Here is a 92,325-nt window from a genome sequence, read left to right as displayed (position 1 = left end):
GCTCGATCAGAGTCCACTGCTCGTCGGTGAGATCGCCTCGCGCCATGACTGATGGCCTATCAAGACCGGGCCTCCACGCGCAGGCGATCTACCGAACTCGCGATCCGGACTCCAGACAGGACCTAGTCCTGTGGCACGGCCCAGCACAGGACGCCCTGCGGGAGCCGCCGTACGCTCACGCGCATCCGCAACTCGGGACGGCTCGTGGCGTGGGCCAGGTATCCGTCGGCGTCGGCCGCCAGCCGCAGGTCGCGCAGGCCGGTCAGGTCGGGGCCGAGGAGCGGGCTGAGTGCCTTGAAGGCGGCTTCCTTGGCGGAGTACATGGCGAGCAGGCGCTGGTGGGCGGCGGCGCCGGCCTGCCGGAGCACGGCGGTCTCTGCTCCGCGCAGCACCAGGTGGGCGGCTTCCAGGGGCAGGCCGTTCAGTTCGAGGTCGACGCCCAGCGCGCGGAACCGGTCCGAGGGACCGGCCACGGCTACGGCGACGCCTTCGGAGTGGCTGATGGACGCGGAGATCCCGGGCGGCAGCAGCGGGCGCGGCCCCTCGAACAGCACCGCGTCGGCGGTGAGTCCCGCCGAGCGCAGTGCGCGGTGCAGCGCGCTGCGGCCCGTCAGGAAGTCGGCTCTGCGCCGGGGCGGCATGGCCCTGGCCATCCGGCGCTCGGCCTCGCGCACGGCGACCGGCGGTCCCTCGTGGACGGAGGAGACACCGAAGCCGAGCCCCGGTATCCGGGGCCGGAAGTGTGTCAGGGCGCGTGGCAGTGTCAGCAGGGTCCCCATGGATCGCACGGCTTTCTTCCCCGTTCCCGGTTGTTCGCGTCTTCGGACTCGCTTGTGCACGGACTCACTCGTGCACGGACTCCCTCGTGCATGGTCCGCCGCGTGCTCGGATGGCGGCGGCTCACGCGGTGAGTAGCTTCTTCTGCACCTTCCCGGTCGCATTGCGCGGGAGTTCCTCGACGATCTGGACGTCCTTGGGGACCTTGTACTCCGCCATCCGCTCGAAGAGGTGGCCCAGGATCTCCGTCCGGTCCGCTCCGGCACCGGGGGCCAGGACGACGAGCGCGAGCGGCACCTCGCCCTCGTCGCCGTCGGCGACGGGCACCACGGCCGCGTCGGCGACGGCGGGGTGCCGGCGCAGCACCCGCTCGATCTCGGCCGGGTAGACGTTGCGGCCGTTCCTGATGATGAGGTCGGTGAGGCGGTCGACGAGGTGCAGCCGGCCCTCGTCGTCGAGGCGGCCGAGGTCACCGGTACGCAGCCAGCCCTTGACGGTGGCCGCCGCCGTGGCCGCGGGGTCGCGCCAGTAGCCGCGCATCCGGCCGTCGCCGCGGACCAGGATCTCGCCGGTGTGCCCGGCGGGCAGCGGCCGGCCGTTCTCGTCCGCGATGCGCAGCGACATCCCGGGGATGACCTGGCCGGTGGGCAGTGTGTCGGGCAGTTCTCCGAGCGGGTCGGGGTGTTCGCCGGGCCCGAGGGTGACGATCGGACCGCCCGCCTCCGTCAGCCCGTACACCTGGCGGAATCCGCAGCCGAGGGTGCGGGCGGCCCGTGCGTACAGCTCGACGGGGAGCGGGGCGGCTCCGTAGAGGATTTCTGCCAGCGAATCGGGCAGGGCCTCGTCCGGGTGTCCGGCGAGGTGGTCCACCACGGCGCGCAGGGTCTCCGGCACCAGCCACAGGTGCGTCGCCTTGTGGACACGGGCGGCCTCGACGATGTCCCGCGGCCGCGGTCCGGCCACCACCAGGGCGGCGCCCGCGGCGAGATGGGCGAAGGCCAGGACGACCGTCCCGTGGAACAGCGGCCCGCTGGTGACCAGTACTCCCCCTGCGGGCTGGGCGGTGGCCGCGAGCCAGCCGAGCGAGATGTCCTTGACCGAACGGTGGTCCACGACCACGCCCTTGGGGCGGCCCCCGGTGGCGGAGGTGTAGAGGATGGCCACCGGGTCGTCGGCCCGCACGTGCGGTTCGAAGGCCGGCTGACCGCCGCCCCCGCCGTCCGGCCCGTCCCGGAACAGCGGGTCCTCGAAGGCCAGCCGCCAACTACTTGCGGTCGAGCCCCTGTCCACGCGTTCCAGCAGCGCTCCTTCGCCGATGACACCGACGACCTTGGCGTGGTCGACGATCTCCTCGACCTCCCCCGGGACGAGACTCGGGTCCAGGGGGACGAATACCGCCCCGAGGTGTCCCAACGCGAAGTACGTCTCGATCACTTCGATACGGTCCGCCGACAGGACCGCCACCCTGTCCCCCCGCTGCACCCCGCGCGCGTTCAGCCGTTCCGCCAGCGCTTCGACGCGTCCGGCCAGCTGCTCCCAGGTGAGCGAGCGCCGTGCGTCGGCCAGGGCCACCCACCCGCCGAAGCCCTGCCGATTTCGCTCCAGCAACTGAGTAAGCCACATACCGCCGCTCCCCTTGTACGATGCACACGTATCCTGCTCCTTCAAGGGAAAGAGGCCGTACGCTAGAGATGCACTCCCGGGCGGCTCTGATTTCTCTCGGAGCTTGTTGCGCGCGGCTGACCCGGGGCGGGTATTCCGAATAGCTTGACCGGGAAGGGAGATGACTGAGAGTCTCTCCCGCATACGAGACATAGGGGGCGGTAGCCAGTGACTGGTCCGTTGAACAGTGACTGGCCGACGGTTGAACTCGATCCGGTGCGACGCCTGAAGGTCATCGCCTCCGCCTTGAAGTACCCGAGTTACGGCGAGCGTCTGTTCGACGTACCGATCGAGCGCCTGTGGGCCGTCGCGAGCGATCTCGAAAAGGAACTCCCGCATATCGTCCCGGGCCTGCGTTCCTTCACCATTACCGGAACCGAGAAGGACCGGCTGACCGGGCGGGCCGTGAGTTCCATCGGACACCGCGAGCATTTCGACGTGGTGCTGCGGCCGGGCTGGTGCCTGATGCAGAGCAAGGCACTGGTCGGCGGAATGGCCGCCGTACCCGAGGGTGGCGGAACACGCTTCGCCTTCTTCAGCAGCCTGCGTTTCCCCGGCGGCCAGGCCGTGGACCGCCTCCGCGTGGTGCGGGCGGAGCGCCGGACCGGAGTGCTCTTCGACCGCCTCCGGCTCCGCATGGACGCGCGCTCACTCCCAGGCGGAACGGAATGAGCGCCGGGCCCGGAACAGCCGGGACCTGACCGTCCCCACCGGCACCGCGAGAACCCCCGCGACCTCCTGTTCGTTCAGGCCGTCGATGTGGCGCAGGGTTAGCACAACCCGGTGTTCGGGTGCCAGCCTGCACATGACGTCGGCGATGTCCGAGGCGAGCTGGAGGTCCTCGGGCACCGGCTTCTCGTCCCAGTCCGACGGTAAGGAACCCTGCCGCTGGCGCTGCTTCGCATACTTGAGGGCCTCCCGGGCGGCGATCGCGCGCACCCAGCCCAGAAACGCCGCGGGCGTTTTTAGCTGATGAATGTTGCGGAATACCGCGATGAGCGCCTCTTGCGCGGCGTCCGCCCCGTCCTGCAATGCCACGGGCCCGCAGATCCGGCCGACGTACGGCGCGACGACGCCGAGCAGCTCGTCCATGGCCAAGGCGTCGCCCCGTTGCGCGCCTTCCACGAGCCGGGTCAGTTCCTCCATATCCCAGCCAACCGTCCGCGCAACATCGGTTTCAGCCACTGCGCCCCCATTGTCGATATCCCGTTCGCCGGACGGGGGGCGGCGTCAAGCCATTCGATCGAGCACGTAAGGCAAAGCTGTTTCTTGCGTGAACTTTGCCGACGCATTGCACTTCCGCGCATTACCCGCAAGTATCAATCCACGGGCATCCGAGTTCAGGCCGTCAACCCCCGTCGCGCCTGAACTCAGACTTTGCACAACACCAGCCACCCTAGCATCAGGCGGCGACAATTGGACGGATCCAAACCCACTTCCGCAATGCGAGACCCGTATCACCCATAGCGTTCAAAAGGGGTCACAGGCGAAATGCCGCCCACCGGAAACGGCCGCCGCTACCGCGGCTCCAGCGCCCCGAAGGGGTGCTCCTCCCATACCCGGCGCGACGCGGCCACCGGATCCCCGAGCAGCACGTCTTCGCAGTCGAACACCTTGGTCAGGCGCCTCGCGGAGCGGTATGCGGGCCACCCCGGATCCCCGGACCCGGCGAACCGCACCCAGGCCGACTGCATCCGATCCGACAGCGCGCCGGCCTCCTGCGGAGCGGTGTCCCCCAGCATCTGCCGCGCCAGCGGGGCCTCCAGGGTCCCGAACACCAGCGGTACGTCCAGACCGTGGCAGGAGCCCAGCTTCCCGCCCGACACCGGTGCGGGCCAGCGCAGTTCATACGCGTACGCCACCCCGCCCGCGGCCGCCTGCGCCTCCAGCAACTGGGTCGTGGGCACCCGGCACAGCCAGTCCGACATCACCGTCTCGTACAACTCCTCCGCGTCCGCGGCCGGGTAGGCCTCGCGGTAGGCCCGCTCCCCATCCGTGCCCGGCCCGAAGACGCGCAGCGCCTCGGCGGCCCGCTCCCGCGTCACCGCACCGAACTCGCTCCGCTTGGCCATGAACAGCCGGTACTCCTCCCGGTTGTGACCGAACATCAGGGCCAGGTCGCGGGCCATGCCCTTGGCGACCGCCTCCCACGGGGTGCGGGGCAGCGACTCCCCGTCGATCACCGGGGAGAACATGGTCTCCGTGTGGGCGACGGTGCCCCACCGGTCCGCATACCGCGCCCGCCGCGCGAACACCGCGTCCGCGGCCCGCACCAGCAGGTGGGGATCGCCGCCCCGCAGGGCCTCGGCGGTCGCGGCCGAACCCACGCGCGCTCCGACCGCCTCCGCGACGCCCGCCGCCAGCTCCGGGGTGAAGTACGAACCGGGCACGCTCTGCGCCACCGCCTGGTGGAACAGACCCTTCGCCGCCGGCATCGCCAGCAGGGCAGCGATCGACCCGGCTCCGGCCGACTCGCCGAAGAGCGTCACGTCGTCGGGCTCGCCGCCGAAGGCCGCGATGTTCTCCCGGACCCAGTGCAGGGCGGCGATCTGGTCCAGCAGGCCCCGGTTGGCCGGGCTCCCGGCCAGCTGCCCGAAACCCTCCATGCCCACGCGGTAGTTGAAGCTGACCACCACCACGTCCCGGCGGGCCAGCCGGGACCCGTCGTACACCGGGTCCGCCGAGCGGCCGAACACGTAGGCGCCCCCGTGGAACCACACCATCACGGGCAGCCCGACGGCCCCGAGCTCCGGGGACCACACGTTGACCGTGAGGCAGTCCGGAGCCTGCTCCTGGCCGCCCGTGCCCGCCTCCGGGCTCATCCGGTCGTACTGCGGCGGCGGAGGCCCGAACTGAAGCGCGGGCCGTACGCCGTCCCAGGGCTCCACCGGCCGCGGCGCGCGGAAGCGCAGCTCGCCGAAGGGCGGCCGCGCGTAGGGGATCCCCCGGAACACGGAGATCCCCTCCTCGACCCGGCCCCTCACCACGCCCTGGCCGGTACGTACCTCGGGATGTTGTTCTCTCTCCAACTTCCTCGGCCCCTTCACAGCTCCAGCAGGCATCGTCGACACCATGAGAGAGGCGCTGCGGGCCCCGGACACTCCCCCGGGTTCCCGGGTCTTCCGCGCAAATATGCGGCCGCGCGGGAGTATCCGCTCCGTTTGGCCCCTCTGTCCTATGAAGCACCGTGCACCGAGCGCCGTCCGGCGAACGGGTGGAGCGATGCCACGCGAGGGAGGAGACCGGGACGTGAGAACAGCCGACCCCAGTGTCCGGCGCCACGAGCTGGACACCCCGCGGCCCCTGGAGCCCGATCCCTGGGAAGCCGCGGCCAGGCTGGTCAGGGCTTCCCAGTCCGGCGACGCTCTGGCCGTCAACGACCTGCTCAACCTGGTGACCCCGTACGTCAGCCGGCTGTGCCGCCCGATCGCGCTGACCGACAGCGCCGACGCGGTGCAGGAGTCCCTGATCGCAGTTTTCCAGGGCCTGCCCCGGCTGAAGGATCCGACCGCCCTCTACGCGTGGGTGCGCACCATCACTGTACGCGAGGCCGTCCGGGTCGCCCGGCGCGCCCAGCGGGAGACCCCGTGGGGCGAACTCGACGACGTGCCCGGATCGCGCAGCCCGGAACTGGCCTGCGACGTGCACGACGTCCTGCGCCGGATGTCCTCGGAGCACCGCGCGGTGCTGACCCTGCGTGAACTCGAGGGCCTGGACGAACGATCGGCCGGCGAGATCCTGAACATTCCCTGTGGCACGGTGAAGTCGCGACTGCACCGTGCCCGCGACAACTTTCGGAAGGCGTGGACGCGATGACCACCGGCTGGCCTACGGCCGCACTCGACCCCGTCCAGCGGCTGCGCGTGATGGCCGCCGGGCTGGGCGCCGTCATGTACGCGGAGGAGTACATCGACGCCCCCTTCGACGAGGTCTGGGACGTCGCGAGCGACCTGGAGGGCGAGCTGCCGCACCTGGTGCCGACCATCCAGGCCTTCCGCATGGTCCCGGGCTTCCGCCCCGGCGCCCCGGAGCGCGGCCGGGCCTGGGCCCACGGCCCGCTCGGCTACCGGGCCGCCTTCGAGGTCCTGCTCCAGCCCGGCTACTGCCTGATGCAGAGCCGGCACGTGGTCGGCGGGATGGCCGCGGTCCCCGAGGGCGCCGGAACGCGCTTCGCCGTCCTCGGCAGCGTGCGCAGCGGCCGCCAGGCCAAGGTGCTGAGCATGCTGCGCGCCCTCGGCACTGACCGCGGCCGGCGCATGATCGCCCGCACCCGGCGCCGTCTGTCGGTCCGCGGCACGGGCCGTCCTGGTGCCTCCTGATCCAGGACCCCGCCGGCACGGTCGTCGCGCCCGGCACCCGTCCTCGCCCCGCCCTCGCCCTCGTCCTGGGGCAGGACCGGGCGGGCGGCCGTCCGGACAGGCCGGTGGCGGACATGAAAAGACGGCCGGAGCCCCCGCACAGTAGGCTCCGGCCGTCGGCTTGGTGGGCCGTACGAGTCGGTCAGATGTCGAGGCCGCTGAGGACCAGGACCCGCTCGTAGGTGTAGTCGTCCATCGCGTAGCGCACGCCCTCGCGGCCCACACCGGACTGCTTGACGCCGCCGTAGGGCATCTGGTCGGCGCGGTAGGACGGGACGTCGCCGACGATCACACCGCCGACCTCCAGCTCGCGGTGGGCGCGGAAGGCCGTCTGGATGTTCCGCGTGAAGACACCGGCCTGGAGACCGAACTTCGAGTCGTTGACGGCGGCGAAGGCCTCGTCGGTGTTCTCGACCCGGCGCAGGGTGAGGACCGGTCCGAAGACCTCCTCGGTGGCGAGGGTGACGCCCGCGGGCACCTCCGCGACGACGGTGGGCTCGTACGAGGCACCCTCGCGCTTGCCGCCCGTGAGCAGCTTGGCTCCGGCGGCCACGGCCTCGTCGACCCAGGACTCGACCCGCTTGGCGGCGTCCTCGGAGACGAGGGGGCCGACGTCGGTGGCGGAGTCGTTCGGGTCGCCGGTGACCTGTGCCTGGACCTTCGCGACGACCTTCTCTACGAGGCGGTCGTAGACGGCCGCGTCGGCGATCACGCGCTGCACGCCGATGCAGGACTGGCCGGCCTGGTAGTTCGAGAAGGTCGCGATGCGGTTCGCGGCCCAGTCGAGGTCGGCCTCGGAGGACCAGTCCTCCAGGACCACGGCCGCGGCGTTCCCGCCGAGCTCCAGGGTGCAGTGCTTGTGGGGCACGGCCTGCTGGATGGCGTAGCCGACCTTGTCGGAACCGGTGAAGGAGATGACGGGCAGGCGCTCGTCCTTGACCAGCTCCGGCATCTTGTCGTTGGCGACGGGGAGCACGGACCAGGAACCGGCCGGCAGGTCGGTCTCGGCGAGCAGCTCGCCGAGGACCAGAGCGGAGAGCGGGGTCGCCGGGGCCGGCTTCAGGATGATCGGCGCGCCGACGGCGATGGCCGGGGCCACCTTGTGGGCGCACAGGTTCAGCGGGAAGTTGAAGGGCGCGATGCCCAGGACCGGACCCTTGACGAAGCGGCGGGTCAGGGCCAGGCGGCCGACGCCGCCGGCGTCGGTGTCCAGGCGCTGGGCCTCTCCGCCGTTGAAGCGGCGGGCCTCCTCGGAGGCGAAGCGGAACACGGACACCGCACGGCCGACCTCACCGCGGGCCCACTTGATCGGCTTGCCGTTCTCGGCGGAGATCAGCAGCGCGATCTCCTCGGTGCGCTCGGCGAGCCGGCGGGCGACGTGGGCCAGGGCCTCGGCGCGTACGTGGGCCGGGGTCGCGGAGAACTCCGCCGTCACGGCGTACGCGGCGGCGACGGCCTCTTCGACCTGGGCGTCGGTCGGGACGCTCACGGCGGCGACGAGGCGGCCGTCCCACGGGGAGTGGACGTCGAAGCTGTCGTCGCCCGTGGCCTGGCGGCCGGCGAGCCAGAAGGCGTGGGTGGAAGTCATGCTGATCCCGGCCCTTCGGAGTGTGTGCGGTGGGTCCTTGTCCCCTCCACCGTAGGACTCCGTCGCGGTTTCGGCGTTTGTCCGGCGTGGAGTACGTGCGTGGCGCGGCGCGCCGCTTTGTCAGTGTCGGGGGTCCCGCTGCCCCGTGCGGGGCCCCGGCGGGGGGCTGCGGGGTGCCGCGGTGGGCTGCCGCTGCGCGGGACATGTCCCCTCCCCGCCCTTCCCCCGTTCCCTGCCCTTCCCCCGTTCCCCGGGCTCCGCCCGGACCCGCGCCTCAAACGCCGGCGGGGCTGAAATCAGCCGGCGTCCCGGCCGACGGCGGACGGAGTCCGGCGCAGCGCCACGGAGCCCGAGAAGCGCGCCGGCGCCGAACGATGCGAGGGGCGCGACAAGAAGGGAGGGACGCGTCAAGAAGGAGAGGTGGCCTTCAGGGCGAGCCAGAGCTCCATGCGGACGTCCGGGTCGTCCAGGGAGCGGGCGAGGATCTCCTCCACCCGGCGCATCCGGTAGCGGAGCGTGTGCCGGTGGACTCCGAGGTCGGCGGCGGCCGCGTCCCACTGGCCGTGGCGGGAGAGCCAGGCTTGGAGGGAGGCCACCAGGTCGCCGCGGCCCTTCTCGTCGTGTTCGCGCAGTGCGCGCAGCGTGCCGTCCGCGAAGGCCCGTACGGCGTCGTCGGCGAGCAGCGGGAGCACCGAGCCCGCCGCGAGGTCCTCGTGTTCGACCAGCGGGCGGCCGCGCCGCCGGGCCACGGCCAGGGCCTGGTCGGCCTGCTTGAGGGCCGCCGCCACGCCGGAGGCCGCCGCGGGCGCCGACAGGCCGAGGACCAGTTCGTCCGGCTCCGGTTCGCCCGGCTCCCGGCCGCGCCGGGATTCCAGGGCCTCCGCGTGTTGCGCGCACGCCTGGACCGCCGATCCCCCGTCGGCCGCCAGGACCACGAGCCGGCCGGGCTCCGGCACCACGAGCAGGGTCTCCCCCGTGCGCGCGGCCGCCGACTCCACGGTGTCGGCCAGCAGTGCCAGCCCTTCCGGCTGCGCCGTGCCGGCCAGCGCGGGCTCCGCCACGAGGATGCGGAACGGTGCGTCGAGCAGGGCCCCGTACAGGTCCCCGGCCACGGCCTGGGCCTGCTCCGCCTGGCCGGCGAGCAGCATGCGCAGCACGGCGGCGCCGAGGCGGGACTCCGCGTCGTGCAGGGAGCGGGAGCGTTCGGTGGTGAGGGTCAGCAGGGCCACCGCGGAGTGGACGGCGTACCGCTCCGCCGTGCCGAGCGGGGCTCCGGTACCGACCGCGAGGGCGCCGCGCGCCCGCCGCCCGGTGCCCAGCGACTGGAGCTCGACCCGGTCCTCGGAGCCGCCCACCACGGCGCTGGCGGGGGCCGGGCGCTCCCGCAGCCGTTCCACGTCGGGGGTGAGCCGGGCGGCCCGGCGGGCGGCCCAGTCGGGCGCGGCCGCGACGACGGCGCCGGAGGTGTCGTACAGGGCGGCCCAGCCGTGCACGTGCGCCGCGAGCTTCGTCAGCAGTTCGGCGGGCCCGTCGGCGGACAGTGCGGCCCGGGTGAGCTCCCGCTGCGCCTCGAAGCCCGCGGTCACGGCCCGGTACTGGTCGGCGGCGAGGGCCGCGGAGACGGCTTTGCTGATGGCGAGGAACGGGGTGCGCCGGGGTACCTCCAGCAGCGGCAGGTCCTCGCCGCGGGCGGCTTCGACCAGCGCCTCGGGCACGGCGTCGTAGTTGACGCCGATGGCGAAGCCGATGCCGACGACTCCGGCGGCCGCGAGCCTGCGTACGTAGCGCCTCATCTCCTCGGGGTCCTCCGCGTCCAGCTTCATCGCGGTGATCAGGAGCAGCTCCCCGCCCTCCATGTAGGGGACGGGGTCGGCGAGCTCGCTGACGTGGGCCCAGCGCACGGGGGTGTCGAGGCGGCCCTCCCCGGCCCGGACGCTGAGCTTGAGCGCCGAGTGCTGAACGAGCGAGGCGAGGGTGAGCGGCATGGGTACCGGGGCGCCTTAAGGGGGGAGGAGGGTTGCGGCGGCGAGACGCCGACGCTGGATTCTCGCCGTGGACCACCACCGCGGATTTCGCCGTGTCGTACGAACGGCTCACCTCGATTCTGCCACCTCGTACGGGTCCGCCCCGTCCTATCCCCCGAGCCGCACCAGCAGCGGGGCGGCCCGCTCGCCGCGGACGGAGGTGAGGGAGAGGACGGCGTGGCCGGGGGGCACCGTGTGCGCCAGGTCGGAGGCCGACCAGCGTTCCCGTTCCACCTGGCGCACGGTCACGGCGTCGGTGGTCACGGCCTTGCCCGAGACCAGTTTGCGGAAGGCGTGGATGGCCCGGGTGAGCGGCTGGTCGGCGAAGACCGTCCGGTGGGTGACGTCCCGGGTCTCCACCCACTCCGTGCCCCAGGTCTCGGCGAACCGTTTGCCGTCCCAGGTGGTGACCCCGGAGAAGGCCATGCGGCAGCCGACGGCCCCGAGCAGCGGGGTCCGCAGCGCTTCCGGTACGTCGTCCAGGGTGCGCAGCGTGAGCAGGACCCCCGCGTTGGCCGAGCGGAGCCGCTGGATGCCGCGCACCGCTTCCGGGGTGAGGGTGTGGGAGGCGTCGTCGAAGGCGAGGAGCGCGAAGAGCGAGCGGTCGGTGCGGGCCGTGGCGGCGGCGTTGAACTGGGCGAGCAGCAGCCGGGCCAGCACCCGGGAGGCGTCGGCGTGGCCGCGCTCGGGCAGGTCGATGCGGACCCGGAGCGGATGCTCCAGGGCCCGCAGGGAGAAGGGCCGGCCGGCGCCGGTGGTGTCGGCGTCCTTGACGTTGAAGAACCCCGCGAAGGCGGGCCGGTCGAGCAGTGCGACCCGGTCGGCGAGGGCCGGTCCCGGATCGGCGGAGGCCCCGTGCTGGCGTTCGCGCGCGTCGAGCTCGCGGAGCATCCGGTGCTGTCCGGCGGCCTCCAGGGTGCCCCGCAGGGTGGCGAGGGCGACGGGCACGTGATCGAGGAGTTCCCGCAGCTCGGGCACGGCGGGGAAGCGGCCGTGCGCCGCCCGGAACGGTCCGAGGAGCTGCGCGAGGGCGGTGGCGGCGCGGCGTACGTCGATCCCCGGCAGGTCTCCCACGAAGCCCTCCGCGAGCAGCGTGGCGGCCTCGTCGGGGTCGGGGGTACCTCCGTAGAGGTCCAGGTCGTAGACGGAATCGGGGTCGCCGACGCGGATGACGACGTCGTAGCCCGTGTCGGGTCCCAGGGCGGTGCCCGCGGAGGCGACCACGATGACGGCGGCCTGGCCGGCCAGGGCCTGCAGGGCGAGGGACTCCACGACGGGGCGGACCAGGCGGGTCGTCTTGCCCGCGCCGGAGGGGCCGATGGCGAGCAGTGAGGTACCGAGGACCGCGGGGTCGAGGGCGACGCCGCTGCCGCGTCGGGCGTACGGGTTGCGCTCGCCGTCCTGGACCGTGCCGAGCTGCACCTGCCGGGCCAGCAGATCGTGCCGGGCGGCGCGGACGGGCAGGTCGCGGGCGCCCGACGGGTGGACGCAGGCTCCGGCGCCCTTGTCCCGTACGGCCTGGTCGAAGGCCCGCGTCCGCGACGGGTCGGCCCGTACGGTCTCCCAGGCCCGCCGGATCCGCGCGTAGTCCACGTCGTTCATCCGCCCGGCCCGGGCCTCCGCCCCCAGCCGGTCGGCGGCTTCCACCAGCCCGGCCGCCCGCACCTCGGTCCACTGGGCGGGGTCGTCGGGCCCGCCGGGCTCCACCGGTCGCGGCGCCGGGTCCACGGCCCGTACGGCGCGGCCGCCGAGGATGCGGCGGCCCAGCTCGGGCCAGCGGCCGAGGCGGCCGAAGCCGATGGCCAGGGTGAGCGCCACGACGGCGTACCAGACGTAGGAGGCGACGACGGAGGGGAACGTCCCGGCCCAGGAGTCGGGGGTGAACATGTAGAGCGGCCAGAGCCAGAAGCCGCCGAGGTAGCCGTTCCAGAGGAGGGACCACAGCAGCAGTCCGGCCAGCAGGGAGATGAGCGCCCCGCTGATCAGCTGTCGGGTCGGGGTGGTCTCGGGCTCCTGCGCGGCGCGCGGAACGTGCCCGTACGACCAGATGCCGGGGCCGGCGGCGGGGCGCGGGACGCGTAGCCAGTCGGTGAGGGTGGGGCCCGCCGCCGGGGCCGCGGTGGGCGCCGGTCCCGCGCCGGGGGCGTGGGCGGGCTTCGGCGGGAGGCCGGAGGGGCCGGGGGCGCCGGAGGGGTCAGCGGGGTGGTCCGGGCCCGGGTGCCCGGAGGGGCCGGCCGGCCGGGGGACGTGCCCGGCCGTGCGCGGCTCCGGCCGCCCGTGCCTGCCGTGCGTGCCGTCGGTGTCCATGTAACCCCTGCCCCCTGCCCGTTACCGCACTGTGCTGCGCGCTCAATCTAGTGGCCGCCGCCGCCCAGCGGCCCGTACCCGGTGATGATCCACAAGACATGGGCGGAATCCTTCCTATGGCCGTCACGGACAAGGACACGCGGGCACCACTCCCGAACGGAGCATGCAGGACCACGCCTCCCGGGCCTAGCCTGCGGACAAAGACACAAGTGCGTCCGAAAACACCCCCCAGGAGCCCCCTATGACCGCTGTTCCGCAGGAGCGCCGCATCGTCACCGCGATCCCCGGCCCCAAGTCGCAGGAGCTGCAGGCCCGCCGTCTCGCGACGGTGGCCGGCGGCGTGGGCTCCGTGCTCCCCGTCTTCACGGCCCGTGCGGGTGGCGGCATCCTCGAGGACGTCGACGGCAACCGCATGATCGACTTCGGCTCCGGCATCGCCGTGACCTCGGTCGGCGCCTCCGCCGAGGCCGTCGTGCGCCGCGCCACCGCGCAGCTCGCCGACTTCACCCACACCTGTTTCATGGTGACGCCCTACGAGGGCTACGTGGAGGTCTGCGAGGCCCTCGCCGAGCTCACCCCGGGTGACCACGCCAAGAAGTCGGCGCTGTTCAACTCCGGCGCCGAGGCCGTCGAGAACGCCGTCAAGATCGCCCGTTCGTACACCAAGCGCCAGGCCGTCGTCGTCTTCGACCACGGCTACCACGGCCGTACGAACCTCACGATGGCCCTGACCTCGAAGAACATGCCGTACAAGCAGGGCTTCGGCCCGTTCGCCCCCGAGGTCTACCGCGTCCCCGTCGCCTACGGCTACCGCTGGCCGACCGGCGCCGAGAACTGCGGCCCCGAGGCCGCCGCCCAGGCGATCGACCAGATCACCAAGCAGATCGGCGCCGAGAACGTCGCCGCGATCATCATCGAGCCGGTCCTCGGCGAGGGCGGCTTCATCGAGCCGGCCAAGGGCTTCCTCCCGGCGCTCGTGAAGTTCGCCAACGACAACGGCATCGTCTTCGTCGCCGACGAGATCCAGTCCGGCTTCTGCCGCACCGGCCAGTGGTTCGCGTGCGAGGACGAGGGCATCGTCCCCGACCTCATCACGACCGCCAAGGGCATCGCGGGCGGCCTGCCGCTCGCCGCCGTGACCGGCCGCGCCGAGATGATGGACTCCGTGCACGGCGGCGGCCTGGGCGGCACCTACGGCGGCAACCCGGTGGCCTGCGCCGGTGCGCTCGGCTCCATCGAGACCATGAAGGAGCTCGACCTCAACGCCGCGGCGAAGAAGATCGAGTCGATCATGAAGGCCCGTCTGACCGCCATCCAGGAGAAGTACGACATCGTCGGCGACATCCGCGGCCGCGGCGCCATGATCGCGATCGAGCTCGTCAAGGACCCCGCGTCCAAGACCCCGAACCCGGAGGCGGCCGGCGCGCTCGCCAAGGCCTGCCACGCCGAGGGCGTGCTCGTCCTCACCTGCGGCACCTACGGCAACGTGCTCCGCTTCCTCCCGCCGCTGGTCATCGGCGAGGACCTGCTGAACGAGGGCCTGGACGTCATCGAGGCCGCGTTCGCGGCCCTCTGATCGAACGTCTGACACAAGCGGTAGAACGCGGGGGTGCGATGCTCGATCACCAAGCGATCACTACCGCGGGTAACGGTCGGGCGCTGTGAAGAAGGTGTGGGGGGCCGATGGCGGGAGCGCTTTCCTGCTGTCGGTCCCCCTTCCGCTGCCGTACGGTTTCTGCAGATGAGTGAAACACCCCGCCCCCGGGAAACCGGAGGCGACACCAGTACCGGGCTTCCCCAGCGCCGCACTGGGCATGCGTTCGCGCACACTCCTCACCGATCGGACAGCCGTACGCCCCAAACCCCCCGGGGTGCCCGGCGACCCGATCCGGCCGGCCGCCCCGGAACCACCCCCCCTGTTCCGGGGCGGCCGGCCACTCTCCTCTCCGCGCTCTGCGCGGCACTCTTCGCCCTGATCACCTGGCAGGTCCTGGTGTCGGGGCCGCTGCTGGTCCCGGACGCCGGCCTCAGCCGGGCGCTCGTGCGCACCGTCCCCGACGCGGTCACCCAGCGCCTCTCCGATCTCGGCAACGTCCCCGTCGCGGTCCCCGTGCTGCTCCTCGCGGTCGTCTACGCCGCCCGGCGCGGCAACCGCCGGGGCGCGGCGGCCGCGGCGCTGGCCATGGCCCTGGTGCCGGCCCTGATCGTCCCGCTGAAGGAGTGGACCGGCCGGCCGGGCCCGCTGGAACCCTGGGCCTCCGGCTACTACCCCTCGGGCCACACGGCCACCGCGTACGTGGCGTACGCGGGCGCGGCCCTGCTCGTCCGCCCGTACACCCGGGGCCGCTGGCCCCTGGCCCTGGCGGCCGCCCTCACCTCACTGACGGCGACGGGCCTGATCCTGCGCGGCTACCACTGGCCCCTGGACGTCCTGGCCAGCCTGCTGATGTGCACGCCGCTGCTCCTGGGCGTCCGCCGGTACGCCGCACGGCCTGCCGGACCCAGCGCCTAGTGCTGTGGCCGGGCCGCAGCCCCGGGGGACTGCGGCCGGGCACGGGTGGTGGTGGTGACGGCCGGTCAGCCGCCGAAGTAGGCGTCGAAGTTCTTCGAGAACTCCCAGGCGCCGAAGCGGTCCCAGTTGATCGACCAGGTCATCAGGCCGCGCAGGGCGGGCCAGGTGCCGTGGGTCTGGTAGGCGCCGCAGTTCGTCTTCTTCGTCAGGCAGTCCAGCGCCTTGTTCACCTCGGCGGGGCTGGTGTGGCCGTTGCCCGCGTTGGTCGTGGCCGGGAGGCCGATGGCGACCTGGTCCGCGCGCAGCGGCGGGAAGACGCGGGCCGTGTTGCCGGCCACCGGGAAGCCGGTGAGCAGCATGTCGGTCATGGCGATGTGGAAGTCGGCTCCGCCCATGGAGTGGTACTGGTTGTCGAGGCCCATGATCGAGCCGGAGTTGTAGTCCTGGACGTGGAGCAGGGTGAGGTCGTCGCGCAGACCGTGGATGACCGGGAGGTAGGCGCCGGCGCGCGGGTCCTGGCCGCCCCAGGGGCCGGATCCGTAGTACTGGTAGCCGAGCTGGACGAAGAAGGTCTCGGGGGCCATGGTCAGGATGAAGTCCGGGCCGTACTTGGCCTTGAGTGTCTTCACGGCCGTGATCAGGTTGACGATCACCGGGGTGGTGGGGGCGCGGAAGTCGGTGTCGCCCGTGGCCAGGGAGAGGGAGTGGCCCTCGAAGTCGACGTCGAGGCCGTTGAGCCCGTACTCGTCGATGATCTTGCCGACGGAGGAGACGAAGGTGTCACGGGCCGCCGTGGTGCCCAGCTGGACCTGGCCGTTCTGGCCGCCGATCGAGATGAGGACCTTCTTGCCGGCGGCCTGTTTGGCCTTGATGGCCGCCTTGAACTCCGCGGCCGATTCGACATTCGGGCACTCACTGGCCGGGCAGAGCTGGAAGCGGATGTCACCCGAGGTCACCGAGGTGGGCTCGCCGAACGCCAGGTTGATGACGTCCCACGAGGCGGGCACGTCGGCCATCCGGACGTAGCCGGAGCCGTTGGCGAAGCTGGCGTGCAGGTAGCCGACCAGGGCGTGCGCGGGCAGGCCCGGGTTGCCGGGGTTGCCGCCGCCGCTCTGGGTGGTGACGGGGACGGCGGCGCTCTTCGGGGATTCGCCGGCCGCGTTCACCGCGCTGACCTGGAAGGAGTAGGTCGTGGCGGCCGTGAGGCCGGTGACCGTCGCCGAAGTGCCGCTGACCGTGGTCGGGTTCGCACCGTCCCGGTAGAGCTTGTACGAGGTGGCGCCGGTGGCCGCCGACCAGGAGAGGCCGACCGCGGTCGCGGAGGAGGCCGAGCCGGCGAGGCCGGCAGGGGCGGCCGGGACTTGGGGCTGGCCGGGTCCGGAGCCGCCGGGGTCGGGGCCGACCAGGGTCACGTCGTCGGTGAACTGCGGCGGCTGGCCGTACCAGCCCTGCGTGTACACGGTCACCGACGTGGTGTTCGCTCCGGTACGGAAGCTCGCGCTCAGCTGCTTCCAGGCACCCGGGGTCTGCGCCCAGGTCTGCGCGTCCGTGGTCCCGGTGCCGGTCGCGCCGAGGTAGACGTACGCGCCCTGCACCCAGGCGCTCAGCGTGTACGGGGAGTCGGGCTTGACGGTGACGGTCTGGGAGCAGCGGGCGTTGTCCTGCCCGGCCGGGGTGCCCTTGAGGGCGGAAGTGCCGCCGTGCACCGGGGTGCTGACGGCGGCTCCGCTGCCGGCCGAGCAGCTCCAGCCGTCGAGACCGGCTTCGAAGCCGCCGTTGCGGATGAGGTCGACGTCGGCCGCGGCGGCCGACTGACCTGCGGCGAGGAGGCCGGCCACCGCGAGGGCGGCGGCGGTAAGGAGGGACAGGGCGGAGCGTATGACGGCGGGTCCGGCAGGGCGGACGGGGCTGGTCGGGCGCACAACTGCCTCCGGTGCATGGGGGGATGGAGCCGGGCCGCGGCTGGGCAGGCGGTGGGGGAAGGCGCAGCGGCGCCCAAGATGGTCCAGACCAATGTTCTTGTCAAGACCTGCCACCTTCCCGGCCCACGGCGCGCGCCGCCGCCTCGTGCATCGCGAGCTCCAGGACCGCCGGATCGGTGAGCGTGCCCTGCCCGTCGGGGACCACGAGCCAGCGGACCCCGCCCGTGGCCCGGCCGGGGTAGGGGACCACGATCCAGGTCCCGTGCCCGGCTCCCCGTACGCCTGTCCCGACCCAGCGGGACGCCGTGCCCGGAGGCACGAAGAAGCCCAGCCTGGAGTCGCCGAAATCGGCGATCACCGGGCCGGGCGGGGCGGGCAGCGTGTCCAGTACTTCGAGGGTGGCGTGGCCCAGCTCCCCCGGCAGGATCAGTACGTCCCACCGGTGGCCGGCGGGAAGCAGGGCGACCCCGAGGGGGTTGCGCTCCCATTCCCGCCGGCAGGCGTCCGGATCGGGCGCCACCGAAACCAGCCAGTCCACTGCCGTCTTGTCTCCCGGGGTCGTCATCGCCCGGCCTCCGCTCTCCGTTGGTGAGGTGAAGCGTTCTCACAGGAGAGAGCGGGGCCGGGCCCGGCTATGACGCGGGTTTCCCTACTCCGTGGCAGTGAACCGGGTCATACCGTCGGTGACGGTGTGCGCCAGGGGCGTACGGGCGTCTCTTACCCGATCAGCACACCGGGCCCCGGCCCGGCCGTCGCGGCCCCGGCCTCAGCTGTCGAAGCCGAGACCGAAGCGGTCCAGCGTCTTCAGCCACAGGTTGCGGTGGCCGCCCAGCCGGTCCGCCCGGGCCAGTGACCATTTGGTCATCGTGATGCCGGTCCAGGCGAAGGGCTCGGGCGGGAACGGCATCGGCTTGGTGCGCACCATCTCCAGCTCCGTGCGCTCGGTCCGCTCCCCCGAGAGGAGGTCCAGCATCACGTCGGCGCCGAAGCGGGTGGCCCCGACGCCCAGCCCGGTGAAACCGGCCGCGTAGGCCACCTTGCCCGCGTGCGCGGTGCCGAAGAAGGCGGAGAAGCGCGAGCAGGTGTCGATCGCCCCGCCCCAGGCGTGGCTGAATTTCACGCCTTCCAGCTGGGGGAAGCAGGTGAAGAAGTGCTCGGCGAGCTTGAGGTAGGTCTCGGGCCGGTGGTCGTGCTCGACGTCGAGCTTGCCGCCGTACGGATAGATCGCGTCGTAGCCGCCCCACAGGATCCGCCGGTCGGGGGTGATCCGGAAGTAGTGGAACTGGTTGGCGCTGTCGCCGAGCCCCTGCCGGTTCTTCCAGCCGATCGCGGCGAGCTGCTCCTCGGTCAGCTGCTCGGTCATCAGCGCGTAGTCGTAGACCGGGACGGTCAGCGGACGGACCCGCTTGACCAGCGACGGGAAGATGTTGGTGCCCAGCGCCACCCGGCGGGCGAAGACCCGGCCGTACGGGGTCCGCACGGCCATCCCGGCTCCCGAGCCGGCCAGATCCAGCCCGCGCGTGTTCTCGTAGATCCGCACGCCCAGTTCCAGGCAGGCCCGCTTCAGGCCCCAGGCGAGCTTCGCCGGGTTGAGCATGGCGACGCCGTCGCGGTCCCAGATCCCGCCGAGGAAGGTCGGGGAGTCGACCTCGGCCCGCAGTGCGTCCGCGTCCAGCCATTCGGAGCGACCCGCGAGGCCGAGCCGTTCGGCCTCCGCGTGGAACTCGCGGAGCTCCTCGACCTGGTGCGGCTCGGTGGCCACGTCGATCTCGCCGCTGCGCTCGAAGTCGCAGTCGATGCCGTAGCGGGCGACCGCCTCCTCGATGGCGTCGAGGTTGCGGGCGCCGAGCTCCTCCAGCTTCGCGAGCTCGTCCGGCCAGCGGGCCAGCCCGTTGGCGAGGCCGTGGGTGAGGGAGGCGGCGCAGAAGCCACCGTTGCGGCCCGAGGCGGCCCAGCCCGCCTCAACGCCCTCGATCAGTACGACGTCCCGGGCGGGGTCGCGCTCCTTGGCGATCAGCGCGGTCCACAGTCCGCTGTAGCCGCCGCCGATGACGAGCAGGTCGCAGTGCTCGTCCCCGGTGAGGGCGGGCTCGGCGGCCGGCTTGCCGGGGTCGTCCAGCCAGTACGAGACCGGCTTCGCTTCGGAAAGGGATCGTGCAGCGGTGCGCATGGCGTCTGGGGCCATGTCTTCCAACTCCCTACAGGTGTTGCCAGGTGTTACTTGGGCTGTGCTTTCTTGCGGCGGCCGGCGACCAGCTGGCCGGCCAGCACCACCAGGACCGCGATGACGAACATCGCGGTGCCGATGACGTTGATCTGCACAGGCGTACCGCGCTGGGCCGATCCCCACACGAACATGGGGAAGGTGACGGTGTTACCCGAGTTGAAGTTGGTGATGATGAAGTCGTCGAACGAGAGCGCGAAGGAGAGCAGCGCGCCCGCCGCGATGCCGGGGGCCGCGATCGGCAGGGTGACGCGCAGGAAGGTCTGCACGGGACCGGCGTAGAGATCGCGGGCCGCTTCCTCCAGGCGCGGGTCCATGGAGAGCACCCGGGCCTTGACGGCGGCGACGACGAAGCTGAGGCAGAACATGACGTGGGCGATCAGGATCGTCCAGAAGCCGAGCTGGATGCCCATGTTGAGGAAGAGGGCCAGTAGCGAGGCCGCCATCACGATCTCGGGCATGGCCATCGGCAGGAAGATCAGCGAGTTGACGGCCGCGCGCCCCCGGAAGCGGTAGCGGACCATCGCGAAGGCGATGGCGGTACCGAGGACGGTCGCGCCGATGGTGGCCCACAGGGCGATCTGCAGCGACAGGGACAGCGAGCCGCACATGTCGGCGACTCCGCAGGGGTCCTTCCACGCGTCGAGGGAGAACTCCTGCCAGGCGTAGTTGAACCGTCCGGTCGGGTTGTTGAAGGAGAAGACCGTGACGACGACGTTCGGCAGGATCAGGTAGGCGAGCGTGCCGAGCCCCGCGATCACGACGAGGTGGCGGCGCAGCCAGGTAATGGCGCTCTTCATCAGACCAGGTCCTCCGTCCCCGCTCGGCGGATGTAGATGGTGACCATGACGAGCACGATGGCCATGAGGATGAAGGACAGCGCGGCCGCAGTCGGGTAGTCGAGGATGCGCAGGTACTGCGACTGGATGACGTTGCCGATCATGCGGGTGTCCGTGGAGCCGAGCAGTTCGGCGTTGACGTAGTCGCCGCTGGCCGGGATGAAGGTGAGCAGCGTCCCGGAGACCACGCCCGGCATGGACAGCGGGAAGGTCACCTTGCGGAAGACGGTGGCGGGACGGGCGTACAGGTCCCCGGCCGCCTCGTGGAGGCGGGTGTCGATGCGCTCCAGCGAGGTGTAGAGCGGAAGGATCATGAAGGGGAGGAAGTTGTACGTCAGTCCGCAGACGACCGCGAGCGGCGTGGCCAGGACGCGGTCGCCCTCGGTCATGCCGAGCCAGCTGGTGACGTCCAGGAAGCCGACCGAGTTGAGGACGCCGACCACCGGGCCGCCGTCGGCCAGGATCGTCTTCCAGGCGAGGGTGCGGATCAGGAAGCTGGTGAAGAACGGGGCGATGACCAGCACGAGGAGCAGATTGCGCCAGCGGCCCGCCTTGAAGGCGATCAGGTAGGCCAGCGGATAGCCCAGCAGCAGGCACAGCACGGTCGCGGTGCCGGCGTAGAGCAGGGAGCGCAGGAACTGCGGGTAGTAGTCGGTGAAGGCGTCCCAGTACGTCTGGAAGTGCCAGGTGACCTCGAAGCCCTCTTCTAGGGAGCCGGTCTGCACCGAGGTCGAGGCCTGGTAGATCATCGGCAGCACGAAGAAGACGACCAGCCACAGGATGCCCGGGAGCAGCAGCCAGTACGGGATCAGGCGCTTCTTCAGGGACGGCTTGTGCACCGGGGGCTCGGCGGTGGCGACGACCTCGGGCAGCGCGGCGGGGGCGGTCATGCGGACTCCCCGACCGTCTCGATGCCCGCGTCGATGTCCTGAGCGGCGTCCAGGCCGAAGGTGTGGTCCGGGTTCCAGTGCAGTATCACGTCGGCGCCGGGCACGAGCCGGGCGTCGCGCTCGATGTTCTGGACGTACACCTCCAGCTCCGGGCAGACCGGGCTGTCGATGACGAACTGCGTGGACACTCCGATGAAGGAGGAGGCGGCGATCTTGCCGACGACCTTGTTGCGGCCGGCCCCGATGGTGTCCTCGGCGTCCACGTGGACCAGGGAGATCTTCTCCGGGCGCACCCCGACCAGCAGCTTGCCGCCCGCCCGGGGCGTGGTCGAACATCGCGCCGCCGGGACGCGCAGCTTCGTACCGGCCGAGCCGACCACGACGTCGGCCGCGCCGGCCTCCAGGACCTCGGCCTCGATGAGGTTGGAGGTGCCGAGGAAGTTCGCCACGAAGGTGGTCTTCGGGTTCTCGTAGAGCTCCGCGGGGGCGCCCAGCTGCTCGACGCGGCCGCCGTTCATCACGGCGACCGTGTCGGCCATGGTCATGGCCTCCTCCTGGTCGTGCGTGACGTGCACGAAGGTGATGCCGACCTCGGTCTGGATCCGCTTCAGCTCCAGCTGCATCTGGCGGCGCAGCTTGAGGTCGAGGGCGCCGAGCGGCTCATCGAGGAGCAGCACCTGCGGATGGTTGATGAGCGCGCGGGCGACGGCGACGCGCTGCTGCTGGCCGCCGGAGAGCTGGTGCGGCTTGCGGCGGGCGAACTGGCCGAGCTGGACCAGTTCCAGCATGTCGTCGACCTGCTTCTTGACCGACTTGATGCCGCGGCGGCGCAGCCCGAAGGCGATGTTCTCCGTGACGTCGAGGTGCGGGAAGAGGGCGTAGCTCTGGAAGACCGTGTTGACCGGGCGCTTGTAGGGCGGCAGGTGCGTCACCTCGCGGTCGCCGAGGCTGACGGTTCCGGTGGAGGGCTCCTCCAGACCGGCGATCATGCGCAGGGTGGTGGTCTTCCCACAGCCCGAGGCGCCGAGGAGGGCGAAGAAGGAGCCCTGGGGGATGGTGAGATCCAGCGGGTGCACGGCCGTGAAGGATCCGTAGTGCTTACTGATCCCGGCGAGGCGGACGTCGCCGCCTTCGGTCTTGTCAGTCATGGGCCTGGGCCTTCGGTGGTGGTGACGTGGAAGGGGCAGGTGCCGGTACGGGCGCCGCGGGGGCGGCGGGACCCGTCAGGCTCCGATGAGCTTGGCGAACTTCTCCTCGTACGCCGTCTCTTCCCCACTCGTGAGGGAGCGGAAGGCGTGCGACTTGGCGGACATCGCCTTGTCGGGGACGATCAGGACGTTGTCCGCGAGCGCCGGGTCGATCTTGGCCAGCTCGTTCTTGACGCCCTCGACGGGGCAGACGTAGCTGATGTACGCGGCCAGCTGGGCCGCCACCGGGGGCTCGTAGTAGTAGTCGATGAGCTTCTCCGCGTTGGCCTTGTGCCGGGCCTTCACCGGGACCAGCAGGTTGTCGCTGGAGGTGATGTAGCCGGCCGCCGGGATCGCGTACTGGATGTCCGGGTTGCCGGCCTGGAGCTGGATGACGTCGCCGGCCCAGGCCAGGCAGGCTGCGAGGTCGCCCTTGTCGAGGTCCGCGGTGTAGTCGTTGCCGGTGAAGCGGCGGATCTGCTTCTTGTCCACGCCCTTCTGGAGCCGGCCGATCGCCGCGTCGTAGTCGGCGTCGGTGAAGTTCGCCGGGTCCTTGCCCTGGTCCAGGAGGGTCATGCCGACGCTGTCGCGCATCTCGGTGAGGAAGCCGACGCGGCCCTTGAGGGAGGGGTCGTCGAGGAGCTGGGTGACGGAGTCGATCTTCTTCCCGCCGGTCGCCTTGGTGTTGTAGGCGATGACGGTGTCGATGCCGGTCCACGGGTAGCTGTGCGCGCGGCCCGGGTCCCAGTCGGGGTTGCGGAACTGCGGGATCAGGTTGGCGTAGGCGTGCGGAAGGTGCGAGGGGTCCAGCTTCTGCGCCCAGCCGAGGCGGATGATGCGCGAGGCCAGCCAGTCGGTGACGACGATCAGGTCGCGGCCTGTGTCCTGGCCGGCCGCCAGCTGGGGCCTGATCTTGCCGAAGAACTCGACGTTGTCGTTGATGTCCTCGGTGTACTTGACCTTGATCCCGGTCCGCTTGGTGAACTCCTCCAGCGTGGGACGGGACTTCTCGTCCTCGCTGGTGTCCATGTACTCGGTCCAGTTGGAGAAGTTGATCTCCTTCTCCTGCTCCGAATGGTCATCGGAGGCCACGGCGGTGCCGTCCGCGCGCTTGGCCGGCGGGATGCCGCAGCCGGCCAGCGCGGACAGGCCGCCGAGGGTGAGCGCTCCGACTCCGGAGGCGCGCAACAGGGAGCGGCGGGTGAGGGCGCCGCGCCCGTTGGTGATGCTGCGCCGCATCGCGGCGAGTTGCGCCGCCGAGAGGCGGTCGGGCTCGAACTGCTCCATGGGAGATGCCCTTTCGGGATGGGTGCGGGCCGCTGGTCAGGCGGCTGACGGCTATCGGTCCCCGAAGATCGTGCGGTGCCAGTCCTTCGCGGCCACCGCGGTGTTGTCGTACATCACGTGCTTGACCTGCGTGTACTCCTCGAAGGAGTACGTGCTCATATCCTTTCCGAAGCCACTGGCCTTGTAGCCCCCGTGCGGCATCTCGCTGATGATCGGGATGTGGTCGTTGACCCAGACGCAGCCCGCCTTGATCTCGCGGGTGGCGCGGTTCGCCCGGTACACGTCACGGCTCCAGGCGGAGGCGGCGAGACCGTAGGGGGTGTCGTTGGCCAGCGCGATGCCCTCGTCGTCGGAGTCGAAGGGCAGGACCACGAGGACCGGCCCGAAGATCTCGGACTGGACCACCTCGCTGTCCTGGGCCGCGCCTGAGATCAGCGTGGGCCGGTAGTACGCGCCGTCCGCGAGCTCCCCGCCGGGAACCTCGCCGCCGGTGACGACGGTGGCGTACGCGCGGGCGCGCTCGACGAAACCGGCGACCCGGTCGCGCTGGGCGTGCGAGACCAGCGGGCCGAGGTCGGTGGCCGGGTCGAAGGGGTCGCCGACGCGGACGGTCTCCATCAGCTCGGCGACCCGGGCGACGAAGGCGTCGTGGAGCGGGCGCTGGACGTAGGCACGGGTTGCGGCCGTGCAGTCCTGGCCGGTGTTGATCAGGGAGGCGGCGACGGCCCCGTGGGCGGCGGCCTCCAGATCGGCGTCGTCGAAGACGAGGAAGGGCGCCTTGCCGCCGAGCTCCAGGTGGAGCCGCTTGACGGTGGCGGTGGCGATCTCGGCGACCCGCTTGCCGATGGCGGTGGACCCGGTGAAGGAGGTCATGACCACGTCCGGGTGGCCGACCAGGTGCTCGCCCGCGTCCCGGCCGGCGCCGTTGACGATGTTGACCACGCCGTCGGGCAGGCCCGCCTCCTTGGCCGCCTGGGCGAACATCAGGGAGGTCAGCGGGGTGAGCTCGGCGGGCTTGAGGACGATGGTGTTGCCCGCGGCGATCGCCGGGAGGATCTTCCAGGCGGCCATCTGGAGCGGGTAGTTCCACGGTGCGATGGAGCCGACGACCCCGATCGCCTCGCGGCGTACGTACGAGGTGTGGTCCCCGGAGTACTCGCCGGCGGCCTGCCCCTGGAGGTGGCGCGCGGCGCCCGCGAAGAAGGCGGTGTTGTCGATGGTCCCCGGCACGTCGAACTCGGTCGACAGCTTGACCGGCTTGCCGCACTGCAGGGACTCCGCGTAGGCGAACTCCTCGGCCCGCTCGGCCAGCACTCCGGCCAGCCGGTGCAGCGCGTCGGAGCGCTCTCCCGGGGTGGCTCCCGACCAGCCCGGGAAGGCCCGCTTGGCGGCGGCGACGGCCGCGTCCACATCGTCGGTGGAGGCCAGCTCGTAGGTGAGTACCTCCTCACCCGTCGCCGGGTCGACCACTGTGTGTGACCGACCGGAGGTGCCGGGCCGCAGCTGCCCGTCGATGTACTGCGCGCCTGCGGCGAATCGGTCCTTGACCTGGACCTTGACCTGGAAGCGGTTGCCCATCACGCTCTCACGCTCTCCGTAGCTACAGTTCGAGCTACAGCTCGAATTGAGTGCCGATCCTGGCAGAGGTACACCCCTCGGCCAAGTGATTCCGTTGTTTCCTTTTGATTACGCGACGGAATCGGTCGACCATGTGTCGAGGCGCGCCCAAAAACCCGTACGAAGTGTCCGTGGCTACTGCCAGACTCGCGTGCATGGAGACGACCGAGGAACTGATAGAGCAGGTCAACCGGGGTGAGCGGGTGAAGTACCTGCCGTTCTGGGGGCACCGCCCGCGGCCCGACGGGACGCTCGGCCCGAGCTGTCTCAGCCAGTGGTGGCCGTCCGAGTTCACCGTGGGTGACGTCCGGTACGCCACGGCCGAGCACTGGATGATGGCTGGAAAGGCCCGGTTGTTCGGGGATCCGGAGGCCGAGCGAGCGGCGCTGGAAGCCGGGAGCCCGGCAGCCGCGAAGAAGGCCGGGCGGCTGGTGCGCGGCTTCGACGACGCGGTGTGGGAACGGGAGCGGTTCGCGCTGGTGGTGGAGGGCAGCGTGCACAAGTTCGGCTCCGACCCGGCGCTGAAGTCGTATCTGCTCTCCACCGGGAAGCGGGTCCTCGTGGAGGCGAGCCCGATGGACCGGATCTGGGGCATCGGGCTCGCGGCCGACGACGAGCGTGCCCTGGACCCGGCGCGGTGGCGGGGGCTGAACCTGCTCGGCTTCGCCCTGATGGAGGCGCGCGAGCGGCTGCGGACGGAGAGTTAATCGATGGCATCGGCGAGGGCCTGGGATTAGCGTGATCCTCGTCCAGGTGCGAAGGCGAAACCTACTTCGACTCATAATCGGGCGGCCGCGGGTTCGAGTCCCGTCACCGGCTTCGGGCCGGTGTAGCTCAGCTGGCAGAGCACCTTGTGGTTTCGCCGGCTTCGACCTCTGGACACCTACGTCACGCACCTCCCGGTGCGCCTGGCTGCGGCTACTTCTTGCAGAAAACACGCCGCCGCCGCTTCTGATCTCGGGAGGCACGCGTGCGGAACGCCCGGTGCGCAGGCAGCGGCTCCTTCCGGATCAACGGGTCGCGGGTTCGAGTCCCGCCCGGCTCCGGCCGGTAGCTCAGTTGGCAGAGCAGTCGACACAGTCCGTCGCCGACTTCGATCTCGGGCGTTCCGCACGTCACGCCTCCCCCGGTTTCCACTGAATTCGGGGGGATTCACATGGCTCGCTTCAACGTGCTCCGCTCCAAGACGGCGCCCACCGCGCCCGCTTCGCCCGTCCGCTCCACCGGCCGGCGCGCGCCCAACCACCACGGCAGCGCGGGGTACGTCCGCGATGCGCGCTCCGAGCTGTTCCTGCTCGCCGTCGCCAACTTCGTGACGCAGCGGACCGCTTACGAGTCCGGCGGGGCCCGCGACGACCGGTTCACCGCGCTCGTGCGCACCCTCGCCCTCGAGGATCCGCAGTGGACCGCCGGCCTGCTCGGTTGGCTGCGCGGCGAGGGCAACATGCGGACCGCCTCGCTCGTCGGCGCGGCCGAGTACGTCAAGGCGCGCCTCGACGCAGGAGCGACCGGGGGGCCGTCGAACCGGCAGGTCGTGGACCGCGTACTGCTGCGCGCGGACGAGCCCGGCGAGCTGCTCGCCTACTGGACGGCGACGTACGGGCGGAACGTGCCCAAGCCCGTCAAGCGCGGCATCGCCGACGCCGTGCGCCGCCTGTACAACGGCGTCTCCCTCCTGAAGTACGACACGGCGAGCAAGGGCTACCGCTTCGGCGACGTCCTCAACCTCGTGCACGCCTCCCCCGACCCGGCCAAGCCCTGGCAGGGCGAGCTGTTCCGGTACGCCCTCGACCGCCGGCACCACCCCGAGGACGCCGAGGTCCCGGCGGGCAACCGCACCCTTCTCGCGCACCGGGCGCTCATGGAGGTGCCCGTGGCGGAGCGCCGGGCCGTGGTCACCGCTGCGGACGGCGCCGAGCGGCTCGCCGCGGCGGGCATGACCTGGGAGGCGCTGGCGGGCTGGCTGCAGGGGCCGATGGACGCGGCCGCCTGGGAGGCGGTCATCCCGTCCATGGGCGCCATGGCGCTGCTGCGCAACCTGCGCAACTTCGACCAGGCCGGGGTCTCGGACGAGGTGGCCGCGCGGGTCGCGGCGAAGATCTCCGACCCGCAGACCGTCGCCCGTTCCCGGCAGTTCCCCTTCCGCTACCTGGCCGCCCACCAGCACGCGCCCTCGCTGCGCTGGGCGTACCCGCTGGAGCGGGCGCTCGGGCTCTCGCTGGGCAACGTACCGGCGCTGACCGGGCGGACGCTGATCCTGGTGGACCGGTCCGGGTCGATGTGGTCCCCGCTGTCGGACCGCTCGCAGCTGAACCGGGCCGACGCGGCGGCCGTTTTCGGGACGGCGCTGGCGTTGCGCGCCGAGGAAGCGGACCTCGTGCAGTTCGGCACCGGCAGCAAGGCGGTCGCGTACGGCCGGGGCGAGTCGGTGCTGAAGGTGCTGGAGCGGTTCGAAAACCTCGGCGGCACCTACACGGCGGAGGCGGTGCGCACGCACTACAAGGGGCACGACCGGGTCCTGATCGTCACCGACGAGCAGGCCACATACGCGTACGGCGGGGACCCGACCGCCCTGGTACCGGGCACGGTCCCGGTGTACACGTGGAACCTCGCCGGATACCGGGTGGGCCACGCGCCCTCCGGGTCAGCGAACCGGCACACCTTCGGCGGGCTCACGGACGCGGCCTTCCGCATGGTGTCCCTGATCGAGGACGGCCGGGACGCCGTATGGCCGTGGGACGGCGCGGCGGCGGCCCCGGCCGCCTGACGGCACGGCTCCGCTACGACGGGAGGGCCGGGCCGGAACACGTACGTGTTCCGGCCCGGCCCTCCCGTCGTACCCGCCGCCCGGCTCAGCCCCGGTGGAGGACCTGCGAGTTCTGGTACGGAGTCGAGTACTCGTAGTCGGAGTCCGTGTCGTAGTCGGACCCTCCGTCGTCGGCCATGACGGCGACGATCGCGATGGCGATGAACAGGCAGCTGATCACGATGCCGACCGCGCCGGTGATGATGCCGGCCAGCGCCATGCCCTCGTTGTCGGCCTCGCCGCGCTTGGCCTTGCCACGGGCCAGCACGCCGAAGATGACCGCCGGAACGCCGAACAGGAGGCCGAGGTAGCAACTGACCACGGCGATGATCCCGAGCACGAGCGCCGTGACGCCGAAGCCGTTGCTCTTGGGGGCGTGCGGCGGATATCCGCCGTTCCCCGGATACCCGGGATAGCCCTGGTATGCGGGGTACCCGCCGTACGGGGCCTGCGGAGCGGCCGGCGGGGCCGGATAGCCGTACCCGGCCGGATCCGGCTGGGCCGGGTATCCGTAGGCGGGGCTCTGCCCGGGCTGCGGCCCATGGGCGGGCGCGGGACCTTGCCCGGCCGGCGGCCCGGCCTGGGGTATGCCGCCGCCGGGCATGCCCGCGACGGTCTGCTGGTCGTGCACCCCGGGCGCCCCCGGCGCCCCCCGCCCGCCCTGCTGCTTCCCCAGATCGACCGCGGGCTGCTCCGGCGGCGCCCAGGGGTCTCGCGACTCGGGGCTCTGATCGGTCATAAGGCGCCCCCCTCTCGTACTGCCATGCTATGCGCTGCCTCAGACAGCCCCTTCGACGGTCCGGGTCCTGCCTACGATGAAGGCCGTTCCATTCGTACCGCGTTCTTCGGAGGCGCCCTCATGTCCGACCTGCACCCCTTCATCGCGGGGCTGCCCAAGGCCGAACTGCACGTCCACCACGTCGGCTCGGCCTCCCCCCGCATCGTGGCCGAACTCGCCTCCCGGCACCCCGATTCCAAGGTCCCCACCGACCCCGAGGCCATCGCCGACTACTTCAGCTTCACCGACTTCGCGCACTTCATCGAGGTCTACCTCTCCGTCGTCGACCTGGTCCGCACCCCCGACGACGTGCGCCACCTGACCTTCGAGATCGCCCGCGACATGGCCCGGCAGAACATCCGGTACGCCGAGCTCACGGTCACCCCGTACTCCTCCACCCGCCGCGGCATCGACGAGAAGGCCTTCATGGAGGCCATCGAGGACGCCCGCAAGGCCGCCGAGACCGAGCTCGGAGTGATCCTGCGCTGGTGCTTCGACATCCCCGGCGAAGCCGGCGCGGAAGCCGCCGCGGAAACCGCCCGCCTCGCCGTGGACCTGCGCCCCGAGGGCCTGGTCTCCTTTGGCCTGGGCGGTCCCGAGATCGGCGTGCCGCGCCCGCAGTTCAAGCCGTACTTCGACGCCGCCCGCGCCGCCGGCCTGCACAGCGTGCCGCACGCCGGCGAGACCACCGGCCCGGAGACCATCTGGGACGCGATCCGCGAGCTGGGCGCCGAGCGCATCGGCCACGGAACCAGCGCCACCCGCGACCCGGAGCTCCTCGCCTACCTCGCCGAGCACCGCATCGCGCTGGAGGTCTGCCCCACCTCCAACATCGCCACCCGCGCCGTCGCCACCCTCGACGAGCACCCCGTCAAGGAGATGGTGGCGGCCGGCGTGCTCGTCACCATCAACAGCGACGACCCGCCGATGTTCGGCTCCGACCTCAACAACGAGTACGCGGTGGCCGCGCGGCTCCTCGACCTGGACGAGCGGGGCCTCGCCCAGCTCGCGAAGAACGCCGTCGAGGCCTCCTTCCTCGACCCGGCCGGCAAGGCGCGGCTCACCGCCGAGATCGACACGTACACCTCCGCCTGGCTGGCTTCCTGACGGTTGCGCAGAATGGGCGCATGCGCACCCTGACTGCCGTAGGCCACCGCGGGGATCCCTACCGCCTCCGCGAGAACACCCTGCCCTCGATCCGCTCCGCCTTCGACCACGGGGCGGACGCGGTCGAGATCGACGTACGGATGACCCGCGACCAGGTCCCCGTACTGCTCCACGACGAGGACCTCCAGCGGCTGTGGGGCCACGACGTCCGGCTCGAAGACGTCACGGCCCCGCAGCTGCGGGAGCTGACGGACGGCGGGGTCCCGACCCTGCGCGACGCCCTGATGGCCACCGGCGCGGGCCGGGTCATGATCGACCTGCCGGGTGCGACGGCCGAGACCGTACGGACCGTCGTCGGCCAGGTCCGCGAGTGCGGGGCCCGTGACCGTACGTACTACTGCGCGGGTCCGGCCGCCATGCTCGCGGTGCGCGCCGCCGATCCGGGCGCCGAGATCGCGCTGACGTGGACCACGCTGGCGCCGCCGCGCCGGGTGCTGATCGACGCGGTCGCCCCGAGCTACCTCAACTACCGCTTCGGACTGGTCGGCCCGGAGCTGGTGGGCGCCCTGCACCGGGACGGCCTGCTGGTGTCGGCCTGGACCCCGGACACCAAACGCTCGATGCGGGCTCTGCTCAGGTCCGGGGTGGACTCGATCACCACGAACCGGATGGACGCGCTCAAAGCCGTACGGGCCGAGCTCGGCCGGTGATACACGCTTGGGAGGAGCTCGCGGCGCGAATCCGGCGGGCCGGTCCGCGCCGCCAGGACCTGGGGCTGACGCTGCTGGTGCAACTGGCCGTCACGATGCCCTTCGTGGTGCCCCGGTCGGCCGAAGCGCCGCCCGCGGACTGGGCCTCGTACGCGATGACCACGCTCGGCGTGCTTCCGCTGGTCTGGCGGCGCCGGGCCCCGTTGGCGGTGCTGACCGCGATCCTGCTGGCCGGCGGCGTGTACAAACTGGCGGTCGACGGCCCGGGGCAGCCCATGCCGTACGCGGGACTGATCGCCTTCTACACGGTCGCCCTGCAGTGCACGGCCCGGGTCCGGCTGGCGGTGGGCGGGCTCACGGTCCTCACGGTCGCCCTGTCGGTGAGCCGGAACACCGGGACCGCGCGCGAACTGCTCTTCACGCTCTTCGTCTCGGGCGCGGCATACGCACTGGGGCGGCTGCAGCACACCCGGCAGGCGTACACGGCGGCCCTCCTGGACCGGGCCGCTCAGCTGGAGCGGGCCAACCGGATCGAGGCGGAGCAGGCGGCCGCCCGCGAACGGGCCCGCATCGCGCGGGAGATGCACGACATCCTCTCGCACGCGGTCAGCATCATGATCGTGCAGGCGGAGGCCGGTCCGGTGGCGGTACGCAGGGCCCCCGAGCGGGCCGAGGCCGCCTTCGAGGCCATCGCCGAGACCGGCCGGGACGCGATGGCCCAGCTGCGCACGATGCTGGGGGTGCTGCGCACGGACGAGGCGGCGCCGCGCTCCCCGCAGCCCGGTGTCCGGGAGCTGGCGGGGCTGCTGGAGCGGGTACGGGGCAGCGGGCCGGCGGTGAGCTACGAGCGCACGGGCTCGGTGCGCAGCCTGCCCGCGGCGCTGGAGGCGACGGTGCACCGGGTGGTGCAGGAGGCCCTGACCAATGTGGTCAAGCACGCCGGGGCATCGGCGGTGTCCGTGCGTCTGGAGTACGGGGATCGGGAGCTCACGGTGACGGTCACGGACGACGGGCGGGGCCCGGGCACGGGCTCCTCGGTGCCGCAGGCGCGGTCGGGCGGACACGGTCTGATCGGGATCCGCGAGCGGGCTGCCGCCCACGGGGGCACGGCCCGGTCGGGGCCCGGCCCGGACGGCACCGGCTTCGAGGTGCGGGTGGTGCTTGTAACGTCGGGTGCGGAGGTGGGGAGTTGACGATCCGTGTGGTGGTAGCTGACGACCAGGAGCTGGTGCGCAGCGGCTTCGCGATGATCCTGGACGTCCAGGAGGACATCGAGGTGGTGGCGGAGGTCGGGGACGGGGCCGCGGCGGTCGCGGCGGTACGGTCCCTCGCGCCCGACGTGGCGTTGCTGGACGTCCGGATGCCGGTGCTGGACGGGATCGAGGCGTGCCGGTCCATCTCGGCGACGAGCTCCTGCCGGACGGTGATGCTGACGACCTTCGACTCGGACGAGTACGTGTACGAGGCGCTGCACGCGGGAGCCAGCGGCTTCCTGCTCAAGGACGTGCGCCGGGACGATCTGGTGCATGCCGTACGGGTGGTGGCGGCGGGCGAATCCTTGCTGGCGCCTTCGGTGGCCCGGCGGCTGATCGCGCAGTACACGGCGGCGACGGCCCGGCCGGCGGCCGGGGAGGCGCTGTCCGCGGAGCGGCTGGAGGTACTGACGGCCCGGGAGCGGGAGACGCTGCTGCACCTGGGCCGGGGGTTGTCGAACGCTGAGCTCGCGGCGGAGCTGATGGTGAGCGAGCACACGGTCAAGTCCCATGTGGGCAACGTGCTGTCGAAGCTGGGGCTGCGGGACCGGATCCAGGCGGTGATCTGCGCGTACGAGACGGGCCTGGTGGCGGCTGGCTCTCGGGTATCTCCCTCTGGGGAGTGAGACGGCGGGTGTCTCCTCACTCCCGGTGGTGAGTTGTCGTACCGGCAAAGACCCCTCTCGGTGGTGATCCGCAACTACCCCTGTGACCAGCAGCATTGAGGTCATCGGGGCGGAAGCCGCCCGGAGAACCGACAGGGGGATCCCACCATGAACGCGAAGACCCGCACGCTGATCGCCGCCGCTCTGGTCCTGGGCTTCGCGGCCGGACCGGCCGTCGCCCACGCCGCCCCGGCGCAGGCACCGGTCCCGGCCTCGGCGCAGAAGCCGCAGCCGCTGATCTCGACGCCGCCGAACGCCACGGCGCTGGAGAAGGCGATCGCCGGACTCGGCGCTCAGCACAAGGAGGCGACGGCCGCGCTGGTACGGGTGGGCGGCACGAGCGGGAGCTGGCGGGGCAGTTCCGGTGTCGCGGACATCCGCACCGGCCGCGGGGCGATCGAGGAGGGCCGGTTCCGGGCCGGGTCGGTGACCAAGACCTTCACCTCGGCGGTGGTGCTCCAGCTCGCCGCCGAGGGCAGGCTGGATCTCGACCGGCCGGTGCGCCGGTACCTGCCCGGGACCGTACCCGAGGCGTACGGCACGGTCACCGTCCGGCAGCTGCTCACCTACACCAGCGGGATACCGGCGGCCGACGGTCCGGGCGACTCCTTCGAGGCGCAGTGGGAGCACCGCTTCGACGTGACCGATCCGCACGACCAGATCGCCGCTGCGGTGGCCAAGAACCCCGAGTTCGTCCCGGGCACGGCCCAGCACTACCTGAACATCAACTACACGGTGCTGGGCGTGCTGATCGAGAAGGTGACGGGCACGACGTACGAGAAGGCGGTCGGGGCGCGGATCCTGAAGCCGCTGGGTCTGCGGGACACCTCCTTCCCGGGCCGCTTGCAGACCCGCATACCGGGTCCGCACCACCACGGGTACCAGGCGGTGGCGCGCGAGGACGGTTCCACCGAGCTGCGGGACGTGACCGAGTGGAACTCCTCGGACCGGTGGGCCGCGGGCGACATCATTTCCACCACGGCCGATCTGGAGCGGTTCACCGTCGCTCTCTTCAGCGGGCGCCTCGTGCCGAAGGCGCAGCTCGAGGAGATGTTCACGGTCCCCGGAGTGAAGGACTTCGTCACGGGCAAGGCCGCGACGCTGACGGCCGGGATGGCGCGGATCACGCTGCCCGACGGCACGGTCGCCTGGGGCAAGACGGGCAGCCGGCACGGCTACAACACGGCGATAGGCGGCACCCGCGACCTGTCCCGCACCCTGGTGTACTCGGTCAACTCGACCGATGCCAAGGGCCAGGACATGAACCCGGTGGCCCTCGACATCGTGATGGCGGCCTTCTCCGAGTAGCGCGGTCTCAGCTCCGGGCCTCGGCCGCGGCCGGCACGGGGGCCGGCCGCGGTCCCCGGGCGGTGTCCGTCGGCAGGGCCTCCAGCCGCTTGATCATGCGTCGCAGGATCAGCAGCGGGACCACCCCGAAGACCCCGAACGACATGTCTATGACGCTCCACCAGAAGGGGATGCCCCGGATGGGGCCGCAGATCAGGGCCAGGGGGACGATGCCGGCGCAGGCGATCATGCCGGCCTCGACGATCCAGACGTTGCGGACCGGGTCGCGGTGGACCCCGTAGAAGAAGACGGCGATCACCAGGTGGGCGAAGGCGAGCCAGTCGGTGCCGTAGAGGAGGAAGGGGTACTCGGAGTCCGCCCTCTCCAGCCCGTCGCCGACTCGGCGCAGCCATACGTTGTCCACCAGGGCATTGGCCCAGTGGAGTTCGCTCACCAGGGGGAAGGCGGTGAGTCCGCTGAGCACCAGGCAGACGAGGAACAGGGCAAGCCAGGCACGGATCCGCCGCTGAAGGGCGCTTCTCTCGCTCATGCAGGGAAGCCTACGTAGTTTTCTGAACACGTTCAGCCAAACTGATGAACGCGTTCAGTTCTGTGGCTGGACCGTGATCGTCGCCCCACCTCTCAGAGGCCGACGATGGCGTTCCAGCGCTTGGCGAAGGCCGCGCGCTCGGCCGCGGAGATGTCGCGGGCGACGACGAGCCGCTTGCGCATGTCGTCGTCGGGGAAGATCAGCGGGTTCTCGGCCAGTTCGGCGGTCTCCTCGTCGTCCGAGGCGGCCAGCACCTCCCGGGCTGCCGGGACCGGACAGACGTAGTTGACGGAGGCGGCGAGCAGCGCGGCGATCTCCGGGTCGTAGTAGAAGTCGATCAGGGCCTCCGCGTTGGCCTTGTGCCGGGCGAGGTTGGGGACGAGCAGGCTCTCCGCCCAGAGCTCGGCGCCCTCCTCGGGAACCACGAACTCGATGTCGGGGTTGTCGGCCTGCAGCTGGATCGCGTCTCCGGAGTAGGCCTGGCAGGCCAGCACGTCACCCTTGCTGAGGTCGGAGGTGTAGTCGTTGCCGGTGAAGCGGCGGATGTGCTTCTTCTTCACCATGCTCTCCACCTGGTCGCACATCCGGTGGAAGTCGGATTCGGTCCACTTGGTCACGTCGACGCCGTTGCCCTGCATCAGCAGGGAGAAGGATTCGTCGAGACCGGAGAAGAGCGTGACCTTTCCCGCCAGGTCCGGGTGCCACAGGTCCTTGACCGACTTGATCTCCCGGCCGAGCGCCTTGCGGTTGTAGGCGATGCCGGTGATCCCCGACTGCCAGGGGACGGTGTGCAGCCGGCCCTCGTCGAAGGCCGGGGAGCGCAGCTGCGGGTCCAGGTGCTCGGCCACGTTCGCCTGCGCCGAGCGGTCCATCTCCTGGGCCCAGCCGAGGTGGACGAAGCGGGCGGCCATCCAGTCGCTTACCACGACCAGGTCGTGACCGGTCTGCTGGCCGTTCATCAGCGACGGGCTGACCTTGCCGAAGAACTCGTCGTTGTCGTTGATCTCCTCGGTGTACCGGACCTCGATGCCGGTCTTCTCCGTGAAGGCGGCCAGCGTGGGACGCCTGCTCTCGTCCTCTTCATCGGTGTCGATGTAGAGGGGCCAGTTGGAGAAGGAGACGCTCCGGTCGCTCTCGGAGTGGTCCTGCCCCTCCCGGCGGCCCTCGGGAACGTACGCGGCGGGGACACCACAGCCGGCGAGGGCGGCCAGCAGCCCCGCGGAACCGAGGCCACGCAGCGCCGCGCGGCGGGAGAAGGCGAGTTCAGGCATGGGAAGAGCCTCGTGGGACGCCGAAGGGCGGGCAATAGACATGTTGTCTATTGCCCGCCCCTTCAAGGCTCTGCCCTGGTCGATGCGGCGCCCGGCAGGCCGCCTACCCGGCCGTCGGTCAGCCGTCGAGCGAGGTCATGACGTGCTTGATGCGCGTGTAGTCCTCGAAGCCGTAGGCGGAGAGGTCCTTGCCGTAGCCGGACTTCTTGAAGCCGCCGTGGGGCATCTCGGCGACGAGCGGGATGTGGGTGTTGATCCACACGCAGCCGAAGTCGAGGTTCTTGGACATCCGCATGGCGCGGCCGTGGTCCTTGGTCCACACCGAGGAGGCGAGGGCGAACTCGACGCCGTTCGCGTACTCCAGGGCCTGGGCCTCGTCCGTGAAGGACTGGACGGTGATGACGGGTCCGAAGATCTCGTTCTGGATGATCTCGTCGTCCTGCTTGAGGCCGGAGACGACGGTCGGGGCGTAGAAGTAGCCCTTCTCGCCGACCTGGTGGCCACCCGCCTCGACCTTGGCGTGGGCGGGGAGCCGCTCGATGAAGCCCGCGACCTGCTTGAGCTGGTTCGGGTTGTTCAGCGGGCCGTAGAGCACGTCCTCGTCGTCCGGCTGGCCGGTCTTGGTGTCGGCCGCGTTCTTGGCCAGCGCCGCGACGAACTCGTCGTGGATCGACTCGTGGACCAGGACGCGGGTGGCCGCGGTGCAGTCCTGGCCGGCGTTGAAGAAGCCGGCGACCGCGATGTCCTCGGCGGCCTTGGCGATGTCCGCGTCGCCGAAGACCACGACGGGGGCCTTGCCGCCCAGCTCCAGGTGGACGCGCTTGACGTCCTTGGAGGCGCTCTCGGCGACCTGCATGCCCGCGCGCACCGAGCCGGTGATGGAGGCCATCGCCGGAGTGCGGTGCTCGACCATGGCCCGGCCGGTCTCGCGGTCGCCGCAGACGACGTTGAAGACGCCCTCGGGCAGGATCGAGCCCATGATCTCGGCCATCAGGAGGGTGGAGGCCGGAGTGGTGTCCGAGGGCTTGAGGACCACGGTGTTGCCCGCGGCCAGGGCCGGGGCGAACTTCCAGACGGCCATCATCATCGGGTAGTTCCACGGCGCGACCTGGGCGCAGACGCCGACCGGCTCGCGGCGGACGATCGAGGTCATTCCCTCCATGTACTCGCCGGCCGAGCGGCCCTCCAGCAGGCGCGCGGCGCCCGCGAAGAAGCGGATCTGGTCCACCATCGGCGGCAGCTCCTCGCTGGCCGTGAGGCCCAGCGGCTTGCCGGTGTTCTCCGATTCGGTGGCGACCAGTTCGTCCGCGCGCGCCTCGAAGGCGTCCGCGATCTTCAGCAGGGCCTTCTGCCGCGCGGAGGGGGTCGCGTCGCGCCACGCCGGGAAGCCGGCCGCGGCGGCGGCCATGGCGGCGTCGACGTCCGCCTGGCCGGAGAGGGGGGCGGTCGCGTACGCCTCGCCCGTGGCGGGGTTGACCACCTCGGTGGTCCGCCCGTCGGCGGCGTCCTTGAACTCCCCGCCGATGTAGTTGCGCAGACGACGCAGTTCGGTGGTCACTACAGCCACACTCCTGTGATCACATGTCCAATGGATGAGACAGCTACTCAGCCTAGCTCCTCGGACGCCGTTTTCGACAGGCCCGCACACCACGAACTACGGAATCAGTGAGATCCGACCTCCCAAACAACGAATTACATCGTTCTCGCCTTGCGGAACGGACGACTCCTCGTGCACAGTGAGGTCGTGGTCAGTCGAAGCGCAGATTCCAGGAACAGACAACCGTCCCCTTCGGTCGATGCTGTGTCCCTGGCGATCATCGAGCAACTGCAAGAGGACGGCCGCCGTCCTTACGCGGCGATCGGAAAGGCCGTCGGCCTGTCCGAAGCAGCGGTGCGCCAGCGGGTACAGAAGCTGCTCGACCAGGGCGTCATGCAGATCGTCGCCGTCACCGACCCGCTCACCGTGGGGCTCCGGCGCCAGGCGATGGTCGGCATCAACGTCGAGGGAGACCTCGACCCGGTGGCCGACGCACTGACCGCGATGGCCGAGTGCGAGTACGTGGTGATGACCGCGGGCTCGTTCGACCTGATGGTGGAGATCGTCTGCGAGGACGACGACCACCTGCTCGAAACGATCAACAAGAAGATCCGCGCGCTCCCCGGCGTGCGATCCACCGAAAGCTTCGTTTACCTGAAGCTGAAGAAGCAGACCTACATGTGGGGAACTCGATAGCCCGTGAGCCAGGACCTCTCCAAGACCGCCTACGACCACCTGTGGATGCACTTCACCCGCATGTCGTCGTACGAGAACTCGCCCGTCCCCACCATCGTGCGGGGTGAGGGCACCTACATCTTCGACGACAAGGGCAAGCGCTACCTGGACGGTCTCGCCGGACTGTTCGTGGTCAACGCCGGTCACGGCCGCAAGGAACTGGCCGAGGTCGCCTACAAGCAGGCCCAGCAACTCGCGTTCTTCCCCATTTGGTCGTACGCGCACCCCAAGGCCGTCGAGCTCGCCGAGCGCCTCGCGCACTACGCCCCGGGCGACCTGAACAAGGTCTTCTTCACCACCGGTGGCGGCGAGGCCGTCGAGACCGCCTGGAAGCTCGCCAAGCAGTACTTCAAGCTCCAGGGCAAGCACACCAAGTACAAGGTGATCTCCCGCGCGGTGGCCTATCACGGCACCCCGCAGGGCGCCCTGTCCATCACCGGCCTGCCGGCCCTGAAGGCCCCCTTCGAGCCGCTGGTCCCCGGTGCGCACAAGGTGGTCAACACCAACATCTACCGCGCCCCGATCTACGGCGACGACCCGGAGGCCTACGGCCGCTGGTGCGCCGACCAGATCGAGCAGGAGATCCTTTTCGAGGGCGCCGACACCGTCGCCGCCGTCTTCCTGGAGCCGGTGCAGAACGCCGGCGGCTGCTTCCCGCCGCCGCCCGGGTACTTCCAGCGGGTCCGCGAGATCTGCGACGAGTACGACGTGCTGCTCGTCTCCGACGAGACGATCTGCGCATTCGGCCGCCTGGGCACGATGTTCGCCTGTGACAAGTTCGACTACATCCCGGACATGATCACCTGCGCGAAGGGCATGACCTCGGGCTACTCCCCGATCGGCGCCTGCATCATCTCGGACCGCCTCGCGGAGCCGTTCTACAAGGGTGACAACACCTTCCTGCACGGCTACACCTTCGGCGGACACCCGGTGTCCTCCGCGGTGGCGCTCGCCAACCTCGACATCTTCGACAAGGAAGGCCTCAACCAGCACGTGCTGGACAACGAGGACGCCTTCCGCTCGACGCTGGAGAAGCTGCACGACCTGCCGATCGTCGGCGACGTCCGCGGCAACGGCTACTTCTACGGCATCGAGCTCGTCAAGGACAAGGTCACCAAGGAGTCCTTCACGGACGAGGAGACGGAGCGCGTGCTCTACGGCTTCCTCTCCAAGGCGCTCTTCGAGAACGGCCTGTACTGCCGCGCCGACGACCGTGGCGACCCGGTCATCCAGCTGGCCCCGCCGCTGACCGCCGACCAGGGCACCTTCGATGAGATCGAGGGCATCCTGCGCCGCGTGCTCACCGAGGCCTGGACCAAGCTCTAACCAGCGGGCGTCCGCCGGCCGTCCCACAGGCGGCAAACTGCCGGACCACACGGCCCGGATCCTCCGTTCGAGTGAGAACGCGGGGGTCCGGGCCGTGTGCTGTCACCATTCAAGAGGTTCATCTCTTTACATCTCTTTGCGGCGCCAGTGACCAAGCGGGCTCCGCTTCGTTCCCCCGGACGGAGGTGTACGCCATGGTGGCTCGACCGGACAACGCCCCGCCCGACCATGCCCCGCCCCAGGACGATCTGCTCTGGGCACGGTCCCTTCACTACTCCCACAGGGGTTCGCCGGGCCTCATCGGGGTCTCGGTCGGCGCCCGCGCGGGTGAGATCCTCGCCGTCACGGGCCCCCGGGGCAGCGGCAAGACCACGCTGCTGCGCTGCCTGTCGGGACAGCTGCAGCCCGAGCAGGGCGAGGTCTGGTTCAACAGCGTCCCCGTGCACACCATGGGAACCCTGGCCCGCGAGCGGCTGCGCCAGGGCCGCTTCGGCTGGATCGGCCCCGAACCGGGGCTGCTGCCCGAGCTCCGGGTCTGGGAGAACGCCGCCCTGCCGCTACTGATCTCGGGCGTGAGCCATCGTGCCGCCAAACGGGCCGCCTGCGAATGGCTGGACCGCCTCGACATGGGCGCCTTCACCCGCAAGCGCCCCGGCGCCCTCAACCGGGCCGAGTCCCAGCGCGTCGCCCTCGCCCGCGCCCTCGCCGGCCTGCCCGCGGTGGTCTTCGCCGACGAGCCCACCGCCCCGCTGCACCGCGCCGAGCGTTCCCTGCTGCTGCGCACGCTCACCACGGCCGCCCGCTCCCACGGCATCACCGTGCTGCTGGCCACCCACGACGAGGAGACCGCGGCCGTCGCCGACCGCCGGTTCCCCCTGCTCGACGGCCGCCCCGCCGCGGCTGCGGCCGCGCTCTCCCCGACCTCCTTCCCCCAGCCCCCGGAGGACCAGGCCGCGTGCTCGCTCTCCGCCTAGCCCGCGGCTCCCGGCCGCTGGTCCAGCTGCGCCGGCTGCTGGTCGCCGCCGCCTCGGCCGGCAGCGGCTTCCTGCTGCTGTACGTGCTCGCGCAGGCCACGGCCCGGCCCGCCGGATCGTTCCCGCAGCTGCTGTGGGCCCTGGTCCCCCTCGCCGTCACGGTCCAGTTCGCCGTCGCCGTGGCCCGTACCGACCCGGCGACCCGGCCCCGGGAAGGGCTGGACGCCGCCGGGCTGGGACCCGTACGGCTCACCCTGGTCGCCACCATCTCCACCGCCGTGGCCTGCACCCTCGGCAGCACCGTGGCCCTGGCCGTCTTCCTCCATCTGCGCGGGGAGGTGACGGGGCTGCCCTTCGACGGCGCCGGGGCCCAGCTGCTCCACGCCGACCAGCCCCTGCCCGTGGCGGCCGCCCTCACCCTGCTGGCCCTGCTCCCGCTGGCCGCCTCGGTCGCCACCGCCCTGGCCATGCGCCCGCATCCGCGGCCCGCGCCGCAGACCGTACTGCCCTGGGGCATCGCCCTGACCGCCTGCGGACTCGCCGTGCTGGCCTTCGGCGGCCCCGGCGGAGCCGGTCCGCCCGTCGGCTGGGCGCTGACCGGCCTCGGGCTCGCCCTCGCCGGCCCGGGTCTGGCCTACGCCTGCGGGACGCTCGTCCAGGCCGTGCGCCCGGGCGCGCTGCGGCTGCTGGCCGGGCGGGCCCTCCAGGAGGAGGCCCCCCGCCTCGGCGCGCCCCTCGGTGTCCTGTGTGCCCTCGGGGCGGGCGCCCTCAGCGCCGTGGCCCTGCGCGACCACGGCGGCCTCCTGGTCCCGCTCGGCCCGCTGACCGCGCCCGCGGCCGCCCTGGTGGCACTGTGCGCGGCCGCCACCCTGCTGACTTCCGCCGTCGAGGTCCGCCAGGCCAGGGCCGTCGGCCGCGAGACCCTGGCCGGGCTCGGCGCCCCGGGCAAGGTCCTCCGTACGGCCGCCACGGTGCGGGCCACCGCGCTCGTGGCCGTGTGCCTGCCGCTCAGCTGGGGTGTGTCGCAACTGACGTCGCTGGCATTGACCCGCTGAGGCGGGCAGCCCTTAGGGTGGGCCGAATGGTCAACGCAGACATCGAGATCGAGACGCTCGCCGAATTCGACCGGGTCGCGGCCCGCGGCTCACTCAGCGGATACCGGATCCAGTCGGTCAACCTCCTGGAGCGGACCTTCGCCCTGCTGTCCGCCGACACCTCCGCCGCCGTGTTCCTGGGCTGCGCGATGGAACCGGACGCCTCGGTCAAGGTGCGCGCGGACGGCGCCCTGGTCTTCCCGCCCGTCCCCGACCTGCCGTTCAATCCGTACCGGGGGCTGCTCTATACGCCCGAGGAACTCTTCACCGCACTGTCCGCCGGCTACGAGGCCACCCCGGACGCCGAGGCGTACGCCTGGTTCCAGGAGACCAAGTCGTGCGGCGACGTCTACTCCTCGATGCTGCGCTCCATCCACGACGACGCCATCTCCGACGCCCTCGACGAGCACCTCGCCGGCGCCCGCGTCGTCGGCGTGATGGGCGGCCACGCCATGGCCCGCGGCGGGGACGCCTACCGGGGCGCGGCCGAGCTCGGTCGGACGCTGACCCGCTCCGGACTGACCGTGGCCACCGGCGGCGGACCGGGCGCGATGGAGGCGGCCAACCTCGGCGCGTACCTCGCCCCCGCCCCTGACGACGCCCTGCCCGAAGCCCTGCGGATGCTGGCCAAGGCACCCTCCTTCACCCCGTCCGTCTCCGACTGGGCGCGCGCGGCCTTCGCCGTACGGGAACGCTGGCCGGCGGTGACGGGCGGCGACTCGGTGGGCATCCCGACCTGGTTCTACGGACACGAGCCGCCGAACCCCTTCGCCGGGCACATCGCGAAGTACTTCGCGAACGCCACCCGTGAGGACGGGCTGCTCGCCCGGTCCAACGCGGGCGTGGTGTTCCTGCCGGGCGCGGCGGGCACGGTCCAGGAGATCTTCGACAACGCGACGCCCAACCACTACGAGTCCCGCGGCGAGCCGACTCCCATGGTCCTCGTCGACCGCGCCCACTGGACCGAGCGGCTGCCGGCCTGGCCGCTGCTCCAGGCGCTGGCCCGGGGCCGTGCGATGGAGTCCCGGATAGCCCTGGTCGACTCGGTGGCCGAGGTCCCGGCGGCCCTCGCCGCAATGAGCTGACCCGGGCAGGCAACTTCTCGCCTCTTTCACACGTCTGGAAGAGGTACGCACTACGTAAAACCAGCCAGACGTGAACGGAGCCCCCGGGTGCTCATAGGCCTGCTGACCGCTATCGCGGCGTCCATCTGCTACGGCACGGGATCCGTCCTGCAAGCCGTGGGCTCACGGCGGGCCGCCCGTATGTCGCCCGCCGCCGCCGGGGTCACCCAGCACGGCGGCCCGAACCTCACCTCCACGGCGAAGGCCGCGATGACCTGGGAGTTCATCCTCGGCACGATCCTGGACTTCGTGGGCTTCGGTCTGGGCGCCCTGGCCGCCCGCCTCCTCCCCCTCTTCCTCTCCCAGACCGTCATCAGCGCCAACCTGGTCATCACGGCCGTGCTGAGCGTGAAGATGCTGGGCATCCGGCTGACCCGCAAGGAATGGACCTCCATCGGGGTCGTCTGCGCGGCGCTGGTCCTGCTGGCGACGGCGGCGGGCCACGAGGGCGGCCACTACGCGCCGGACGCCACGCACTGGTGGCTCCTGGCGGTGACCGTGCTGATCATCGCGGGCGGCACGGTGGCGGTACGTTTCCTCGGCGCCCGGGCCGCGATCCTGGCGGGCCTGCTGTCGGGCCTGGCGTTCGGCGCGCTGGGCGTCGGCGTCCGCATCCTCAACGGCATCGAGCCCTTCTCGTTCCCGGCGCTCCTCGCCGATCCGGCCCTGTACGCCATCGTCCTGGCGGGGGTCGGCGGCATGTACCTGCACACCGTGGCGCTCCAGATCGGCTCGGTGAACGGCGCCACCGCCGCCCTGGTGGTCGGCGAGACCGTCCTGCCCGGAGCGATCGGCGTGCTCTGGCTGGGCGACGCCTCCCGCCCCGGCATGGCCTGGCTCGCGGTCCTCGGCTTCGTCCTGGCGGTGGCCGGCGCGGTGGCGGTCGCCTGGTACGGCAACCACGACGGAGCCGGGACGGACACCCCGGCGGAACTCAGCCCGGCCGGCGTCTGAGGCACCCCGCGGGCGGCGGTCCTACTTCCCCGGGAGGACGACCACCTCGGCCGGGGCGAAGGCCACCGTGACCAGGTCCCCGACCCCGGGGGCCCCGGCCAGCCCGCACTCCGCCTCCAGCTGCGGCCCCACTTCGGGCCGCAGCAGCAGCGCCACGTGCGTCCCCCGGAAGGTCCGCGACACCACCTCGCAGCCCAGCCCCCCAGGCGACAGCACGACCCCCGCCGGGCGGATCAACAGCTTCCGCTCCCCCTCCGGAGCCCCGGAGGGGACCGTGACCTTCCCCCACGGGGTCACGGCAGCCCCACCCGACACCACCGCGTCCACCACGTTCTCGAAGCCCAGGAACCGCGCCACGAACTCCGACGCCGGCCGCTCCCACACCGCCAGCGGAGTCCCGGCCTGCGCGATCCGACCGTCCCGCATCACGACCACCCGGTCGGCCAGCGCGAACGCCTCACCCTGGTCGTGCGTGACGGCCAGCACCGTCGTGCCGAGTCGCGAGAACAGCCCCCGCAGCTCCACGACGAGCCGTTCCCGCAGCCCGCGGTCCAGCTGCCCGAGCGGCTCGTCCAGCATCAGCAGCCGGGGCGAAGGCGCCAGCGCCCGCGCCAGCGCGACCCGCTGCTGCTCTCCGCCGGACAGCGAGGCCACCGCCCGGCCCTGCGCCCCGGGGAGCCCGACCAGTTCCAGCAACTCGGCGACCCTGGCCCCGTAGGACGGCTTCGAGCCGCCCCGCATCCGCAGTCCGAACGCGACGTTCCCGCCCACGTCCCGGTGCGGGAAGAGCTGGTGGTCCTGGAACATCAGGCCCACCCCCCGCCGGTGTACGGGCACTGCGGCCTGGTCGGCGCCGCCCAGCAGCACTCTCCCGTCGGCGACGGGCTGGAGCCCGGCCACCACCCGGAGCAGGGTGGACTTGCCGCTCCCGCTCGGCCCGAGCACGCACACGATCTCGTGCTCGGCGACCGCCAGGTCCACGGCGTCCACGACCGCGCGCTCACCGAAGCGGACCGACACCTCTTCCAGCTGAAGCAGTGTCATCAGAACTCTCCGGGGGTCTTGTCGGGTCGCAGTCGCTCCAGCGCCAGCAGGGACACCGCGCACACCAGCATCAGAATCGTGCTCAGGGCCATCGCCTGCCCGTAGTTCATCTCCCCGGCCCGCCCCAGCAGCCGCGCCACGGCGACCGGCAGAGTCGGATGGTCCGGCCGTGCGATGAAGACGGTCGCCCCGAACTCCCCGAGGGACACGGCGAAGGCGAAGCCCGCCGCGATCAGCAGGGCCCGCCGCACCATCGGCAGGTCCACCTCCCGCCAGGCCCTCAGCGGTGAGGCGCCGAGCACGGCGGCGGCCTCCCGCAGCCGTCCGTCGACCGCGCGCAGCACCGGCAGCATGGTCCGTACGACGAAGGGCACGCCCACCAGCGCCTGCGCCAGCGGCACCAGGATCCACGAGGTCCGCAGGTCCAGCGGTGGCTTGTCGAGGGTGATGAGGAAACCGAAGCCGACGGTCACGGCCGACACCCCCAGCGGGAGCATCAGCAGGGCGTCGAAGCCCCGTACGAAGCGGCCGCCCCGCCGGGTCAGCGCGGTGGCCGCGAGAGCGCCGATGGCCAGCGCGATGGCGGTGGCGGCGAGCGCGTACTGCAGGGAGTTCCAGATGGCCTCCAGCGGCGGCACCAGGAACGTTCCGCCGCCGGCGCCGACCTCCTGCAGCGCCCGGTAGAAGCCGAATCCGTAGCCGCCGGGGGCATCGAGGGAGCGTTCCACGAGCACCCCGAGCGGGAGCACGATCAGCAGCGCCACCGTCAGCAGCATCCCCCCGAGCAGGGCCCGCTGGGCCCAGCCGCGCGGCCGGTGGGCCGTGCCGCGCGGGTCCACGAGACGCAGCGCGGTCTCCCGTTTGCGCACGGTCCAGGCGTGCACGCCGAGGATCGCGCCGATGGCCGCGAACTGCACCATCGTCAGCACGGCGGCCGTCGGCAGGTCCAGGAGCTGCGCGGTCTGCCGGTAGACCTCCACCTCCAGGGTGGAGTAGGCGGGTCCGCCCAGGATCTGCACGACACCGAAGGAGGAGAAGGTGAACAGGAACACCATCAGCGAGGCGGCGGCCACCGCCGGGGCGAGCGCGGGCAGCGTCACGCGCCGCCAGGCGGCGAACCGCCCGGCGCCCAGCACCCGGGCGGCTTCCTCCTGGCGTGGATCGAGCTGTGCCCAGAGCCCGCCGACCGTACGGATGACCACCGCGTAGTTGAAGAAGACGTGCGCGAGGAGGATCGCCCAGACGGTCGTGTCCAGACGGATCCCCCACAGCTCGTCGAGCAGGCCGCCCCGTCCGACGAGCGCGAGGAAGGCCGTGCCGACCACGACCGTCGGCAGCACGAACGGCACCGTCACGAGCGCCCGCAGCAGCTGTTTGCCGGGGAACTCGAAGCGCGCGAAGACGTACGCGCCGGGGAGTGCGATCAGGAGCGTGAGCGCCGTGGACGCGAGCGCCTGCCAGGTGGTGAACCAGAGCACTTCGCCGATGTCGGGCCGGGCCAGCACCTCGCCGATCCGGCCGAACTGCCAGCCCGTGTCGGTCTTCAGCCCGCGCCCGACGATCGCGGCGACGGGGTAGGCGAAGAACAGCCCGAAGAAGACGAGCGGGACGGCCATCAGACCGAGTCTGACGACCGTGGCCCGCCCGCTCTCCTTCGGAACCTCGCTCACTCGTCCTACCTCACGACGAGGGTGGACCACGCCTTGACCCACTGGTCACGGTTCTTGGCGATGGCCTGCGGGGTGACCGTCTCCGGCTTCTCGATCACGACGCCGTGCTTGGTGAACAGCTCCGGCAGCCGCGCGTCCTTGGTGACCGGGTTCACGAACATCTGGAGCGGCATGTCCTCCTGGAACTTCTTGGAGATCAGGAAGTCCAGGAGCGCCTTGCCGCCCTCCTCGTTCTTCGCGCCCTTCAGCAGGCCCGCGAACTCGGTCTGCCGGAAGCACGTACCCGTCGAGACGCCCGTCGGGGCCTCGGCCGGCTGCGGCTCGCCGTAGAGCACCTCCACCGGCGGGCTGGAGGCGTAGGAGACGACCAGCGGGCGGTCGCCCTTGGCCTTCTTGCCGCCGGCCGAGCCGGAGAAGCGCTCGTTGTACGCCTGCTCCCAGCCGTCGACGACCTCGACGCCGTTGGCCTTGAGCTTGCTCCAGTAGTCCTTCCAGCCGTCGTCCCCGTACTTGCCGACGGAGGCGAGGAGGAAGCCGAGGCCGGGCGAGGAGGTCGCGGCGTTCTCGGTGACCAGCAGGTTCTTGTACTCCGGCTTGACCAGGTCGTCCAGCGTCTGCGGCGGGGCCAGCTTCTTGTCGGCGAAGTAGGCCTTGTCGTAGTTGACGCAGATGTCGCCGGAGTCGACCGGGGTGACCCGGTGCTCCTTGTCGAGCACGAACTCGGGCTTCACTCCGGCCAGCCCCTTGGCCTCGTACGGCGTGAAGATGCCGTTGTCGAGGGCGCGGGAGAGGAGCGTGTTGTCCACGCCGAAGAAGACGTCTCCGCGCGGGGAGCCCTTGGTGAGGATCTCCTGGTTGAGCGCCGCACCCGCGTCGCCCGCCTTCAGGACCTTGACGGTGTAGCCGCTCTGCTGCTCGAACTCCTTGAGCACCGTGTCGGTCACGTTGAAGGAGTCGTGCGAGACGAGGGTGATCGTCTTGGACTTCGGGGCGTCGCTCGCGCCCGCGGGCTTGTCCTTGGCGTCGCCGCCGCAGGCGCTGAGCGTGGTGACGCCGAGCGCGGCCGCGAGCGCGGCGCCCGCGATCTTCTTGGTGGTGCTCACTGGTCAATTCCTCCTGGGATGTCCAGGAGAAGACGCGGCCCTGCCCGGCGCTCTGTCGAGCGGACGCCGGGCAGGGCGCAACAGCTTGAGTGGTGACCGAACTTCCTACCCCGAATGACCGGGGCGAGGTTCAGAGGGTCTGCGGTGACGGATACCGCACTCTCAGCGCTGTGGCGCTCCCCTGTCGGAATATGAAATTGGTTCGGCCACAGGGTACCCCGTGGCCGAATGCGAACCTCAACTGGCGAAAATCAGCGCTCCGAGGCTGCGAGCTGGCCGCACGCGCCGTCGATCTCCTGACCGCGGGTGTCACGCACGGTCACCGGCACTCCGTGGCGGGCGATGGCGTCGACGAAGGCCTTCTCGTCCTCGGGCCGCGAGGCCGTCCACTTCGAGCCCGGCGTCGGGTTCAGCGGGATCAGGTTGACGTGCACGCGCTTGCCCTTGAGGAGCTTGCCGAGCAGGTCACCGCGCCAGGCCTGGTCGTTGATGTCGCGGATCAGGGCGTACTCGATGGAGATGCGACGGCCGGACTTCTCCGCGTACTCCCAGGCCGCGCCGAGCACCTCGCGGACGTTCCAGCGGGTGTTCACCGGGACCAGGGTGTCGCGCAGCTCGTCGTCCGGGGCGTGCAGCGAGACGGCCAGGCGGCACTTGAAGCCCTCGTCGGCGAAGCGCAGCATCGCCGGGACCAGGCCCACGGTGGAGACGGTGATCCCGCGCTGGGACAGGCCCAGGCCGTCGGGCTCCGGGTCGGTGAGGCGACGGATGGCGCCGACGACCCGGTTGTAGTTGGCGAGCGGCTCGCCCATGCCCATGAAGACGATGTTCGACAGCCGGGCCGGACCGCCGGGGACCTCGCCGTCGCGCAGGGCGCGCATGCCGTCGACGATCTGGTGCACGATCTCGGCGGTGGACAGGTTGCGGTCGAGACCCGCCTGGCCGGTGGCGCAGAACGGGCAGTTCATACCGCAGCCGGCCTGCGAGGAGATGCACATGGTGACCCGGTCGGGGTAGCGCATCAGCACGGACTCGACGAGCGTGCCGTCGTGCAGCTTCCACAGGGTCTTGCGGGTGGTGTCGTCGTCGCACGAGATGTGCCGCAGGACGTTCATCAGGTCCGGCAGCAGCTCCTGCTGGAGCTTCTCGCGGGAGCCGGCGGGGATGTCGGTCCACTCTGCCGGGTCGTGCGTGTACCGGGCGAAGTAGTGCTGCGAGAGCTGCTTGGCCCGGAACGGCTTCTCACCGATCGCGGCGACCGCCTCCCGGCGCTCCTCCGGGGTGAGGTCGGCGAGGTGCCGAGGCGGCTTCTTCACTCCGCGAGGGGCGACGAATGTGAGCTCTCCCGGGACAGGACGGGGGGCCATGAGTGGTACTCCTCAAGTCTTACGAACCCTTGGCGGGCGATCTCCGCACACGAGCGGAGTCAACGTGATGGCACGCCCGGTGCCCGGAGAGCTCACGGGTCCATCCCCGCAGACACGGGGAAAGCGCGCCACTTAACCGTGGCGCGCTTTCCAGGATAACCCGGGCGGCTCAGCCGGTGCCGACGAAGGCCGCGAGGAGCAGCCACACCACCGGGGCCGTCGGGAGCAGGGAGTCCAGCCGGTCCATGATCCCGCCGTGGCCCGGCAGCAGCGTTCCCATGTCCTTGATCCCGAGATCCCTCTTGATCATGGACTCACCGAGGTCGCCGAGCGTGGCGCTGACCGCGACGGCGAAGCCGAGTACCAGGCCCTGCCACCAGACGCCCCCGTCGATCAGGAACTCCATGCACAGCGCGCCGGCCGCCATCGCGAAGGCCACCGCTCCGAAGAGCCCCTCGCGGGTCTTTCCGGGGCTGATGCGCGGGGCGAGCTTGGTCTTGCCGAACCGCCAGCCCACCGCGTAGGCCCCGGTGTCGCTGACCACGGTCAGGGCCAGGAAGGTGATCACCCGCTGCGGCCCGTCGTCGGCGGTCAGGAGCATCGCGACGAAGGTGGCCAGGAAAGGCACGTAGAACGCCGCGAATGCACCCGCCGTGACGTCCTTGAGGTAGTCCTCGGGCGGCTCGGTCATCCGCCAGACGAGGACCGCCAGCACCGTCAGGGCCATGGCCACCCAGGCGCCCTCGGCCCCGCGGACGTATCCGGCGATGACCATGGCCGCGCCGCCGATGGCGAGCGGGACCAGCGGGGCCTTGATGCCCTTCTTCTCCTGCAGCCGGGAGGTCAGCTCCCACAGGCCCACGACGACCGCCACGACGACGACGCCGACGAAGACCGCCTTGACGATGAGGAGCGAGGCGAAGATCACCGCGCCGAGGCCCACACCGACCCCTATGGCGGCACGCAGGTCCCGCCCCGCGCGCTTCTTCTGAGGCGGTGGCGAGGCGTCCTGCGGTGCCGGCGAAGGCGGGGTCGGCGGGGGGCTGGGCATGGGCTCCTGCGGCGGCGTATCGGCGCGGAAGAGGGGGCCGCCGTCAGCGGCGGCCCCCCGATCGCGTGCTTCCCGGTCGTCGAAGTCACGGCCGGCGGCATCGGGCACGATGGGCATGGGCCGAGTGTGCGGGCCCGCCTGCGCATCGTATGCGGGACCCGCCGGAACCGGCTCCGGCTGCCAGGAAGTGTCGTTCATCAGACTTCGAGGAGCTCGGCTTCCTTGTGCTTGAGCAGCTCGTCCACCTGCGTGACGTACTTCGCGGTGGCGTCGTCGAGCTCCTTCTCGGCGCGGCGCACCTCGTCCTCGCCGGCCTCCTTGTCCTTCACCATCTTGTCGAGGGTGTCCTTCGCCTTGCGGCGAATGGCGCGGATGGAGATCTTGGAGTCCTCGGCCTTGGTCTTGGCGACCTTGATGTACTCCTTGCGGCGGTCCTGCGTCAGCTCGGGGAAGGTCACCCGGATGATGCGGCCGTCGTTGCTGGGATTGACGCCCAGGTCGGAGTCGCGGATGGCCGTCTCGATGTTGCGCAGGGCCGACGCGTCGAAGGGCGTCACGATGGCCATGCGCGGCTCGGGCACCGCGAAGGAGGCGAGCTGGTTGATGGGCGTGATGGCGCCGTAGTACTCCGCCACGATCTTGTTGAACATCGCCGGGTGCGCACGACCGGTGCGAATCGCGGCGAAGTCTTCCTTGGCGACGACGACGGCCTTCTCCATCTTCTCCTCGGCCTCGAGGAGGGTTTCTTCGATCACCACGTGCTCCTGCATGTCAGAAATGGATGGTTCAGGCGGACGGGGCCTGCTCAGGCCCGGGTGCCCTGGTCGCTCACGAGCGTGCCGATCTTCTCACCCTTGACCGCGCGGGCGATATTGCCCTCGGCGAGCATTTCGAAGACCAGGATCGGCAGCTTGTTGTCGCGGCACAGCGTGATGGCGGTGGCGTCGGCGACCTTGAGGTCGCGGGCCAGCACCTCGCTGTACTCCAGCGCGTCGAACTTCACCGCGTCCGGGTTCTTCTTCGGGTCGGAGTCGTAGACCCCGTCGACGCCGTTCTTGCCCATCAGCAGGGCTTCCGCGTCGATTTCCAGGGCGCGCTGGGCGGCCGTGGTATCGGTGGAGAAGTAGGGCATGCCCATGCCGGCGCCGAAGATGACGACACGGCCCTTCTCCAGGTGGCGCACGGCGCGCAGCGGGATGTACGGCTCGGCGACCTGGCCCATGGTGATGGCCGTCTGGACGCGGGAGTCGATGCCTTCCTTCTCCAGGAAGTCCTGGAGGGCGAGGCAGTTCATGACCGTGCCGAGCATGCCCATGTAGTCGGACCGAGCCCGGTCCATGCCGCGCTGCTGCAGTTCGGCGCCGCGGAAGAAGTTGCCGCCACCGATCACGACGGCGATCTCCGCGCCGTCGCGGACCACCGCGGCGATCTCGCGTGCGATGGCGTGGACTACGTCGGGGTCGACGCCGAGTCCTCCACCACCGGAGAAGGCTTCGCCCGACAGCTTCAGCATGAAGCGGCGGCCCTTCTTGTCCTGGTCGCTCTTGTCGTCGGAAGCGGTGTGGGTGTCCACGCCCTGATTCATGGAGATCTCCTCGTGCACATACGAAGAAGGCCATTGCCGGTGGGTCCTCGCGGTTCCCTCTACGGCAATGGCCTCCTCGTCAGATCTGCGGTCGCCCTGCGCGAACGCGGGCGACTGCTTCAGACCCTATCGGGGTCCGGTGTCCGTCGCGTACGGACGGACTCAGATGCCGACCTTGATGCGCGAGAAGCGCACCAGGGTGACACCGGCCTCGTCCAGAACCTTCTGGACGGACTTCTTGGCGTCCAGGGCGTAGGCCTGGCCAAGCAGGGTGTTGTCGCGGAAGAAGCCGTTGACACGACCCTCGACGATCTTCGGGAGGGCAGCCTCGGGCTTGCCCTCCGCGCGGGTGACCTCTTCGGCGACGCGGCGCTCGGACTCGACGACCTCGGCCGGGACGTCGTCCTTGGAGAGCCACTTCGGCGCGAACGCGGCGATGTGCTGCGCGACGCCGCGGGCGACCTCGGCGTTCGGCTTGTCGAGCTCGACCAGGACGCCGATCTGGAACGGCAGGTCGGGCATCGTGCGGTGCATGTACGCCGAGACGTAACCGCCGGTGAACTGCGCGAAGCGGTCCAGGACGATCTTCTCGCCGAGGTTGGCGTTGGCCTCGTCCACGAACGCCTGGACAGTCTTGCCCGGGGCGATCTCGGAAGCGAGCAGCGCCTCGATGTCGGCCGGGGAGGTCGCGGCGACGTGCGCGGCAAGCTCCTCGGTGACGGCCAGGAACTTCTCGCCCTTGGCGACGAAGTCCGTCTCGCACTTCAGCTCGACGATGACACCGGAGGTGTTGTCGTCGGCGATGACGGAGACGACGGCGCCGTTCTCGGCAGAACGGCCTTCGCGCTTGGCGACGCCCTTCTGACCCTTGATACGGAGCGCCTCGACGGCCTTGTCGACGTCGCCGTCGGCCTCGACCAGCGCGTTCTTGCAGTCAAGCATGCCGACGCCGGTGAGCTCGCGGAGCTTCTTGACGTCAGCGGCGGTGTAGTTCGCCATGAGTCTGTGATTCTCTCTCGAAGTCGTGGATCTACGGGTGAACGGCGGAGGAGTCGCGCTTGTGGCGCGGCTCCCCCGCCGTCATCGTCCGTGCTGTGAGTGCCCGGCGCGTGAACGCCGGGCGCTCTCAGTGGGTCAGGCCTGCTCGGCGTCGGCGGCCGGAGCCTCGACGACGGGCTCGGCGACAACCTCGGCCTCGGCGGCCGGAGTAGCCTCGGCGTCGGCGGCCGGAGCGGCCTCAGCCTCGACGGCGGGGGTCTCGACAGCGGCCTCGGCCGGAGCGGCCTCGGCCGGAGCGGCCTCGGCGTCGTCGGCCTTCTTCTCGCCCTCGAGCAGGTCGCGCTCCCACTCGGCGAGCGGCTCGGCAGCGGCCTTCTCGCCCGGCTTCGAGTCGCCAGTGGCGGCACCGGAACGGGCGATGAGGCCCTCGGCGACGGCGTCGGCGATCACGCGGGTGAGCAGACCGACGGAGCGGATCGCGTCGTCGTTGCCCGGGATCTTGTAGTCGACCTCGTCGGGGTCACAGTTGGTGTCGAGGATCGCGACGACCGGGATGTGGAGCTTGCGCGCCTCACCGACGGCGATGTGCTCCTTCTTGGTGTCGACGATCCAGACAGCGCTGGGGACCTTCGACATCTCGCGGATACCACCGAGGGTCTTCTCCAGCTTGATCTTCTCGCGAGAGAGGACCAGGAGCTCCTTCTTGGTGAGACCCGACGCCGCGACGTCGTCGAAGTCGATCGCCTCAAGCTCCTTCAGACGCTGAAGGCGCTTGTAGACGGTGGAGAAGTTGGTGAGCATGCCACCCAGCCACCGCTGGTTGACGTACGGCATACCAACGCGCGTCGCCTGCTCGGCGATGGCCTCCTGGGCCTGCTTCTTGGTACCGACGAACATGATGGAACCGCCGTGGGCGACGGTCTCCTTCACGAACTCGTAGGCGCGGTCGATGTACGACAGCGACTGCAGCAGGTCGATGATGTAGATGCCGTTGCGCTCCGTGAAGATGAAGCGCTTCATCTTCGGGTTCCAACGGCGGGTCTGGTGACCGAAGTGGACGCCGCTTTCCAGCAGCTCCCGCATCGTTACGACGGCCATGGCCATCTCCTTGTTTCTCGGTTTGGTTCCTGACGCCCCTGTTCGCGCCCTGCCCCCGAAGAGGGGACCGAGAGACGCTGTCACCTGGCCTGAGAGGCCGGTGCTGGGGCGTGCGAAGTCGACCCGGTGACCCGGATCGCCACAAGAAGTGTACGGGACCCGGCGGTATGCCGGGTGACGCGGTTTTCCACAGTCCCCCGCCCCTCCACAGGGCCGGGCGGGGCCGGCTCCGGGGCGGGACCCTGACCCCCATGACGAGACTGCTGCTCACCCTGCTGATGACCCTGGGCCTCACTCTGAGCCCGCCCCCGGCCACACCCGGACCACCGGGACCGCCGGCACCACCGGAATCGCAGCGGGCCGCGAGCACCGCGGGCGCACGCCCGCTGCCCGCCCCCTTGACGGTGATCCGCTGGTGGGACCCGCCCCCCACCCCTTACGCGGCCGGCCACCGCGGGGTGGACCTGGCGGCCCCGGTGGGCGCGGAGCTGCGCGCGGTCGGCCCGGGCCGGGTCCACTACGCCGGCCGGGTCGCGGGCCGCGGGGTCCTCTCGCTGACCCTTCCGAACGGCCTGCGCACGACGTACGAACCGGTCCGCCCCCTGGTGGCGGAGGGAGCCGAGGTCAGAGCCGGTCAGGTGGTCGCCGTCCTCACGGACGGCCCGCACTGCCCCGGCCCCTGTCTCCACTGGGGCCTGCTCCGCGCGAAGGCCTACCTCAACCCCCTGGCCCTCCTCCCCCGCCCGACCCCCCGCCTGCTGCCGGTACGAGGCCCGACCGGCGCTCTTCGGGGCGCGGGGTCCGGAGCGGAGCCCGGGTCCTAACCCCCGACGCCCCGCAGGGCCATCGCCACAGCCGCGTCCGTGACCACGTCGGGGTCTTCCCCCGAGCCCGCCTCGATCCGCCGGACGGCTGCGTCCACCACGCCCTGGAGCAGCATCGCGGCCAGCCGGGGCTCGGCCTGGCCCAACGCGGCCAGCGCCTCCACGATCATCGCGATCAGGCTCCCGTGCGCCGCGCGGATCTTCTCGCGCGCCCCGGCGTCCAGCTCGCTCGCCGAGATCGCCACCACCGCCCGGTGCCGTTGGTCCCCCACCAGCCCCAACTGGCTCCGTACATACGCCTCGATCTTCGCCTCCGGCTCCTGCGCCGCGGACATCGCCGCCTCGATCTCGGCCGCCCACACGGGGAAGTCCACCGCGCACAGCTCTTCGACGACGGCCGCGCGGGACCGGAAGTACTCGTACACGGAGGACCGGGCGAGGCCGGTCCGCTCGGCGAGGGCGGGGAAGGTCAGCGCTTCCGTCCCCCCCTCGGACAGCAGGGAACGCGCGGCGTCCAACAGAGCCCCGCGCTGCATCGACCGGTGCTCGGCCACGGAGGCCGCTCGAATCCTGGGCACGCGTCCACTCTACGGATGTACGGCAAGGCCGTCGCACGCTCGCCGCATTCCGGCCAACCCGCCCCGCCCGCACGCCTGGCCCCCCGAGGGCGGGCGCCCGCTCAGCGCCCGACGTCCGCCAGCTTCGCCCGCAGTTGCAGGACGGACTTGGTGTGGATCTGGCTGACGCGGCTCTCGGTGACTCCGAGGACGTTGCCGATCTCGGCGAGCGTGAGGCCCTCGTAGTAGTAGAGGGTCACCACCGTCTTCTCCCGCTCGGGCAGCGTGTTGATGGCCCGCGCCAGCAGCCGCCGCAGTTCCCGGTCCTCCGCGACCGCCACCGGATTGTCGGCGGCGGTGTCCTCGAGGGTGTCCATCAGGGAAAGGCGGTCACCCTCCCCGCCCACGTGCAGCAGCTCTTCCAGAGCGACCACGTTGGCGAGGGACAACTGGCTGAAGACCGCGTGGAGATCCTCCACGCCGATGCCCATCTCCTTGGCGACCTCGTGCTCGGTCGGGGTGCGCCGGAGCTGGGCTTCGAGGGTGGCGTAGGCCCGTTCGACGGCGCGGGCCTTCTGCCGCACCGAGCGCGGGATCCAGTCCAGGGCCCGCAGTTCGTCGATCATCGCGCCCCGGATCCGGGTGATCGCGTACGTCTCGAACTTGATGGACCGTTCGATGTCGAACTTCTCGATGGCGTCGATCAGTCCGAAGACTCCGGAGGAGACGAAGTCGGCCTGTTCCACATTGGGCGGCAGCCCGACGCTGACCCGGCCCGCCACGTACTTCACGAGCGGCGAGTAGTGCAGGATCAGCTGCTCCCGCAGCCGCTCGTCACCCGAGTCCTTGTACGAGCGCCACAGCACCTCCAGGGACGAGGGCGCGGTGGCTCGCTCGCTGCCGCGCGCAGCGGGGGGCACCGCAGCGCGGTCGGACCCTGAGGTGTGCTGGGGCATGCTTCGCCTTTGCCGGAGCTGGATTCCTTGGGAGCGTAGCGTGACGGAAGTGTCGCGGTGCGCGAAGAGTACGGGATCGCGCGGGCCCGCAAAGGCGCCCCGACTCGCGCGGGCGACCCGGGACCGGCGCCTGGCGCACGGTCCCGGCGGCTGCCACCGGGAAGACCGCGTCTCTCATCGGCTTCACTCTTTCACCGGAACACCCCAGGTCAGCGACCGCCTCGCCGGGTGCCTGCGGTTTATGCGCCTCCTCTCGGCCGCTTCGGGGTCAACTGCCAGCCGTCGCCCTGCCGTTCGACGAACCCCAGAGAGTGAAGTTCGTACAGTCTGCCGATGACTTCATCGGTGTCCGTGCCCGCCGCGAGGGCCAGCTCCTCCAGGTCGGCGAGCCGTCCCGCCGGGAGTGCGTCGAGTACCCGGACCGCGTCGGGGCCCAGCAGATCCCGGGCGATCACGGGGCCGCGCCGCTCCGGGGCCAGTTCGCCCATCCCCCCGACCAGCTCGATGACCTCCGCCGCGTCCGTGACCAGGGAGGCTTCACCGCGCAGCAGCTCGTGCACACCGGCGGAGAGCCCGCTGGTGGCCGGGCCGGGGACGCCCATGGTCAGCCTCCCCAGCGCCTGGGCGCGCCGGGCGGTGACCAGGGACCCGCTGCGATGGGCCGCCTCCACGACGACGGTGCCCCGGGTCAGGGCGGCGATGACGCGGTTGCGCAGGACGAACCGGCTCGGCGTGGGGTGGCTGCCCGGCGGCAGTTCGCCGAGGAGCAGCCCCTGGGCGGCGATCCGCCCGAGCAGTCCGGCGTGCCCGCGCGGGTATGGCACGTCCACCCCGCAGGCCAGCACGGCGGCCGTGGCTCCGCCGGCGGCGAGGGCCCCGCGGTGGGCGGCGCCGTCGATCCCGTAGGCGGCGCCCGAGACGACCACCCAGCCGCGCTCGGCGAGTGCGCCGGCCAGGCTCTGGGCCATGTGCACCCCGTACGGAGTACAAGCGCGGGCCCCGACCACCGCCACCGAGCGCAGTGCCCAGGTCCGCAGGCTCGGCCTGCCCCGCACCCACAGCCCGACGGGCCGGGCGTCGCCGAGGTCGTCCAGCTGACTCGGCCACTCCGCCGACCCGGGGCAGACGAAGCGGCCCCCGGCCTCGGCGACGGCCGCCAGGTCCCGCCGGGGGTCGGCCTGTGCGGCCCTGCGTCGGTATCCGGCGAGCCGCTCCCCGCCGACCCCGGGCAGTACTCCGGACTCCGCTGCGTGCCCGGTCAGCAGCCGTATCAGCCCGACGGCGCCGTACGCGCGCAGCCAGCGCCCGCCGTGCCCCTCCCCGGGCTCCAGGACCCGGGTGAGGGCGGCCCGGGCGAGCACCTCGTCCGCGGGCTCCGCCACCGGCTCCGGGCCGGGCGCGGGGGCGGGGGCGGGGGCGGTCATGAGGCGGCGTCCAGGTGCGCCGTGGCTCCGCGGGCGATTCCGGTGCGCAGTTCGAGGGCGACCGCGACGTCCAGGGCGTCGGGGCGGTCCCGGCTCCTCAAGTCGGCCACCGTCCAGGCGACTCGCAGTACCCGGTCGAGCCCTCGTGCGGTGAGCAGGCCGCGCTCCAGGTCCAGCTCCGCCTGGGCCAGCGCTCCCGGGGCGGCCGGCCAGCGGGTCCGCAGCTCGTGGCCGGGAACCTCCGCGTTGAGTCGCCAGGGCGTGCCGTCGAGCCGGGCCGCCGCCCGGTCCCGGGCCTCCCGGACCCGGCCCGCGACCACCGCCGTGGCTTCGCCGCGGCCACCGCGCCCCAGCAGATCGGAGCGGGTGACCGGCTCGACCACGACCCGCAGGTCCACCCGGTCCAGCAACGGCCCCGACAGCCGGGCCTGGTAGCGGCGGATCACCGAGGCCGGGCAGTCGCATCCGGCGCCGTGCAGGGTGTGCCGTCCGCATGGGCAGGGGTTGGCCGCCAGCACCAGCAGGAACCGGGCCGGCAGGCTTACCACCCCGGCGGCCCGGGCGATGACCACGCGCCCCGCTTCGAGGGGCTGGCGCAGGGCGTCCAGGGCCTTGGTGCTGAACTCCGCGGCTTCGTCCAGGAAGAGCACCCCCCTGTGCGCCAGGGAGACCGCTCCGGGCCTGGCCACACCGGCTCCGCCCCCGACGAGGGACTGCATGGTGGCCGAGTGGTGCGGGGCGCAGTAGGGGGGCCGGGTGACGAGCGGTTCGCCCGGGGGCAGGATTCCCGCGACCGAGTGGACGGCCGTGACCTCCAGGGAGTCCTGCCGGGTGAGCGGGGGCAGGATCCAGGGGATTCTCTCGGCCAGCATCGTCTTGCCCGCGCCCGGGGGCCCGCTCAGGAAGAGGTGGTGGCCCCCGGCCGCCGCCACCTCCAGGGCCCGGCGCGCCGCGTACTGTCCGGAGACGTCGGCGAGGTCCGGGAAGTCCCGGCCGTCGCCGGCCCGGGTGACTCCCGTGCCGAGTCCGGCTCCCGGGACGACCAGCCCGGCGAGCATCGGGTCCGGACGCCCCGGAGGATCCGGCGGATCCTCCTCGGGGACCACCCCGTCCGTGAGCACCGCGATCAATTGCCGCAGGCTGCGCACTCCGAGCACGGAGACGTCCGGGACGAGCATGGCTTCGGCAGCGCACTGCTGCGGGACCACCACCTGCCGGTACCCGGCCTCGGCGGCGGCGAGCACCGCCGGCAGGATCCCGCGGACGGGACGCACCCGGCCGTCCAGGCCCAGTTCCCCGATGAGGACGAGATCGGCGATCACCTTCGGGTCGATCACTTCCGCGGCGCCCAGGACGGCTGCCGCCACAGCGAGGTCGAAACCCGCGCCGCTCTTGGGGACCGACGCCGGGCTGAGGCCGACGGTGAGCTTCTTCTGCGGCCAGGCGGCGCCGGAGTTCACCACGGCCGCCCGGACCCGGTCCCGGCTCTCGACCAGGGTCTTGTCCGGCAGCCCCACCAGGGCGAAGGCGGCGACCCCGGGCTCCAGGTCGGCCTGGACCTCCACCACTACGCCGTCGACGCCCACGAGGGCGACCGAGCAGGCCCGTGCGAACCCCATCAGGCCGCCCCCCTGACGTGCTCCACCACGGGCCCGCCGCGCCGCGGCAGGAGGATGCCGACGAGGTCGATGCGCACTCCGCCCGGCGGTGGTCCCCCGTGGTCGGCCAGCCAGCGCCCGGCGAGCCTGCGCAGGCGCTCGGCCTTGGCTGGCCGCAGGGCGGCCATGGGATGCTCGAACTCCCCCGCCCGCCGGGTCTTGACCTCGCACACGACGAGGGCGTCCCCGTCCCGGGCGACGATGTCGATCTCCCCGCCGCGACATCGCCAGTTCCGCGCGATCACGGTCATCCCGGCCTCGGTGAGCCGCCGCGTCGCGAGATCTTCGCCGTACCGCCCCAATGCCTGTTGTGCCACGCCCTTCGCGTTCATCCGGCACCACCTCCGGCACCGACGATCCCGCGTCCCCGCCCACCTCGTGGATCTTGGTGGACAACCGGGGCGATGTGGACAACCCCGTCACCCCGGGGAGGGAATCAGCTGCCCGGAAGCTCGAGATCGCTCTTGTTGAGCTCCTCGATGTTCACGTCCTTGAAGGTCAGTACCCGCACCTGCTTGACGAAGCGAGCCGGCCGGTACATGTCCCAGACCCACGCGTCGGCCATCGAGACCTCGAAGAAGACCTCCCCCTGCACCGAGTGCACTTGCATCTCGTAATCGTTGGTGAGGTAGAAACGGCGTTCGGTCTCGATCACATACTTGAACAGCCCGACGACGTCGCGGTACTCGCGATAGAGCTTCAGCTCCATCTCGGTCTCGTACTTCTCGAGGTCCTCGGCACTCATGGCATGTTCCCCTTCAGCCGTGCGTCCCCCTATTGTGCGCCAGGCCCGTGCGCCCCTAAACGATTTCCGGGGCCAGGTTCACGGGCGCACCCGGGGGACCATCGTCGAGCAGCGTGCGGAGCAGCTCTGCGAGTCTGGTCGGGTACACCGTCTCATGTGCCGCAAGAAGTTCCTCGGAGGTCCACCACTTGGTGCCCGAGACGCTACGGCGCTCCAGCTCGGTGAGGCCGCCCAGCACGGTCGCCGTCTGTGTGGTCCGGGCCAGGAAGTACCACTCGTCCTGCTCCCAGCGGCGCCCGTCGAAGGGGAACGAGCAGTAGCGGTGCCACAGCACCGGCCCCAGCTGCACGCCGGTGATCCCGGTCTCCTCGGCGAGCTCGCGGAGCGCGGCCTGCTCCCGGGTCTCGGCCCCCTCGAGACCGCCGCCCGGGGTGAACCACCAGTCGTCCGCCGGGTCTTGCGGCTCGAATCCGTGCATCAGCAGGATCCTGTCCTGCGGGTCCAGCAGGATCACCCGCGCCACCTTGCGCGGCCCGGCCGGCCCACGCGACCCGGCCAGACCATCCGGCCCGGCCCCAGGCCCCGTCGCGTCAGCGGCCATCTGCCTGCTCCCGCCGCCGCCCGCGCCCGAGAACCCGTACGACCGGCCCGTACGCGGCTCCGAGCACCACCATGGCGGCTCCGGCCGCCACCGCGGCCACCTGGAGCCGCAGCGGCCCCGCCGTCGAGATCCCGCCGGGCAGGGCCGCGTAGGTCTTGGGCCGTTCCAGCATCGACATGGCAGGCCATGCGAGGGCGTCGACACGGGCCTTCACCGCCGAACGGGCCACCGTGCCCTGTCCGGCCTCCTCCAGGTGTGCCCGGGAGTCCAGCGAGGCTCCGCGCCGGTCACCGAGCAGGAAGAGGTTGCCCTCCGGCACCGTCACCTCGAACGGCGTCCGGGAGGCCGAGCCGCCCGGGGCGCCGGCCACGTCGAGCTTCTCCGCCTCGATGTACGGCTCGTCCAGCACCTTGCCGTTCACGGTGAGCCGTCCGCCGTCACCGCAGCACCTGACCGTGTCACCGCCGATGCCGACGACCCGCTTGACCATCGGCGAATCGCTCCACTGCTCGTCCTTGAAGATCACCACGTCCCCGCGGCGCACCTCTCCCCCGGTGATGCGCTGGGCCAGTACCCGGTCTCCGGGTTTCACCGTCGGCACCATCGAGTCGGTCGGCACCGTGTACGGCTGGTACACGACGGCTCCCCACACGAACCCGCCCAGGAAGAGCACAAAGCCGATGGCCACGGCTATTCCCGACAGTGTGCTGCCGAGAGCACCGCGGCCATCGCCGTCACCTGCTCGTATTGCTCGTGTTCCGCCCATTGCAAGCGCCCCCACACTCGGAGATCGTCGACCTGGGCGGCACCCTACCTGCCGGTAGGCCCCGCGGTCAGCCTCCGCCTGCGCCACAGCAGGACCGGCACGACGCCGGCGAAGCCGAGCGCGGCCGGTCCGAGCCCGACGGGCGCCAGCCCGGCGGCTCCCAGGCCGAGCGCGGTGGCCTTGGTCTGGTTGCCGATGCCCGGCTGGTCGAAGGTCTCCGGAACCGGCAGCGTGGACCAGCGGGTGATCGGCCAGGCGACCACCACGGCGCGTCCGACGACATCGCTGACGGGCACGAAGCCCTGGGTGGAGTCCTGCTGGTGGTAGCGGGAGTCCTGCGAGTTCTGCCGGTGGTCGCCCATCACCCAGATCTTGCCCTTGGGCACGGTGAGCGGCCCGAAGGGGAAGTCGTCGCAGGGGGTGTTGCCCGGGAAGATGTACGGCTCGTCGAGCTCCTTGCCGTTGACGACGACCGGTCCGCCCTTCTTGCACTCGACCGTGTCACCGCCGATGGCGATCGTCCGCTTGATCAGGTCCCGCTCCTCGGCGGACGGCATGAGGCCGATCCAGCTGAGGGCCTTCTGCGCGATGTTGGCGTCCGGGGTGGCTTCCCCGCTCAGCCAGTTCGACGGGTCGTGGAAGACCACGACCTCACCGCGCTCGGGCTCCGATCCGAACCACGGCGTCAGCTTGTCCACCAGCACCCGGTCGCCTCGCTGCAGGGTGTTCTGCATCGAGTCGGAGGGGATGGAGAACGCCTGCACCAGGAAGGTCTTGATCAGCAGAGCGAGCAGCAGGGCGATGCCGACCAGGAGCGGCAGCTCCTTCCAGAACGAACGGTGCGGGCGTGCCGCGGCGCCGTCCATCGCGTCGCCGTCGTTCTCCACGGCATCGCGCTTGACGGAGTCGTCCGGCTCCTCGCCGCCCTCGTCGCGTCCGGACCGCGCACCAACCGCCACGTCCCCCACATTCACTCCTCGTTCGGAAATCGACGCCCGGGCCTGATGCGGCACGGGCCCTCCCCTCCCCTAACGAGCGGGAGTTCCCGAAGGCGCGGGAGACCAAGGACACACTATGCGAATGAGGAGCCGCCCCGGCGCCTACGGGGCGCGCGACGGCCGCCGCGCGCCTGGTCGGGAACCATGCGGAAGGTGGCGGGCTGTTCCAGCCGGTGCCAGTGCCCGAACGGCCAGGCGATCACCACGGCCTGACCGACCACCCCGCTCTCGTCGATCGTGCCGTGGAAACCTTCGTCGAGGTGGTAGCGGGAGTCGGCGGAATTCGCACGGTGGTCGCCCATGACGAAGAGCCGGCCCACGGGCACCTGCACCTCGAAGCGGATCTCGGAGGGCGCGTTGCCCGGGTTCACGTACGACTCGTCGAGCGGCGATCCGTTGACGGTGACCCGGCCCCGGGCGTCGCAGCACTTCACGGTGTCCCCGCCGACGCCGATGACCCGCTTGATCAGGTCCTGTTCGTTCGCCGAGGGCAGCAGGCCGATGAAGGTGAGGGTCTGCTTGATCTGCTTGATCCCCACCGGGTCCTGCGCGGGCTGGACGCCGTCGCTGCCCAGCCAGCCTCCCGGGTCCTTGAACACGACGACCTCGCCGCGCTCGACCTTGGAGCCGAACCACGGGGTCAGCTTGTCCACCAGGACCCGGTCGCCGATCCGGATCGTCTGCTCCATGGAGCCCGACGGGATGAAGAAGGCCTGCACCAGGAAGGTCTTGAGGACCAGAGCGATGCACAGCGCGACCACCACCAGCAGGGGCAGCTCCCCCATCCGGCGGGTACGCCGTCTGCGCCGGACCCGGCGGGCCAGGCGCCTGCGGTCGGCCCGGCCGCCCGGCTCCGCCGGCTCGGCTCCCGCTTCGTGCTCCGGCTCCGCGTCCGCGCCCTCGTCCCGGTCGTCCCGCGAGCGCCCGCGGCTACCCACGACCACCGCCCACGGAACCAACGCCGCCCCAGCGTGACACCGGCCAGCCGATCCAGTCGGCCCGCCCGATCACCTTCTCCACCGGCACCATCCCCCCGCCCGGCTCGCCCAGGTGGTCCCGTGAATCCCGGGACTGGGAACGATGATCACCCATGACCCACAGGCTCCCAAGGGGCACGACGATACGGAACGGCACTTTCGATCCCGAGTCGCCGGGAAAGAGGTACGGCTCGTCCAGCAGCACCCCGTTGACCTTGATCCGGCCGTTCTCGTCGCACACCACGTCGTCCCCGCCGACGCCCACGACCCGCTTCACGAAATCGGTGTCCGAGGGCTCGGCCAGCCCGAGCGCCGAGGCGACGCCGTGCACGGCGTCGCCGACCGGATTCCCGGCCGGGGCCTCACGTACGAAGGAGCCCGTGCCGTCGAAGACCACGACGTCCCCGCGCTCCGGCGGGCCGCCGAAACGGTACGCCAGCTTGTTGACCAGGACCCGGTCGCCGACGGCGAGCGTGGGCTCCATCGAGCGGCTCGGGATCAGGAAGGGCTGGAGCACGAAATTGCTGAGCAGCAGCAGGAAGACGGTGCAGGCCGCGCCGAGCAGCCCGGCCCGCCGCCAGGTCAGCCACCCGGACCTGCCTGGGCCCGGGGCCGCCCCGGAAAACACGAAACGCGACCTCTCCTCCCCCTCGTCGGGGGAAGAGTGGCCGCGCTGCGTGTGAGGTGCTTCGGTGTCCATCGGGGGGAGAGCCTATCCGGCCTTCCCCTGAACCCCGGGAGCAGATCAGCGGTCGCGCTTCTCCTTGATCTTCGCGGCCTTGCCGCGGAGCTCACGGAGGAAGTACAGCTTGGCGCGACGCACGTCACCGCGGGTGACGAGCTCGATCTTCTCGAAGATCGGGGAGTGGACCGGGAAGGTGCGCTCCACGCCGACGCTGAAGGAGACCTTGCGGACCGAGAAGGTCTCGGAGACGCCGGCGCCCTGACGGCGGATGACGACACCCTTGAACTGCTGGATACGGGAGCGGTTGCCCTCGATCACGCGGACGTGAACGTTGACGGTGTCACCCGGGCGGAAGGCCGGGACGTCCGAGCGCAGGGTGGCGGCGTTGACGCCATCGAGCAGGTGAGACATGGGATTCGTCTGCTTTCTTCGCATGACGCCACAGGCCGCCGATGCGGGGTTTCCGTAGAGAATTCGGGAGCTGCGGGACTCGGCGGGCGACTGTCCCCCTGTGGCAGGGGCGCACGCGAGCACACAGCAGCCGCCTATTCTTCCACGGCCTGGGGCCTGCGCCAAAATCGGCCGTCGGGAGACGGCTTCCAGCCGAGGATGCTCAGCAGCTCGCGGTCCTTCTTGTCGAAGGCGGAGGCCTCGCAGCGCTCGATCAGATCCGGGCGGTTGCTCGCCGTACGGCGGAAGGCCTCGTCGCGGCGCCAGCGGGCGATCTTGCCGTGGTGGCCGCTGACCAGCACGTCCGGGATCCCGTGGCCGCGCCACTGCGGAGGCTTGGTGTAGACGGGCCCCTCCAGCAGGTTGGCCATGTCCCCGGCCGCGAAGGAGTCGTCGCGGTGCGATTCGGCGTTGCCGAGCACCCCGGGGAGCAGCCGGGCCACGGCCTCGGTGACGACCAGGACGGCCGCCTCGCCCCCGGCCAGGACGTAGTCGCCGATGGACACCTCGTAGACCGGGAGGCGTGTGGCGTACTCGTCCATGACCCGGCGGTCGATGCCCTCGTACCGGGCCGGGGTGAAGATCAGCCAGGGGCGCTCGGAGAGCTCGACGGCCAGTTCCTGGGTGAACGGCCGGCCGCTGGGGGTGGGGACGACGATGACGGGCCCGTGCGCGCCCGCCTCGTAGCCGTCGGCCAGCGCCGCGTCCAGGGCCTCGCCCCAGGGCTCGGTCTTCATGACCATGCCGGGACCGCCGCCGTACGGGGTGTCGTCCACCGTGTTGTGCCGGTCGTACGTCCAGTCCCGCAGGTCGTGGACGTGTACGTCGAGCTGCCCGCGCGCCCGGGCCTTGCCGACCAGGGAGACGTTGAGCGGTTCCAGGTACTCGGGGAAGATCGTGACGACGTCGAGACGCATCAGGCGTCTTCCCCGTCCTCGTCCCGGGTCGAGACGACGACCGCCTCGTGCTCGTCGATGAGCCCGGGCGGCGGGGTGATCACGCAGCGCTGCTCGGCGAGGTCGATCTCGGCGACGATCTCCTCGACGAAGGGGATCATCACCTCGGTGCCGTCCGGCCGCTCGACGATGAACAGGTCCTGCGTGGGCAGGTGGGAGATCTCGGTGATCCGGCCGATCTCCGTACCGTCCTGCAGGACCACGTCGAGGTCCATCAGCTGGTGGTCGTAGTACTCGTCGGGCTCGGCCGGCAGCTCCTCCGGGTCCACGTCGGCGATGAGCAGGATGTTGCGCAGCGCCTCGGCGCCGGTGCGGTCCTTGACCCCCGCGAAGCGCAGCATCAGCCTGCCGCTGTGCACCCGGCCCGTTTCGATGGTCAGCGGTCCGGCCGCCGCCGGGTCGGTCCGTAGGACGGCACCGGGCCCGAGCCGCTGCTCGGGCTCGTCGGTACGCACCTCTACGCTGACCTCACCCTTGATCCCGTGGGCGCGGCCGATCCGCGCGACTACCAGCTCCACTGTGTGTCTCTCCTGTTCAGACGACGACGGGCCGGGGCGGGCACGTATGCCCTCCCCGGCCCGTGCCGGTGATTCAACTTCTCAGCGAACCTGGTCCACGTCGACGAGGTCGACGCGGATCCCCCGGCCGCCGATGGCGCCCACGACGGTACGCAGAGCACGTGCGGTGCGGCCGTTGCGGCCGATCACCTTGCCGAGGTCGTCGGGGTGGACCCGAACCTCCAGCACCTGCCCGCGGCGCAGGTCGCGCGAGGCGACCTGCACTTCGTCGGGGTTGTCCACGATGCCCTTCACGAGGTGCTCAAGAGCCTCCTCGAGCATGCTCAGGCCTCGGTCGACTCGGCGGTCTCGGCCTCAGCCTCGTCCGCCTTCTTGTCGGCCTTCTTCGCCTTCTGGGTGATGGCTTCGCCCTTGCCCTCGCCGATGCCCTCGAGGGCCTTGGCGAACTCTTCGAAGGTGCGACGCTTGTTTTCCTTCGTCGCCGGCTGCAGCAGCGGCGCGGGGGCCGGAAGGCCCTTGTGCGCCTGCCAGTCACCGGTGAGCTTCAGGATGGCGAGCACAGCCTCGGTGGGCTGGGCGCCGACGGACAGCCAGTACTGCGCACGCTCGGCGTTGACCTCGATGCGCGACGGGTTGTACGTCGGGTGGTAGATACCGATCTCTTCGATCGCGCGACCGTCCCGACGGGTACGGGCGTCGGCGACGACGATGCGGTAGTGCGGCTGGCGAATCTTGCCGAGGCGCTTGAGCTTGATCTTGACTGCCACTGGAGTGGTGTCTCCTGAACTTGACGTGGTTGGGCACATGAGATGCCACGTGGGGTTGCGGTACTCGGGTGCCCGATGGACGCGTCAGCCGGAGGAGAGAGGGGTCCTATGCGACTGTCGAGTACAGCTAGCCATTGTGCCACACGCCCGCGGCGCGCTCGGCCGGGCGGTCGCGGAGCCCGCCCGCCGGGTCAGGAGGCCACCGCGATGGCCACTTCGGGGATGCGGAAGGGCTTCATGCAGCCTCCGCAGACGATCGGGGCCTGAGCCAGCACGGACGGGACCACGCGCACGTTGCGCCCGCAGTCGCAGACCGCTTTGACGCGGACGCCGCCGCCGGAGGACCCGTGCCGGGCGGCCGGGCCGCGGAAGCTGCGCTTGGTGTCGGCGGCCGTGGCGACCGTATGGGCTTTCAGTGCGCGATGGAGGCGCTCCATGGTGGGCCGGTAGCGCCTCTTCGCCTCGGGGTTGAGCGAGACCAGGGAGAAGCCGCTGCTCGCGTGTGGCTCGTCGGTGTGGTCCAGCCCCATCTCCTCGGCGATCGCGAGGAACCTGCGGTTGTGGTAGCGGCCGGCGCGCGAAGTGTCACGCACTCCGCGGGCTGCGGCGATGCCGTGGACTGCCTCGTGCAGCAGTCGCTCGAAGGAGAGCTCGGCGCCGCAGGCGGACGAGGACTCTCCGATCAGGGACTCGGGCGCGGCAAGGTCAGGCAGCTCGGAGTGGTACCGCTGAATATCGGCCCACGCCTGCGCCAGCTCTGCGGCGAGAACAGGTGGTGTCGTGCTCACGTCGTGACAACGAGCCGGGGTGCCCCGGTGTTCCGATTCCGGGCCATTCCAAATTTTTTGCACGTACCAGTCAGTTCAGTCTCATGCGTCCCGACGAGGACGGGTGCGCATATCTCGGGAGGAGTCGGTACGTAACGACGACTACACCCCGGCGCGCGACGGATGCCGCGCGCCGGGGTGTGGGAACCGTCGGCCGGTCCGGCTAGTACGAGCGCGCGACGATCGCCAGGTTGCCGGGGGCGTCGTCCGCCTGCGGGACCGACCCGTCCTCGGCGATCAGGCAGCGCACGGAGACGGCCTGCTCGGCGAGCTTGGCCTCGCCCTCGGGGCCGAGGTCGGCCCACGGGATCCGCGCCCAGCCGCCGGCGATGGCGGCCTCGGCGGCCTCCTCGATGGTCGCGACGTCGGAGGTACGGGACACCCGGCGCTCGCGGGACTCGCGCAGCAGCTGCGCCTGATCCTCCTCCAGCACCTTGGGCAGCAGGGCGGCGAGCTCGGAGATCTGCACGGCCTCCTTGCCGCCCGGGATCCGGCGGGCCAGCATCGCGGTGCCGGCCTCCAGGTCGCGGGGGCCGATCTCGACGCGGACCGGTACGCCCTTGAGCTCCCAGTCCACGGCGCGGCGGCCGAAGGGGGTGTCGACGCGGTCGTCGACGAACACCCGCAGGCCCGCGGCCTTGAGCTGGGCGCCCAGCTCGCGGACCTTGGCCACGGCCTCGTCGCCCTTGATCGCCATGACGACGACCTGGACGTGGGCGAGGCGCGGCGGGACCCGCAGGCCGTTGTCGTCGCCGTGCGACATGATCAGGCCGCCGACCATGCGGGTGGAGACGCCCCACGAGGTCTGCCAGACGAGCTCCTGCTTGCCTTCCTTCGACAGGTACTGCGTGTTGAAGGCCTTGGCGAAGTTGGTGCCGAGCTCGTGGCTCGTGCCGAGCTGCAGGGCCTTGCCGTCGCCCATCATGCCCTCGAGCGTGAGGGTGTTGATGGCGCCGGCGAAGCGCTCCTTGGCGGTCTTGCGGCCGAGCACGACGTCGATGCCGAGCACGTTCGTCATGAAGTCGCCGTAGACGTCCGTGTGGATGCGCGCCGCGTAGTCGCGGGCTTCCTCGTAGGTGACGTGGGCCGTGTGGCCCTCCTGCCAGAGGAACTCGCTCGTACGGAGGAACACGCGCGGGCGCATCTCCCAGCGGACCACGTTCGCCCACTGGTTGATCAGCAGGGGCAGGTCGCGGTAGCTCTGGACCCACTTGGAGAAGTACTCGTTGACGATCGTCTCGGAGGTGGGCCGGACGACGACCGGCTCGTCCAGCTCCTTGCCGCCGCCGTGCGTAACCACCGCGAGCTCGGGGGCGAAGCCCTCGACGTGCTCCGCTTCCCTCGTCAGGTACGACTGCGGGATGAACAGCGGGAAGTACGCGTTCTGGGCGCCCGCGTCCTTGATGCGCGCGTCCATCTCCTGCTGCATCCGCTCCCACAGCCCGTAGCCGTACGGTCGGATGACCATGGTGCCGCGTACCGGACCGTTGTCGGCCAGCTCGGCCTTGTTGATCAGATCCTGGTACCAGCGGGGGAAATCCTCCGCCTGGGGGGTGAGAACGGGTGCCTTTGCCATGGCGCGAATGTTACGGCGCCCGGAGTACCGAGCGTGAATCGGGTGGCGCGCTCCTCTGGACGCGAAGACGAATCGGGAGTTCTCTGGCAACGGGGGCATGGGGGCGACAAGGAATCAGGAGCGCTCTTTCGATGACACCGACGCCAACGGCGACGCTCGCCGCCCGGGACTGGGCGGAAATCCAGGAACGGATGCTGGTACCGCTGTACGAGGCGGTCTACGACCGACTGGAGGTCGGGCCGGGCGACCGGCTGCTGGGCCTCGACTGCGGGGCCGGACTGGCCTTGCTGCTGGCCTCGGGCCGGGGAGCCCTGGCCACGGGTGTGGAGACGGATCCGGCACGCCGGACGCTGGCCCGGGAGCGCCTCTTGGAGGTCCTGGCGGCCCCGCCCGCGCCCGCTGTGCCGTACGACGTCCTGCTGGCCTTCTCGCCCACCCCGCGCGCCCTGGCCGCCGCCCTGCCGGCGCTGCGCCGGCCCGGCGGCACGGTGGTGCTGGCCGACTGGGGTCCGGCGGAGCGGTGCACGGTGCCGTCGGTCCTGGGCGGCGGGCCTGCGGCGCGGGATCTCGACGCGATGGCGGCCGCGGCCGGGCTGGTGCCGGACGGATCGGGGAGGGTGTTCTGCCCGTTCGGGTACGCCGACGTGGACAGCGCGGTGCGCGGGCTGATGTCGACGGGGCTGTACGAGTGCTCCGACACGGTGCAGGTGGAGAAGGAACTGACGGAGGCTCTCCACCCGTACGAACGGGGCGACGGCGCCGTCTGGCTGCCCAACATCTTCCGGTACGTGATCGCCCGAACGGCCTAACGCCGCCGTGGGGGGGGCGGGGGCCGGCCCGCCCCGCGGGGGCGCGGGGGCCCGCCCGGCCTCCCCCCGCCGGGGGGGGCCGTGCCCCGCCCCCCCACGGCGGTTACTTGTGGAGCCGGGGGATGCCGGCGGCGGCGTAGGCGGCCGCCTCGTCCAGGGTTTCGTTCGCCATCAGCGCCTGCGCGAGGGCTTCCAGCTTGTCGCGGTTCTCGACCAGCAGGCGGCAGGCCGTCTCGTAGCACTCGTCGACGATCCGGCGCATCTCGTGGTCCACCGCGTCGAGGGTGGCGGGGGCCGCGGAGAGGCCGTAGGGGCTCTGTCCGTCCGAGGGGATCGCGGTGAGCCGGCCGATGCGTTCGCTCATGCCCCAGCGGCCGACCATGCCCCGGGCGATGTTGGTGACCTGTTCGAGGTCGTTCTCCGCTCCGGTGGTGATGACTTCGTAGACCACCTGTTCGGCGGCCATGCCGCCGAGCGCCCCGATGATGCGGCCGCGCAGGTACTCCTCGGTGTAGGCGTACCGGTCCGACTCCGGGGTGGAGAGGGTGACTCCGAGCGCCCGTCCGCGCGGGACGATGGTGATCTTGCGGACCGGGTCGGCGCCGGGCTGGAGCATGCCCAGCAGGGCGTGCCCGCTCTCGTGGTACGCGGTGCGCAGGCGTTCCTCGTCCGCCATCACCAGCGGCCGTTCCGCTCCGAGCTGGACCTTCTCCAGCGCGTCGGAGAGATCCGACTGGGTGACTTCGGTCTGCTGGCGCTTCACCGCGAGCAGGGCGGCCTCGTTGGCCAGGTTGGCCAGATCGGCTCCGGTCATGCCCGGGGTCGTACGGGCCACTTGCGCGAGGTCGACGCCGGTGGCGAGCGGGATGTCCCTGGTGTGGATGCGCAGGATGGCTTCACGCCCGCTCTTGTCGGGCGGGGAGACCATGACGGTGCGGTCGAAGCGTCCCGGCCGGGTCAGCGCCGGGTCCAGGACGTCGGCCCGGTTGGTCGCGGCGAGGACGATCACGCCCTCGGAGCCGGAGAAGCCGTCCATCTCGGTGAGGATCTGGTTCAGGGTCTGCTCGCGCTCGTCGTGGCCGCCCATGGCCGCGCCGCCGCCGCGCGCCCGCCCGATGGTGTCGATCTCGTCGATGAAGACGATGGCGGGGGCCACCTTGCGGGCCTCGGAGAAGAGTTCGCGCACCCGGGAGGCGCCGACGCCGACGATCATCTCGATGAACTCGGAGGCGGAGGCGGAGAAGAACGGCACCCCGGCCTCGCCGGCCACCGCGCGGGCGAGCAGGGTCTTGCCCGTGCCGGGCGGGCCGGCGAGCAGGACGCCGCCGGGCATCCGGGCGCCCATCTTGCGGTACTCGTCCGGGTTCTTGAGGAAGTCCACGACGTCGTTGAGTTCGCCCTCGACCTCGTCGATGCCGGCCACGTCCTCGAAGGTCGTGCGCTTGACGCCCTCGAGTTCGACCGGCTTGGGCGGGGCCTTGCGTCCCAGCCCGCCCATGCCCCCGCCCATGGCCGAGCCCATCCGGCGGGCGATGACCACCCACAGGAGGACCAGCAGCAGCATCGGGGCCAGGGAGATGAGCAGGTTGGCCAGGAAGCTGCGCTGCTCGACGACCGGGGAGGCGGTGACGACGACGTTCTGCTTGGTGAGGTTGGCCCACAGGTCGTCGTCGGCGAAGGCGGGCCGCTGGGAGACGAACTTGGTGTAGTCGCCCTTCCCGCCGTCCGGCACGGGCTGTTTGGCCTTCAGCTGCCCCTGGATGGCGTCGCCCTTGGAGTAGATCTTCGAGACGTTGCCGTCGGCGACCTGCTTGCTGAACTCCGTGTACGAGATGGTCGGCTCGTCGCCCTCGTTGAAGAAGGAGAGCACCAGGTTCGTGATCAGGTAGACGATCAGGGCGGTGAGGATCAGGCCGCGCCAGCCGCCGGGCATGCGTTTCTTGGGGGGCGGGGCGGGGGGTGCGCCTTCGGAGCGCCAGGGCGTATCGGCCCGGTCGCGGGGCGGTACGGGGGTGGGGCTGGGCACGTGGCCTCCTTCTGCCGTCCTCCCGGCCGACCATAAGCGACAAACCGGATCATCGCTCGGGTGTGCGGCCCAGGTGGTCGCGGCCCGCTCCGGACACGGGGAAGGGCCCCGACACCGGTCGGGGCCCTTCGCCGTACCTCGCCGTGCTCGCGCGGCTACTTCATGAACTTCTTGAACTCGTCCGGGAGGTCGAAGTCCTGAGGCGCCTGGCCCCCGCCGGCCGGAAGGCCGAACGGGTTGCCGCCGGCGGCGGGCTCGGCCGCGTCCGGGCCGGCCTCGCGGCGCGCGGCTGCCGCGGCCTCTTCTTCCTTGCGCTTCATCGGGTTGCCGCTCTTGCGCTTGCCCTTGGCCTGCTTGACCTGCTTCTTCTGGCGGCCGGGGCCGCCACCCATCCCGGGGATGCCGGGCATGCCCGGCATACCGCCGCCCTGGGCCATGCGGGACATCATCTTGCGGGCCTCGAAGAACCGCTCGACCAGCGACTTCACGGCGCTGACCTCGACACCGGCGCCCTTGGCGATACGGGCGCGGCGCGAGCCGTTGATGATGTGCGGGTCCTGGCGCTCGGCCGGGGTCATCGACTTGATGACGGCGGCGGTGCGGTCCACGTCGCGCTCGTCGATGTTGTTGATCTGGTCCTTGATCTGCCCCATGCCGGGAAGCATGCCGAGCAGCTTGGAGATGGAGCCCATCTTGCGGACCTGCTCCATCTGGGCCAGGAAGTCGTCGAGCGTGAACTCCTTCGGCCCCTTCGCCAGCTTCGCCGCCATCTTCTCGGCTTCGTCCTGGCTGAACGTCTTCTCGGCCTGCTCGATCAGGGTGAGCATGTCACCCATGTCGAGGATCCGGCCCGCCATGCGGTCCGGGTGGAAGGCGTCGAACTCGTCGAGCTTCTCGCCGTTCGAGGCGAACATGATCTGCTTGCCGGTGACGTGCGCGATGGAGAGCGCGGCACCACCACGGGCGTCGCCGTCGAGCTTGGAGAGCACGACGCCGTCGAAGCCGACGCCGTCGCGGAAGGCCTCGGCGGTGTTGACCGCGTCCTGGCCGATCATCGCGTCGACGACGAAGAGGATCTCGTCCGGGCTGACGGCGTCGCGGATGTCCGCGGCCTGCTGCATCAGCTCCTGGTCGATGCCGAGGCGGCCGGCGGTGTCGACGACGACCACGTCGTACTGCTTGGTGCGCGCGTACTCGATGGAGTCCTTGGCGACCTGGACCGGGTCACCGACGCCGTTGCCCGGCGACGGCGCGTAGACGGCCACGCCGGCGCGCTCGGCCACGACCGAGAGCTGGTTGACGGCGTTGGGGCGCTGGAGGTCGCAGGCGACGAGGAGCGGGGTGTGACCCTGCCCCTTCAGCCACAGGCCGAGCTTTCCGGCGAGGGTGGTCTTACCGGCACCCTGGAGGCCGGCGAGCATGATCACGGTGGGCGCGGTCTTGGCGAAGCGCAGCCGCCGGGTCTCGCCACCGAGGATGGAGACCAGCTCGTCGTTGACGATCTTGAGGACCTGCTGGCCCGGGTTCAGGGCCTTGGAGACCTCTTCGCCGCGGGCGCGCTCCTTGACGTTCGCGATGAAGGAGCGGACGACGGGGAGTGCGACGTCGGCCTCGAGGAGGGCGATACGGATTTCCCGCGCCGCAGCGTCGATGTCCTGCTCGGAGAGGCGGCCTTTGCCCCGGAGGGACTTGAAGGTCGCGCTGAGGCGGTCGGAAAGCGTATCGAACACGGTGGTCGCGATTCCTCGGGTCGGGGGCGTGTGGTCGTCCCCCAGGGTATCGGGCCGCGCCACCTGCCTGGCCCTGCGGGCACCAATCCCCTGCCCGCTCTTCCCCCGTTGCCCGGCGCGCCGCCCCGGACCCCGGTCCGCGAACGCCGGACGGGCCGGATTTTCCGGCCCGTCCGGCGTTCTCCCCCGCCGCGTTCTCCCCCGCCGCTCTCGTCCCGCTACTTCAGGGCCGACTCCACCGAGGCGGCCAGGGCGGCCGCGGCCGCGGGATCCAGCGGCTTGCCTTCCCCCGTGGTCACGTACAGCGTGTCCACGGCATTCGCCCCGAGCGTCGAGACGTGCGCGCTGCGGACCCGGGCGCCGCAGGACTCCAGCGCCCGCCCGATCCGGTGCAGCAGCCCGACCGCGTCGGGCGCGCGCACCTCCAGGACCGTGGCCAGGGAGGAGACCTCGGGGACCACCGTGACCCGGGGCGGCGGCGGGACCACCCCCCGCCGGCGCGGGTACGCCGCCTCGCGGTCAGCCAGCTTCGCCGGGACGTCGAGCGAGCCGTCGAGGGCCCGTACGAGATCGCTGCGCAGCCGCGCCGCCTCGGGCAGGGCCCCGTACTCCGCCGCCACCCGCCACCGCAGGACCAGCACCTCGCCCAGCTGGTCCGGGAGCTCCAGCGAGCGCAGGTCGGCCGCCCGGACGGTGAGCCGGTGCAGGGCCAGTACGCCGGCCACCGCGGGAAGCACCCCCGGCTGGTCGGGGACGGCCACCACCAGTTCCACCCCGACCGCGTCCTCTTCCTGGCGGGCGTGCAGGGCCAGTACCGGCTCCCCGGTGCGCAGCGCCTCCACCGCCAGGCGCTCCTGCTCCGTGCTCGGGATCTCCAGCGCCGTCGCCGCCGGGGCCGCCCCCGCCAGTACGGCGGCGACCCGCGCGACCAGGTCCGCCACGAGGGACCCGCGCCACGCGCTCCACGCCGCCGGGCCGGTGGCCAGCGCGTCGGCCTCCGTGAGCGCGTGCAGGATCTCCAGCGTGCCGGGCGAGCCGACCGCCTCCGCGACCGCCTTCACCGTGGCCGGGTCGTCCAGGTCCCGTCGCGTGGCGGTGTCGATCAACAGCAGGTGGTGGCGTACCAGCGCGCCCAGCACGGCGACGTCCTCCGCGTCGAAGCCCACCCGCAGCGCCATGTCCCGCGCGATCGTCTCGCCCGCCACCGAGTGGTCGCCGGGCCATCCCTTGCCGATGTCGTGCAGCAGCGAGGCCATCAGGAGGAGGTCGGGGCGGCCCACCCGGCGGGTCAGCGCCGAGGCCCGGACCGCCGTCTCGACGAGGTGGCGGTCCACGGTCCAGGTGTGCACCGGGTTGCGCTGCGGCCGGCACCGCACCCGCTCCCAGTCGGGCAGCAGCTTCGTGATGATCCCCTCGGCCTCCAGCGCCTCCCACACGGCCACCGTCGGCTCCCCCGCGCCCAGCAGGGTCAGCAGCTGCTCCCGGGCCTCGGCCGGCCACGGCACCGGCAGCGGCTTCGACTGCGCCGCGAGCCTGCGTACCGCGTGCAGCGAGACGGGCAGTCCCGCCTGGGCGGCCGCCGCCCCGAACCGCAGGGGCAGCACCGGGTCCCGGTCCGGCCGCGCGGCCAGGGCCAGTACGGCCTCGCCGTCGGACTCCACGACGCCTTCGGCGAGCGGGGCCCGCTCGGGCACGGTGCTGCGGGTGCCGAGCAGGCCGCGGAGCCGGGGGCGGGCGGACCGCGCCCGGAGCACGCGCCCGACCTCGCGCCAGGTCACGTCACCGGCGTACGAGACCACCCGCGCGGCCTCGTACACCTCCCTGAGCAGGGCGTCGGCGTCGAGCAGACCGAGCTGCGCCGCGACGGGTGTCTGTTCCTGGAGGGAGAGCCGGTCGGTGGCGCGGCCGGTCACCAGGTGCAGCGCGTCCCGGGCGTCGAGCAGCCGGCGCCGGGCTTCGGTGAGGCCCTCGCGGGGGGCGTCGGCCAGCCAGGACGCGGCGACGGCCCGCAGCGCGGTGACGTCGCGCAGTCCCCCGCGGGCCTCCTTGAGGTCGGGTTCCAGCAGGAACCGGAGCTCCCCGGCGCGCTCGGCCCGCTCGCGGCACAGGGAGTGCAGTTGCGGGAGCCGCTTGGCGGCTTGATTCCGCCAGTCCGCCAGGACGGAGGTGCGCAGTCCCGCGAGGAGCCCGGCGTCGCCCGCGACGGGCCGGGCGTCGAGCAGTCCGAGGTGCACCTTGAGGTCTTCGGCGGCGGTCTTGCGGGCTTCGCCGGGGGTGCGCACCGAGTGGTCGAGGGCGACGCCCAGGTCCCAGACGGGGTACCAGAGCCGGTCGGCCAGGGCGCTGAGCGCGCGCGGTTCGGCCTTGCCGTCGTGGAGCAGGACCAGGTCGAGGTCGCTGCGCGGGGAGAGTTCGGCGCGGCCGTAGCCGCCGACGGCGACGAGGGTGGCGCCCCGCACGCCCGTCTCCCGTACGGCGGTGGTGAACAGCGCCTTCAGCCAGTCGTCGGTCAGGGCTGCCAGGGCGGAACGCCGGGAAGGCCCGGACTGCGACTCCTCCTGGAGGAGTCGCAGCCGGGCCGCGGCGTAACCGCTGGGTGCCTGGTCGGCCGTGTTGCCGTCCGTGGTCTCTTCGACGCTCGTCAACCCAGGGTTCCAATCACCTAGAGCGCGTCAGCGCCGCGCTCGCCGGTGCGGACCCGGATGACCGAGTCCACGGGGATGCTCCACACCTTGCCGTCGCCGATCTTGCCGGTCTGGGCGGCGTCGACGACGATCCGCATCACGTCTTCGGCGTCGGCGTCCTCGACGAGCACCTCGATGCGGATCTTCGGTACGAGGTCCACGGTGTACTCGGCGCCCCGGTAGACCTCGGTGTGGCCGCGCTGGCGGCCGTATCCGCTGGCTTCGGAGACGGTGAGCCCCTGGACTCCGTAGCGGTGCAGGGCTTCCTTGATCTCGTCCAGCCGGTGCGGCTTCACGATCGCGGTGATGAGCTTCATGCGTCAACCTTCTTGCTCGCGGCGGCAACGGGGGCGGGGCCGGCGGTGCTCCGGGAGGAGGAGCCGCCGCCGGCTCCGCTGAAGTCGTAGGCGGTCTCGGCGTGCTCGACCTGGTCGATGCCGGAGACCTCGTCGTCCTCGGTGACCCGCATCCCGATCGTCTTGTCGAGGAGGAAGGCGAGTACCGCGGATGCCACGAGAGAGTAGGCGAGTACCGCGAAGACTCCGACGGCCTGCTTGCCGAGCTGCTCGAGGCCGCCGCCGTAGAAGAGGCCGGCCGCGTCGGACTGGACCCCGCCGGTGGCGAAGAGGCCGACGAGCAGGGAGCCGATGACGCCGCCGACGAGGTGGACGCCGATCACGTCGAGGGAGTCGTCGTAGCCGAACTTGTACTTCAGTCCGACGGCCATGGCGCACACGACACCGGCGATGACGCCGATGGCGATCGCGCCGAGCGGGGAGCAGGAGCCGCCGGAGGGGGTGATGGCGACGAGGCCCGCGACCGCGCCGGAGGCGGCGCCGAGGGTGGTGAAGGAGCCGTGGCGCAGCTTCTCGTAGCCGAGCCAGGCGAGCATGGCCGCGGCGGTGGCGACCTGCGTGTTGACGAACATGACCGCGCCGACGCCGTCGTCGTTGCCGAGCCAGGAGCCCGCGTTGAAGCCGAACCAGCCGAACCACAGGAGGCCCGCGCCGAGCATCACGAGCGGGAGGCTGTGCGGGCGCATCGGGTCCTTCTTGAAGCCGACGCGCTTGCCGATGACCAGGATGACGCCGAGGGCCGCGGCGCCCGCGTTGATGTGGACGGCGGTGCCGCCGGCGAAGTCGATGACGCCGAGCTCGAAGAGCCAGCCGCCGGCGCCCCACACCCAGTGGGCGACGGGGAAGTAGACGACGGTGACCCACAGGGTGATGAACAGGGCCCATGCGCTGAACTTGACGCGGTCGGCCAGCGCACCGCTTATCAGGGCCGGGGTGATGATCGCGAACATCAGCTGGAAGACGGCGAAGACGTAGACCGGGATGGTGTAGCCGTCCCACAGCTCGGTGATGCCGATGCCGCTGAGTCCCACGTAGTCGGAGGTCCAGCCGATGAGCGAGCCGGAGTCGGCGCCGAAGGCGAGGCTGAATCCGTAGAGGACCCAGAGGATCGTGACGATCCCGAGGCTGATGAAGCTCATCATCAGCATGTTGAGGCTGCTCTTGACGCGGACCATGCCTCCGTAGAAGAAGGCGAGTCCCGGGGTCATCAGCATGACCAGGGCGGAGCAGATGAGCATGAACCCGGTGTTCGCGGAAGACAGCGTGGGGGCGTCTGCCGCGAGGGTCGTGATGGCTGATGCCATCGGCGTCTCCTCGTCGTCGGTACGTTCGCGTGCGGGCGAGCGTGAAAACCTGAGCGGCACTGGTTCGTGAATCAGGCCTGAGGGTGTTCCGGCCGGGGGGCTGGCCGGTTAATGGCCCTGAGATTCGCGCAGGCCGGTTTCCGGCGGCGCCGCTGGGTGTTTCGCGTCGATGACGAAGAGGCCTGGCGTGTTACGCCTCCATGAACGAATGGTTCATGGAGCCGCCGGGTGGGAACCCGGCCGCGGCGATGACCCGGGGAACCTGGCTGGGGGAGCCTGATCGGGCTTCACGGGGTGACTGCCGCGGCCGGGGGCCTTTGGAATCGGCCGGGGTGGCCGTCAGACGGCCTCCGCGGCCTCGGGGAGGCGGGAGGCGAGGTGGTCGGTCAGGCGCACCACTTCCGCGACGTCGCCGTACTCACGCGCGGCGGTGTCGACGGTCTTGCGCAGCCGGGTGTTCACCCGCTCGGACCGCACCTTTCCCGCCACGTCGAGGGCGCGGCCGACGAGGACCGCGGCCTGCTCCGGCTCGCGCTGGAGCAGGTGCACGGTGGCCATGCCGATGAGGTTGAGGGCGTAGGAGCGCTGGTGCTCCTCGTCCTTCCCGAAGAGCTCGACGGCACGCTCCATGACCGGTTCGGCGAGGGAGGCGTACATGGGGCTGCGGCCCGCCACGTAGGCCAGGTCCCGGTAAGAGTGGGAGTTCTCGCCGTTGAGCTCGGCCTCGGAGAAGAAACGGATCCAGTCGGGCTCGGGCTCGGCGTCGAAGCCGACGTCGGAGAAGGTGTCCTCGGCCATCCGCACGGCCCGCTTGCACCGGCTGGGCTGGCCCATGTTGGCGTAGGCGCGGGCCTCCATCGCATACAGCATGGCCTGGGTGCGGGGGCCGGCGCAGTCGCGGCTGCCGTACTGGGCCAGGTGGATGAGTTCCAGGGCGTCCTCGGGGCGGCCCAGGTGGATCATCTGGCGGCTCATGCTGGAGAGGATGTACGAGCCCAGGGGCTTGTCGCCGCCCTCCTTGGCGGCGTGCAGCGCGAGGACGAAGTACTTCTGCGCGGTGGGGTGCAGGCCGATGTCGTAGCTCATCCAGCCGGCGAGCTCGGCGAGCTCGGCGGCGACCTTGAAGAGCCGCTTCATGACCGGGGCCGGGTGGTTCTCCTGGAGCAGGTCGGTGACCTCGTGGAGCTGGCCCACGACCGCCTTGCGCCGCAGTCCGCCGCCGCACTGGGCGTCCCACTGGCGGAACATCACGGTGGTCGCTTCGAGGAGATCCACCTCGGGCTCGGAGAGCCTGGGCGGCCGGTGGCCGCCGAGGGCGCCCGTCGGCCCCGCCTCCCGGGGTCCCGGGTCGGCGGCCGGGACCGGTACGAGCCAGCGCTGCATGGGCTCGATGAGGGCGGGGCCGGCGGACAGGGCGAGCGAGGTCCCGAGGAAGCCGCGGCGGGCCAGCATCAGGTCGCTGCGGGAGAACTCGCCGAGCAGCTCGATGGTCTGCGGACCGGCCCAGGGCAGGTCGACGCCGGAGACGGAGGGGGTCTGGTGGGCGGCGCGCAGGCCGAGGTGTTCGATGGCGACGACGGAGCCGAAGCGTTCGGAGAAGAGCTCCGACAGGATCCGCGGGACGGGCTCGCGGGGCTGTTCCCCGTCGAGCCAGCGGCGGACCCGTGAGGTGTCGGTGCTGATGTGGTGGGCGCCCATCTGGCGGGCCCGGCGGTTGACCTGGCGGGCGAGCTCGCCCTTGGACCAGCCGCTGCGGACGAACCAGGAGGTCAGCTGCTCATTGCGGACGGTCGCGTCCGGCGCGGAGTCGTGCTCCGGGACCCCGGCGGAAGACATGTCGGACTCCGCACTCGTTCCGCTTGCGCCGTTGCCGCTCACTGGAACGCCCCCCATCCGTCAGCCTCTTCAACACGAAACCCTGTCGGGAGCCGCTCTTCACGAGTCCTTCACGCCTTGCCTCCGGCATACCCGTGTGGACACGTCCGCCTTAGCGCTTCATGCACCGAAAGTAATCCTACGATCACCCCTCCGGGGAGGTCGATCCCGGAAACGCCACCATTCGCCACCCCTTCGAATGAACTCGCCACCTGCCAGGCGCGATTCACTTGACACGTAGGCAGAACCGATCGGATGGACAGGAGTGCGCCAGGGGCGCACGCGGCGAGGAGTGCGCCGGGCATCCCGTCCGGCCGATGTCGTAACCACCGGCACGTCCGACCCGTTGGAGGGGGCATGGGCATGGGCTTCACGATCGGCGGCAGCCGCGGTACCAAGGAGTTCCGTTCCGGCGCCCGGCGGCGCGGGCGGACGTCGGAGTGCACGACGGTGGCGGAGTACACCGGACTGTGGGGCTGGGACGTGGTCCCCGGCGCCCGGGCCGCGGGGCCCGCCCGGGACTGCTCCTGCGGTCATACGAATTGCGGTGCGCCGGGGGCGCATCCGCTGGCCCTCGCTCCCACGGTCCCGGCCGGCGCCACCCTCGACAAGGTCACCGAGACCTGGAGCGGGTACCCGGGGGCCGCGGTGCTGATCCCCGTCGGCCGCTCCTTCGACGTCATCGAGGTCTCCGAGGAGGCCGGGCGGCGGGCGCTGGTCCGCCTCGAGCGGATGGGCCTGCCGCTCGGCCCGGTCACCGCGACCCCGGACGGCCGGGCCCAGTTCTTCGTCGCCCCGGGGGCGGCGGCCGGGCTGCCGCAGCTGCTGTACCGGATGGGCTGGGACGACGCCGGTCTCGATCTGCTCGCGCTGGGCCAGGGCTCCTACATCACCGCCCCGCCCTCGGACTTCGCGGGCCTCGGCCCGGTGAGCTGGCTGCGGCCCCCCGCGCTGGACTCGGCCGGGAACCCGCCCCAGGCCCGGCTCCTGCTGGGCACCCTCGCCTACCTCTGCCACCGGCTGCGCAGGGCTTGAGCTCCGCCCATGGCTGTGCCCCCGGGTCCGTGGGACCGCGGGGGCACTGGCCTTCGTACGGGCGCGTGAGCCCTTGATGCGGTCAAGGGCCTCGATGCGGTGAGGGCCTCGCTCAGTCGCCGATCAGGGCGTCGACGAAGGCCTCCGGCTCGAAGGGCGCCAGGTCGTCCGCGCCCTCACCGAGGCCGATGAGCTTGACCGGGACGCCCAGCGCGCGCTGGACGGCGATGACGATGCCACCCTTGGCGGTGCCGTCGAGCTTGGTCAGCACGATGCCGGTGATGTCCACGACTTCCGCGAAGACGCGGGCCTGGGTCAGGCCGTTCTGGCCGGTGGTGGCGTCCAGGACCAGCAGGATCTCGTCGAGCGGGCCGTGCTTCTCCACGACGCGCTTGACCTTGCCGAGCTCGTCCATCAGGCCGGTCTTGGTGTGCAGCCGGCCGGCGGTGTCGATGAGCACCACGTCGGCGCCCTCGGCGATGCCCTCCTTGACCGCGTCGTAGGCGATCGAGGCCGGGTCGCCGCCCTCGGGGCCGCGCACGGTACGTGCTCCGACCCGGTCGCCCCAGGTCTGGAGCTGGTCGGCGGCGGCGGCGCGGAAGGTGTCCGCAGCGCCGAGCACGACACTGCGGCCGTCGGCGACGAGCACGCGGGCGAGCTTGCCGGTGGTGGTGGTCTTGCCGGTGCCGTTCACGCCGACGACCATGATCACGGCGGGGGTGTCCACGCCGCTCTCGGTCTTCACCGCGCGGTCGAAATCGGTACCGAGGAGCGCGACCAGCTCCTCCTTCAGCAGGGCACGCAGATCGGCGGGGGTGCGGGTGCCGAGCACCTTGACCCGCTCGCGGAGGCGGTCCACCAGCTCCTGGGTCGGCGCGACACCGACGTCGGCGATGAGGAGGGTCTCCTCGATCTCCTCCCAGGTGTCCTCGTCGAGGTGCTCGCGGGAGAGCAGCGTGAGCAGCCCCTTGCCGAGCGTGTTCTGCGACCGGGCGAGACGGGCGCGCAGCCGGACCAGGCGGCCGGCGGTGGGCTCGGGCACCTCGATCTCGGGGGCGGGCGGAGCCCCCACGACCGGGTCCTCGACCGCGACCGGCGATTCGAGGGCCGTCTCCGCATCGGGGAGCACGACCTCTTCGATCGTGCGGCGCGGTTCTTGCGCCGTCGGTGCGGCGTCCTCCCCCACCTGCGGTTCGGCGGGCGGGGCAGTGATGGTCGGCGTGCTGGGCGGCGCCGTGGGCGGCAGCTGCTTCTTCTTGCGGCTGCTGACCACGAGTCCGCTGATCGCGCCGACCGCGACCAGGGCGATGACTACGGCAAGGATGAGGATTTCCATAACTTCTCCAGTATCGGCCACGAAGTCCGCGCCGTAGGTCCGCCGCTACGCGCGGATGGCGCGCACGCAGTACAGGTCATCGTGAGGCGGCCCGAGGAAGGCGCCGGCGACGGCGAGCAGCCCGCCGGGCACCTCCCCGTCGCGCAGACCGCACCCGTACTCCTTGAGCCCGGCGAGCCCAGCCCCGGCCCCACTCCTTTGTAGGTTCACATAAGGACATTGGCCTCTGTTTGTACTTTTTGCGACGAATCTACGATGATGAACAGTCCCCCCACGCCCCGCTTCCCCCACGGAGTACACCTATGTCTGCCGAGACGACCGCTGTCGAGTCACGCGGCCTGGAACCCGTTCCGGACAGTGAGCGCCGCGGCCGGGTGCGCGAGCTCGTCCCGACCTGGGTCGCCGCCAACATCAGTGTGCTGCTGCTGACCATGGGCGCCGGTCTCGTGATCTTCAACAAGCTGAACATCTGGCAGGTGCTCGTCGTCGCGATCGCCGCGCCCGTCGTCTCCTACGGGCTCGTCGGACTCATATCCATCGCGGGCAAGCGCGGCGGCGCCCCCGGCATGGCGCTCTCCCGGGCCGTCTTCGGCCAGCGCGGCAACCTCTTCCCCGGCGCCCTGATCTGGGTCGCCCGCTGGGGCTGGGAGACCATCAACGCGGTCAGCGGCGCCTACGCCGTCCTGACCGTCCTCGACCTGGTCTTCGGCATCAAGAAGAACACCGCCCTGATCGTCGTCACCCTCCTCTTCTTCGTCGGCTGCACCTTCCTCGTCTCCGGTCTGGGCATCAACGCGCTGCGCGTCTGCTCCAAGTGGTCCACGTACCTCTTCGGCGCCTTCAGCGTGCTCGTGCTGGGCTACCTGATCGCCGAGACCGACTGGTCCGCCGTCTTCGGCAAGCCCGCCGGCTCCACCGCGATGATGATCGCGGGCATCGGCACCATCGCGGCCGGCGGCATCAGCTGGGTCCCGTCCGGACCGGACTTCACCCGCTACCTGCCCCGCACCGCCTCCGCCAGGGGCATGGTCGGCGCGACCATCGGCGGCGCGGCCGTCGTGGTGATCCCGATGGTGCTCATGGGCGCCGTGATGGCGGTGGCCACCCCGGACCTGGCCACCGCGCAGGACCCGGTCTCCTTCATCGGCGAGCTGCTGCCGATCTGGATCGCGGTCCCGTACCTGCTGATCGCGCTCGTCGGCATGCTGCTCATCAACTCGATGTCCATGTACTCGGCGGGCTTCACCGCCCAGACCCTGGGCATCAAGGTCCCGCGCGCCGCGGCGGTCAGCGTCAACGCCGTCATCAGCCTGATCTTCGGCTTCCTGCTGATGGTGGTCGCGACCAGCTTCTTCGGTTCGTTCATCTCCTTCCTCACCCTGCTGGCCGTGGCCTTCTCCGCGTGGATCGGCGTCTTCGGCGTGGACATGCTGCGACGCACCTCCTACGACGGGGCCGCCCTGCTGGACACCACGCGGAGCAGCGCCTACTGGTACCGCGGCGGCTTCGCCTGGCAGGCCATGACCGCTTGGGGCCTCGCCCTGGTGGTGGGTCTGCTGTTCACGAAGGTCGACTGGTTCAGCGGACCGCTGGCCACCACCTGGATCGGGCAGAACGGCCTGGGCTGGTTGGCGGGCATCGTCACCTCGGCCGTCCTGTACGCGGCCCTGCCGCGCACCCCGGAGGCGAAGGGCCCGGCGGCCCCCGCCGAGGAGCCGGCGCCCGCGGCCGCCGGCGCCGGGTCCCTGTCCAACTGACGCCACGTCAGCTAACGTCCCCCTTCGCCCGCCCACCCACATCCGGCGAAGGGGGACTTCTCCATGCCCATCACCGTGGCCCGGTTCAACCTCATCGATCCGAACGGCACCCCGGAAACCCTCTCCGCCCGCTACAAGGCCGCGCTGGAGATGGCGAAGTACGCGGACGACCGCGGGATCGACACCATCCAGACCGAGGAGCACCACGGCACCGAGAACAACTGGCTGCCCTCCCCCTTCGCCTTCGCGGGCGCGGTCTTCGGTGCCACCCGCCGGATCGCCGTCACCGTCTCGGCGATCATCGGCCCGCTGTACGACCCGCTGAAGGTCGCCGAGGACATCGCCGTACTGGACCTGCTCAGTGGCGGCCGCCTCGTCACGGTGGCCGGCATCGGCTACCGGCCCGAGGAGTACGAGCAGCACGGCGTGGAGTGGAGCCGGCGCGGCAAGCTCCAGGACGAGCTGCTGGAGACCTTGCTGAAGGCGTGGACCGGTGAGCCGTTCGAGTTCCGCGGCCGTACCGTACGGGTCACTCCGCGGCCGTTCACCCAGCCGCACCCGCTGCTCCTGGTCGGCGGCAGCTCGGAGGCGGCCGCCCGGCGCGCGGCCCGCCTGGGGCTGCCGTTCTTCCCGAGCGCGCACCTGCCCGAGCTGGAGGCGTACTACAACGCGAAGCTCGCGGAGTACGGCACGGAGGGCTTCTGCATGATGCCGGCGGCCGAGACCCCGCTGCTGCACATCTCCGAGGACCCGGACCGGGCGTGGGCCGAGTACGGCGAGCGCTTCCTGCACGAGGCCGGGATGTACGCCTCCTGGCAGTCCAAGGACATCCGCAGCGCCGTACGGTCGGGCGCGAGCACGGTGGCGGAGCTGCGCGCCGAGGGCGTGTACCGCATCCTCACCCCGGACGAGGCGGTCGCGTACGCCCGCGGCGCCGGCGAGGCGGGGAACCTGGTGCTGCACCCACTGTGCGGCGGGATGCCCGTGGACGAGGGCTGGCGGAGCCTGCAGCTCCTGTGCGAACAGGTACTGCCCCGCCTCAAGGACTGAGACGGGGCAGTACCTCCTCTGAGAGGAGAGAGGCTGTTGGCGGGGGTGATCAGCCCATCTCCTCCAACGCCTTGCCCTTGGTCTCCGGCACCCATTTGAGGATGAACGGGATCGAGAGCACGGCGAAGACCGTGTAGATGACGTAGGCGCCGGACAGGTTCCAGTCGGACAGGGTCGGGAACGACACCGTGATGACCCAGTTGGCGATCCACTGGGCGGCGGCGGCGACGCCGAGGGCGGCGGCGCGGATGCGGCCGGGGAACATCTCCCCGAGCAGCACCCAGACGACCACGCCCCAGGACAGCGCGAAGAAGAGGACGAAGCAGTTGGCCGCGACCAGGGCCACGATGCCCTGGGTGTGCGGCAGCGCGATGTCGCCGCCGCTGGTGTCCTTGTAGGAGAAGGCCCAGGCGGCCAGGCCCAGCGAGATCGCCATGCCGACGGAGCCGATGAGCGCGAGCGGCTTGCGGCCGATCCGGTCCACGAAGATCATCGCGATGACCGTACCGATGATGTTCACGACCGAGGTCTCGAAGGAGTACAGGAACGAGGAGCTCGGGTCGATGCCGACGGACTGCCACAGCGAGGAGCTGTAGTAGAAGATCACGTTGATGCCGACGAGCTGCTGAAAGACCGACAGGCCGATGCCGATCCAGACGATGGGCAGGAAACCGCCCTTCCCGCCGAGCAGGTCCTTGAAGGTGGACTTGTGCTCGGAGTGCATGGCGTGCTCGATGTCCGCGACGCGCCGGTCGAGGTCGACGTGCGCGCCCTCCACCTCGGCGAGCACCTTCCTGGCCTCGGCGTTGCGGCCGACGGAGATCAGGAACCGCGGGGATTCCGGGATCACGAAGGACATCAGCCCGTAGAGCACGGCCGGGACGACCATGACGCCGAGCATCCACTGCCAGGCTTCCAGGCCGCCGATCTTGCCGCGCTGCTCGCCGTCCGCGAGGTTCAGGATCCCCCAGTTGACGAGCTGGGAGATGGCGATGCCGATGACGATCGCGGCCTGCTGGAAGGAGGCGAGCCGGCCGCGGTAGGCGGGCGGGGACACCTCGGCGATGTAGGCCGGGCCGATGACCGAGGCCATGCCGATGCCGAAGCCGCCGACGACCCGCCAGAGGGCCAGGTCCCAGAGCGCGAAGGGCAGGGCCGAGCCGATGGCGCTGGCCGTGAAGAGGACCGCCGCGATCTGCATGCAGCGGATACGGCCGATCCGGTCGGCGATGCGGCCGGCCGTGGCGGCGCCGAGGGCGCAGCCGATCAGCGCGGCGGCGATCACCTGGGCGAGGGTGCCCGAACCGACGTCGAAGCGGTCCTGGATCGCCACGACCGCGCCGTTGATGACGGAGCTGTCGTAGCCGAAGAGGAACCCGCCCATGGCGGCGGCCGCGGTGATGAAGATGACGTGCCCGAGGTGGTCGGGCTGTGATTCCGGGCCGGCGCCTGGGGCCGAGGCCCGCGCTGTGCTGCTGGTCAAGGTCCGCTCCTGCGTGCCCGGCTGCCGTGACGGGCTGGTGGGGATAGTTCGTTCCAGTGGCGCACAGGTCAAGATCAGGCACCACTCGAAGGGTTACAGCGGGAGCGAGCCTATGTGTTCATTTCTTGAAGTCAAGAGGCTAGGTAAGCCGCACCCGACAAGCATCGATCTGACCTGAGCAGCATTTGAGTTTCACTTATTGAAGGAACAGCGAATGGCGTGCGCCGCCGAAGGCGTCACCGGAGCCGCTGGCTGATGACCTTCGATACCCCGTCGCCCTGCATCGAAACCCCGTAGAGCGCGTCCGCGACCTCCATCGTCCGCTTCTGGTGCGTGATCACGATCAGCTGCGAGCTCTCCTGCAGTTCCTCCATGATCCGGATCAGCCGCTGGAGGTTGGTGTCGTCGAGCGCGGCCTCGACCTCGTCCATGACGTAGAACGGGCTGGGCCGCGCCTTGAAGATGGCGACCAGCAGGGCCACGGCGGTCAGCGAGCGCTCGCCCCCCGAGAGCAGCGACAGCCGCTTGACCTTCTTGCCCGGCGGCCGGGCCTCGACGTCGATGCCCGTGGTGAGCATGTTGTCGGGATCCGTCAGGATCAGCCGGCCCTCGCCGCCGGGGAACAGCCGCGAGAACACCCCCTCGAACTGCCGGGCGGTATCCCGGTAGGCCTCCGTGAAAACCTGCTCGACCCGCTCGTCGACCTCCTTCACGACCTGAAGGAGGTCAGCTCTGGTCTTGCGTAGGTCTTCAAGCTGCTCGCTGAGGAATTTGTGCCGCTCCTCCAACGCCGCGAACTCCTCCAGCGCCAGCGGATTGACCTTGCCGAGCTGCTGGTAGGCACGCTCGGCCGCCCTCAGGCGCTTCTCCTGCGCGGCGCGCACGAAGAGTCCCGGCCCGGTGTCCGGGTCCGGCTCCTCCCCGTCCGCGGGCGGGGAGGGCGGCACGGGCTGGTCGGGCCCGTACTCGGCGACGAGCCCCTGCGCGGCCATCCCGAACTCCTCCAGCGCACGGGCTTCCACCTGCTCGATCCGCATGCGCTTCTCGGCGCCGAGCACCTCGCCGCGGTGCACCGAGTCCGTGAGCTTGTCGAGTTCGCCCTTCAGGCCGCGGCCCAGCCCCCGCGCTTCGTCGAGTTCGCGCTCCCGCAGACCCTTCGCGTACTCGGCGGAGGTGCGCTCCTGTACGGCGCGGGTCAGCGACACCTCGATGTGCGCGAGCAATTGGCGGGCTCCGGCGGCGACGGCCGCGGCCACCCGCGCCTCGTAGCGCAGCCGTTCCCGGCGGTGCTCGGCCCGGGCCCGGGCCTCGCGTTCGGCCCCGGCCCCGCGGTCGAGGGAATCCGCCCGGCCCGCGAGCCCCTTCACCCGCTCCTCATGGGTCCTGAGCTGGAGCCGGGCCTCCATCTCGGTCTGCCGCGCGTTCGCCCCGTCGGCCGCGAGCCGGTCCCTGTGGGAGGAGTCCGGCTCCTCCTCCACGGGCATCTCCTCGGCGACGGCGAGCCGCTCCGCGCACTCCTCCACGTCGGCCAGTGCCTGCTCCAGCGCGTCCCGCGCCGTGGCCGCGGCCGCGGCGGCGCGTTCGGCTTCACCCAGTGCCCCCTTCGCCTGCCCGGCGAGCCGCCCAAGCTCCTGCGCGACCCCGGCCCGGGCCCGCTCCGCGGACCGCCGCAGCTCCCCGAGCTCCTCGACCCGGGCCCCGGCCGCCACCCGGCGCGCGTCGGCGGCCTCCTTCGCGGCGGCCAGCAGCAGGCACTGCCCGTCCAGCCGGTCCAACTCCGCCGCCGCCTCGTCGACCCCGGCCTGCACCTCGATCAGGCTGGGCACACCGGCGGACCCACCGTGCGCGAGGTGCGCCCCGAGCACGTCCCCCTCGGCGGTCACGGCCACCAGCTCGGGCCGCACGGCAACCAGCGCCTCGGCGTCATCGAGCCCCGCGACCACCACGAAGTCCCGCAACACCCAGTCCACTGCCCGCACGACCTCGGCGTCCCCCCGCACGAGCCCCCCGGCGGGAACGGCTCCCCGCGGAAACCCCGAAACCCGCGCCTGGGCCCGGACGGACACCCCTTCCGCCCCCACCAGGGGGCCAGTCCCCTCGACAGCCACAGAACCCCGAGCCACCGCCCCCGGCACACCCGGCCCCGCCGGCGCCTCAGACGCGGGGCCTGGCACACCCAGCCCCGCCGGTACACCCGGCCCCGCCGGCGTTTGAGGCGCGGGGTCCGGGGCGAAGTCCCGGTTTCGGGAAGGGGCGGGGTGGGGGAACACAGCCTTCGGCCCGACCGCACCGGCCGATTCGCCCCCCGGAGCCTGATCCCGGCCTTCGGAGCCGACCCCGGTTCCCGGACCCGATTCCAGTGCCGGACCCGGGGCCTGGAGCTGGACCTGCGCCTGGCCCGGGGCCACCGCCTGGCCAGGGACTCCGGCCCCCGCCACCGGACCGCCGGAGGCCACACCCGGAGCAATCAGGAACGCGGCCCTGCCCCCGTCCCCCTCCCGCAGGTACCGGATCGCCCCGGCCGCCGCCGCCGTCGAGGTGACGGCCACCGCGTCCGCCACGGCGCCCAGCGCCGCCGCCACCGCGACCTCGTAGCCCGGGGTCACGGACAACCGCTGCGCCGCCGGCCCCACGAGCCCTTCCAGCCGCGACGCGAGCAGCTCCGCCGTACCGTCCTTGCGGCGCAACCCCGTTGCCAGGGCGTCACGCCGCGCCGAGACCGCCGCCCGCGAACGCTCGGCCGCCGCCCATGCGTCCCGGATCTCGCCGAGTCCGGCCTCCGCCGCCGCCAGCTCGGCCCGGGCCTCCTCGTACTCCCCCGGCACCGGAGCCGACCCCTCCCCCGAGGCCTCCCCGACTTCCTCCGCCAGCGCCTCGTACTCCTCGCGCGCCTCCTGCGCCCGCGACCGCGCCCCGTCCCGCGCCAGCAGCAGCCGGTCGATCTCCGCCTGCGCCGCACCCGCGCGGGAGCGGGCCGCGCCGAGCCGGCCCGTCAGCCGCGCCAGCGCCTCGCGCCGGTCGGCGATGGCCCGCGCCGCGTCCCGTAGCCGCCGCTCCTCGTCGGCCAGCGCGCGCTCCAGCTCGGCCCGGTGGCCGACGGTGTCTTCCAGCGCCCGCGCGGCCGCCTCCAGCGCGGCCGTCAGTTCCGCCTCCTGCTCACGGATCCGCGCGGCCTCCTTCTCCATCTCCTCCGGGTCCCGGCCCCGCCGCTCCTCCTCGCCCGGCGCCGAAGCCGACGTGACCCGGGCGTCCGCCAGCGACACCGTCCCGCGCACGCGTTCGGCCAGCTGCGACAGTTCGTACCAGGTCTGCTGCGCCCGCTGGAGCCGTGGCGCGAGTTCCCGTACGGCCTCCTCCAGTTCGGATTCCCGCCGCACCGCCGCCGCTAGCTGCGCCTCGGCCGCGTCCTTGCGCTCCTTCAGGGCCGCCTCGTCCTCGATCTCCGCGTCGAGCGCGCCCTTCAGCGTCACGAGGTCGTCGGCGAGCAGCCGCAGCCGCGCGTCGCGCAGGTCCGCCTGGATCACCGCCGCCCGCCGGGCCACGGCCGCCTGCCGTCCCAGGGGCTTGAGCTGTCGGCGCAGCTCGTCGCCCAGATCCTGCACGCGCGCGAGATTGGCCTGCATCGCGTCCAGCTTCCGCAGCGCCTTCTCCTTGCGCTTGCGGTGCTTGAGCACCCCGGCCGCCTCCTCGATGAAGGCGCGGCGGCCCATCGGATCGGCGTGCAGTACGGAGTCCAACTGTCCCTGTCCGACGATGACGTGCATCTCCCGGCCGATGCCGGAGTCGGAGAGCAGCTCCTGGATGTCGAGGAGGCGGCAGGTGTCGCCGTTGATCTGGTACTCGCTGCTGCCGCCGCGGAACATGATCCGCGTGATGGTGACTTCGGCGTACTCGATGGGCAGAGCGCCGTCGGAGTTGTCGATGGTGAGCGAGACCTCGGCCCGGCCGAGCGGCGGGCGGCCGGTCGTGCCCGCGAAGATGACGTCTTCCATCTTCCCGCCGCGCAGGGACTTGGCTCCTTGTTCGCCCATGACCCAGGAGAGCGCGTCCACCACATTGGACTTGCCCGAGCCGTTGGGGCCCACGACACAGGTGATGCCCGGCTCGAAGCGCAGGGTGGTCGCGGAGGCGAAGGATTTGAAGCCGCGCAGGGTCAGGGACTTGAGGTGCACGCCGCCGGACACTACCTTTCACGTTCGGTTTCGCCCATGAAGGTGCAGGGCACATCAGACGTTAAAGGAATGGGCCCCCCGCCTGGCGCAACGCCGCCCGGCGACCTTGCGTCCGAGTGGGAACGCGGAAAGAAAGAAGAGCGGAAAGAAAGAAGGGACGCCGAAGCGTCCCTTGCAGATCATGCGGTTCTGTTGATGGAGCGACGAGGGAGCGCGGATCAGGTGAGCGCAGGCTCCGCCTGGGGTACGTCGAGGTCGATGCTGTCAAGCAGCGAATCTCCGTGCTGTGCGGCGGCCGCATTCAGAGCGTCGTTTTCGGACTGGATTCGTCCGAGCTCGGACTCGAGGTCCTGGACGCGCTGCTGAAGCCGTCGCATCTCGGCGAGGAGTCGCGGGTCGGAACCGCCGACGTAACCGAGAAGCGCCTTTGCCATGATGGATGGTCCTCCACACTGAGTGACCGACCGAAGCGGTGTGGGTCGTGAGGGAATCGCACCCGCGAGGTCCGGCAGCGACTGTAAGTCACCGCATCGATCTTTGGCTGACACTGTGTACTGTCAACACTGCCAAACAGCTCAGGTGCGCGGGGCTTCCAGCGTCTCACCAAAAAGTTTGACGGTCAACACGATCACGCCCCGTATCGGCGGGCATCCCGGGCCCCGCAAGGGGCGTGGAGATCATCCTCGTCTCCGAGCCTTCCACGAATCGTCCGCGTCGGCAACGCCTCGGCGATGAATGCGCAGATCCGACCGCATGCGGACCATCCGGCGATGTGTTCAGTACATGATCAGTCGATCGCTCACCGGATCGCGAACCCGTCGTAACCACCGCGCGGTGTGCCCCAGATCTCTGTCACCCCGTTCACGCTCCCGGGCGTGTCGGCGCCGTGCAGCCATTCCAGGAGCCGGTGGCAATTCTCACGTTGACCTTCGGCCACCACTTGTACTCGCCCGTCGTCCAGGTTGAGCGCGAAGCCGGTCAGTCCGCCGATCTCCATGGCGTTGGCCCTGGTGAACCAGCGAAAGCCCACTCCCTGTACACGACCGCGCACCCAGGCGGTCATCCGCACGTCTTCGTTCATGCCTGAACGCTAACCGGGCAAACAATTCCGGGGCACCTCACCCCCTGCCGCCATGGCGTACAGTCGCGCAGCAATGAGCTCACCCATTTGGGTGAGTAAAGGTTGATCTTGAAATTCCAGGAAGGGCGAGCCGCGATGGGACGCCACCGACTCCATGCCGCGCCGCGCCGCGGCGGCAAGCGCCGCACCGCTCTGCGAGGCGGACTGCTGGGCGCATCCGTGGCCGTGGCCCTCGGCACCGCGGCCGTCACCACGGGCGTGGTCCCGGTCGGCTCCTCCTTCCCCTACGTAGGGGTCTCGGGCGGCGCGGGTTCCGACGCGAAGACCACGGGCGCCAAGGCCCAGGCCTCGAAGAGCCCCGAAAGTGCGCTGGAGCAGCAGGGCGGCCTCGCCAACCTGTCCGGCCGGGCTTCCTCAGGAGCCGCCGCCCCCTCCGCCACGCCTTCCCCCTCCGCCTCGCCGTCCCCGTCGGCCACCCCGTCCCCGTCGCCTTCCCCCTCCACGGAGCCGACGAAGACCCCGAAGGCGAGCCCCACCCCGACCCCGGTGAAGCCGAAGCCGTCCCCGCCGAAGCCCTCCGCCCCGGCGACCCCGGCCGCCCCGCCCGCCTCGGCCGGCCACTCCGCCGAGGAGAGCGCCGTACTCACCCTGGTGAACCAGGAGCGTGCGCAGGCCGGCTGCGGTCCGGTCCGGGCGAACCCGCCGCTGGCGGCGCTGGCCGGCGCCTTCAGCAAGGACATGGCCGTCCGGGGCTTCTTCGACCACACCGACCCCGACGGCAACACTCCGTGGGACCGGGCCACCAACGCCGGCATATCGGGGATGGGCGGCGAGAACATCGCCCGCGGCCAGGGTGATGCCGGAGCCGTGATGAAGGCCTGGATGGAAAGCCCGGGCCACAAGGCGAACATCCTCAACTGCGAGTTCCGCACCCTGGGCGTCGGCGTGTACAACGCCGCCGGCGGCCCCTGGTGGACCCAGGACTTCGGCTTCTGACGGAGCCGACCGGCCCAACGGGCGGGGGCACGGTCCTGCGCGGCGGATTTCCGCCGCGCAGGAC

At 71.3% G+C, this 92,325-nt stretch carries 82 protein-coding genes, 1 tRNA gene and 1 riboswitch; of the genes, 25 read left to right on the top strand and 58 right to left on the bottom strand.

The features are described 5' to 3' along the window. Positions 1 to 122: 122 nt before the first annotated feature. Complete coding sequence (locus tag OTB20_RS31250; protein ID WP_267822651.1) at positions 123 to 779, bottom strand: 4'-phosphopantetheinyl transferase family protein; 657 nt, start codon at positions 777 to 779, stop codon at positions 123 to 125. Positions 780 to 900: 121 nt separating this feature from the next. Next, positions 901 to 2,385 carry a class I adenylate-forming enzyme family protein gene (locus tag OTB20_RS31245; RefSeq protein ID WP_267822641.1) on the bottom strand — a complete coding sequence of 495 codons (1,485 nt, stop codon included), beginning with the start codon at positions 2,383 to 2,385 and terminating at the stop codon, positions 901 to 903. Between the two features lie 270 nt (positions 2,386 to 2,655). Between OTB20_RS31245 and OTB20_RS31240 the strand changes: the two genes are divergently transcribed. Then, on the top strand, positions 2,656 to 3,111 hold the full coding sequence (locus OTB20_RS31240) for a hypothetical protein (protein ID WP_267822639.1): 456 nt from the start codon (positions 2,656 to 2,658) through the stop codon (positions 3,109 to 3,111). Here the strand turns inward: OTB20_RS31240 and OTB20_RS31235 are convergent. Then, on the bottom strand, positions 3,088 to 3,624 hold the full coding sequence (locus OTB20_RS31235) for an RNA polymerase sigma factor (RefSeq protein ID WP_267822637.1): 537 nt from the start codon (positions 3,622 to 3,624) through the stop codon (positions 3,088 to 3,090). The two genes, OTB20_RS31240 and OTB20_RS31235, sit on opposite strands and share 24 nt — an antisense overlap. 332 nt (positions 3,625 to 3,956) lie before the next feature. Continuing rightward, a complete protein-coding gene (locus OTB20_RS31230; protein WP_267822635.1) occupies positions 3,957 to 5,468 on the bottom strand; it encodes a carboxylesterase/lipase family protein in 1,512 nt (503 codons plus the stop codon). A 220-nt stretch (positions 5,469 to 5,688) separates the two neighbouring features. Here OTB20_RS31230 and OTB20_RS31225 point away from each other — a divergent pair, with 220 nt between their 5' ends. After that, positions 5,689 to 6,255 carry an RNA polymerase sigma factor gene (locus OTB20_RS31225; protein ID WP_267822634.1) on the top strand — a complete coding sequence of 189 codons (567 nt, stop codon included), beginning with the start codon at positions 5,689 to 5,691 and terminating at the stop codon, positions 6,253 to 6,255. Further along, a complete protein-coding gene (locus OTB20_RS31220) occupies positions 6,252 to 6,758 on the top strand; it encodes a hypothetical protein (protein WP_267822632.1) in 507 nt (168 codons plus the stop codon). The genes OTB20_RS31225 and OTB20_RS31220 overlap by 4 nt, the downstream gene beginning before the upstream one ends. Before the next feature lie 181 nt (positions 6,759 to 6,939). Here the strand turns inward: OTB20_RS31220 and OTB20_RS31215 are convergent, their stop codons facing one another. The 3 genes from OTB20_RS31215 to OTB20_RS31205 all read right to left on the bottom strand — a co-directional run bounded on the left by OTB20_RS31215 (position 6,940) and on the right by OTB20_RS31205 (position 12,716). Continuing rightward, positions 6,940 to 8,385 (bottom strand): aldehyde dehydrogenase family protein, encoded by a 1,446-nt coding sequence (locus OTB20_RS31215; protein ID WP_267753400.1) that lies wholly within the window; start codon positions 8,383 to 8,385, stop codon positions 6,940 to 6,942. Positions 8,386 to 8,792: 407 nt separating this feature from the next. Beyond that, positions 8,793 to 10,370, bottom strand: a complete 1,578-nt coding sequence (locus OTB20_RS31210; protein ID WP_267822630.1) for a PucR family transcriptional regulator — start codon at positions 10,368 to 10,370, stop codon at positions 8,793 to 8,795. Between the two features lie 147 nt (positions 10,371 to 10,517). After that, positions 10,518 to 12,716, bottom strand: a complete 2,199-nt coding sequence (locus tag OTB20_RS31205; RefSeq protein ID WP_267822628.1) for an ATP-binding protein — start codon at positions 12,714 to 12,716, stop codon at positions 10,518 to 10,520. 241 nt (positions 12,717 to 12,957) lie between these two features. Here OTB20_RS31205 and gabT point away from each other — a divergent pair, with 241 nt between their 5' ends. Together gabT and OTB20_RS31195 are read left to right on the top strand one after the other, a co-directional pair. Further along, complete coding sequence (gene gabT, locus OTB20_RS31200) at positions 12,958 to 14,292, top strand: 4-aminobutyrate--2-oxoglutarate transaminase (RefSeq protein ID WP_267822627.1); 1,335 nt, start codon at positions 12,958 to 12,960, stop codon at positions 14,290 to 14,292. A 417-nt stretch (positions 14,293 to 14,709) separates the two neighbouring features. After that, the gene (locus tag OTB20_RS31195) at positions 14,710 to 15,228 is read left to right on the top strand and encodes a phosphatase PAP2 family protein (protein ID WP_420716520.1); all 519 of its coding nucleotides are present in this window, start codon (positions 14,710 to 14,712) and stop codon (positions 15,226 to 15,228) included. Positions 15,229 to 15,293: 65 nt separating this feature from the next. Here OTB20_RS31195 and OTB20_RS31190 read toward each other — a convergent pair whose 3' ends face one another. From OTB20_RS31190 to OTB20_RS31155, 8 genes are all read right to left on the bottom strand, one after another. Further along, on the bottom strand, positions 15,294 to 17,096 hold the full coding sequence (locus OTB20_RS31190) for a chitinase (RefSeq protein WP_420716521.1): 1,803 nt from the start codon (positions 17,094 to 17,096) through the stop codon (positions 15,294 to 15,296). Between the two features lie 154 nt (positions 17,097 to 17,250). Further along, entirely contained in the window at positions 17,251 to 17,715 is a 465-nt protein-coding gene (locus OTB20_RS31185) for a hypothetical protein (protein ID WP_267822623.1), read from the bottom strand. Between the two features lie 201 nt (positions 17,716 to 17,916). Continuing rightward, positions 17,917 to 19,335 carry an NAD(P)/FAD-dependent oxidoreductase gene (locus OTB20_RS31180; protein ID WP_267822621.1) on the bottom strand — a complete coding sequence of 473 codons (1,419 nt, stop codon included), beginning with the start codon at positions 19,333 to 19,335 and terminating at the stop codon, positions 17,917 to 17,919. Positions 19,336 to 19,367: 32 nt separating this feature from the next. Further along, positions 19,368 to 20,174: an ABC transporter permease gene (locus tag OTB20_RS31175; protein WP_267822619.1), complete on the bottom strand. Its 807-nt coding sequence runs from the start codon at positions 20,172 to 20,174 to the stop codon at positions 19,368 to 19,370. Next, the gene (locus OTB20_RS31170; protein WP_267822617.1) at positions 20,174 to 21,103 is read right to left on the bottom strand and encodes an ABC transporter permease; all 930 of its coding nucleotides are present in this window, start codon (positions 21,101 to 21,103) and stop codon (positions 20,174 to 20,176) included. Before OTB20_RS31170 ends, OTB20_RS31175 begins: the two co-directional genes overlap by 1 nt. Then, positions 21,100 to 22,251: an ABC transporter ATP-binding protein gene (locus tag OTB20_RS31165; protein WP_267822615.1), complete on the bottom strand. Its 1,152-nt coding sequence runs from the start codon at positions 22,249 to 22,251 to the stop codon at positions 21,100 to 21,102. Before OTB20_RS31165 ends, OTB20_RS31170 begins: the two co-directional genes overlap by 4 nt. Positions 22,252 to 22,326: 75 nt before the next feature. Continuing rightward, positions 22,327 to 23,577: a polyamine ABC transporter substrate-binding protein gene (locus OTB20_RS31160; protein ID WP_267822613.1), complete on the bottom strand. Its 1,251-nt coding sequence runs from the start codon at positions 23,575 to 23,577 to the stop codon at positions 22,327 to 22,329. A 51-nt stretch (positions 23,578 to 23,628) separates the two neighbouring features. Next, positions 23,629 to 25,155: a gamma-aminobutyraldehyde dehydrogenase gene (locus OTB20_RS31155; protein ID WP_267822647.1), complete on the bottom strand. Its 1,527-nt coding sequence runs from the start codon at positions 25,153 to 25,155 to the stop codon at positions 23,629 to 23,631. A 194-nt stretch (positions 25,156 to 25,349) separates the two neighbouring features. Here OTB20_RS31155 and OTB20_RS31150 point away from each other — a divergent pair, with 194 nt between their 5' ends. The 3 genes from OTB20_RS31150 to OTB20_RS31140 all read left to right on the top strand — a co-directional run bounded on the left by OTB20_RS31150 (position 25,350) and on the right by OTB20_RS31140 (position 27,961). Further along, positions 25,350 to 25,901: an NADAR family protein gene (locus OTB20_RS31150; protein ID WP_267822612.1), complete on the top strand. Its 552-nt coding sequence runs from the start codon at positions 25,350 to 25,352 to the stop codon at positions 25,899 to 25,901. 44 nt (positions 25,902 to 25,945) lie between these two features. After that, positions 25,946 to 26,010, top strand: a tRNA-Met gene (locus OTB20_RS31145). Between the two features lie 340 nt (positions 26,011 to 26,350). Further along, positions 26,351 to 27,961, top strand: coding sequence for a TROVE domain-containing protein (locus tag OTB20_RS31140; RefSeq protein WP_267822610.1), 1,611 nt, complete (start codon positions 26,351 to 26,353; stop codon positions 27,959 to 27,961). A gap of 85 nt (positions 27,962 to 28,046) precedes the next feature. Here the strand turns inward: OTB20_RS31140 and OTB20_RS31135 are convergent, their stop codons facing one another. Then, the gene (locus OTB20_RS31135) at positions 28,047 to 28,739 is read right to left on the bottom strand and encodes a DUF4190 domain-containing protein (protein ID WP_267822608.1); all 693 of its coding nucleotides are present in this window, start codon (positions 28,737 to 28,739) and stop codon (positions 28,047 to 28,049) included. Between the two features lie 120 nt (positions 28,740 to 28,859). On the opposite strand from OTB20_RS31135, the gene OTB20_RS31130 reads away from it, so the two are divergent. From OTB20_RS31130 to OTB20_RS31110, 5 genes are all read left to right on the top strand, one after another. Further along, the gene (locus OTB20_RS31130) at positions 28,860 to 29,885 is read left to right on the top strand and encodes an adenosine deaminase (RefSeq protein ID WP_267822606.1); all 1,026 of its coding nucleotides are present in this window, start codon (positions 28,860 to 28,862) and stop codon (positions 29,883 to 29,885) included. A gap of 20 nt (positions 29,886 to 29,905) precedes the next feature. Then, a complete protein-coding gene (locus OTB20_RS31125) occupies positions 29,906 to 30,595 on the top strand; it encodes a glycerophosphodiester phosphodiesterase (RefSeq protein WP_267822603.1) in 690 nt (229 codons plus the stop codon). Beyond that, on the top strand, positions 30,592 to 31,788 hold the full coding sequence (locus OTB20_RS31120) for a sensor histidine kinase (RefSeq protein WP_420716519.1): 1,197 nt from the start codon (positions 30,592 to 30,594) through the stop codon (positions 31,786 to 31,788). The genes OTB20_RS31125 and OTB20_RS31120 overlap by 4 nt, the downstream gene beginning before the upstream one ends. Next, positions 31,785 to 32,474: a response regulator gene (locus tag OTB20_RS31115; protein WP_267822601.1), complete on the top strand. Its 690-nt coding sequence runs from the start codon at positions 31,785 to 31,787 to the stop codon at positions 32,472 to 32,474. The genes OTB20_RS31120 and OTB20_RS31115 overlap by 4 nt, the downstream gene beginning before the upstream one ends. Positions 32,475 to 32,621: 147 nt before the next feature. Further along, a complete protein-coding gene (locus OTB20_RS31110; protein WP_267822600.1) occupies positions 32,622 to 33,821 on the top strand; it encodes a serine hydrolase domain-containing protein in 1,200 nt (399 codons plus the stop codon). A 7-nt stretch (positions 33,822 to 33,828) separates the two neighbouring features. On the opposite strand, the gene OTB20_RS31105 is transcribed toward OTB20_RS31110, so the two are convergent. From OTB20_RS31105 to OTB20_RS31095, 3 genes are all read right to left on the bottom strand, one after another. After that, positions 33,829 to 34,350, bottom strand: coding sequence for a hypothetical protein (locus tag OTB20_RS31105; RefSeq protein WP_267822598.1), 522 nt, complete (start codon positions 34,348 to 34,350; stop codon positions 33,829 to 33,831). Between the two features lie 92 nt (positions 34,351 to 34,442). Then, a complete protein-coding gene (locus tag OTB20_RS31100; RefSeq protein ID WP_267822596.1) occupies positions 34,443 to 35,621 on the bottom strand; it encodes an ABC transporter substrate-binding protein in 1,179 nt (392 codons plus the stop codon). 118 nt (positions 35,622 to 35,739) lie between these two features. Beyond that, positions 35,740 to 37,179 (bottom strand): gamma-aminobutyraldehyde dehydrogenase, encoded by a 1,440-nt coding sequence (locus OTB20_RS31095; RefSeq protein WP_267822595.1) that lies wholly within the window; start codon positions 37,177 to 37,179, stop codon positions 35,740 to 35,742. 171 nt (positions 37,180 to 37,350) lie between these two features. Here OTB20_RS31095 and OTB20_RS31090 point away from each other — a divergent pair, with 171 nt between their 5' ends. From OTB20_RS31090 to OTB20_RS31065, 6 genes are all read left to right on the top strand, one after another. Next, the gene (locus OTB20_RS31090) at positions 37,351 to 37,854 is read left to right on the top strand and encodes an Lrp/AsnC family transcriptional regulator (RefSeq protein WP_073910973.1); all 504 of its coding nucleotides are present in this window, start codon (positions 37,351 to 37,353) and stop codon (positions 37,852 to 37,854) included. A 3-nt stretch (positions 37,855 to 37,857) separates the two neighbouring features. After that, positions 37,858 to 39,219: an aspartate aminotransferase family protein gene (locus tag OTB20_RS31085; protein WP_267753424.1), complete on the top strand. Its 1,362-nt coding sequence runs from the start codon at positions 37,858 to 37,860 to the stop codon at positions 39,217 to 39,219. 194 nt (positions 39,220 to 39,413) lie between these two features. Then, positions 39,414 to 40,193: an ABC transporter ATP-binding protein gene (locus OTB20_RS31080; protein WP_267822593.1), complete on the top strand. Its 780-nt coding sequence runs from the start codon at positions 39,414 to 39,416 to the stop codon at positions 40,191 to 40,193. Then, positions 40,175 to 41,248, top strand: coding sequence for a hypothetical protein (locus OTB20_RS31075; RefSeq protein ID WP_267822591.1), 1,074 nt, complete (start codon positions 40,175 to 40,177; stop codon positions 41,246 to 41,248). Before OTB20_RS31080 ends, OTB20_RS31075 begins: the two co-directional genes overlap by 19 nt. Positions 41,249 to 41,274: 26 nt before the next feature. Further along, positions 41,275 to 42,372: an LOG family protein gene (locus OTB20_RS31070; protein ID WP_267822589.1), complete on the top strand. Its 1,098-nt coding sequence runs from the start codon at positions 41,275 to 41,277 to the stop codon at positions 42,370 to 42,372. Between the two features lie 87 nt (positions 42,373 to 42,459). Beyond that, positions 42,460 to 43,365, top strand: a complete 906-nt coding sequence (locus tag OTB20_RS31065) for a hypothetical protein (RefSeq protein ID WP_267822587.1) — start codon at positions 42,460 to 42,462, stop codon at positions 43,363 to 43,365. A gap of 21 nt (positions 43,366 to 43,386) precedes the next feature. Here OTB20_RS31065 and OTB20_RS31060 read toward each other — a convergent pair whose 3' ends face one another. From OTB20_RS31060 to rpsB, 9 genes are all read right to left on the bottom strand, one after another. After that, complete coding sequence (locus tag OTB20_RS31060; RefSeq protein ID WP_267822586.1) at positions 43,387 to 44,409, bottom strand: ABC transporter ATP-binding protein; 1,023 nt, start codon at positions 44,407 to 44,409, stop codon at positions 43,387 to 43,389. After that, on the bottom strand, positions 44,409 to 46,025 hold the full coding sequence (locus tag OTB20_RS31055; protein ID WP_267822643.1) for an ABC transporter permease: 1,617 nt from the start codon (positions 46,023 to 46,025) through the stop codon (positions 44,409 to 44,411). Before OTB20_RS31055 ends, OTB20_RS31060 begins: the two co-directional genes overlap by 1 nt. Before the next feature lie 59 nt (positions 46,026 to 46,084). Then, complete coding sequence (locus OTB20_RS31050) at positions 46,085 to 47,182, bottom strand: thiamine ABC transporter substrate-binding protein (RefSeq protein ID WP_267822584.1); 1,098 nt, start codon at positions 47,180 to 47,182, stop codon at positions 46,085 to 46,087. Positions 47,183 to 47,266: 84 nt separating this feature from the next. Further along, positions 47,267 to 47,375, bottom strand: a riboswitch (TPP riboswitch). A 58-nt stretch (positions 47,376 to 47,433) separates the two neighbouring features. Continuing rightward, positions 47,434 to 48,549 (bottom strand): 23S rRNA (adenine(2503)-C(2))-methyltransferase RlmN, encoded by a 1,116-nt coding sequence (rlmN, locus tag OTB20_RS31045; protein WP_267753432.1) that lies wholly within the window; start codon positions 48,547 to 48,549, stop codon positions 47,434 to 47,436. 169 nt (positions 48,550 to 48,718) lie between these two features. After that, the gene (locus OTB20_RS31040) at positions 48,719 to 49,798 is read right to left on the bottom strand and encodes a phosphatidate cytidylyltransferase (RefSeq protein WP_267822582.1); all 1,080 of its coding nucleotides are present in this window, start codon (positions 49,796 to 49,798) and stop codon (positions 48,719 to 48,721) included. Next, positions 49,798 to 50,355 (bottom strand): ribosome recycling factor, encoded by a 558-nt coding sequence (gene frr / locus OTB20_RS31035; protein WP_267753600.1) that lies wholly within the window; start codon positions 50,353 to 50,355, stop codon positions 49,798 to 49,800. The genes OTB20_RS31040 and frr overlap by 1 nt, the downstream gene beginning before the upstream one ends. A 50-nt stretch (positions 50,356 to 50,405) precedes the next feature. Next, the gene (gene pyrH / locus OTB20_RS31030; protein ID WP_267753435.1) at positions 50,406 to 51,185 is read right to left on the bottom strand and encodes a UMP kinase; all 780 of its coding nucleotides are present in this window, start codon (positions 51,183 to 51,185) and stop codon (positions 50,406 to 50,408) included. Between the two features lie 162 nt (positions 51,186 to 51,347). Continuing rightward, on the bottom strand, positions 51,348 to 52,184 hold the full coding sequence (gene tsf / locus OTB20_RS31025) for a translation elongation factor Ts (protein ID WP_267753437.1): 837 nt from the start codon (positions 52,182 to 52,184) through the stop codon (positions 51,348 to 51,350). 135 nt (positions 52,185 to 52,319) lie between these two features. Next, positions 52,320 to 53,282: a 30S ribosomal protein S2 gene (gene rpsB, locus OTB20_RS31020; RefSeq protein WP_267822580.1), complete on the bottom strand. Its 963-nt coding sequence runs from the start codon at positions 53,280 to 53,282 to the stop codon at positions 52,320 to 52,322. Positions 53,283 to 53,533: 251 nt separating this feature from the next. Here rpsB and OTB20_RS31015 point away from each other — a divergent pair, with 251 nt between their 5' ends. Continuing rightward, positions 53,534 to 54,106 carry a M23 family metallopeptidase gene (locus OTB20_RS31015; RefSeq protein WP_267822577.1) on the top strand — a complete coding sequence of 191 codons (573 nt, stop codon included), beginning with the start codon at positions 53,534 to 53,536 and terminating at the stop codon, positions 54,104 to 54,106. On the opposite strand, the gene OTB20_RS31010 is transcribed toward OTB20_RS31015, so the two are convergent. From OTB20_RS31010 to proS, 18 genes are all read right to left on the bottom strand, one after another. After that, the gene (locus tag OTB20_RS31010) at positions 54,103 to 54,660 is read right to left on the bottom strand and encodes a TetR/AcrR family transcriptional regulator (RefSeq protein ID WP_267753602.1); all 558 of its coding nucleotides are present in this window, start codon (positions 54,658 to 54,660) and stop codon (positions 54,103 to 54,105) included. The genes OTB20_RS31015 and OTB20_RS31010 overlap by 4 nt on opposite strands. 125 nt (positions 54,661 to 54,785) lie before the next feature. Continuing rightward, the gene (gene whiG, locus OTB20_RS31005; protein ID WP_267753442.1) at positions 54,786 to 55,619 is read right to left on the bottom strand and encodes an RNA polymerase sigma factor WhiG; all 834 of its coding nucleotides are present in this window, start codon (positions 55,617 to 55,619) and stop codon (positions 54,786 to 54,788) included. 239 nt (positions 55,620 to 55,858) lie between these two features. Beyond that, the gene (gene dprA / locus OTB20_RS31000; protein ID WP_267822575.1) at positions 55,859 to 57,043 is read right to left on the bottom strand and encodes a DNA-processing protein DprA; all 1,185 of its coding nucleotides are present in this window, start codon (positions 57,041 to 57,043) and stop codon (positions 55,859 to 55,861) included. Next, complete coding sequence (locus OTB20_RS30995; protein WP_267822573.1) at positions 57,040 to 58,662, bottom strand: YifB family Mg chelatase-like AAA ATPase; 1,623 nt, start codon at positions 58,660 to 58,662, stop codon at positions 57,040 to 57,042. Before OTB20_RS30995 ends, dprA begins: the two co-directional genes overlap by 4 nt. Continuing rightward, a complete protein-coding gene (locus tag OTB20_RS30990; protein ID WP_267822570.1) occupies positions 58,662 to 59,033 on the bottom strand; it encodes a YraN family protein in 372 nt (123 codons plus the stop codon). The genes OTB20_RS30995 and OTB20_RS30990 overlap by 1 nt, the downstream gene beginning before the upstream one ends. Before the next feature lie 104 nt (positions 59,034 to 59,137). Next, positions 59,138 to 59,446, bottom strand: coding sequence for a DUF2469 domain-containing protein (locus OTB20_RS30985; protein ID WP_005311352.1), 309 nt, complete (start codon positions 59,444 to 59,446; stop codon positions 59,138 to 59,140). A 55-nt stretch (positions 59,447 to 59,501) separates the two neighbouring features. Then, on the bottom strand, positions 59,502 to 60,047 hold the full coding sequence (locus OTB20_RS30980) for an NUDIX hydrolase (RefSeq protein ID WP_267822569.1): 546 nt from the start codon (positions 60,045 to 60,047) through the stop codon (positions 59,502 to 59,504). Next, positions 60,037 to 60,813 (bottom strand): signal peptidase I, encoded by a 777-nt coding sequence (gene lepB, locus OTB20_RS30975; protein ID WP_267822567.1) that lies wholly within the window; start codon positions 60,811 to 60,813, stop codon positions 60,037 to 60,039. Before lepB (OTB20_RS30975) ends, OTB20_RS30980 begins: the two co-directional genes overlap by 11 nt. 44 nt (positions 60,814 to 60,857) lie before the next feature. Beyond that, positions 60,858 to 61,772: a signal peptidase I gene (lepB, locus tag OTB20_RS30970; RefSeq protein WP_267822565.1), complete on the bottom strand. Its 915-nt coding sequence runs from the start codon at positions 61,770 to 61,772 to the stop codon at positions 60,858 to 60,860. A gap of 113 nt (positions 61,773 to 61,885) precedes the next feature. Then, the gene (gene lepB / locus OTB20_RS30965) at positions 61,886 to 62,749 is read right to left on the bottom strand and encodes a signal peptidase I (RefSeq protein WP_324290435.1); all 864 of its coding nucleotides are present in this window, start codon (positions 62,747 to 62,749) and stop codon (positions 61,886 to 61,888) included. Beyond that, positions 62,742 to 63,488 (bottom strand): signal peptidase I, encoded by a 747-nt coding sequence (lepB, locus tag OTB20_RS30960; protein WP_267822563.1) that lies wholly within the window; start codon positions 63,486 to 63,488, stop codon positions 62,742 to 62,744. Before lepB (OTB20_RS30960) ends, lepB (OTB20_RS30965) begins: the two co-directional genes overlap by 8 nt. A gap of 45 nt (positions 63,489 to 63,533) precedes the next feature. Further along, positions 63,534 to 63,884, bottom strand: coding sequence for a 50S ribosomal protein L19 (gene rplS / locus OTB20_RS30955; protein WP_267753487.1), 351 nt, complete (start codon positions 63,882 to 63,884; stop codon positions 63,534 to 63,536). Positions 63,885 to 64,018: 134 nt separating this feature from the next. After that, entirely contained in the window at positions 64,019 to 64,840 is an 822-nt protein-coding gene (trmD, locus tag OTB20_RS30950) for a tRNA (guanosine(37)-N1)-methyltransferase TrmD (RefSeq protein ID WP_267822562.1), read from the bottom strand. Further along, positions 64,840 to 65,397 (bottom strand): ribosome maturation factor RimM, encoded by a 558-nt coding sequence (gene rimM / locus OTB20_RS30945; RefSeq protein WP_267753489.1) that lies wholly within the window; start codon positions 65,395 to 65,397, stop codon positions 64,840 to 64,842. Before rimM ends, trmD begins: the two co-directional genes overlap by 1 nt. Before the next feature lie 81 nt (positions 65,398 to 65,478). Beyond that, the gene (locus OTB20_RS30940) at positions 65,479 to 65,718 is read right to left on the bottom strand and encodes an RNA-binding protein (RefSeq protein WP_030708535.1); all 240 of its coding nucleotides are present in this window, start codon (positions 65,716 to 65,718) and stop codon (positions 65,479 to 65,481) included. A gap of 2 nt (positions 65,719 to 65,720) precedes the next feature. Next, positions 65,721 to 66,164, bottom strand: coding sequence for a 30S ribosomal protein S16 (gene rpsP / locus OTB20_RS30935; RefSeq protein ID WP_267753492.1), 444 nt, complete (start codon positions 66,162 to 66,164; stop codon positions 65,721 to 65,723). 191 nt (positions 66,165 to 66,355) lie between these two features. Further along, a complete protein-coding gene (locus OTB20_RS30930) occupies positions 66,356 to 66,952 on the bottom strand; it encodes a hypothetical protein (RefSeq protein WP_267753494.1) in 597 nt (198 codons plus the stop codon). A gap of 202 nt (positions 66,953 to 67,154) precedes the next feature. Further along, positions 67,155 to 68,567 carry a proline--tRNA ligase gene (gene proS / locus OTB20_RS30925; RefSeq protein ID WP_267822560.1) on the bottom strand — a complete coding sequence of 471 codons (1,413 nt, stop codon included), beginning with the start codon at positions 68,565 to 68,567 and terminating at the stop codon, positions 67,155 to 67,157. Positions 68,568 to 68,698: 131 nt separating this feature from the next. Here proS and OTB20_RS30920 point away from each other — a divergent pair, with 131 nt between their 5' ends. Continuing rightward, entirely contained in the window at positions 68,699 to 69,376 is a 678-nt protein-coding gene (locus OTB20_RS30920; RefSeq protein WP_267822558.1) for a methyltransferase type 11, read from the top strand. A 103-nt stretch (positions 69,377 to 69,479) separates the two neighbouring features. Here the strand turns inward: OTB20_RS30920 and ftsH are convergent, their stop codons facing one another. From ftsH to OTB20_RS30890, 6 genes are all read right to left on the bottom strand, one after another. Further along, entirely contained in the window at positions 69,480 to 71,402 is a 1,923-nt protein-coding gene (ftsH, locus tag OTB20_RS30915; RefSeq protein WP_420716518.1) for an ATP-dependent zinc metalloprotease FtsH, read from the bottom strand. Between the two features lie 155 nt (positions 71,403 to 71,557). Continuing rightward, positions 71,558 to 73,132 carry a signal recognition particle protein gene (ffh, locus tag OTB20_RS30910; protein ID WP_267822556.1) on the bottom strand — a complete coding sequence of 525 codons (1,575 nt, stop codon included), beginning with the start codon at positions 73,130 to 73,132 and terminating at the stop codon, positions 71,558 to 71,560. 218 nt (positions 73,133 to 73,350) lie between these two features. After that, positions 73,351 to 75,777 (bottom strand): [protein-PII] uridylyltransferase, encoded by a 2,427-nt coding sequence (locus OTB20_RS30905; RefSeq protein WP_267822555.1) that lies wholly within the window; start codon positions 75,775 to 75,777, stop codon positions 73,351 to 73,353. Between the two features lie 17 nt (positions 75,778 to 75,794). Continuing rightward, positions 75,795 to 76,133, bottom strand: coding sequence for a P-II family nitrogen regulator (locus tag OTB20_RS30900; protein ID WP_267822553.1), 339 nt, complete (start codon positions 76,131 to 76,133; stop codon positions 75,795 to 75,797). Further along, on the bottom strand, positions 76,130 to 77,476 hold the full coding sequence (locus OTB20_RS30895; protein WP_267753504.1) for an ammonium transporter: 1,347 nt from the start codon (positions 77,474 to 77,476) through the stop codon (positions 76,130 to 76,132). Before OTB20_RS30895 ends, OTB20_RS30900 begins: the two co-directional genes overlap by 4 nt. Before the next feature lie 339 nt (positions 77,477 to 77,815). Beyond that, a complete protein-coding gene (locus tag OTB20_RS30890) occupies positions 77,816 to 79,312 on the bottom strand; it encodes a hypothetical protein (protein WP_267822551.1) in 1,497 nt (498 codons plus the stop codon). A 402-nt stretch (positions 79,313 to 79,714) separates the two neighbouring features. Here OTB20_RS30890 and OTB20_RS30885 point away from each other — a divergent pair, with 402 nt between their 5' ends. Then, positions 79,715 to 80,386, top strand: coding sequence for a bifunctional DNA primase/polymerase (locus tag OTB20_RS30885; RefSeq protein WP_267822549.1), 672 nt, complete (start codon positions 79,715 to 79,717; stop codon positions 80,384 to 80,386). 112 nt (positions 80,387 to 80,498) lie between these two features. On the opposite strand, the gene ftsY is transcribed toward OTB20_RS30885, so the two are convergent. After that, on the bottom strand, positions 80,499 to 81,722 hold the full coding sequence (gene ftsY, locus OTB20_RS30880) for a signal recognition particle-docking protein FtsY (RefSeq protein ID WP_267822547.1): 1,224 nt from the start codon (positions 81,720 to 81,722) through the stop codon (positions 80,499 to 80,501). A gap of 45 nt (positions 81,723 to 81,767) precedes the next feature. Then, positions 81,768 to 81,932 (bottom strand): hypothetical protein, encoded by a 165-nt coding sequence (locus OTB20_RS30875; RefSeq protein ID WP_267822546.1) that lies wholly within the window; start codon positions 81,930 to 81,932, stop codon positions 81,768 to 81,770. A 92-nt stretch (positions 81,933 to 82,024) separates the two neighbouring features. Here OTB20_RS30875 and OTB20_RS30870 point away from each other — a divergent pair, with 92 nt between their 5' ends. Further along, on the top strand, positions 82,025 to 83,479 hold the full coding sequence (locus OTB20_RS30870) for a cytosine permease (protein ID WP_267822544.1): 1,455 nt from the start codon (positions 82,025 to 82,027) through the stop codon (positions 83,477 to 83,479). A 63-nt stretch (positions 83,480 to 83,542) separates the two neighbouring features. Further along, a complete protein-coding gene (locus tag OTB20_RS30865; protein ID WP_267822542.1) occupies positions 83,543 to 84,529 on the top strand; it encodes an LLM class flavin-dependent oxidoreductase in 987 nt (328 codons plus the stop codon). Between the two features lie 49 nt (positions 84,530 to 84,578). Here OTB20_RS30865 and OTB20_RS30860 read toward each other — a convergent pair whose 3' ends face one another. From OTB20_RS30860 to OTB20_RS30845, 4 genes are all read right to left on the bottom strand, one after another. Beyond that, the gene (locus tag OTB20_RS30860) at positions 84,579 to 86,012 is read right to left on the bottom strand and encodes a sugar porter family MFS transporter (RefSeq protein ID WP_267822540.1); all 1,434 of its coding nucleotides are present in this window, start codon (positions 86,010 to 86,012) and stop codon (positions 84,579 to 84,581) included. Between the two features lie 236 nt (positions 86,013 to 86,248). Continuing rightward, positions 86,249 to 90,184 carry an AAA family ATPase gene (locus OTB20_RS30855; protein ID WP_267822538.1) on the bottom strand — a complete coding sequence of 1,312 codons (3,936 nt, stop codon included), beginning with the start codon at positions 90,182 to 90,184 and terminating at the stop codon, positions 86,249 to 86,251. A 218-nt stretch (positions 90,185 to 90,402) separates the two neighbouring features. Continuing rightward, positions 90,403 to 90,618, bottom strand: a complete 216-nt coding sequence (locus tag OTB20_RS30850) for a hypothetical protein (protein ID WP_030227372.1) — start codon at positions 90,616 to 90,618, stop codon at positions 90,403 to 90,405. A 365-nt stretch (positions 90,619 to 90,983) separates the two neighbouring features. Beyond that, positions 90,984 to 91,265, bottom strand: a complete 282-nt coding sequence (locus OTB20_RS30845; protein ID WP_267753519.1) for an acylphosphatase — start codon at positions 91,263 to 91,265, stop codon at positions 90,984 to 90,986. Positions 91,266 to 91,400: 135 nt separating this feature from the next. Here OTB20_RS30845 and OTB20_RS30840 point away from each other — a divergent pair, with 135 nt between their 5' ends. Further along, positions 91,401 to 92,261 (top strand): CAP domain-containing protein, encoded by an 861-nt coding sequence (locus OTB20_RS30840; protein ID WP_267822536.1) that lies wholly within the window; start codon positions 91,401 to 91,403, stop codon positions 92,259 to 92,261. Positions 92,262 to 92,325: the final 64 nt, after the last annotated feature.

It is taken from the genome of Streptomyces sp. H27-H1 (assembly GCF_026627445.1).
Lineage (GTDB): Bacteria > Actinomycetota > Actinomycetes > Streptomycetales > Streptomycetaceae > Streptomyces.
The sequence above is the reverse complement of the archived record's forward strand: the minus strand, read 5'-3'. Positions and strand labels throughout refer to the sequence as shown.

Excerpts from the sequence above, each read along its gene's own strand:
- OTB20_RS30850 (WP_030227372.1), bottom strand. The coding sequence starts at position 90,618 with ATGGCAAAGGCGCTTCTCGGTTACGTCGGCGGTTCCGACCCGCGACTC.
- rlmN (WP_267753432.1), bottom strand. The coding sequence starts at position 48,549 with ATGGCCCCCCGTCCTGTCCCGGGAGAGCTCACATTCGTCGCCCCTCGC.
- rplS (WP_267753487.1), bottom strand. The coding sequence starts at position 63,884 with ATGTCTCACCTGCTCGATGGCGTCAACGCCGCCACCCTGCGCTCGGAC.
- OTB20_RS31130 (WP_267822606.1), top strand. The coding sequence starts at position 28,860 with ATGTCCGACCTGCACCCCTTCATCGCGGGGCTGCCCAAGGCCGAACTG.
- OTB20_RS31135 (WP_267822608.1), bottom strand. The coding sequence starts at position 28,739 with ATGACCGATCAGAGCCCCGAGTCGCGAGACCCCTGGGCGCCGCCGGAG.
- ftsY (WP_267822547.1), bottom strand. The coding sequence starts at position 81,722 with ATGGAAATCCTCATCCTTGCCGTAGTCATCGCCCTGGTCGCGGTCGGC.
- OTB20_RS31125 (WP_267822603.1), top strand. The coding sequence starts at position 29,906 with ATGCGCACCCTGACTGCCGTAGGCCACCGCGGGGATCCCTACCGCCTC.
- OTB20_RS31140 (WP_267822610.1), top strand. The coding sequence starts at position 26,351 with ATGGCTCGCTTCAACGTGCTCCGCTCCAAGACGGCGCCCACCGCGCCC.
- OTB20_RS30890 (WP_267822551.1), bottom strand. The coding sequence starts at position 79,312 with ATGTCTTCCGCCGGGGTCCCGGAGCACGACTCCGCGCCGGACGCGACC.
- OTB20_RS31015 (WP_267822577.1), top strand. The coding sequence starts at position 53,534 with ATGACGAGACTGCTGCTCACCCTGCTGATGACCCTGGGCCTCACTCTG.
- OTB20_RS30840 (WP_267822536.1), top strand. The coding sequence starts at position 91,401 with ATGGGACGCCACCGACTCCATGCCGCGCCGCGCCGCGGCGGCAAGCGC.
- rpsB (WP_267822580.1), bottom strand. The coding sequence starts at position 53,282 with ATGGCCGTCGTAACGATGCGGGAGCTGCTGGAAAGCGGCGTCCACTTC.
- pyrH (WP_267753435.1), bottom strand. The coding sequence starts at position 51,185 with ATGAATCAGGGCGTGGACACCCACACCGCTTCCGACGACAAGAGCGAC.
- OTB20_RS30845 (WP_267753519.1), bottom strand. The coding sequence starts at position 91,265 with ATGAACGAAGACGTGCGGATGACCGCCTGGGTGCGCGGTCGTGTACAG.
- OTB20_RS30940 (WP_030708535.1), bottom strand. The coding sequence starts at position 65,718 with ATGCTCGAGGAGGCTCTTGAGCACCTCGTGAAGGGCATCGTGGACAAC.
- OTB20_RS30865 (WP_267822542.1), top strand. The coding sequence starts at position 83,543 with ATGCCCATCACCGTGGCCCGGTTCAACCTCATCGATCCGAACGGCACC.
- lepB (WP_267822563.1), bottom strand. The coding sequence starts at position 63,488 with ATGGACACCGAAGCACCTCACACGCAGCGCGGCCACTCTTCCCCCGAC.
- OTB20_RS31210 (WP_267822630.1), bottom strand. The coding sequence starts at position 10,370 with ATGCCGCTCACCCTCGCCTCGCTCGTTCAGCACTCGGCGCTCAAGCTC.
- OTB20_RS31175 (WP_267822619.1), bottom strand. The coding sequence starts at position 20,174 with ATGAAGAGCGCCATTACCTGGCTGCGCCGCCACCTCGTCGTGATCGCG.
- gabT (WP_267822627.1), top strand. The coding sequence starts at position 12,958 with ATGACCGCTGTTCCGCAGGAGCGCCGCATCGTCACCGCGATCCCCGGC.
- OTB20_RS31080 (WP_267822593.1), top strand. The coding sequence starts at position 39,414 with ATGGTGGCTCGACCGGACAACGCCCCGCCCGACCATGCCCCGCCCCAG.
- dprA (WP_267822575.1), bottom strand. The coding sequence starts at position 57,043 with ATGACCGCCCCCGCCCCCGCCCCCGCGCCCGGCCCGGAGCCGGTGGCG.
- OTB20_RS31160 (WP_267822613.1), bottom strand. The coding sequence starts at position 23,577 with ATGGAGCAGTTCGAGCCCGACCGCCTCTCGGCGGCGCAACTCGCCGCG.
- tsf (WP_267753437.1), bottom strand. The coding sequence starts at position 52,184 with ATGGCGAACTACACCGCCGCTGACGTCAAGAAGCTCCGCGAGCTCACC.
- OTB20_RS31150 (WP_267822612.1), top strand. The coding sequence starts at position 25,350 with ATGGAGACGACCGAGGAACTGATAGAGCAGGTCAACCGGGGTGAGCGG.
- OTB20_RS31155 (WP_267822647.1), bottom strand. The coding sequence starts at position 25,155 with ATGGGCAACCGCTTCCAGGTCAAGGTCCAGGTCAAGGACCGATTCGCC.
- OTB20_RS31180 (WP_267822621.1), bottom strand. The coding sequence starts at position 19,335 with ATGGCCCCAGACGCCATGCGCACCGCTGCACGATCCCTTTCCGAAGCG.
- OTB20_RS31250 (WP_267822651.1), bottom strand. The coding sequence starts at position 779 with ATGGGGACCCTGCTGACACTGCCACGCGCCCTGACACACTTCCGGCCC.
- OTB20_RS31220 (WP_267822632.1), top strand. The coding sequence starts at position 6,252 with ATGACCACCGGCTGGCCTACGGCCGCACTCGACCCCGTCCAGCGGCTG.
- OTB20_RS30870 (WP_267822544.1), top strand. The coding sequence starts at position 82,025 with ATGTCTGCCGAGACGACCGCTGTCGAGTCACGCGGCCTGGAACCCGTT.
- OTB20_RS31100 (WP_267822596.1), bottom strand. The coding sequence starts at position 35,621 with ATGCCTGAACTCGCCTTCTCCCGCCGCGCGGCGCTGCGTGGCCTCGGT.
- OTB20_RS31205 (WP_267822628.1), bottom strand. The coding sequence starts at position 12,716 with ATGGACACCGACGGCACGCACGGCAGGCACGGGCGGCCGGAGCCGCGC.
- OTB20_RS31060 (WP_267822586.1), bottom strand. The coding sequence starts at position 44,409 with ATGACACTGCTTCAGCTGGAAGAGGTGTCGGTCCGCTTCGGTGAGCGC.
- proS (WP_267822560.1), bottom strand. The coding sequence starts at position 68,567 with ATGGCAAAGGCACCCGTTCTCACCCCCCAGGCGGAGGATTTCCCCCGC.
- whiG (WP_267753442.1), bottom strand. The coding sequence starts at position 55,619 with ATGCCCCAGCACACCTCAGGGTCCGACCGCGCTGCGGTGCCCCCCGCT.
- OTB20_RS31040 (WP_267822582.1), bottom strand. The coding sequence starts at position 49,798 with ATGAACGACACTTCCTGGCAGCCGGAGCCGGTTCCGGCGGGTCCCGCA.
- OTB20_RS31215 (WP_267753400.1), bottom strand. The coding sequence starts at position 8,385 with ATGACTTCCACCCACGCCTTCTGGCTCGCCGGCCGCCAGGCCACGGGC.
- OTB20_RS30895 (WP_267753504.1), bottom strand. The coding sequence starts at position 77,476 with ATGGCATCAGCCATCACGACCCTCGCGGCAGACGCCCCCACGCTGTCT.
- trmD (WP_267822562.1), bottom strand. The coding sequence starts at position 64,840 with ATGCGTCTCGACGTCGTCACGATCTTCCCCGAGTACCTGGAACCGCTC.
- OTB20_RS31165 (WP_267822615.1), bottom strand. The coding sequence starts at position 22,251 with ATGACTGACAAGACCGAAGGCGGCGACGTCCGCCTCGCCGGGATCAGT.
- OTB20_RS30980 (WP_267822569.1), bottom strand. The coding sequence starts at position 60,047 with ATGGCCGCTGACGCGACGGGGCCTGGGGCCGGGCCGGATGGTCTGGCC.
- OTB20_RS30995 (WP_267822573.1), bottom strand. The coding sequence starts at position 58,662 with ATGGGGTTCGCACGGGCCTGCTCGGTCGCCCTCGTGGGCGTCGACGGC.
- OTB20_RS30885 (WP_267822549.1), top strand. The coding sequence starts at position 79,715 with ATGGGCTTCACGATCGGCGGCAGCCGCGGTACCAAGGAGTTCCGTTCC.
- OTB20_RS31105 (WP_267822598.1), bottom strand. The coding sequence starts at position 34,350 with ATGAGCGAGAGAAGCGCCCTTCAGCGGCGGATCCGTGCCTGGCTTGCC.
- OTB20_RS30900 (WP_267822553.1), bottom strand. The coding sequence starts at position 76,133 with ATGAAGCTCATCACCGCGATCGTGAAGCCGCACCGGCTGGACGAGATC.
- OTB20_RS30990 (WP_267822570.1), bottom strand. The coding sequence starts at position 59,033 with ATGAACGCGAAGGGCGTGGCACAACAGGCATTGGGGCGGTACGGCGAA.
- OTB20_RS30920 (WP_267822558.1), top strand. The coding sequence starts at position 68,699 with ATGACACCGACGCCAACGGCGACGCTCGCCGCCCGGGACTGGGCGGAA.
- OTB20_RS31070 (WP_267822589.1), top strand. The coding sequence starts at position 41,275 with ATGGTCAACGCAGACATCGAGATCGAGACGCTCGCCGAATTCGACCGG.
- OTB20_RS31170 (WP_267822617.1), bottom strand. The coding sequence starts at position 21,103 with ATGACCGCCCCCGCCGCGCTGCCCGAGGTCGTCGCCACCGCCGAGCCC.
- OTB20_RS30985 (WP_005311352.1), bottom strand. The coding sequence starts at position 59,446 with ATGAGTGCCGAGGACCTCGAGAAGTACGAGACCGAGATGGAGCTGAAG.
- OTB20_RS31185 (WP_267822623.1), bottom strand. The coding sequence starts at position 17,715 with ATGACGACCCCGGGAGACAAGACGGCAGTGGACTGGCTGGTTTCGGTG.
- OTB20_RS31110 (WP_267822600.1), top strand. The coding sequence starts at position 32,622 with ATGAACGCGAAGACCCGCACGCTGATCGCCGCCGCTCTGGTCCTGGGC.
- lepB (WP_267822567.1), bottom strand. The coding sequence starts at position 60,813 with ATGGGCGGAACACGAGCAATACGAGCAGGTGACGGCGATGGCCGCGGT.
- OTB20_RS31055 (WP_267822643.1), bottom strand. The coding sequence starts at position 46,025 with ATGGCCGTCCCGCTCGTCTTCTTCGGGCTGTTCTTCGCCTACCCCGTC.